The organism is Saccharopolyspora sp. MMCC62 (assembly GCF_057736575.1).
The window spans coordinates 344,572-458,583 of record NZ_JBYKCM010000003.1; the positions used below are offsets into that span (position 1 = coordinate 344,572).

Annotated in this window: 94 protein-coding genes and 2 tRNA genes (2 of these 96 cut by a window edge); 47 read left to right on the forward strand and 49 right to left on the reverse strand. The window is 72.0% G+C overall.

Annotation, left to right across the window (positions count from 1 at the left end; genetic code table 11):
* On the forward strand, positions 1-7,373 hold the 3' end of the coding sequence (locus AC29IT_RS08860) for an SDR family NAD(P)-dependent oxidoreductase (protein ID WP_488218378.1). 13,222 nt of this gene lie to the left of the window's left edge; the window shows 7,373 of its 20,595 coding nt (coding positions 13,223-20,595); its start codon lies beyond the left edge, outside the window; it ends in the stop codon at positions 7,371-7,373.
* A 592-nt stretch (positions 7,374-7,965) separates the two neighbouring features.
* On the opposite strand, the gene AC29IT_RS08865 is transcribed toward AC29IT_RS08860, so the two are convergent.
* Positions 7,966-8,784: an ABC transporter permease gene (locus AC29IT_RS08865; RefSeq protein ID WP_358440030.1), complete on the reverse strand. Its 819-nt coding sequence runs from the start codon at positions 8,782-8,784 to the stop codon at positions 7,966-7,968.
* Entirely contained in the window at positions 8,781-9,803 is a 1,023-nt protein-coding gene (locus AC29IT_RS08870) for an ATP-binding cassette domain-containing protein (protein WP_358440032.1), read from the reverse strand. Before AC29IT_RS08870 ends, AC29IT_RS08865 begins: the two co-directional genes overlap by 4 nt.
* Before the next feature lie 252 nt (positions 9,804-10,055).
* On the opposite strand from AC29IT_RS08870, the gene AC29IT_RS08875 reads away from it, so the two are divergent.
* Positions 10,056-11,297: a nucleotide disphospho-sugar-binding domain-containing protein gene (locus AC29IT_RS08875; RefSeq protein ID WP_358440034.1), complete on the forward strand. Its 1,242-nt coding sequence runs from the start codon at positions 10,056-10,058 to the stop codon at positions 11,295-11,297.
* Between the two features lie 254 nt (positions 11,298-11,551).
* On the opposite strand, the gene AC29IT_RS08880 is transcribed toward AC29IT_RS08875, so the two are convergent.
* Genes AC29IT_RS08880 through AC29IT_RS08890 form a run of 3 tightly spaced genes read right to left on the reverse strand, consistent with a single transcriptional unit; the run spans position 11,552 to position 14,741 of the window.
* Positions 11,552-12,328 carry an NAD-dependent epimerase/dehydratase family protein gene (locus AC29IT_RS08880; RefSeq protein ID WP_358440035.1) on the reverse strand — a complete coding sequence of 259 codons (777 nt, stop codon included), beginning with the start codon at positions 12,326-12,328 and terminating at the stop codon, positions 11,552-11,554.
* Positions 12,328-13,311 (reverse strand): Gfo/Idh/MocA family protein, encoded by a 984-nt coding sequence (locus AC29IT_RS08885; protein ID WP_488218379.1) that lies wholly within the window; start codon positions 13,309-13,311, stop codon positions 12,328-12,330. Before AC29IT_RS08885 ends, AC29IT_RS08880 begins: the two co-directional genes overlap by 1 nt.
* Positions 13,308-14,741: an NDP-hexose 2,3-dehydratase family protein gene (locus tag AC29IT_RS08890; protein ID WP_488218380.1), complete on the reverse strand. Its 1,434-nt coding sequence runs from the start codon at positions 14,739-14,741 to the stop codon at positions 13,308-13,310. Before AC29IT_RS08890 ends, AC29IT_RS08885 begins: the two co-directional genes overlap by 4 nt.
* Before the next feature lie 187 nt (positions 14,742-14,928).
* Here AC29IT_RS08890 and AC29IT_RS08895 point away from each other — a divergent pair, with 187 nt between their 5' ends.
* Entirely contained in the window at positions 14,929-15,342 is a 414-nt protein-coding gene (locus AC29IT_RS08895) for a CBS domain-containing protein (RefSeq protein WP_358440041.1), read from the forward strand.
* A 245-nt stretch (positions 15,343-15,587) separates the two neighbouring features.
* On the opposite strand, the gene AC29IT_RS08900 is transcribed toward AC29IT_RS08895, so the two are convergent.
* The 3 genes from AC29IT_RS08900 to AC29IT_RS08910 form a co-directional block, all read right to left on the reverse strand.
* Positions 15,588-15,914 carry a putative quinol monooxygenase gene (locus AC29IT_RS08900; protein WP_358440045.1) on the reverse strand — a complete coding sequence of 109 codons (327 nt, stop codon included), beginning with the start codon at positions 15,912-15,914 and terminating at the stop codon, positions 15,588-15,590.
* A 357-nt stretch (positions 15,915-16,271) separates the two neighbouring features.
* Positions 16,272-18,161, reverse strand: a complete 1,890-nt coding sequence (locus AC29IT_RS08905; RefSeq protein ID WP_488218381.1) for a flavin-containing monooxygenase — start codon at positions 18,159-18,161, stop codon at positions 16,272-16,274.
* A 119-nt stretch (positions 18,162-18,280) separates the two neighbouring features.
* Complete coding sequence (locus tag AC29IT_RS08910; RefSeq protein WP_358440050.1) at positions 18,281-19,345, reverse strand: quercetin 2,3-dioxygenase; 1,065 nt, start codon at positions 19,343-19,345, stop codon at positions 18,281-18,283.
* A 193-nt stretch (positions 19,346-19,538) separates the two neighbouring features.
* Here AC29IT_RS08910 and AC29IT_RS08915 point away from each other — a divergent pair, with 193 nt between their 5' ends.
* Positions 19,539-20,153 carry a TetR/AcrR family transcriptional regulator gene (locus AC29IT_RS08915; RefSeq protein ID WP_358440053.1) on the forward strand — a complete coding sequence of 205 codons (615 nt, stop codon included), beginning with the start codon at positions 19,539-19,541 and terminating at the stop codon, positions 20,151-20,153.
* A gap of 16 nt (positions 20,154-20,169) precedes the next feature.
* On the opposite strand, the gene AC29IT_RS08920 is transcribed toward AC29IT_RS08915, so the two are convergent.
* Positions 20,170-20,754 (reverse strand): TetR/AcrR family transcriptional regulator, encoded by a 585-nt coding sequence (locus AC29IT_RS08920; RefSeq protein WP_488218382.1) that lies wholly within the window; start codon positions 20,752-20,754, stop codon positions 20,170-20,172.
* 133 nt (positions 20,755-20,887) lie between these two features.
* Here AC29IT_RS08920 and AC29IT_RS08925 point away from each other — a divergent pair, with 133 nt between their 5' ends.
* Both AC29IT_RS08925 and AC29IT_RS08930 read left to right on the forward strand, forming a co-directional pair.
* On the forward strand, positions 20,888-21,910 hold the full coding sequence (locus tag AC29IT_RS08925) for an NAD(P)-dependent alcohol dehydrogenase (protein WP_358440149.1): 1,023 nt from the start codon (positions 20,888-20,890) through the stop codon (positions 21,908-21,910).
* A 361-nt stretch (positions 21,911-22,271) separates the two neighbouring features.
* The gene (locus AC29IT_RS08930; protein ID WP_488218383.1) at positions 22,272-23,078 is read left to right on the forward strand and encodes an ion transporter; all 807 of its coding nucleotides are present in this window, start codon (positions 22,272-22,274) and stop codon (positions 23,076-23,078) included.
* Between the two features lie 45 nt (positions 23,079-23,123).
* Here the strand turns inward: AC29IT_RS08930 and htpG are convergent, their stop codons facing one another.
* Positions 23,124-25,019: a molecular chaperone HtpG gene (gene htpG, locus AC29IT_RS08935; RefSeq protein ID WP_488218384.1), complete on the reverse strand. Its 1,896-nt coding sequence runs from the start codon at positions 25,017-25,019 to the stop codon at positions 23,124-23,126.
* A gap of 169 nt (positions 25,020-25,188) precedes the next feature.
* Between htpG and AC29IT_RS08940 the strand changes: the two genes are divergently transcribed.
* Positions 25,189-25,827, forward strand: coding sequence for a TetR/AcrR family transcriptional regulator (locus tag AC29IT_RS08940; protein WP_488218385.1), 639 nt, complete (start codon positions 25,189-25,191; stop codon positions 25,825-25,827).
* A 332-nt stretch (positions 25,828-26,159) separates the two neighbouring features.
* The gene (locus tag AC29IT_RS08945; protein ID WP_358440066.1) at positions 26,160-27,368 is read left to right on the forward strand and encodes a cytochrome P450; all 1,209 of its coding nucleotides are present in this window, start codon (positions 26,160-26,162) and stop codon (positions 27,366-27,368) included.
* A 196-nt stretch (positions 27,369-27,564) separates the two neighbouring features.
* Here AC29IT_RS08945 and AC29IT_RS08950 read toward each other — a convergent pair whose 3' ends face one another.
* Both AC29IT_RS08950 and AC29IT_RS08955 read right to left on the reverse strand, forming a co-directional pair.
* A complete protein-coding gene (locus AC29IT_RS08950; RefSeq protein WP_358440068.1) occupies positions 27,565-27,783 on the reverse strand; it encodes a DUF397 domain-containing protein in 219 nt (72 codons plus the stop codon).
* Positions 27,780-28,637 carry a helix-turn-helix domain-containing protein gene (locus AC29IT_RS08955; protein WP_358440071.1) on the reverse strand — a complete coding sequence of 286 codons (858 nt, stop codon included), beginning with the start codon at positions 28,635-28,637 and terminating at the stop codon, positions 27,780-27,782. Before AC29IT_RS08955 ends, AC29IT_RS08950 begins: the two co-directional genes overlap by 4 nt.
* A gap of 1,276 nt (positions 28,638-29,913) precedes the next feature.
* Here AC29IT_RS08955 and AC29IT_RS08960 point away from each other — a divergent pair.
* From AC29IT_RS08960 to AC29IT_RS08970, 3 genes are all read left to right on the forward strand, one after another.
* Positions 29,914-30,108: a DUF397 domain-containing protein gene (locus AC29IT_RS08960; RefSeq protein WP_358440073.1), complete on the forward strand. Its 195-nt coding sequence runs from the start codon at positions 29,914-29,916 to the stop codon at positions 30,106-30,108.
* A 167-nt stretch (positions 30,109-30,275) separates the two neighbouring features.
* On the forward strand, positions 30,276-30,470 hold the full coding sequence (locus AC29IT_RS08965) for a DUF397 domain-containing protein (RefSeq protein ID WP_358440075.1): 195 nt from the start codon (positions 30,276-30,278) through the stop codon (positions 30,468-30,470).
* 106 nt (positions 30,471-30,576) lie between these two features.
* The gene (locus AC29IT_RS08970) at positions 30,577-30,771 is read left to right on the forward strand and encodes a DUF397 domain-containing protein (RefSeq protein WP_488218386.1); all 195 of its coding nucleotides are present in this window, start codon (positions 30,577-30,579) and stop codon (positions 30,769-30,771) included.
* Between the two features lie 60 nt (positions 30,772-30,831).
* Here the strand turns inward: AC29IT_RS08970 and AC29IT_RS08975 are convergent, their stop codons facing one another.
* Both AC29IT_RS08975 and AC29IT_RS08980 read right to left on the reverse strand, forming a co-directional pair.
* Entirely contained in the window at positions 30,832-32,301 is a 1,470-nt protein-coding gene (locus AC29IT_RS08975; RefSeq protein ID WP_488218387.1) for a sulfatase family protein, read from the reverse strand.
* A 63-nt stretch (positions 32,302-32,364) separates the two neighbouring features.
* A complete protein-coding gene (locus AC29IT_RS08980) occupies positions 32,365-33,663 on the reverse strand; it encodes an ROK family transcriptional regulator (protein ID WP_488218388.1) in 1,299 nt (432 codons plus the stop codon).
* Positions 33,664-33,824: 161 nt separating this feature from the next.
* Here AC29IT_RS08980 and AC29IT_RS08985 point away from each other — a divergent pair, with 161 nt between their 5' ends.
* The 3 genes from AC29IT_RS08985 to AC29IT_RS08995 all read left to right on the forward strand — a co-directional run bounded on the left by AC29IT_RS08985 (position 33,825) and on the right by AC29IT_RS08995 (position 38,443).
* Entirely contained in the window at positions 33,825-35,177 is a 1,353-nt protein-coding gene (locus tag AC29IT_RS08985; protein WP_488218389.1) for a sugar porter family MFS transporter, read from the forward strand.
* Between the two features lie 342 nt (positions 35,178-35,519).
* Positions 35,520-36,239, forward strand: coding sequence for an ABC transporter ATP-binding protein (locus AC29IT_RS08990; RefSeq protein WP_488218390.1), 720 nt, complete (start codon positions 35,520-35,522; stop codon positions 36,237-36,239).
* The gene (locus AC29IT_RS08995; RefSeq protein WP_488218391.1) at positions 36,236-38,443 is read left to right on the forward strand and encodes an FtsX-like permease family protein; all 2,208 of its coding nucleotides are present in this window, start codon (positions 36,236-36,238) and stop codon (positions 38,441-38,443) included. Before AC29IT_RS08990 ends, AC29IT_RS08995 begins: the two co-directional genes overlap by 4 nt.
* Before the next feature lie 48 nt (positions 38,444-38,491).
* Here AC29IT_RS08995 and AC29IT_RS09000 read toward each other — a convergent pair whose 3' ends face one another.
* Positions 38,492-39,526 carry a helix-turn-helix domain-containing protein gene (locus AC29IT_RS09000; protein ID WP_488218392.1) on the reverse strand — a complete coding sequence of 345 codons (1,035 nt, stop codon included), beginning with the start codon at positions 39,524-39,526 and terminating at the stop codon, positions 38,492-38,494.
* A gap of 51 nt (positions 39,527-39,577) precedes the next feature.
* On the opposite strand from AC29IT_RS09000, the gene AC29IT_RS09005 reads away from it, so the two are divergent.
* Both AC29IT_RS09005 and AC29IT_RS09010 read left to right on the forward strand, forming a co-directional pair.
* Positions 39,578-39,970 (forward strand): cupin domain-containing protein, encoded by a 393-nt coding sequence (locus tag AC29IT_RS09005; RefSeq protein ID WP_488218393.1) that lies wholly within the window; start codon positions 39,578-39,580, stop codon positions 39,968-39,970.
* Between the two features lie 178 nt (positions 39,971-40,148).
* Positions 40,149-40,991 carry a metal-dependent hydrolase gene (locus tag AC29IT_RS09010; protein ID WP_358440098.1) on the forward strand — a complete coding sequence of 281 codons (843 nt, stop codon included), beginning with the start codon at positions 40,149-40,151 and terminating at the stop codon, positions 40,989-40,991.
* Positions 40,992-41,280: 289 nt separating this feature from the next.
* On the opposite strand, the gene AC29IT_RS09015 is transcribed toward AC29IT_RS09010, so the two are convergent.
* Complete coding sequence (locus AC29IT_RS09015) at positions 41,281-41,490, reverse strand: hypothetical protein (protein WP_358440101.1); 210 nt, start codon at positions 41,488-41,490, stop codon at positions 41,281-41,283.
* Between the two features lie 169 nt (positions 41,491-41,659).
* Between AC29IT_RS09015 and AC29IT_RS09020 the strand changes: the two genes are divergently transcribed.
* A complete protein-coding gene (locus tag AC29IT_RS09020; protein ID WP_488218394.1) occupies positions 41,660-42,364 on the forward strand; it encodes an NUDIX hydrolase in 705 nt (234 codons plus the stop codon).
* Positions 42,365-42,595: 231 nt separating this feature from the next.
* On the opposite strand, the gene AC29IT_RS09025 is transcribed toward AC29IT_RS09020, so the two are convergent.
* A complete protein-coding gene (locus AC29IT_RS09025) occupies positions 42,596-43,309 on the reverse strand; it encodes an NUDIX hydrolase (protein WP_488218395.1) in 714 nt (237 codons plus the stop codon).
* Between the two features lie 287 nt (positions 43,310-43,596).
* On the opposite strand from AC29IT_RS09025, the gene AC29IT_RS09030 reads away from it, so the two are divergent.
* From AC29IT_RS09030 to AC29IT_RS09050, 5 genes are all read left to right on the forward strand, one after another.
* On the forward strand, positions 43,597-44,490 hold the full coding sequence (locus tag AC29IT_RS09030) for a 5'-methylthioadenosine/S-adenosylhomocysteine nucleosidase family protein (protein WP_488218396.1): 894 nt from the start codon (positions 43,597-43,599) through the stop codon (positions 44,488-44,490).
* A gap of 83 nt (positions 44,491-44,573) precedes the next feature.
* Positions 44,574-46,634 (forward strand): hypothetical protein, encoded by a 2,061-nt coding sequence (locus tag AC29IT_RS09035; protein ID WP_488218397.1) that lies wholly within the window; start codon positions 44,574-44,576, stop codon positions 46,632-46,634.
* A 261-nt stretch (positions 46,635-46,895) separates the two neighbouring features.
* The gene (locus AC29IT_RS09040) at positions 46,896-47,975 is read left to right on the forward strand and encodes an AMP-binding protein (RefSeq protein ID WP_488218398.1); all 1,080 of its coding nucleotides are present in this window, start codon (positions 46,896-46,898) and stop codon (positions 47,973-47,975) included.
* On the forward strand, positions 47,975-50,320 hold the full coding sequence (locus tag AC29IT_RS09045) for an aldehyde dehydrogenase family protein (RefSeq protein WP_488218399.1): 2,346 nt from the start codon (positions 47,975-47,977) through the stop codon (positions 50,318-50,320). The genes AC29IT_RS09040 and AC29IT_RS09045 overlap by 1 nt, the downstream gene beginning before the upstream one ends.
* A 154-nt stretch (positions 50,321-50,474) precedes the next feature.
* Positions 50,475-51,122, forward strand: coding sequence for a TetR/AcrR family transcriptional regulator (locus tag AC29IT_RS09050; protein WP_488218576.1), 648 nt, complete (start codon positions 50,475-50,477; stop codon positions 51,120-51,122).
* Between the two features lie 169 nt (positions 51,123-51,291).
* On the opposite strand, the gene AC29IT_RS09055 is transcribed toward AC29IT_RS09050, so the two are convergent.
* Complete coding sequence (locus tag AC29IT_RS09055) at positions 51,292-51,594, reverse strand: putative quinol monooxygenase (RefSeq protein WP_358440107.1); 303 nt, start codon at positions 51,592-51,594, stop codon at positions 51,292-51,294.
* Between the two features lie 159 nt (positions 51,595-51,753).
* Between AC29IT_RS09055 and AC29IT_RS09060 the strand changes: the two genes are divergently transcribed.
* From AC29IT_RS09060 to AC29IT_RS09075, 4 genes are all read left to right on the forward strand, one after another.
* Positions 51,754-53,196, forward strand: a complete 1,443-nt coding sequence (locus AC29IT_RS09060; protein ID WP_488218400.1) for an aromatic amino acid ammonia-lyase — start codon at positions 51,754-51,756, stop codon at positions 53,194-53,196.
* Positions 53,197-53,208: 12 nt separating this feature from the next.
* Positions 53,209-53,559, forward strand: coding sequence for a hypothetical protein (locus AC29IT_RS09065; RefSeq protein ID WP_488218401.1), 351 nt, complete (start codon positions 53,209-53,211; stop codon positions 53,557-53,559).
* 98 nt (positions 53,560-53,657) lie between these two features.
* Positions 53,658-53,834 carry a CsbD family protein gene (locus tag AC29IT_RS09070; RefSeq protein WP_224955812.1) on the forward strand — a complete coding sequence of 59 codons (177 nt, stop codon included), beginning with the start codon at positions 53,658-53,660 and terminating at the stop codon, positions 53,832-53,834.
* 75 nt (positions 53,835-53,909) lie between these two features.
* The gene (locus AC29IT_RS09075) at positions 53,910-55,721 is read left to right on the forward strand and encodes a thiamine pyrophosphate-requiring protein (RefSeq protein WP_488218402.1); all 1,812 of its coding nucleotides are present in this window, start codon (positions 53,910-53,912) and stop codon (positions 55,719-55,721) included.
* Here the strand turns inward: AC29IT_RS09075 and AC29IT_RS09080 are convergent.
* From AC29IT_RS09080 to AC29IT_RS09100, 5 genes are all read right to left on the reverse strand, one after another.
* The gene (locus AC29IT_RS09080) at positions 55,702-56,025 is read right to left on the reverse strand and encodes a hypothetical protein (protein WP_488218403.1); all 324 of its coding nucleotides are present in this window, start codon (positions 56,023-56,025) and stop codon (positions 55,702-55,704) included. The genes AC29IT_RS09075 and AC29IT_RS09080 overlap by 20 nt on opposite strands.
* Before the next feature lie 128 nt (positions 56,026-56,153).
* The gene (locus AC29IT_RS09085; protein WP_488218404.1) at positions 56,154-56,861 is read right to left on the reverse strand and encodes a hypothetical protein; all 708 of its coding nucleotides are present in this window, start codon (positions 56,859-56,861) and stop codon (positions 56,154-56,156) included.
* Positions 56,862-56,993: 132 nt separating this feature from the next.
* Positions 56,994-57,416, reverse strand: a complete 423-nt coding sequence (locus tag AC29IT_RS09090) for a GNAT family acetyltransferase (RefSeq protein ID WP_358440122.1) — start codon at positions 57,414-57,416, stop codon at positions 56,994-56,996.
* A 97-nt stretch (positions 57,417-57,513) separates the two neighbouring features.
* Positions 57,514-58,443 carry a U32 family peptidase gene (locus AC29IT_RS09095; protein WP_488218405.1) on the reverse strand — a complete coding sequence of 310 codons (930 nt, stop codon included), beginning with the start codon at positions 58,441-58,443 and terminating at the stop codon, positions 57,514-57,516.
* Between the two features lie 63 nt (positions 58,444-58,506).
* Positions 58,507-60,720 (reverse strand): NACHT domain-containing protein, encoded by a 2,214-nt coding sequence (locus AC29IT_RS09100; protein WP_488218406.1) that lies wholly within the window; start codon positions 60,718-60,720, stop codon positions 58,507-58,509.
* A 264-nt stretch (positions 60,721-60,984) separates the two neighbouring features.
* On the opposite strand from AC29IT_RS09100, the gene AC29IT_RS09105 reads away from it, so the two are divergent.
* Positions 60,985-62,058: an alpha/beta hydrolase gene (locus AC29IT_RS09105; RefSeq protein ID WP_358440131.1), complete on the forward strand. Its 1,074-nt coding sequence runs from the start codon at positions 60,985-60,987 to the stop codon at positions 62,056-62,058.
* Positions 62,059-62,106: 48 nt separating this feature from the next.
* On the opposite strand, the gene ilvA is transcribed toward AC29IT_RS09105, so the two are convergent.
* On the reverse strand, positions 62,107-63,345 hold the full coding sequence (gene ilvA, locus AC29IT_RS09110) for a threonine ammonia-lyase IlvA (RefSeq protein WP_358440155.1): 1,239 nt from the start codon (positions 63,343-63,345) through the stop codon (positions 62,107-62,109).
* A gap of 518 nt (positions 63,346-63,863) precedes the next feature.
* Between ilvA and AC29IT_RS09115 the strand changes: the two genes are divergently transcribed.
* Positions 63,864-64,682 carry a glycoside hydrolase family protein gene (locus AC29IT_RS09115; RefSeq protein ID WP_488218407.1) on the forward strand — a complete coding sequence of 273 codons (819 nt, stop codon included), beginning with the start codon at positions 63,864-63,866 and terminating at the stop codon, positions 64,680-64,682.
* On the opposite strand, the gene AC29IT_RS09120 is transcribed toward AC29IT_RS09115, so the two are convergent.
* Positions 64,664-65,101, reverse strand: a complete 438-nt coding sequence (locus tag AC29IT_RS09120; protein WP_488218408.1) for a hypothetical protein — start codon at positions 65,099-65,101, stop codon at positions 64,664-64,666. The genes AC29IT_RS09115 and AC29IT_RS09120 overlap by 19 nt on opposite strands.
* Before the next feature lie 23 nt (positions 65,102-65,124).
* Complete coding sequence (locus AC29IT_RS09125) at positions 65,125-65,562, reverse strand: NUDIX hydrolase (protein WP_488218409.1); 438 nt, start codon at positions 65,560-65,562, stop codon at positions 65,125-65,127.
* Between the two features lie 148 nt (positions 65,563-65,710).
* Here AC29IT_RS09125 and AC29IT_RS09130 point away from each other — a divergent pair, with 148 nt between their 5' ends.
* Both AC29IT_RS09130 and AC29IT_RS09135 read left to right on the forward strand, forming a co-directional pair.
* The gene (locus tag AC29IT_RS09130) at positions 65,711-66,313 is read left to right on the forward strand and encodes a class I SAM-dependent methyltransferase (protein ID WP_488218410.1); all 603 of its coding nucleotides are present in this window, start codon (positions 65,711-65,713) and stop codon (positions 66,311-66,313) included.
* A 118-nt stretch (positions 66,314-66,431) separates the two neighbouring features.
* On the forward strand, positions 66,432-66,890 hold the full coding sequence (locus AC29IT_RS09135; RefSeq protein WP_488218411.1) for an SCO4225 family membrane protein: 459 nt from the start codon (positions 66,432-66,434) through the stop codon (positions 66,888-66,890).
* A 368-nt stretch (positions 66,891-67,258) separates the two neighbouring features.
* Here AC29IT_RS09135 and AC29IT_RS09140 read toward each other — a convergent pair whose 3' ends face one another.
* The 5 genes from AC29IT_RS09140 to AC29IT_RS09160 are packed head-to-tail and all read right to left on the reverse strand — an operon-like array spanning position 67,259 to position 73,038.
* Positions 67,259-68,419, reverse strand: a complete 1,161-nt coding sequence (locus AC29IT_RS09140; protein WP_488218412.1) for an enoyl-CoA hydratase/isomerase family protein — start codon at positions 68,417-68,419, stop codon at positions 67,259-67,261.
* Positions 68,416-69,948, reverse strand: a complete 1,533-nt coding sequence (gene mhpA / locus AC29IT_RS09145; RefSeq protein WP_488218413.1) for a bifunctional 3-(3-hydroxy-phenyl)propionate/3-hydroxycinnamic acid hydroxylase MhpA — start codon at positions 69,946-69,948, stop codon at positions 68,416-68,418. The genes AC29IT_RS09140 and mhpA overlap by 4 nt, the downstream gene beginning before the upstream one ends.
* Positions 69,945-70,892: a fumarylacetoacetate hydrolase family protein gene (locus AC29IT_RS09150; protein ID WP_488218414.1), complete on the reverse strand. Its 948-nt coding sequence runs from the start codon at positions 70,890-70,892 to the stop codon at positions 69,945-69,947. Before AC29IT_RS09150 ends, mhpA begins: the two co-directional genes overlap by 4 nt.
* Complete coding sequence (locus AC29IT_RS09155; protein WP_358441586.1) at positions 70,889-72,055, reverse strand: VOC family protein; 1,167 nt, start codon at positions 72,053-72,055, stop codon at positions 70,889-70,891. Before AC29IT_RS09155 ends, AC29IT_RS09150 begins: the two co-directional genes overlap by 4 nt.
* A complete protein-coding gene (locus AC29IT_RS09160) occupies positions 72,052-73,038 on the reverse strand; it encodes an amidohydrolase family protein (RefSeq protein WP_488218415.1) in 987 nt (328 codons plus the stop codon). Before AC29IT_RS09160 ends, AC29IT_RS09155 begins: the two co-directional genes overlap by 4 nt.
* A gap of 140 nt (positions 73,039-73,178) precedes the next feature.
* Between AC29IT_RS09160 and AC29IT_RS09165 the strand changes: the two genes are divergently transcribed.
* Positions 73,179-73,814: a TetR/AcrR family transcriptional regulator gene (locus AC29IT_RS09165; RefSeq protein WP_488218416.1), complete on the forward strand. Its 636-nt coding sequence runs from the start codon at positions 73,179-73,181 to the stop codon at positions 73,812-73,814.
* A gap of 47 nt (positions 73,815-73,861) precedes the next feature.
* On the opposite strand, the gene AC29IT_RS09170 is transcribed toward AC29IT_RS09165, so the two are convergent.
* The 3 genes from AC29IT_RS09170 to AC29IT_RS09180 all read right to left on the reverse strand — a co-directional run bounded on the left by AC29IT_RS09170 (position 73,862) and on the right by AC29IT_RS09180 (position 77,374).
* Positions 73,862-75,322: a sulfatase family protein gene (locus tag AC29IT_RS09170; protein ID WP_488218417.1), complete on the reverse strand. Its 1,461-nt coding sequence runs from the start codon at positions 75,320-75,322 to the stop codon at positions 73,862-73,864.
* Between the two features lie 124 nt (positions 75,323-75,446).
* Positions 75,447-76,703 carry an alkyl sulfatase dimerization domain-containing protein gene (locus AC29IT_RS09175; protein ID WP_488218418.1) on the reverse strand — a complete coding sequence of 419 codons (1,257 nt, stop codon included), beginning with the start codon at positions 76,701-76,703 and terminating at the stop codon, positions 75,447-75,449.
* A gap of 47 nt (positions 76,704-76,750) precedes the next feature.
* Positions 76,751-77,374: a DUF3159 domain-containing protein gene (locus AC29IT_RS09180; protein ID WP_488218419.1), complete on the reverse strand. Its 624-nt coding sequence runs from the start codon at positions 77,372-77,374 to the stop codon at positions 76,751-76,753.
* A 297-nt stretch (positions 77,375-77,671) separates the two neighbouring features.
* On the opposite strand from AC29IT_RS09180, the gene AC29IT_RS09185 reads away from it, so the two are divergent.
* The 3 genes from AC29IT_RS09185 (at position 77,672) to aroQ (ending at position 80,690) form a co-directional block, all read left to right on the forward strand.
* Entirely contained in the window at positions 77,672-78,532 is an 861-nt protein-coding gene (locus tag AC29IT_RS09185) for an MBL fold metallo-hydrolase (RefSeq protein ID WP_488218420.1), read from the forward strand.
* 776 nt (positions 78,533-79,308) lie between these two features.
* A complete protein-coding gene (locus AC29IT_RS09190) occupies positions 79,309-79,977 on the forward strand; it encodes a hypothetical protein (protein WP_488218421.1) in 669 nt (222 codons plus the stop codon).
* A gap of 128 nt (positions 79,978-80,105) precedes the next feature.
* Positions 80,106-80,690, forward strand: a complete 585-nt coding sequence (aroQ, locus tag AC29IT_RS09195; protein ID WP_488218422.1) for a gamma subclass chorismate mutase AroQ — start codon at positions 80,106-80,108, stop codon at positions 80,688-80,690.
* 494 nt (positions 80,691-81,184) lie between these two features.
* Here aroQ and AC29IT_RS09200 read toward each other — a convergent pair whose 3' ends face one another.
* From AC29IT_RS09200 to AC29IT_RS09210, 3 genes are all read right to left on the reverse strand, one after another.
* Positions 81,185-83,119, reverse strand: coding sequence for a DNA/RNA helicase domain-containing protein (locus AC29IT_RS09200; protein WP_488218423.1), 1,935 nt, complete (start codon positions 83,117-83,119; stop codon positions 81,185-81,187).
* A gap of 768 nt (positions 83,120-83,887) precedes the next feature.
* Complete coding sequence (locus tag AC29IT_RS09205; RefSeq protein WP_488218424.1) at positions 83,888-84,307, reverse strand: Rid family hydrolase; 420 nt, start codon at positions 84,305-84,307, stop codon at positions 83,888-83,890.
* A 48-nt stretch (positions 84,308-84,355) separates the two neighbouring features.
* A complete protein-coding gene (locus tag AC29IT_RS09210) occupies positions 84,356-85,021 on the reverse strand; it encodes an HD domain-containing protein (protein ID WP_488218425.1) in 666 nt (221 codons plus the stop codon).
* A 71-nt stretch (positions 85,022-85,092) separates the two neighbouring features.
* Here AC29IT_RS09210 and AC29IT_RS09215 point away from each other — a divergent pair, with 71 nt between their 5' ends.
* The 3 genes from AC29IT_RS09215 (at position 85,093) to AC29IT_RS09225 (ending at position 86,779) form a co-directional block, all read left to right on the forward strand.
* Positions 85,093-86,025 (forward strand): GlxA family transcriptional regulator, encoded by a 933-nt coding sequence (locus AC29IT_RS09215; RefSeq protein WP_488218426.1) that lies wholly within the window; start codon positions 85,093-85,095, stop codon positions 86,023-86,025.
* A 200-nt stretch (positions 86,026-86,225) separates the two neighbouring features.
* Positions 86,226-86,302 (forward strand) — tRNA-Leu (locus tag AC29IT_RS09220).
* 84 nt (positions 86,303-86,386) lie between these two features.
* Positions 86,387-86,779, forward strand: a complete 393-nt coding sequence (locus AC29IT_RS09225) for an N-terminal phage integrase SAM-like domain-containing protein (protein WP_488218427.1) — start codon at positions 86,387-86,389, stop codon at positions 86,777-86,779.
* 119 nt (positions 86,780-86,898) lie between these two features.
* Here AC29IT_RS09225 and AC29IT_RS09230 read toward each other — a convergent pair whose 3' ends face one another.
* Positions 86,899-87,702 carry a hypothetical protein gene (locus AC29IT_RS09230; RefSeq protein ID WP_488218428.1) on the reverse strand — a complete coding sequence of 268 codons (804 nt, stop codon included), beginning with the start codon at positions 87,700-87,702 and terminating at the stop codon, positions 86,899-86,901.
* Positions 87,703-87,899: 197 nt separating this feature from the next.
* On the opposite strand from AC29IT_RS09230, the gene AC29IT_RS09235 reads away from it, so the two are divergent.
* A tRNA-Leu gene (locus AC29IT_RS09235) sits at positions 87,900-87,989 on the forward strand.
* A gap of 598 nt (positions 87,990-88,587) precedes the next feature.
* Positions 88,588-89,199 carry an ANTAR domain-containing response regulator gene (locus AC29IT_RS09240; protein ID WP_224962936.1) on the forward strand — a complete coding sequence of 204 codons (612 nt, stop codon included), beginning with the start codon at positions 88,588-88,590 and terminating at the stop codon, positions 89,197-89,199.
* Position 89,200: 1 nt separating this feature from the next.
* Here the strand turns inward: AC29IT_RS09240 and AC29IT_RS09245 are convergent, their stop codons facing one another.
* Positions 89,201-89,599, reverse strand: coding sequence for a PaaI family thioesterase (locus AC29IT_RS09245; protein ID WP_358443475.1), 399 nt, complete (start codon positions 89,597-89,599; stop codon positions 89,201-89,203).
* A 105-nt stretch (positions 89,600-89,704) separates the two neighbouring features.
* Here AC29IT_RS09245 and polA point away from each other — a divergent pair, with 105 nt between their 5' ends.
* Entirely contained in the window at positions 89,705-92,395 is a 2,691-nt protein-coding gene (polA, locus tag AC29IT_RS09250) for a DNA polymerase I (RefSeq protein WP_488218429.1), read from the forward strand.
* Positions 92,396-92,688: 293 nt separating this feature from the next.
* Positions 92,689-93,102, forward strand: coding sequence for a VOC family protein (locus AC29IT_RS09255; protein ID WP_358443458.1), 414 nt, complete (start codon positions 92,689-92,691; stop codon positions 93,100-93,102).
* 63 nt (positions 93,103-93,165) lie between these two features.
* Here the strand turns inward: AC29IT_RS09255 and AC29IT_RS09260 are convergent, their stop codons facing one another.
* From AC29IT_RS09260 to AC29IT_RS09275, 4 genes are all read right to left on the reverse strand, one after another.
* Positions 93,166-95,232, reverse strand: coding sequence for a YhgE/Pip family protein (locus tag AC29IT_RS09260; protein WP_488218430.1), 2,067 nt, complete (start codon positions 95,230-95,232; stop codon positions 93,166-93,168).
* Entirely contained in the window at positions 95,229-95,867 is a 639-nt protein-coding gene (locus AC29IT_RS09265; protein ID WP_358443462.1) for an ATP-binding cassette domain-containing protein, read from the reverse strand. The genes AC29IT_RS09260 and AC29IT_RS09265 overlap by 4 nt, the downstream gene beginning before the upstream one ends.
* Positions 95,868-95,899: 32 nt before the next feature.
* Positions 95,900-96,850: a GNAT family N-acetyltransferase gene (locus AC29IT_RS09270; RefSeq protein WP_358443464.1), complete on the reverse strand. Its 951-nt coding sequence runs from the start codon at positions 96,848-96,850 to the stop codon at positions 95,900-95,902.
* Between the two features lie 94 nt (positions 96,851-96,944).
* Positions 96,945-97,727, reverse strand: a complete 783-nt coding sequence (locus AC29IT_RS09275; protein WP_488218431.1) for a class I SAM-dependent methyltransferase — start codon at positions 97,725-97,727, stop codon at positions 96,945-96,947.
* A gap of 647 nt (positions 97,728-98,374) precedes the next feature.
* On the opposite strand from AC29IT_RS09275, the gene rpsA reads away from it, so the two are divergent.
* Together rpsA and coaE are read left to right on the forward strand one after the other, a co-directional pair.
* Positions 98,375-99,874: a 30S ribosomal protein S1 gene (gene rpsA, locus AC29IT_RS09280; protein WP_358443470.1), complete on the forward strand. Its 1,500-nt coding sequence runs from the start codon at positions 98,375-98,377 to the stop codon at positions 99,872-99,874.
* Between the two features lie 103 nt (positions 99,875-99,977).
* Complete coding sequence (gene coaE / locus AC29IT_RS09285; protein WP_488218432.1) at positions 99,978-101,168, forward strand: dephospho-CoA kinase; 1,191 nt, start codon at positions 99,978-99,980, stop codon at positions 101,166-101,168.
* 207 nt (positions 101,169-101,375) lie between these two features.
* Here coaE and AC29IT_RS09290 read toward each other — a convergent pair whose 3' ends face one another.
* Positions 101,376-101,780 carry a DUF402 domain-containing protein gene (locus AC29IT_RS09290; RefSeq protein ID WP_488218433.1) on the reverse strand — a complete coding sequence of 135 codons (405 nt, stop codon included), beginning with the start codon at positions 101,778-101,780 and terminating at the stop codon, positions 101,376-101,378.
* 208 nt (positions 101,781-101,988) lie between these two features.
* Complete coding sequence (locus tag AC29IT_RS09295) at positions 101,989-102,585, reverse strand: ribonuclease FAU-1 family protein (RefSeq protein ID WP_488218434.1); 597 nt, start codon at positions 102,583-102,585, stop codon at positions 101,989-101,991.
* 115 nt (positions 102,586-102,700) lie between these two features.
* Between AC29IT_RS09295 and uvrB the strand changes: the two genes are divergently transcribed.
* The 3 genes from uvrB to AC29IT_RS09310 all read left to right on the forward strand — a co-directional run bounded on the left by uvrB (position 102,701) and on the right by AC29IT_RS09310 (position 109,406).
* Positions 102,701-104,857: an excinuclease ABC subunit UvrB gene (gene uvrB / locus AC29IT_RS09300; RefSeq protein ID WP_488218435.1), complete on the forward strand. Its 2,157-nt coding sequence runs from the start codon at positions 102,701-102,703 to the stop codon at positions 104,855-104,857.
* 1,049 nt (positions 104,858-105,906) lie between these two features.
* Positions 105,907-107,829, forward strand: coding sequence for a hypothetical protein (locus tag AC29IT_RS09305; RefSeq protein ID WP_488218436.1), 1,923 nt, complete (start codon positions 105,907-105,909; stop codon positions 107,827-107,829).
* Positions 107,830-107,852: 23 nt separating this feature from the next.
* Positions 107,853-109,406, forward strand: a complete 1,554-nt coding sequence (locus tag AC29IT_RS09310) for a type 1 periplasmic-binding domain-containing protein (RefSeq protein ID WP_488218437.1) — start codon at positions 107,853-107,855, stop codon at positions 109,404-109,406.
* Positions 109,407-109,464: 58 nt separating this feature from the next.
* Here AC29IT_RS09310 and AC29IT_RS09315 read toward each other — a convergent pair whose 3' ends face one another.
* The 4 genes from AC29IT_RS09315 to AC29IT_RS09330 all read right to left on the reverse strand — a co-directional run bounded on the left by AC29IT_RS09315 (position 109,465) and on the right by AC29IT_RS09330 (position 113,664).
* Positions 109,465-110,649 (reverse strand): acyl-CoA dehydrogenase family protein, encoded by a 1,185-nt coding sequence (locus AC29IT_RS09315; RefSeq protein WP_358445511.1) that lies wholly within the window; start codon positions 110,647-110,649, stop codon positions 109,465-109,467.
* A 47-nt stretch (positions 110,650-110,696) separates the two neighbouring features.
* Positions 110,697-111,662, reverse strand: coding sequence for a 3-hydroxyacyl-CoA dehydrogenase NAD-binding domain-containing protein (locus AC29IT_RS09320; protein WP_488218438.1), 966 nt, complete (start codon positions 111,660-111,662; stop codon positions 110,697-110,699).
* A 14-nt stretch (positions 111,663-111,676) separates the two neighbouring features.
* Positions 111,677-112,414: an acetoacetate decarboxylase gene (locus AC29IT_RS09325; protein ID WP_358445517.1), complete on the reverse strand. Its 738-nt coding sequence runs from the start codon at positions 112,412-112,414 to the stop codon at positions 111,677-111,679.
* 62 nt (positions 112,415-112,476) lie between these two features.
* Positions 112,477-113,664, reverse strand: coding sequence for a CaiB/BaiF CoA transferase family protein (locus AC29IT_RS09330; RefSeq protein ID WP_358445519.1), 1,188 nt, complete (start codon positions 113,662-113,664; stop codon positions 112,477-112,479).
* Positions 113,665-113,888: 224 nt separating this feature from the next.
* On the opposite strand from AC29IT_RS09330, the gene AC29IT_RS09335 reads away from it, so the two are divergent.
* On the forward strand, positions 113,889-114,012 hold the 5' portion of the coding sequence (locus tag AC29IT_RS09335; RefSeq protein ID WP_488218439.1) for a DUF6461 domain-containing protein. Its footprint extends 560 nt past the window's final position; only the first 124 of its 684 coding nucleotides appear in the window; its start codon is at positions 113,889-113,891; its stop codon lies beyond the right edge, outside the window.

Sequence of the window (114,012 nt, forward strand, 5' to 3'; positions counted from 1 at the left end):
ACGCCACCGGCGTGCTCACCGGCGGGGGCGCGCGCGTCGAGCTCCCGACCGGCGCGGGCGCGGGCACGGCGATCGAGCTGGCCGGGTTCCACGAGGGCCTCGCCGAGGCCGGTTTCGACTACGGGCCGGTGTTCCGCGGCCTGCGCGCCGCCTGGCGCGACGAGGACGCGGTGGTCGCCGAGGTGGAGCTGCCGGAGGAGACCGGCGTCGCCGGGTTCGGCCTGCACCCGGCGCTGCTGGACGCGGCCGTGCAGGCGGCGGCGCTGCTCGGCGGGTTGCCTGCCGGGGCGCTGCCGTTCGCCTGGCGCGGCATGTCGCTGCACGCCACGGGCGCGCGAGCGCTGCGAGTGCGGATCACCCGCACCGGCGCGGACGAGGTGTCGATCGCCGCCGTCGACCCGGCCGGGGAGCCGGTCGTCTCGGTGGAGTCGCTGGTGCTGCGCGCGGGCGCGCCGCAGCGCACGGCCGAGCAGGACGGGCTGTACCGGTTGCGGTGGACCGGGACCGAGCCCGGCACCGCCGAGCACCCGGTGGTGGTGCTGGGGTCCGCGGACTTCGCCGCCGAGTTGCGCGCCGCCGACGTCGATGCGCGCCACGTGGCGGACCTCGCCGACATGACCGAGTTCCCGGACGTACCGGCGGAATCCGCGCTGGTGCTCGTCCCGATCACCGGTGGCGCGGACGTCCCGCGATCGGTCCGCGAGCTCGTCACCCGGGTGCTGGACCTGCTCCGGGAGCCCGCGCTGCGCGAGGCCCGGCTGGTGTTCGTCACGCGCGGCGCGGTGGCCCGCGACGACGCCGAGGACGTGCGCGATCTCGCCGCCGCCGCGATCTGGGGCCTGATCCGCGCGGCGCAGGCGGAGAACCCGGGTGCGATCGGGCTGCTCGACCTCGACGACGACCCGGCCTCGCTGCCGTCGGCGGCCGAGTGGTCGGCCGAACCGCGCGTGGTGCGCGCCGGAGTCCCGCACGTCGGGCGGCTCGCCACCGGCACGGCCGGGCCGGGCGCGTCCTGGGCGTCCTGCGGCCGGGTGCTCATCACCGGCGGAACCGGTGGTCTCGGCGCCGCGGTCGCGCGGCACCTGGTGGCCGAGCACGGGGTGCGGGAGCTGCTGCTGGTCAGCCGCACCGGCCGCGCCGACGAACTCGTCGCCGAACTATCCGAAGTGGACGTACTGGTGGAGTCCTGCGACGTCGCCGACCGGGACGCGCTAGCCGCGCTGCTCGACCGCCATCCGGTGGGCGCGGTGGTGCACGCGGCCGGGGTGCTCGACGACGGGGTGCTCGACTCGCTCACCCCGGAGCGGTTCGACGCGGTGCTGCGACCGAAGGTCGACGCCGCCTGGAACCTGCACGAACTGGCCGGGGACGTCGCCGAGTTCGTGCTGTTCTCCTCGCTGGCCGGCACGTTCGGTTCGGCCGGGCAGGCGAACTACGCGACCGCGAACGCGTTCCTCGACGCGCTGGCCGCGCACCGCCGCGCGGCCGGGCTGCCCGGGGTGTCCCTGGCCTGGGGGCCGTGGGTGGAGTCCGGTGGCATGACCGGGACCCTCGCCGAGGCGGACCGGCGGCGCCTGGAGCGCTCCGGCATCCCGCCGCTGACGCACGAGCGGGGCCTCGCCCTGTTCGACGCGGCGGTCGGCGGGGACGAGGCCGTCGCGGTCCCGGTGCGGTTCGACTTCGCCGCGCTGCGCGGGCGGGAGGAGCTGCCCAGCCTGCTGCGCGGCCTGGTGCGGGCGCCCGCGCGTCGCGCGGTGGCCGCCGCGACCGCCACCCAGGTGCAGCGGTTCGCCGGGCTCGGCGCCGAGGAACGGCACCGGCAGGTGCTGGAGCTGGTACGCGGCCAGGTCGCCGCGGTGCTCGGCCATGCCACCACCGACGAGGTGGACCCGCACCTGGCGTTCCAGGACCTCGGGTTCGATTCGCTGACCGCGGTGGAGCTGCGCAACCGGCTCGCCGCCGACACCGGGCTGCGGCTGCCCGCGACGCTGGTGTTCGACCACCCGACGGCGGCCGCGCTGGCCACCAGGCTGCTCGCCGAACTCGTCGGGGAGGAGGAGACCGCGCCGGCCGAGGTGCCGGTGCGGGCGGTCGACGGCGATCCGATCGTCATCGTCGGCATGGCCTGCCGCTACCCGGGCGGGGTGTCCTCACCGGAGGACCTGTGGCGGCTGGTGTCCGAGGGGACCGACGCGATCAGCTCCTTCCCGGAGAACCGCGGCTGGGACCTGGACGCCCTCTACGACCCGGATCCGGACGCCGCGGGCACGTCCTCCACGCGGCACGGCGGATTCCTGCACGACGCCGCCGAGTTCGACCCGGGCTTCTTCGGGATGAGCCCGCGCGAGGCGCTCACCACCGACCCGCAGCAGCGGCTGCTGCTGGAGACCTCCTGGGAGGCGCTGGAACGCACCGGCGTCGACCCGATCTCGTTGCGCGGCAGCGACACCGGCGTGTTCGCCGGGGTGATGTACAACGACTACAGCGCCACCTTGGCCGGTTCGGAGCACGAGGGCTACCAGGGGCACGGCAGCGCGGGCAGCGTCGCCTCCGGCCGGGTCGCCTACACCTTCGGGTTGGAGGGACCTGCGGTCACGGTCGACACGGCGTGCTCCTCCTCGCTGGTGGCGATGCACTGGGCCGCGCAGGCCCTGCGCTCGGGGGAGTGCTCGCTGGCACTCGCGGGCGGCGTGACGGTGATGTCGACGCCCGCGGCGTTCGTCGAGTTCTCCCGGCAGCGCGGGCTGTCCGCGGACGGCCGGTGCAAGGCGTTCTCGGCTGCGGCCGACGGGGTCGGCTGGGCCGAGGGCGTCGGGATGCTGGTGCTGGAGCGGAAGTCGGATGCCGAGCGGCACGGGCACGAGGTGCTGGCGGTGCTGCGGGGCAGCGCGGTGAACCAGGACGGCGCGTCGAACGGGTTGACGGCGCCGAACGGGCCGTCGCAGCAGCGGGTGATCCGGCAGGCGCTCGCCGCCGCTGATCTGTCCACTTCGGACATCGATGCGGTGGAGGCGCACGGCACCGGAACCCGGCTGGGCGATCCGATCGAGGCGCAGGCGTTGCTGGCGACCTACGGGCAGGACCGGGACGTCCCGCTGTGGCTCGGCTCGATCAAGTCGAACCTCGGACACACCCAGGCCGCCGCCGGTGTCGCAGGCGTCATCAAGATGGTGCAGGCCATGCGGCACGGCACCCTCCCGCGCACCCTGCACGCGGGCAGCCCGTCGTCCGAAGTGGACTGGACGGCCGGAGCCGTGCGGCTGCTCGCCGAACCCGCCGACTGGCCGGATACCGGGCGGCCGCGCCGTGCCGCGATCTCCTCGTTCGGCATCAGCGGCACCAACGTGCACACCATCCTCGAACAGCCCGCTCCCCGGCCGCTGCCGGAGCGGGAGGTGCCGGCCGGTCCGGTGCCGCTGGTGCTGTCCGCGAAGACCCCGGCGGCGCTGCGCGCCCACGCCGAGCGCCTCGCCGACCACCTCGCCGACCCCGCTGCCGACTGCGCTGTCGAACCGGCCGACCTGGCGTTCTCGCTGGCCACCGGCCGATCCCGGTTCGACCGGGCGGCCGCGGTGGTCGCCGCGGACGGACCGGCGGCGGTGCGCTCGCTGCGCGCCCTGGCCGCCGGGACACCGGACGGCGCCACCGTCGAAGGGCTGGCCGGTCGTGGCGGTCCGGCCGGTCGCGGCGGGCTGGCCGTGCTGTTCACCGGCCAAGGCGCCCAGCGGCTCGGGATGGGCCGCGAACTGCACGCGCGGTTCCCGGCGTTCGCGGCCGCCCTCGACGAGGCCTGCGCCGCGCTCGACCCGCACCTGGAGCGCCCGCTGCGGGACGTCATGTGGGGCGAGGACGTGGAAGCGCTGCAGCGCACCGAATTCGCGCAGCCCGCGCTGTTCGCCGTCGAGGTGGCCCTGTTCCGGTTGCTGGAGTCCTGGGGCGTGCGGCCGGACCACCTCGCCGGGCATTCCATCGGCGAGATCACCGCGGCGCACGTCGCGGGCGTCCTCGACCTGCCCGACGCGGCCACCCTCGTCGCCGCGCGCGGCGGCCTGATGCAGGCGCTGCCCGCCGGTGGCGCGATGACCGCCGTGCAGGCCACCGAGGACGAGGTGCTGCCGCTGCTCGCGGACCGCGAACTCGGCGTCGCCGCCGTCAACGGACCGGACTCGGTGGTGCTCTCCGGTGCCGCCGACGCCGTCGAGGACGTCGCCGCGCACTTCCGGGAGCTCGGTCGCCGCACCACCGCACTGCGGGTGTCGCACGCCTTCCACTCACCGCTGATGAACCCGGTGCTCGACGAATTCCGCGCGGTGGCGGCCGGGCTGACCTACCGCGACCCCGAGATCCCGATCACCTCCACCAGCGGCGAGCCCGGCGACTTCGACGCCGAGCACTGGGTGCGGCACCTGCGCGCCCCGGTCCGGTTCGCCGACGCCGTCCGCGACCTCGCCGACCGGGGGGCCACCGCGTTCCTCGAACTCGGGCCGGACGGCGCGCTCACCGCGCTCGCCCGCGACACCGCCCCGGAGTACGCGGTGCTGATCCCCGCGCTGCGCGCCGGGCACCCCGAGGAACCGGCGGTGCTCACCGCGCTCGCCCGGCTGCGGATGCACGGCACCGAACCGGACTGGCGGGCGGTGCTGCCCGGGGCGCGGCGCGTCGACCTGCCCACCTACCCGTTCCAGCACCAGGAGTTCTGGCCGGACACCCCGCCCGCCGCGGCCGGGAACGTCACCGCGGCCGGGCTGCGCGACGCCGGGCACCCGCTGCTCGGGGCCGCCGTGGAACTCGCCGACGCGGGCACCGCGCTGTTCACCGGCACGCTGTCCCGCCGCACCCACCCGTGGTTGGCCGAGCACGTCGTCGGCGGCACCGCGCTGGTGCCCGGCACCGCCCTGCTGGAGCTGGCGCTGCGCGCGGGAGAGGAGACCGGCTGCGACCGCGTCGAGGAGCTCACCCTCACCGCACCGCTGGTGCTGCCCGCGCGCGGCGGGGTGCAGGTGCAGGTCGCGGCCGCCGCTCCGGACGCGGACGGCCACCGCGCGCTCACCGTGCACGCCCGCGAGGACGACGGGCAGGACTGGCGGCTGCACGCCACCGGATCGCTCGCCCCGGCCGCCGGCGAACCGGCCGAGCTCGGCACCTGGCCACCGCCCGGCGCGGAACCGGTCGATGTCGACAACTGCTACCAGCGGTTCGCCGACCTCGGGTTCGACTACGGGCCGGTGTTCCAAGGCCTCCAGGCCGCCTGGCGCGACGCGGACGCGGTGTTCGCCGAGGTGGCCCTGCCCGCCGAGGTGGACGTCGCGGGCTACGGCCTGCACCCGGCGCTGCTGGACGCGGCGCTGCACGCCGCGATCCTCGCGAGCTCCGGCGACGGCGAGCTGCCCTTCGAGTGGCGCGGCGTCACCGCGCACGCCACCGGCGCCCGCGCGCTGCGGGTGCGGCTGACCCGCGACGGGGACGCGTTGAGCATCGCGCTCACCGACCCGGCCGGGACGCCCGTCGCGACCGTCGACGCGCTGCGCACCCGGGCGGCCGCGCCGGTGCGGCACGGCATCGGGCGGGACTCGCTGTTCCGCCGCGACTGGGCCGAACCCGCCGCGACCGGCGCGCCCGCCGAGGTCCCGGCGCTGGCCGGACCGGACCCGTTCGGGCTGACCGAGCTGTTCCGCGAAGCCGGGCGGCTCGCCGAGATCCACGACCACCCGGGCGACGCGACCGGGACGGTGCTGTGCTCGCTGGACGGCGGCGACGAGCCGGCGGCCGCACACGCTCTCACCCGGCAGGTCCTCGACCTGGTGCGAGAGCACCTCGCCGCCGACCGCGGCGGCACGCTGGTGTTCGTCACCCGTGAAGCCGAGGACCTCGCGGCCGCCGCCGCGGCCGGACTGGTGCGCACCGCCGCCACCGAACACCCCGGCCGGTTCGCGCTGCTCGACCTCGGCACCGGGCCGGTCACCGCGGACGCGGTGCTGCGCGCCCTCGCCGTCGACGAACCGCACGTGTCCCTAGTGGACGGTGCGCCGCGGGTGCCGCGGCTGGTGCGGGCCGAGCCCGTCGAACCCGCCGAGCTCGCCGAACCCGCCGACCAGGACCCGACCGGCACCGTGCTCATCACCGGCGGCACCGGCGGCCTCGGCCGCGCGCTGGCCCGGCACCTCGCCGGACGGGGAGCGCGGCACCTGCTGCTGGCAGGCAGGCGCGGACCCGACGCCGACGGCGCCGCGGAACTGGTCGCCGAACTCGCCGGGCTCGGTGCGCACGCCGAACTCGCCGCCTGCGACTTCGCCGACGGCGAGGCCGTGGCCGCGCTGCTCGCGGACATCCCCGCGGACCGGCCGCTGCGCGCGGTGCTGCACGCGGCCGGAGTGCTCGACGACGGGACGCTCGACTCGCTCACCCCGGAACGGGTGGACGCGGTGCTGCGGCCGAAGGTCGACGCCGCCTGGAACCTGCACGACCTGGCCGGTGACGTCGCCGAATTCGTGCTGTTCTCCTCCATCGCCGGGATGTTCGGCGCCGCCGGGCAGGGCGGCTACGCCGCCGCCAACTCCTACCTCGACGCGCTGGCCCGGCACCGCCGGGCGGCCGGGCTGCCCGCCGTGTCGATGGCGTGGGGCCCGTGGGACAGCGGCATGGCCGGAGCGCTCGACGAGCGGGACACCGCACGCCTCGAACGCGCCGGAACCCCACCGCTGAGCGAAGAACTCGGCCTGGCGCTGTTCGACGCCGCGCTCGCCGCGGACGATCCGGTGCCCGCACCGGTGCGGCTCGACCTGGCCGCCCTGCGCACCCAGGACGAACCGGCGCCGCTGCTGCGCGGACTGCTGCGCACCCCCGCGAAGCGGGCCGCGAGCACCGGCGAGGACCTGGCCACGACGCTCGCTGCGCAAACCGGGCCGCAGCGCCGCGACACCCTGCTGGAACTGGTGCGCACCCACGCCGCCCAGGTCCTCGGGCACGCCGACGCCACCGGTGTCGAACCGCACGACGAGTTCAAGGGACTCGGCTTCGACTCGCTCACCGCCGTCGAATACCGCAACCGGATGAGCGCGGCGACCGGGCTCCGGCTACCCGCCACCCTGCTGTTCGACCATCCGACCCCGGCCGAGCTCGTCGAGCACCTGCTCGGCGAACTCGCCCCGGAACGCGGTGGGGCGGCGGCGCTGCTGGCCGAACTGGACCGGCTGCACCGGGCCTTCGACGGGCTCGAAGTGGACGAGGAGCTGCACGAGCAGGTCACCGGTCGCCTCGACGTGCTGCGCAGCAAGTGGGGAGCGCTGCGCGGCGGGGAACCCGCCGAAGAGTTCAGCTTCGACGAGGCCAGCGACGAGGACATGTTCCACATGCTCGACGACGAACTGTCCTGAAAACGGTCTCCGCGCTCGTTCTGCTCGGTGGGGTGGGTGGCGGAACCTCAGCTGTTCCCTCGCTGCGGGATCGATTTCACCGGTGGCTCCGCCACAGGAGAAATCGCTGTCCTCGCGAGGAAACAGCTGAGAACCCGCGGGTGGTCCTGCTGCGTGCGTGGTCGCTGCTCAGCGGCTTCGCCGCTGACAGGATGGTGGGGAGATCCGGTTCGTAGGTGTCGTTCGCGGTTGCTTTGTTGCGGGAGATCTTGCGGGCGGCGATGTTCGTACTGCGGGGTCGTCGTTCTGGGACGCTGGGAGTCGCCGGGTGTGCCGGCGGCCGGGGTCGCCGGTGGGATGGAATCGGGAGTTCGCCCGGTCTGAGCCTGCGGACTGGGGGTGGCGCATCCGCAAAGAGCGCAACCAGGGCTCAAGCGGGGACGTTTTCGCCCGCCGTCAGGGGATCGGCGGTGCCTTACGGTGATACGGCGCGGTGGCATCCGTTGCCGTGCGGGGAACCGTGCGGCGGCCGAGCTGGATCGGCGGTGGTCGAGCCGGACCGGCGGTCGAGCCGGACCGGGCGGCGATCAGGCCGGACGGGCGGCGGGCCGGATCAGAGCGGGCGGCGGAAGCCGCGGATCGCGAGGGCGGCGCTGGCCAAGGTGACCAGGACGCTGATCAGCAGCGACGGCACCACCAGCTGCCCGCCGTCGGCCAGGTCGAGCGCCACCGCGCGGGAGGCGTCCACCGCGTAGGTGAGCGGGTTCAACCGCGCCACGACCTCCAGCCAGTCCGGCAGCTGCTCGATCGGCACGAACGCGCTGGAGATGAACATCAGCGGCACCATCACCAGCACGCTGATGTTCTGCATCGGCTCGGTGCGCCGCATGCAGGCGCCCATCGCGAGGAAAGCCCAGCTCAACGCACTGCCCACGGCCAGCGTCAGCAGCGCGGACAGCACCATGCCGACGAACCCGCCGCGCGGCGCGTAGCCGAGCAGCCCGACGGCCAGCGCCAGGATCATCACCAGCTGCACCGCGGTGCGCACGAAGTCGGAGGTGCTGCGCGCCAGCAGCAGCGAACTCGGCATGATCGGCAGCGATCGCAGCCGCGACACGATCCCGTTGCGCAGGTCCTCCACCAGCCCGACGCCGGTCTGCGAGGACGTCTGCACCACGTGGTTCACCAGCACCGCGGGCATCAGGAAGTCGAGGTATTCGGTGCCCGGCGGCAACCCGCCCGCCAGCGGCAGGTTCCCGAAGATCTGGGTGAACACGAACAGCGTCATCACCGGCTGGATCAGCCCGACCAGCACCAGTCCGGGATCGGTGAGGAAGGCGCGCAGCGAACGGCCGGTCAGCACCACCACCTGGGTGACCGCGGAACTGCCGTTCCAGCGGGGCGGTGCGCAGCCGGTGATCGTGGTGGTCATGCTCGCTCCACTGCGGTCGAGGGGGGCGCGTCGCGCGCGTGGCGGGCGAGCGCCAGGTACACGTCGTCCAGCGTCGGCTCGCCGAAGGCCAGCTCGGCCGCGTCGATCCCGGCTTCGTCGAGCACCCGGATCACCGCGGCCGTCTCCCGGGATTCCTCGATCGGCGTCACGATCGCGGCGCCGTCCTGCGCGGCCGACGGGGCGAAACCGGCGCGGCGCAGCGCCGCGCAGCCGATCTCCGCGTCGGAGCCGGTGCCGAGCACGACGGTGACGGTGCGCTTGCCGACCTGCGCCTTGAGCTCCGCGGCCGAGCCGGCGGCGACGACCGTTCCGGCGGACAGCACGGTGATCGTGTCGGCGAGCCGGTCCGCCTCGTCGAGGTACTGGGTGGTCAGCAGCACCGTGGTGCCCTCCGCGACGAGGCGTTCCACGATGTCCCACATCGCCATCCGGCTCGACGGGTCCAGCCCGGTCGTCGGCTCGTCCAGGAAGATCACTTCGGGGTTGCCGACGAGGCAGGCCGCCAGGTCCAGTCGCCGCCGCATCCCGCCGGAGTAGGTGCCCGCCCGGCGGCTCGCGGCGGCGGTGAGGTCGAACGCCTCCAGCAGCTCCGCGGCGCGCTTGCGGGCGCGGCTCCCGTCGGCGCCGAGCAGCCGGGCCAGCATGACGAGGTTGTCGCGGCCGCTCATCTGCTCGTCGACCGAGGCGAACTGGCCGGTGAGCCCGATGCGCTTGCGCACCTCCCGCGGCTGTTCGGCGACGTCGAACCCGGCGACCCTGGCCACCCCGGACGTCGCGGGCAGCATCGCGGTCAGCACGTTCACCAGCGTCGTCTTGCCCGCGCCGTTGTGCCCGAGCAGGCCGAGGACCGAGCCGCGCGGCACGCTCAACGTCACCGAATCCAGCGCGGGCACCGCGCCGAAGGACTTGCCGACGTCGATCGCCTCGATCATCGGAGTCCCGGCGCCGACGGCACCGCGGGCGGGCCGCTCACCGGGGGCCGTTGGCAGCACGGTCATGCGTGGCTCCCCCGCAACTGGTTCGTCGTGTGCCCCGGGGACGGTGCTCGCGTCTCCCCAGGATCCGCGAGCCGAGCATGCGGTACCGGTCGGTGGCGGGCCAACGGCTAGCACCGAAACACTCGTGCGACGACTAGAACAGCACGCGCCTCCGACGTCGGGAGCGCCGAATTCCGCTCCACATCTAGGGATTCGCCCACCGCCGCGCGGCGTAGCTTGGCGGCGCACGTCGAGCGGAACGAGGAGACGCGCATGCGAGTGCTGTTCGCGGTGTCCGCCTGGCCGGGCCACTACTTCCCGCTGGTCCCGCTGGGCTGGGCGCTGCGCGCCGCGGGCCACGACGTGCGGGTGCTGTGCGCGGAGTCCGATGTGGACCCGGTGACGCGGGCGGGACTGACGCCGGTGCCGGTGCTGCGCGGGCTGGACCTGCTGCTCGGCGCGCGGATGATCAACCTGATCGGCGCGTACCAGGGGAACTGGCCGTACCCGGTGCCGCCGCTGCACCCGGAGACGGGCGAGCCGCTGGACCTGGCGAGCTTCGATTTCGCCGCGTGGCAACAGGAACTGCGTCCGGTGCTGCTGGAGCACGCCACCCGCAGCACCGACGCGGCCGTCTCCTACGCCCGCGACTGGCGGCCCGACCTGGTGGTGCACGACCTGATGAGCCTGGAAGGCCCGCTGGTCGCGAAGGTCACCGGGGTGCCCGACGTCCTGCAGCTGTGGGGCCCGGTCGGCACCGGCGACGACTACAGCCCCGTCGGTGGTGGTGCACCGCAACCCGCGGTGCCGGTGGACACCAGCGGTGCCTTCGCCCGCTACGGGGTGGGCGAGATGGGTTTCCACCACGTCGACCACGTGCTGGACCCGTGCCCCGAGCAGCTCCGGCCGGGCGGCGGCGAACCGCGCATCCCCGCCCGCTACATCCCGTACAACGGGCCGGGCGCGGCACCGCTGGACCTGCCGCCGCGCACCGGGCGACCCCGGGTGTGCGTGGTGTGGGGCCGCTCGGCGACCCGCACGTTCGGCGCGACGGTGAACAAGATGCCGCAGGTCGTGGCGGCCGCGACCGGGCTGGGCTGCGAAGTGCTGCTGCTCGCCTCACCCGCCGACGCGCGCGAGTGCGGGCCGCTGCCGGACTCCGCGCACGTGCGCACCGACCTGCCGCTGAGCCTGGTGCTGCCGGAGTGCGACGCGGTGGTGCACTACGGCGGCGGGGGAGTGACGATGACCTCGGTGCTGGCCGGTGTGCCGCAGCTGGCGCTGCCGTGCGGGTTCGACCAGACGCTGATGGCGCGGCGGCTCACCGGTTCCGGAGCCGGGCTGGACATCCCGAACTGGGAGGCCGACGCCGATGGGATCACCGGTGCGCTGCACCGGCTGCTCACCGAACCGGCGTTCACCGAGTCCGCTGCCGAGGTGGCCGCTTCCGCTGCCGAACTGCCTACCCCGGCTGATGCGGTTCCTGCGTTGCTGGGGCTCGTTGCGCGGGGATGAGCTTGCGTTGTTCCGGGGTGGGTGGCGGAACCGCAGCGGGATTCTCGCTGCGGGATCCTTTCTTCGTCACGAGGGAAAAAGCCCTCCTCGCGAGAATCCCGCTGGGAACCCGCTGCGGTGCCGGTTGCTCTGGTGGTCGTCAGCTCAGCGGCTTCGCCGCTGACAGGCGAAAGACACGGCCTGTCGGGTTGGTCCACGTTGGTGGGTCACCAGGTGAACGGCCTGCTGGTCCGTCCGGATCGGGCCGGGGCCGCTCATCCGGAAATCTTGTCCACAGTGGACGCCGTGAGGTAGGAGTCCAGGTAGCGGTCCAGGAGGTCGTCGAGGTAGCCGGGACCGAAGTCGTGCTCGGCGAAGGCGGGGACCAGGCGGTGCAGCTTCGCCAGGTCCACCCGGGTCAGCTGCGGGGGGCGGGACAGCGTCCGCACCTCGGGGTCCGCGCCCAGCCGCCGCCGCAGCGCGGCCACCACCGCGGGCACCGCGATCGGCACCCCGGAGGCCACGTTCACCACCTCGTCGCGCACGCCGGCCGCGCACAGCGCATCGAGCACCGGCGGCACGTGCCGCACGTCCAGCAGGTCGCGGTGCGCCTCGGGATGCACCGTCACCACCCCGTCCAGCACGCCGCGCACCAGCGACGGCAGCAGCTGCCGCGGCTGCTGGCCGTCCCCGACCAGGTGCGTCAGCCGCAGCACCAGGTATCGGGCGCCGGAGAGCTCGCAGACCCGCTCCAGCGCCAGCTTGTGCCTGCCGTAGGCGTTCAGCGGGAACACCGGCCCGTCCTCGCGCCCCGGCGTCCCGTCCGAGCCGTAGATCGCCGCCGAGGACGTGGACAGGAACACCGCGGTCCGCCCGTCCGCCCGGCAGCGCCGCAGCACCTCGCCGACCAGCGCCGCCTCCCGGTCGAATTCGGCGGTGTCCGCGGCCGCGGTGGTGGACACCCCGGCGGCGATCACCACCACCTCCGGGTGCGCCGCGCCGAGCCGCGCGGTGAAGTGCCGGGCGAGGAAACCGGAACCGACGACCTCCATCAGGCGGGCACCCGCACCGCGCCCGCCCGCACCTGCTCCACGAGCCGCGCGGTCTCCTCCGCCGCGTCCAGCCACGCCGGTTCGTCCGGCGCGCGGTCCAGCACGGTGCGGGCGAACGCGGCGAGGGAGTCCCGGAACTGGTGCGCCGCGGCGAGCACGAGCTCCTCGGCGTGGTCCTGCTCGTCGATGCGCAGCAGCGGCCGGTGCTCGGCGGGCGGGGTGAACGCGCGGTCCAGGCCCAGCGCCCCCGTCGCGCCCCACAGCCCGTAGCGGGACCGGTAGCCGTGCTGGAAGCCGAACTCCAGGTCGGCGAACGTGCCGTCCCGCGCCACCAGCAGCGCGTGCCCGGCGAGGTCCACGCCGCGCCGCTCGTCGACGCGCAGCACCGCCCCGGACAGCGCCAGGCCCGGCCCGAGCAGCAGCTGCGCCGCCCGGATCGGGTAGACGCCCACGTCGAGCAGCGCGCCGCCGCCGAGCGCCGCGTCGTAGCGGATGTCGGAGTCCGGCAGCGGCGGGATGCCGAAGGTCGCGGTGAACGTGCGAAGCGCCCCGATCCGCCCGTCCCCGACCAGGTCGGCGACGGTCCGGTGCTGCGGGTGGTGCAGGAACGCGAAGTTCTCCCGCAGCACCAGGTTCCGCTCCCGGGCCAGCGCGGTCAGCTCGCGGGTGCGGTCGGCGCGGTCGGTGAGCGGTTTCTCGCACAGCACGTGCTTCCCGGCGCGCAGCGCCCGCAGCGCCCACTCGTGATGCAGCGCGGTCGGCAGCGACAGGTAGACGGCGTCGACGCCGGGGTCGTCCAGCAGCGCTGTGTAGCCGGTGGTGGCGGTGCCGCCGAAGCGGTCCGCGAACTCGGCGGCCTTCGCCGCGTCCCTGCTGGCGATCGCGGTGATCTCCAGCTCCGGGATCTCGGCGACGGCGGGCAGCGCGCGGCGCCGCGCGATCGCCGAGCAGCCCAGCACGCCGAGCCGCACCCGCCGGCTCACCGCAGGCCCCGCAGGCAGGCGATGAGGCTGCGGGCCTGCACGTTCACGTAGTGGCTGTGCTCCAGCAGCCCGGTCAGCTGGTGCAGCGCCAGCCACCGGAAGTCCGGCAGGTCCGAGTCCGGGAAGTCCGCGTCCACCTCGATGATCTGGTACCGGTTGCGGGCCTGGTAGAACCGGCCGCCCTCCTCGGACAGCTCGGTGTCGAACAGCACCTGCTCGGGCCGCCTGCCCAGCACCACGTCCAGGTGCGGCGGCCGGTAGTCGACGCCGAGCCCCGCGTAGTTCTCGGGGGTGCACTGCACGGTCGGCGCCAGTTCGACCACGTCCAGGTAGCCGGGTTCGACGCGCGCGTTCAGCAGCGCGTGCAGCACCCCGTCGACCCGCTTCACCAGCAGCGCCACCACTCCGGTGCCGTGCGGGTGCAGCAGCGGCTGGGTCCAGCCGCCGACCTCGCGGCTGTTGCTGCGCACGTCCACGGCCAGCACGGTGAAGAAGGTGCCGAGCTCGTGGCGGATCTCGGCGTCGGTGCGCCGCCAGTCGCGCACCGCGTGCAGCGGGATCAGCGAGGTCTTGACCTGGTGCTCGGACTGGCGGGAGGTGATCCAGCTGCGCACCTCGGCGGTGGTGTGCAGGGTGCCCGCGCGCGGGTCCCCGGACCGGGCCAGCGCGCCCGCGAACTCCGAACCGTCCACTTCGGACCCTTCGAAGCCGCCGGGTAGGCAGGACAGCACGGTGCGGGCGTCCATGTTCACCAGGTTGTCCACCGCCAGCAGCCGGTGCAGCTGGCCGATCGTCACCCAGCGGAAGTCCTCGTGCTCGGCGACCGGTTCGTGCACCTCCACCAGCATGTTCCGGTTGCGCTTGCGGAAGAACCAAGAGCCCTGCTCGGACTGCAGCACGTCGCTGAGCACCTGCTGCTCGGCGGCGTCGCGGAAGTGCTCCAGGTACGGCACCGAGCCGCCCTCGTGCACCCGCGTGTAGTTGCTGCGGGTCGCCTGCACCGTCGGGGACAGCTGCACCCCGTTGACGTTGCCCGGTTCGGTCTTCGCCTGCATCAGGCAGTGCAGCACGCCGTCGATCTCGCGCAGCAGGATGCCGAGGATGCCGATCTCCGGCTGGTTGATGATCGGCTGCGTCCAGGAGCGCACCGGGCCGTGGTCGCTGGACACGCGCAGGCCCTGCACGCTGAAGAACTTGCCGCTGGCGTGCCCGAGGTCGCCGGTGGCGTCGTCGAAGCGCCACTTGTCCAGCGCCGCGAACGGAATCCGCCGCACGTCGTGCAGCTGCGCCGCGCCGCGTTCGCGCACCCAGGCGAGCAGTTCCTCGGTGGAGTGCAGCGCGTCCTGCTCGGCGTGCGCCGAGCGCGCCAACCGGTGCGGCAGCGTCGTGTCCGGCTTGCGCAGCAAGCCCGTTCCGGCGGAGGGCGCCATCGGGATCTCCTCACGGCGGTGATTGCCGGCGATCCGCAGGCGCGGCAGGCCGGTTCGCGACCATTCCTACCGGGCGAAGAGTAGGAGAAACCCCAACCCGGGCCCGCCCGATCGGATGATTGCGCGCGGAACTCGGCGGGTAGCCGGGGGCTGATCGCGATTTCCGAAAGCAAGGAGGCGCAGCACGATGACGACGGCACGGCAGATCATGACGGCGGGCGCCGAGTGCGTGAACACCGACCAGACCGCGGCGGACGCGGCGCGCAAGATGACCGACCTCGGCGTCGGCGCGCTGCCCATCTGCGGCCCGGACGAGAAGATCAAGGGCGTGATCACCGACCGCGACCTGGTCGTCAAGGTCGTCGGCAAGGGCCGGGACGCCGGGACGTTCCCCGCCGGGGACCTGAACCAGGCGGAGGCGATCACCGCGGGCGCCGACGACTCCGCGGAAGAGGTGCTGGCGACGATGAAGGACCACCAGGTGCGCCGGGTACCGGTGATCGACGGGCAGCGGCTCGTCGGCATGGTGTCCCTGGGCGACGTCGCGAAGGCGCTGCCCCACCACGAGGTAGGAGACCTGGTGGACACCCTGTCCACCTGACGGAGCGCGCCGAACCCGCGCGGCGGTTCCGGTAGTCGTCCCATCAGCGGCTAGTCGTCCTGTCAGCGGCGAAGCCGCTGAGCAGCGACCACCCGAGCAACTCGCACCGCAGCGGGTTCTCAGCGGCTTCCTCGCGAGGACAGCGTTTTCGCCTGTGGCGGAGCCACCGGTGAGAACGATCCCGCAGCGAGGAAGCCGCTGAGGTTCCGCCACCCCAGCACCACGCGGCAGGAGCAGAGCAAGAATCAGCTCTTCGGGGTGAGTTCGCCCATCTTGGACCAGCCGTCGCCCGGGACCTCGACGTTGATGATGTCCGGGGTCGCCGAGATCGCCTCGGACATGCGCTCCAGCGCGGCCTGGAAGTGCGCGGACTGCACGTGCTCGACGCCGGCCTCCTGCGAGGCGAAGCCTTCGGTGAGCACGAACTGGTTCGGGTCGTCGACGCTGCGGGCCCAGTCGAAGAACAGGTTGCCGGGCTCGTTCCGGGTCGCCCTGGTGAACTCGTCCACCAGCGAGAGCCACTGGTCGGCGAGGTCGGGCCGGACGTGGAACTTGACGACGATGAAGATCACTGGCTCGGCTCCCTGCGAGATCGACGACGCGCGGCGCCCGCGCGCCGCCCCGCACACCCTGCCGCACCGTCCGAACCGGCCCAACCCCCGTTGTCACATGCTGATAACCCGCCGCGCACCCCAGCCGAACACCCATCGACCTCGCCGGAGCCCCCCACCGACCAGGAGAGCCGCCCAAGGTGAGTGGCCCACCGGCCCAACAGGGTTGGTCGGGTGGGCCATTCATCTGGTGGGTCGGTCGGGGTGAGTGGCCCACCGGCCCAACGGGATTGGTCGGGTGGGCCATTCACCTGGCGAGCGGATTCAGGTGAGCGGGCCACCGGCCCGGCGGGGGTCGGGCCGTTCACCTGGTGGGGGTCAGGTGGTGTGGTGGACCTCCTGGAGGCCGTAGACGGGAGTGGGGACCCCTTCGAAGCGGGCCTTGAGCTGCAACGCCAGGTACAGCGAGTAGTGCCGGGACTGGTGCAGGTTCCCGCCGTGGAACCACAGCGCCTCCTGCTGCGTGGGCTTCCACATGTTGCGCAGCTCGCCCTCCCACGGCCCCGGGTCCTTGGTGGTGTCGGAGCCGACGCCCCACACCTTGCCGACCTTGTCCGCGACCTCCTGGCTGATCAGGTCCGCCGCCCACCCGTTCATCGAGCCGTACCCGGTGGCGTAGACGACCAGGTCCGCGGGCAGCGCGGTGCCGTCGGCGAGCAGCACCGCGTCCTCGGTGAGCTCGGCGACCTGTCCGTGCGCGAGCGCCACCCGTCCGTCCGCGACGAGGTCCGCCGCCCCGACGTCGATGTAGTAGCCGGACCCGCGCCGCAGGTACTTCATGAACAGCCCCGAGTCGTCGTCGCCGAAGTCGTGCCGGAACCCGGCGGCGGCCAGCCGCGCGTAGAAGTCGGCGTCGCGCTCCCGCATCGCCTCGCACGCGGGCCGCTGGAACCGGTCCATGATCCGGTAGGGCTGGGAGGCGAACACCAGGTCCGCCTGCTGGGTGGTGATGCCCGCCTCGACGGCTTCCTCGGAGTACAGCGGGGCGAGCGAGAGCTCCATCAGCGAGTCGGACTTGGCGATGTGCGTGGAGGAGCGCTGCACCATCGTCACGTCGGCGCCGACCTCCCACAGCGCCCCGCAGATGTCGAACGCCGAGTTGTTGGAGCCGATCACCACGGCCCGCTTCCCGCGGTACGCGTCCGGCCCGGGGTGCCGCGAGCTGTGGTGCTGTTCGCCGCGGAACCGGTCCTGCCCGGGGAGTTCGGGCACGTTCGGCTTCCCCGCCATGCCGGTGGCGAGCACGAGCTGCCGCGGCCGCAGTTCGACCTGCTCGCCGTCGCGGTCCACCAGCACCGTCCACTCGCCGGTGCGCTCGTCGTAGGAGGCGGAGCGGCAGGTCGACGAAGACCAGTAGTTGATCTCCATGACCTTGGTGTACATCTCCAGCCAGTCCGCGATCTTGTCCTTGGGCGCGAACACCGGCCAGTTCCGCGGGAAGTCCAGGTACGGCAGGTGGTCGTACCAGACGGGGTCGTGCAGGCACAGCGACTTGTACCGGCCGCGCCACTGGTCGCCGGGCCGGGCGTGCGCGTCGAGCACCACGTGCGGCACCCCGAGCTGGCGCAGCCGGGCGCCGAGCGCGATGCCGCCCTGGCCGCCGCCGACGACCACCACGTACGGCTGGCGGGTGCGGCCGAGCTCCGCCGCTTCGGCGTCGCGGGCTTCGCGCCAGGTGGTGCGGTCCGGGTCGGCGCCGTGCTCGGCGCCCATCGGGCGGCGGTGCCCGCTCGGTTCCTCGTGGCCCTTGAGCTCGTGCAGCGTGGTCAGCAGCGTCCAGGCGCCCTCGTCGACGAGCCGCAGGTGCCCGCGTCCGCGACCAGCCGTGGTCTCGAAGCCGAGCCACGCCTCGACGACGCCGTCGGTTTCGGTGGGTTCCGCGGTGAGGTGGAAGTCGTGGGCGCCGGTGTCGGCGGCGGTGGCGCGGACCAGGTCGGCGACGCCGTCCCGGTCCTCGACGGTCTTGAGGTTCCAGGTGAACGCGACCAGGTCGCGCCAGAACGAGGTGGTGGCGAACAGCGCGGCCGCCCGGTCCGCGTCGCGGGCGGTGAGGGCCGCTTCGAATTCGGCGAGCCAGGCCTCGGCGCGGGTGCGGGCCGCGGACTTCGCGGCGGGTGGCCGCGTCTCCCAGCCCTGCCGCGCCGCCGGGTCTCCCTGGGACGTCTGGTTCGCTTCGCGCGTCTGGTCATCTCCGAGCGTCTGGGACATGGACGAGCCTCCCGGAACACCGCGCGCCGTCGCCTGTGACGGCGCGTCCGGCACCCAGCGAACCCGACCGGCGCCGCACCGGGGAAGCGGTGCACCGCGTGATTCCCCCGGATGCGGGATCAGTCGCCGATCGCCTTCCCGCGCTCCGGCGGCGGCCCGACGACCACGAGGTCCAGGTCGGTGGCGGCCAGCTCCGCCGGGTCCACCGCCAGGGAGGCGGGGCCGTCCGGGTGCACGTGCAGCTCGGTGGGGCGGCCGGTGAGATCGAAGAACGGTTCGAACACGTCGGAGGTGAGGATGCCGAGCATCCGGGTGTGGTGCGCCTCGAACGCGAACGTGTGGACGGTGCCCGCCGGGGCGTGCACGAAGTCCCCTTCGGTCAGCAGCACCTCCCGCCCGTTCACGTACAACCGGATCCGGCCGGACACGCACAGGAAGTTCTCGGTGTGCAGCCGGTGGAAGTGCCGGATGAAGTACTCGGAGCGCCCGCCGAGGGTGTCGACGGCGAAGTAGCGGCCGCCGGTGTTCGCGCCGCGTGCCAGGAACGTGTTCAGCGCGTCCCCGGTCTCCCGCCGATCACCCTCCCCGCGCCGCAGGAAGTAGGGCAGCGCGCCGCCGGGCAGCGCCGCGTCCCACTCGTCGCCGGCGTCCGCGCGCGCCGCGTCCGGGAAGGTGATGCCCAGCGGTGCGCCCGCCTCGGCCCGCTGCCGCGCCGAGGTGGTGACCTCGGTGCGCCCGGAGTGCACGTGCCGCCGCGCCGGGGTGCCGAGCCGTTCGACGAGCGCCAGCGAACCACCCGGTGCCGCCCAGGTGAGCAGCCGGGTCACGTGCGCCAGCATCCGGAAGGCCACCGGTGTCCCCGGCGGCACGTGCAGGGAGTCGCCGCGGGTGAGAACGCGGCTGCGGTCGCCGAGCCACACCTGCACGCTGCCGTCGAACACGTGGAACGAGCGCTGCTCGGCGGCGTGCGCGTGCCACGGCACTTCCGCGCCGCGCCCGCCGCTGACGAAGGCGGCGTCGAACAGGCCGCCGGTGTCGGCGGCGCGGGCGATCACGGTCCACAGCACGCCGTCGATCTCGTAGCGCCGTCCCTCGCCGCTGGCGAGGTAGTACGGCACCGGTTCGCCGGGCAGCCGGTCGACGACGGGCGCGAGGTCGTGGATCGCTTCGACGTCGTGGGGCATGGTCCTCCTCGGGTTCCGGAACGCGGAACGGTGGCCCGGAGTCCGCGGGCCTGCGCGCTCACCGGCCGCCAGTGTCCCGACGTCCGGGCGCGGTGCCGGGCTGAGGCGGAACAGATCGGTGCCAGATGTTCCACCGCGCAGGTCGGCGAGGCGCGGCGGACCCGCCCACCGCGCCCGGTGGGACGATGGGCCGGTGCAGGACGTCGTTCGCGGACCGGGCCGGGTGGAGGTTGCACTGCGGGGTGCGCTGGTCGAGCTCGGTGCCGCGTCCGACGTCGGCGCGATCACCGTCTCCGCGCTGGTGCGGCGCGCCCGGGTCGGGCGCACCACGTTCTACCGGCACCACGCGGACATCGGCTCCTACCTGGAGTCGCTGCGCACGCGGGTGCTCGACGAGCTGTGCGCCGCTTTCCGCGCGGCGCAACGGGAAGCGGGCCGGGACGCCGGGCTGTACCCGGTGCTCACGTCGCGGATCGGGGCGGTCCTCGCGGTCGTCGAGGAGCACGCGGAGCTGCTGCCGCTGCTGTGCCGCGGGCCGGAGGGCGCCGGGTTCCGGCCGCGCTGCCGCCGGCTGCTGAGCGGCCTGCTCGCCGAGGACTTCGCGGTGCTGGGGGCGCGCATCGACGCGGCATACTGCCCGCCGGACTACCTGCTGGCGTTCCTGTCCCACGCGTTCGTCGGGACGGTCGAGACCTGGGCGGCGAACCCCCGGCGGGAACCGGTGGAGGACATGACGTTCTACCTGGCGGCGCTGATGAGCGGCAGCACCGCCGAGTTCCTGGAACCGCGGGTGCCGCCGCGCCGCTGACGCGCCTGCCGGGGGGTCAGGTGCGCCGGGCGCCGGTGATGGTGGTCATGGCGGCTTCCGCGGACTTCCGGCAGACCACGGCCACGTCGTAGCCCTGCAGGGACAGCACGCCGTCGAGGTAGAAGGTGGCGTAGCCGTGCGCCTGGGTGAGCAGCTGCTCCATCAGCAGCAGCGCCTGCTGCGCGGACGGGGCGGACGCGAAGCACAGCACCAGGTATTCGTCGATGAGTTCGCGGGCCGCCCGGCGCAGCTCCGGGAACCGGTCCCCGCTCAGCGGTTCCGCGAACACCACGTGCAGGCCCGCCCGGTGCCGGATCGAGTAGCCGGTGTAGGTGGCGGCCGCTTCGGCGAGCCGCCGGTCGGGGTCGTCGTGCTCGGCGATCGCGGCGGTGACCTCGGCGCGCAGTTCGCGGGCCACGGTGATCGCGACCTCGGCCTGCAGCGCGGCGCGGTCCGGGAAGTGCCGGTAGGGCGCGGCCGAGCTCACGCCGCAGCGGCGGGCGACTTCGGCGACGGAGTAGTCGCCGCGTTCCGCGAGCAGCTCGCGAGCGGCGCGGACCAGCGCGGTCCGGAGCTCGCCGTGGTGGTAGGCGCGGGGCATAAGGCAGCTCACAACGGTATCGGTTGCGTGCGATGTAAGTGGTCTCTTACTTTAGGGGAACACATGCGCATCCGGCAATGCGGATGATCACCGAACACAGGAACAGGAGGCCGCAGTGGCTCCCACACCCGCCATGGCCGCACCGAGCGCCGGTGCACCCCTGGAACGCACCGTGATCGACCGTCGCGACCTGCGCCCGGACGACGTCCTGATCGACATCGCCTACGCGGGCATCTGCCACAGCGACCTGCACCAGGCCGCCGAGGAGTGGGGCGACGCGATCTTCCCGATGGTCCCGGGTCACGAGATCGCGGGCACCGTCGCCGCCGTCGGCTCCGCCGTCACCGCGCACCAGGTCGGCGACCGCGTCGGCGTCGGCTGCATGGTCGACTCCTGCGGCGAGTGCGACCCCTGCCGGGCCGGCACCGAGCAGTTCTGCGTGCGCGGCAACGTGCAGACCTACAACGGCGTCGGCTTCGACGGCGAGAACACCTACGGCGGCTACAGCAAGCAGGTCGTCGTCCGCGACGCGTTCGTGTGCCGCATCCCCGACGGGATCGGGCTCGACGTTGCCGCCCCGCTGCTGTGCGCCGGCATCACCACCTACTCGCCGCTGAACCAGTGGCACGCGGGCCCCGGCAAGAAGGTCGCCGTCGTCGGCCTCGGCGGGCTCGGGCACATGGGCGTCAAGATCGCGGCCGCGATGGGCGCCGAGGTGACCGTGCTCAGCCAGAGCCTGAAGAAGAAGGAGGACGGGCTGCGCCTCGGCGCGTCCGACTACCACGCCACCTCCGACGAGGCGACCTTCGACGTCCTCAAGGGACGGTTCGACCTCATCCTCAACACCGTCTCCGCCGAGATCCCGGTCGACTCCTACCTGTCGCTGCTGCGGCCGGGCGGGGCGATGGTGAACGTGGGCGCGCCCGGGACCCCGCTGTCCTACAACGCCTTCTCGCTGATCGCCGGGAACAAGTCGCTGGCCGGATCGATGATCGGCGGCATCCCGGAGACGCAGGAGATGCTGGAGTTCTGCGCCGAGCACGGCATCGGCGCCGAGATCGAGGTCATCGCCGCGGACCAGGTCAACGAGGCCTACGAGCGGGTTCGCGCCAGCGACGTCCGCTACCGCTTCGTCATCGACACGGCGACGTTCTGACCGGCTGCCCCCGAACTCTTGTCGGGAGGGGGTGAGGTGGCGGAACCTCAGCTGCCTTCTCGCTGCGGGATCTTTTTCCCGAGTGGCTCCGCCACGAGGGAAAAAGCTGTCCTCGCGAGAAGGCAGCTGAGAACCCGCGGGTGGTCCGGTTGATCAGGTGGTCGTCGGTTCAGCGGCTTCGCCGCTGACAGGAAACGGACACGATCTGCCGGGCAGGTTCGCTCCGCACGCACGGCCCCCGCTCCCGCTGCCGGGAGTGGGGGCCGCGTCACGTTGAGTGATCCCCCGGACGTGGGCCGTGTTCGGCGGGCGCTAAGTTGATCACCGTCCGAAATGGAGTCAGTCCGGCGGGAGAACCACCATGAGCGTGCGCGAGCGCGTCGAGAACGTCGTCGAAGCGCCCCGGTTCCACGCGTTCATCATCGGCGTGATCGTGGTCAACGCGATCACCCTCGGCCTGGAGACGGTGCCGCACCTGCTGGACCGCTACGGCACCCCGCTGCACGTGATCGACCGCACCGCGATGGCCGTCTTCGTCGTCGAGCTCCTCGCCCGGCTGTACGTGCACCGCGGCCGGTTCTTCCGCGACCCGTGGAACTGCTTCGACCTGGTGATCGTCGGGGTGGCGCTGGCGCCGGCCACCGGACCGTTCGACGTGCTGCGGGCGTTGCGCGTGCTGCGGGCGCTGCGGCTGATCTCGGTGGTGCCGACGATGCGCCGCGTGGTGTCCGCGCTGCTGGCGGCGCTGCCCGGCATGGCCTCCATCGCGGCGCTGCTCGCGCTGATCCTCTACGTGTCCTCGGTGCTGGCCACCACGCTGTACCGCGACGTGGCGCCCGAGTACTTCGGCGACCTGGGCAGTTCGCTGTTCACCCTGTTCCAGGTGATGACCGGCGAAGCCTGGTCCGACGTGGCCCGCGAAGTGATGGCCGAGCGCCCCATCGCGTGGATCTTCTTCGTCGCCTACATCGCGGTCACCACGTTCACCGTGCTCAACCTGTTCATCGCCGTCGCCGTCAGCGCGATGGAGACCCAGGTGGGCCAGGAGGACCGGGAACGCGCCGCGGACGAGAGCGCCACGATGGCGGCGCTGCTGGCGGAAGTCCAGGCGCTGCGCGGAGAAATCAGCGAACTCCGCGAACTCCGCGACGAGACCGCGCGGGTCTGACGCCCGGGTGGGCGACCCGCCGGGACGGGCCGCCCACCTCGACGATCAGAGCGTGCTGGCGAGGCGGTTCGCGAGCAGCGAGGTGAACTTCGCCGGATCGCGGAGCTCACCGCCCTCGGCGAGCAGCGCCATGCCGTAGAGCAGCTGCGCCGTCTCCGCCAGGTCGGCCCGCTCGCCGTCCGCGGCGTGCGCGGACCGCAGCCCGGTCACCAGCGGGTGCGACGGGTTGATCTCCAGGATGCGCTTGACCCGCGGCACCTGCTGGCCCATCGCCCGGTACATCTTCTCCAGCGTCGGCGTCATGTCGTGGTTGTCGCCGACGATGCACGCGGGGGAGCTGCTGAGCCGGGAGGACAGCCGCACCTCCTTGATGTCCTCGGACAGCGCCTCGCCCATCCAGGACAGGACTCCGGCGAACTCCTCCTGCTGCTGGGAGTCCTCCTCGGACTTCTCGTCGAGGTCGACCTCGCCCTTGGTGATGGACTGGAAGCGCTTGCCGTCGAACTCCGGCACCGACTCGACCCACATCTCGTCGATCGGGTCGCTCAGCAGCAGCACCTCGACACCCTTGTCCCGGAACGCCTCGATGTGCGGCGAGTTCTCGATCTTGGTACGGGAGTTGCCGGTGATGTAGTAGATGACCTCCTGGTCCTCCGGCATCCGCTCCACGTACTGGCGCAGCGTCGTCTTGTCGCTCTCGTGGTGCGTCGACTCGAACGAGGAGATGTCCAGCACCAGCTCCGCGTTGTCCGGGTCGCCGACGATGCCCTCCTTCACGGCCTGCCCGAAGTTGTCCCAGAACGTGGCGTAGCGCTCGGCGTCGTTCGCCTGGATCTCCTGCACCGTGCTCAAGATCTTCTTCACCAGGCGGCGGCGCACCATCTGGATGCGGCGGTCCTGCTGCAGGATCTCGCGGGACACGTTCAGCGACAGGTCCTGCGCGTCCACGACGCCCTTGACGAACCGCAGGTACTCCGGCATCAGCTCTTCGCAGTCGTCCATGATGAACACGCGCTTGACGTAGAGCTGGGTGCCGCGCTTCTGGTCCCGGGAGAACAGGTCGAACGGCGCGGTCGACGGGATGAACAGCAGCGCCTGGTACTCGAAGGTGCCCTCGGCCCGCAGGTGGATCGTCTCCAGCGGGTCGTTCCAGTCGTGGCTGATGTGCTTGTAGAACTCGTTGTACTCGGCCTGCTCGACCTCGCCCTTCGGGCGGGCCCACAGCGCCTTCATCGAGTTGACGGTCTCCACCTCGGTGGTGGATTCCCCTTCGGCGCCGGGCTTGTCCACCTCCATCCGGATCGGCCACGCGATGAAGTCGGAGTGCTTCTTGATGATCTGCGTGAGGGTCCGGGTGTCGGCGTAGTCCAGCAGCCGGTCCTCCTGGTCCTCCGCCTTGAGGTGCAGCGTGACCGCGGTGCCCTGCGGGGCCTCGTCGACGGTCTCGATGGTGTAGGTGCCCTCACCGCTGGACTCCCAGCGGGTCGCCGCGTCCTCGCCGGCCTTGCGGGTCAGCAGGGTGACCTTGTCGGCGACCATGAAGCTGGAGTAGAAGCCGAGGCCGAACTGGCCGATCAGCTCCTGCGCGGCGGCGCCGTCGGAGGTGTCCTTGAGCTCCTGCAGCAGTTCCGCGGTGCCCGACTTCGCGATGGTGCCGATCAGGTCGCGCACCTCGTCCTTGGACATCCCGATGCCGTTGTCGCGGATCGTCAGGGTCCGCTGCTCGCGGTCCGGCTCCACCGAGATGTGCAGGTCCTCGGTGTCGACCTGGAGGTCCTTGTCCTGGTACGAGGCCAACCGCAGCTTGTCCAGCGCGTCGGAGGCGTTGGAGATGAGCTCCCGCAGGAACGTGTCCTTGTTCGAGTAGATGGCGTGCACCATCAGCTGCAGCAGTTTTTGCGCCTCGGCCTGGAATTCGGCCGTTTCCACCTGCGTGCTCACGTGAGTTCCTTCCTGGCCGCATGTCGCGTCCGGCCGTCGAATCCGGGGATCTGGGTCCGGCCTGCGCGGCCGGGTTCGCTGGCCGTGAGGTTACCGGGCCGGTGATCGCGCCGTGCACGTGTTCGCCCTCGTCCCGGCAGGTGCGGGCCGGTCCGGCATGCTGGTGCCCATGTCCGAATCCGCGAACCCGCACCGGCGCGCGTTGCGCTCCGACGCGCAGCGCAACCACCGGCGGATCCTCGCCGCCGCGCGGGCGGAACTCGCCGAACAAGGCTCGGCGATCCGGCTGGAGGACGTGGCCCGGCGCGCGGAAGTGGGACTCGCCACCCTGTACCGCCGGTTCGCGAGCAGGCGGGACCTGGTGGCGGCCGTGTTCGACCAGTTCTTCACCGAGGAGGTCGAACCGCTGCTCGCCGAAGCCGCCGCCGAACCCGACGCGTGGCGCGGCCTGCGCCGCGGCCTGGAGGAGAGCCTTGAAACGGTGGTGCGCAACGGAGCGCTGCTGAACGCGGTGCACGAAACCGGCGTGACGATGTCCGACGTGCTGCCGAGGTTCCTGGCGACGATGGGGGAGGTGCTGCGGCGTGCCCAGCGCGACGGGCGGGTGCGCGCGGAACTGGGGGAGCGCGACCTCACCGCCGTGGTGGTGATGGTGCTGGCGACCGCGACGACCGGGGTGGCGGAGCGCGCCACCGGCGAATCGTGCGGCTGGCGGCGCTACCTGGCACTGCTGCTCGACGGCAGCCGGGCGGGGGGAGCGGAACTGCCGTGCCCGCCGGGCGAAGCCTCGACGGCTTCGGAGTGCTGAGTTTCTGCTGCTTCGGTCGCGCGGTGGTGGAGTGGCGGAACCTCGGCTGTTCCCTCGCTGCGGGATGCCAGCGGCCGCGCCGCTGACGACCTAGGTGAGTGGCCCGCTCGACCAACCCCGCTGGGCGGGTGGGCCACTCACCTGAATCGGCATGTTGGGTGAGTGGGTCGCTTGACCATTCCTGTTGGGCGGGTGGGCCACTCACCTTCGGCTCGGTGGGTGGCCGGTCGGGTCGGGGTGAGCTCTCAGGAAGTTCACAGCCGGATTAAGTGAGAGTCGACTCTCGGTTAGGTAGCGTGGGTCGGGTTCCCCTTCCGACACCAGGAGCGCCCATGTCCTCTGCGACGGACAGCCCGGCCACCACTCCCGCCCTGCCCCTGCACATGCGGCGCAACGGGTTCGACCCGGTTCCCGACCTCGCCGCGGCCCGCGAGAACGACGGCGTCACCCAGGTCGCCACCCCGTTCGGCGCCCGCGCCTGGCTGGTCACCCGGCACGCGGACGTCCGCGCGCTGCTCGGCGACACGGAGACCTTCAGCAACGGCTGGCAGCGGCCGAACAGCGACTTGTCCCCGGAGGAGGCGGCGGAGCTGCGCCGCGGCAACCTGCTGGGCTACGACCCGCCGGAGCACACCCGGCTGCGCAAGATGCTCACCCCCGAGTTCACGGTGCGCCGGATGCGGCGGCTCGAACCGCGCATCGTGGAGATCGTCGACCAGCACCTGGACGCGATGCGCCGGGCCGGTGCTCCGCGCGACCTGGTGACCGACTTCGCGCTGCCGGTGCCCTCGCTGGTGATCTGCGAGCTGCTGGGCGTGCCCTACGCCGACCGCGACGAGTTCCAGACCCGCACCGGCACGATCCTGGACACCTCGCTGCCCGAGGACGTGCGGCGGCAGGCCAGCCTCGCGCAGCGGGCGTACATGCGCGAACTCGTCGAACGCGCGCAGGCCGATCCGGGCGAGGACATGCTCGGCATGCTGGTGCGCGAGCACGGCCACGAGCTGGAGACCCCGGACCTGACCGGCATCGCGAGCCTGCTGCTGCTCGCCGGGCACGAGACGACCTCCAACATGCTGGGCCTCGGCACCCTCGCGCTGCTGCGCCACCCCGACCAGCTGGCGCTGGTGCGCGACGACCCGGAGCGGGTGGCGCCCGCGGTGGAGGAGCTGATGCGCTGGCTGAGCATCGTGCACTCCGGCACGCCGCGGGTGACCACCACCGAGGTGGAGATCGCCGGCCAGGTGATCCCCGCCGGGGAGATGGTCGTGTTCGCGCTGCCCGCGGCGAACCGGGATCCGGAACTGGTCGACGATCCCGACGCGCTCGACATCACCCGCAAACCGACGAACCACATCGGCTTCGGCCACGGCATCCACCACTGCCTCGGCGCGCCGCTGGCCCGGATGGAGATGCGCATCGCGTTCCCCGCGCTGCTGCGGGCGTTCCCGGAGCTGCGCACCGCCATCCCCGACGACGAGATCGAGTTCCGCTCGTACCACTTCGTCTACGGCCTGAAGTCGCTGCCCGTCGCCTGGTGATCCCGCGGCCCGGCCCGTCCGACTCGATACCTCGGGACGGACGGGCTGTTCGCCTTACCCGGGTTTCGCCGACCAGCGTGCGCCGGTGGCGCAGCGCAGCGCTGGAAAGATCCGCCTACGTCGCCGAAGGCGCGCCTTGACGTAGATAGAGAAATCCTCGCCTGCCGGAGCAAGCGAGGATTCACAAGGAAGCGTCTTATTCTGCGTGAGGTAAGCGTCCCGCTTTAACTGCACCGATGAGCGAGACCACGGTGTCGTGACTCAGAGACAGGGCCGGGCCGTGCGGGTCCTTGCTGTCACGGATGGCGTGCCAGGTGTGGTCTTGAGCGCCGAGTTCGACGCAGTTGTTCGCGCCGCCGCTGCTGCGGCTGCTCTTGTGCCAGGTGGCGCTGCGTTCGTCCTTGAGCGTCGTCACGTCGCTTCCTCACTCGGCAGTTCACGGATCGCCCTATCGAGCGTCTCCAGTGTCTCACGCTGACCGAGTGCAGCGATCCGCAGTCGCTCGGCGACCAGCTCGTACACCTGCACGTGTTGGTCGCCGTCCAGGCAATCCGCCCGTGTGAGGTCTTCGAGGTAGGCGTAGGTGAAGGCGACGCCCTCCAGGTTCAGGCGAAGTAGCGTGAACGAGGTGCCCAGCGCGGCGTGCTCGCCGGATTTGAACGGCAGCACTTGGAGAGTCACGTGAGGCAGCGTGGCGATGGTGCGCAGGTGAAGCAGTTGCTCGCGGAGCACTGCCGGGCCGCCGATCTCACGTCTGAGGGCGGCTTCTCCGAGGATGATATTCAGCTGGGGTGGTTCGGGTCTGGTGACGAGGTGCTGTCTCCGCAGTCGCGCCTTGACCGTTTGATCGATATCGGCCGTGGCCACAACGACTGACGTCGAGACCACCGCACGGGCGTAGCTTTCGGTCTGAACCAGTCCTGGGATCAGCTCGGCATCCCAGATGGTCAGCGTGTCCGCGTCTGACTCCAAGCCGAGGTATTGCCTCGACCAGTCGGGCACCTTCCCGAAGCTCCCGCGCTTGCGTGCTTGTTGTGCAAGTGCACGGACCCGGTCCGAGTCGGCGTCCTTCACGTTGAACAACGTCAGCAGCTTGTCGACTTCGGTGACTTGCAGCGTGGCCTGACCTTGCTCGACTCGGCTGACCTTGCTTCCTGTCCAGCCTGTTCGTTTGCCGAGCTCGTCGCGCGTGACGCCTGCGGCGTCGCGGAGTTGTCGGAGTTCACGGCCGAGAAGCAGACGGCACACCGCCGGGCTCGGTGGGTTCATGGTCGTCAATCTTGCCCCCTTGGCTCAAGACGGTCCCATCACCCGAACGAATCATTGCAACTTGAATTTCAAGTTGAAATGCTTCTGCGAAGTCGGGTCAGTTCTGGTGGCGGAAGTTGTACCAGCTACGACCGAGGGGACCTACGCAGGGAGGCCACGTGTCAGATCAAGTTCAGCGGCTTGCGCAGCAGGAACTAGCTAGCGGCACGGCCGCCGAAGTCGTCGGAGGTGGTCGGTGATGTGGGTGTGGGCTGCGTCGTGGGGTCCGGTGGATACGCGGTGGCACGTGGTGACGCGTCGGGGTGGTGGTGCGTTGCCGTCGGCGTGTGGTGCGTGGGTGTACGGGCCGGTGTTCACGCGTCGGGCGGTGTGTCCGGATGGTGTGGCGGATCGCGAGGTCTGCCCGATGTGTGCGCTGCGGGTGGGTGTGGCGGTGCCGCGTCCGGTGAGCTTGTTCGCGTGGGATGAACCGGTGGTCGATCCACCTGTCGCGGATGTTGCGGGGATCGTGGCGTCGGGGGTGTTGCCGGAGCCGTGCCGGGCCGGTGCGGCCTTCGAGGACGGGGACGCGGTGGTGTGGCCGACGGCTGACCCGGATGCACCGGCCCCGGCTCCGATCTCGGCGATCTCCGTCGAAGTGCCTGCGTGGAAGCGGGGGCGGGGTCGGCATCGGTTGCGGGAGGGGCCGGGGTGCGCGGGAATTCGGCAGGCGGCGGCGTGAGTCCGCTGGAGCCGGATCCGGGGTGGCACTTCTGGCGCCCGGCGGGTGACGGAATCCGGCACGCGTTCCGGGGGAGGCGCTACAACGGTCAGGCCGAGGGCATGTCGGTGTGTGACGTGTCGGTGGCGTTGGAGCAGGAGATTTCGGAACAGGGCTGGTGCATGGCCCCGACGTGCGGAACGTGCAACGGGATTCTGATTTCGGAGCGTGCGCCGGTGGGAGGCGCGGACATCGATGACGACGAATAGCTAGTACCCCTTGAAAGTCTCCTGATCCACGCGGGGCCGCTGATCCGTGTGGAGGCAGGGGCCTCCTGTCCGCAGCGACCCGAAAGCCCCGATTCGGGGTGTGCGCGAGGGAGGAAGCCGGGGGCATTCCGCGGCCCCAGCAGGAATGCCCCCGGCATCTCGTCGGCTCGTGATCGCGAACCGTGTTCCAGGAAAGATGACCAGGCGAGGATGAGACTCGTCCGGCGGGCTCCGGTCGATCCGGTTGTAGGACCGGGTCAGCCGACGAGATCACCGAGTGACGTTGCACTGAACCGGAAGGAGCATCATGAGCACTGAGCCTCGTGGCTGGCGCAAGTCCAGCAGGTCGGCCCAGCAGACCGATTGCGTCGAGGTCGGTCGGGTTGTGGACGGCGCCGCGGTCCGCGACACGAAGGATCGTGCGGCCGGTTTCCTGACGGCGACGGCCGGTCAGTGGTCGGCGTTCGTGGGTGCGGTCAAGTCCGGTCGCTTCGACGGCTGAACCACTTCGAGCAGGTGCCCCGGCGAAGCGAATCCGTCGGGGCCTTTTCCTTTCCGCGGAGCGCGAGTCGTCCAGCGGTGGTGCTCGTTTCGTCCGGTTGGGCGTGCGGATGCGCCGGGGAGTTCGGGATCATCGACTGATGATTCCGCCGAGCTGGAAGGAGCATCATGATCAGGCAGCCCAGCGGTTGGCGCAAGTCCAGCAGGTCGGCCCAGCAGACGAACTGCGTCGAGGTCGGCCGGTCGGCCGGTGGTGCCGCGGTTCGTGACACCAAGGATCGCCCGGCCGGTTTCTTGACGGCGACGGGCGGCCAGTGGTCGGCGTTCGTCGGTGCGGTGAAGAGCGGCCGTTTCGACGGCTGAACCGCTCGACTATCCCCCGGCGATGCGATCCGGCGGGGCTCCTCGCCGTTCGAGTCTCGTCCGACAGGTTCCGGGCTCGGCGAATCACCGAGCTGGAAGGAGCATCATGAGCACCGAGCCTCGCGGCTGGCGGAAGGCGAAGCGGTCGAGCAACAACACCGCATGCGTCGAGGTCGGCCGGGTCGTCGATGGCGCCGCCGTCCGTGACACCAAAGATCGAGCGGCGGGGTACTTCACCACCACGACCGGCCAGTGGTCGGCGTTCGTCGGTGCGGTGAAGGCCGGTCGCTTCGACGGCTGACCTGTTCCGAGACGGAGCCCCGGCGGTGCGATCCGCCGGGGCTCTTGTCCGTTCCGCGCGTCAGAAGGAGCTCAGCGTGGGGTCGTAGTCGGTTTCGCCGACCGGGTACATGCTGGTCATCCAGTGGTAGAAGTTGTCGCCGCGGTCGCGCAGCAGCTCGTAGAGGCGGCGCAGCATCGCGTTGCGGATCTCGCGGACCTCGGGCTGCTCGTAGCGGTTGTGCAGCTCGTCCGGGTCGAGTTCCAGGTCGTAGAGCTCGTTGTGCGACTCGGGGTTGACCACCAGCTTGTAGCGGGCGCCGCGCAGCATCCGCTGCGGGTACGGGAAGTGGTGGCCGTGGTACTCGGCGACCAGGTCCGGTGCCCACTCCGGGTGCTCGCCGCGCACCAGCGGCAGCAGGCTGCGGCTGTCCACGGCGGGGGACGAGTCCTCCCCGGCGAGGTCCAGGATCGTGGCGGTGAAGTCGGTGAGGCTGACGAATTCGTCCCGCACCTGCGGTGGCTCCCCGGGCACCGAGACGATGCCGGGGATGCGGTAGATGTCGTCGTACATCGCCGGGCCCTTGTCGTGCAGCCGGTGCGCGCCGGTGAACTCGCCGTGGTCGGCGGTGAACATGATCGAGGTGCGGTCGGCCAGGCCGAGTTCGTCGAGCGCGCGGCGCAACCGGCCGACCTGCTCGTCGATCAGTGTCACGTAACCGCGGTAGACGGCGATGAGCTTGCGGCTCTCCTCCGGCGACATCGTGTCGAACGCCCAGTGCTCGCTGTAGTTGCGCTGCACCGGCGGCTTGCCCTCGAAGGTCTCCAGCACCGAGCGTGGCAGCTCGATCTCGTCCGGGTCGTACATGTCGTAGTAGTGGTCCGGCAGCAGGTACGGCAGGTGCGGGCCGAAGTAGTGCGTGGCCAAGAAGAACGGAGTGTCCGAAGTGGACTCGTCGGCGGCGAACCGGTGCAGCATCTCGATGGTGCGGGTCGTCAGGTAGTGCTCGAAGGTCGCCTCCACCGGCTGCTGCAACCGCGCCGCGAGCAGGTTGCCGGGGTTGCCGTTCGGCGCCGTCCCGCGCACCTCGTCGCGGATCGCGTACGGCGGCAGCCCGTGCTCCGCCAGGTACGCCAGGTAGTCCGGGTGGTCCACCGGGTTGTGCCAGCCCGGCAGGTCCGGGCCCTGGAAGCCGTAGTCGGCGGCGTTGCGCCGCACCCCGCCGTGCCACTTGCCGAGCAGCCCCAGGTTGTAGCCGCGCTCGGCGAGCCGCTCCGCGAAGGTGAACTGGTCCGGCGCCAGGTCCTCCAGGTAGCCGACGTTGCGCTCGTAGTTCGCCAGCAGCTTGTGCCGGAACGGGGCGTACCCGGTGAGCAGGCTCGCGCGCGCGGGCGTGCAGATCGCGGTGGGGGTGAAGCAGTTCGCGAACCGGGTGCCGCCCGCGGCGAGCGCGTCCAGGTTCGGGGTGCGCACCGCCGACGGGTCGCCGTAGCAGCCCAGCGTGTCGATGCGGTGCTGGTCGGTCATCAGGAACAGGACGTTGCGCGGCACGGTGGAACTCCTGGTCGGGGAGGGGCGGGTCATCGGGAGAGGGGTCTGGTCGTCGGTGACGGGTCAGCTGCCGGATCCGGCGTCGGCGGGAGCGGCCGGTTCCGAGCCCGCGGGCAGCGGATATCGCGCCAGCAGCGGGGATTCGTGCAGGGCGAGCGCCAGCCCGCCGAGTGCGCCGCCCCACGGCGCGGTGGTGGCGCGGGCGAACTCGACGCCGCCGCGCAGCGAGCGCATCGCGCGCCGGTCGAAGGATTCCCGCAGCGGGCCGAGGAATACCTCGCCCAGCTCGGCGAGCTCCCCGCCGAGCACCACGCGGCCCGCGTTGACCGCGGTGCACATCGCGGCCAGCGCCGTGCCCGCGTGCGCACCGGCGGCCCGCACCGCTTCGCGTTCCGCGGCCCGCACCGCGCCCTGATCGGCGGCCCGCGCGCCGCGTTCGGCGGCCCGCGCATCGCGTTCGACGGCCCGCGCAGCGCCGGGTTCGGCGACACCGCCGAGGGCGTCCCGCAGCAGCGGCCAGCGCCGGTGCCCGGCGGCGCGCAGCACGGCGGGCACCGAGGCGTAGCGCTCCAGGCAGCCGCGACCGCCGCACCAGCACTCCGGTCCGGACTCGTCCACGCACAGGTGCCCGAGCTCCGCGGCCACGCCGCCTGCACCGCGGATCAGCTGGCCGCCGACGATGAGACCACCGCCGACGCCGTGCGAGAAGTGCGCGTACAGCAGGTCCGAAGCCCCGGCGGCCGCGCCCCAGGTCGCCTCGGCGAGCGCGGTGAGCCGGGTGTTGTTGTCCACGCCCACCGGTGCCCCGAACGCGCGGGCCAGCCCGTCGGCGACCACTTCCCGCCCGCGCAGCGCACCGGGCAGTCCACCGGCGTCGGCGAGTACCAGCTCACCCGGGCCGGTGGAACCGACGCCGATGCCGGCGAGGGCGTCCAGCGTGATGCCGTGCCGCCGCGCGGTGTCCCGGACGGCCCGCTCGGCCAGCGCGAGCCGGTCCGCCGCCGACCGCGCCGCTCCGTAGGGCAGTTCGTGCCGGGCCCGCACCTGGTGCGAGGCGTCGGCGAGCACCAGCCGGATCCGGTTGCGGCCCAACTCGATCCCCAGGTACTGGCCCGCGGCCGGGTTGAGCACCAGCCCGCTCGTGGGACGTCCGCGCCGGTTCGACGGCGGACGTTCGGTCTCCACCACCAGACCACGGCGGATCAGGTCGCCGAGGATCGCGGACAGCGTGGTGCGGGACAGCCCGCTGTGCTCGGCGACCTCGGCGCGGCTCAGCTCGCCGTGCCTGCGCAGGCAACCGAGGACCCGTTCGGCGTTGCTCTGGCGCAGCCGGTGCAGCGCGGTCGGTGCGGCGTCGGACATGGCGGCAGCGTATCCGCCGCCCGGCCGAATTACGACCGGAGTCGGTCAAAAATCCATCCCGGAATCTGACCGAGTGTTGACGGAAATGGTGGCCGGTGCCACGCTCCATCGCACCGATCCGCCGGGACCATCCGATCCCGCCGCCGGAAGTGGAGATGTGCATGACCGAGACCCGTTCGCCCAGTTCGTCCGCCGCGGCGCGCTCGGTGTTCTTCTTCGGTTCCTTCGGCGGCATCCTCGCCGGGTACGACCAGGGCATCGCGGCCGGTTCGCTGCTGTTCCTCACGCCCGCGCTGGGGCTCACCCCGTGGACGAAGGGCCTGGTGGTGAGCTCGCTGATGTTCGGCGCGATCCTCGGCAGCCTGGTGGCGGGCTCGCTCGCGGAGCGCTGGGGCCGGCGGCCGATCCTGCAGCTGGGCGCGGCCGTGTTCGGCGTGTCCGCGATCGGCATGGCGCTCGCCCCGTCGGTGGCGGTGCTGGTCGCGGCCCGGGTGCTCGGCGGGCTCGCCGTCGGCATCGCCTCCGTGGTGGTGCCGACCTACCTGTCCGAGCTGGCGCCGACCCGCAACCGCGGCGGCATCGCCACCCTCAACCAGCTGATGATCGCGATCGGGATCTTCGTCGCCTACGTGACGAGCCTGGCGCTGTCGCCGTGGGGCGCGTGGCGGTGGATGCTGGGCCTCGCGCTGGTGCCGTCGTTGCTGCTGCTGTTCGGGGTGTCCCGCTCGCCGGAGACGCCGCGCTGGCTCGTCGCGCACGGCAGGGACGAGGAGGCGCGGCGGGTGCTGCGCGCGCAGCTCGGCGAGGACGAGGCGGCATCGGTGCTCGCCGACATCCGCCGCACCAAGGACGCCGAACCCGAGCAGGATCGGGCCCGCTGGCGCGAACTGCTCACGCCCGCGCTGCGCAGGCCGCTGCTGGTGGCCGTCGGACTGGCGCTGCTGCAGCAGTTCATCGGCATCAACACGATCGTCTACTACGCGCCGACGATCCTGCGCGCCGCCGGGTTCGGCGACAGCGCCGCGCTGCTCAACAGCGTCGGGCTCGGCGCGTTGTCCATCATCACCACGCTGATCACGGCGCGGGTGGTGGACGCGGTGGGGCGCAAGAAGCTGCTCCTGATCGGCGGCACCGCGATGCTGCTGAGCATGAGCGTGCTCGCGGTGCTGTTCGGCGCGGAACTGCTCGCCGGAACCGCCGGGGCGGCCGGTGCGGTGCTGTGCCTGGCGGTGTTCAAGGTGGCGTTCTCGCTGAGCTGGGGCCCGCTGATGTGGGTGCTGCTGCCGGAGCAGTTCCCGCTGCGGGTGCGCACCCTCGGCGTCGGCGTCGGGTCGTTCGTGAACTGGACGGGGAACCTGCTGGTGTCCCAGTTCTTCCCGGTGCTGCTCGTGTTCGGGGCGGGTGCCGTGTTCGGCATCTTCGCCGGTTTCGCCGCGCTGGCGCTCGTGTTCACGTTCTTCTGCGTGCGGGAGACCTCGCGGCGCAGCCTCGAAGACCTCGAACTGGCGGGGTAGCGCCGGCGCCGGCGGTGTGCATCGAACCGTTGCGGCGCAACGGGTTCCCGCCGGAGCCGAGCACCTCCCCGGAACGGGTTCGGCGACCTCGCGCGGAATCCTGCCCGGGCGACGCCGACCCGGCTCGGGGTGCGCCGGCAGTCGGCCGGAAACCCCGACGCGACGGCACACCTGAACGCTCCACCCGGCCTGATGGCCCCGGAGCACCGGCCGATCAGCCGACCCCGCGCGGCCGGTCGGATGAGGTGCGCGCCCCTCGTCCGCTGCGAACGTTCCTCCCGATCGACTTCCGCACCAGCGACCGCGCCGCACGGCGCGCATCGGGACCAGGGGGAACAACACATGCAGCAGGGGCGCACACCGGCGAGCCGGGCGGTGCTGGCGGGCCGCGGCTTGGCGAAGCAGTACGGCGAGCACTGGGCGCTGGGCGGCGCGGACATCGAGGTTCGAGCCGGTGAGGTGCTGGCGATCGTGGGCCCGTCCGGCTCCGGCAAGACCACGATGCTGCACGTGCTCGCCGGAATCCTGCGCCCGGACCGCGGGGAGGTCGTCTTCGGCGAGCGCCGCGTCGACCAGCTCTCCGAGACCAAGCGCAGCGAGCTGCGGCGGCACGAGTTCGGCTTCGTGTTCCAGCAGGGCATGCTCGTCGGCGAGCTGACCGCCGAGGAGAACGTGGCGCTGCCGCTGCTGCTCGGCGGCACCGACCGGCGCACGGCCACGAGAGCCGCCCGCGCATGGCTGGCCGAGCTGGGGCTGAGCGGTATGGAAGGACGACTGCCCGGCCGGCTCTCCGGCGGCCAGGCGCAGCGGGTGGCGATCGCGCGGGCGATGGCGCACGAACCGAAGGTGATCTTCGCGGACGAGCCGACCGGCGCGCTGGACACCCGCACCGGTGCGGCGACGATGCGGGCGCTGGCCGACGGCGCGGGCAGATCCGGCGCCGCGGTCGTGGTGGTCACCCACGACCGCGAGCTGGCCGCCCGATGCGGCCGCGTGGTGGAGATCCGCGACGGCCTCATCGCCGACGACGTCACCGCGCCCGGCGGGGCGGTGGCCCGATGAACCCGCTGCAGCTGGCCGTGCGGGTGCTGCGGCACGACCCCCGCACCCGCACCTCGGCGATCCTGACCGCGGCCGGCGTGATGGTGGCGACCGCGCTGGTGCTGATCCTCACGGCGCTGCCGCACGCCGCGCAGGCGCGCACCGATCGCTCCTCCTGGCAGGAGGGCCACCAGGGCGTCTCCGAGACGGGCGGGGTGGAACTGGCCTCCCAGGACTACGTGCGCGGCGAGATGATCACTCGGCTGGACGTCTCCGGCGCCTCCGGCGGCGGGAAGGCCCCGGAATTCCCGGCTCCCGGCGAGGCGCTGCTGTCCCCGGCGCTCGCGGAGAAGGCGGCCGCGCTGCCGGACGGCGAACTGGCCGACCGCTTCCCGCAGCGCATCGCGGGCACGATCGACCCGCGGCTGCTGCGCTACCCGGAACAGCTCGTCGCCGTCGTCGGGCATCCGCAAGGCGCGCTGGACGAGGCCGCCGCCGTCGCCAACCCGTACTCCTCGGTGACGATCCAGGCGGAGTCCGAGGACCTGCTGCTGCAACCGATGGCGTTGTTCGGCTTGTTCGTGCTGGCGGCTCCCAGCCTCGTGCTGGTCGCCTCGGCCTCGCGGCTGACCGCGGCGCGCCGGGAACGCCGGATGGCGTCACTGAGGATGGCGGGTGCGACTCCGTCCCAAGTGGTCTCGACGGTCGCCGCGGAGACCGGGCTCGCCGCGGTGGCCGGAACCGCCGCCGGGCTGCTGCTGACCTGGCCGCTGCGGTACCTCATCGCAATGGTCCCCTGGGGCGACGGCACCTGGTTCGTCAGCGACATCACCCCGTCGACCTGGGCGGTGCTGGGCGTGGCGATCGGCGTTCCGGCGCTGGTGGTGGCCTCGTCCGTGCTGGGCGCCGGGCGGGTCGTGCGCGCGCCGCTGAGCGCTGCCACCGAGCAGCCGCGCGGCAGGCCCAAGGCGTGGCGGCTGCTGATCCTCGCGGTGGTCGCCGGGCTGTTCGTGCTCGGCATGGCGAGGTACGACGACGGCGCGGGATTCCTGGTGCTGGTGCTGCCGATCGCCGCGGTGGTGTGGTCGTTCTCGCTGGTCGGGCCCTGGATCACCGCCACCATCGGCCGGCTGTTCGCGCGGGTGTGGCGCGGTCCTGCGGTGCTGCTGGCGGGCAGGCGGCTGGTCAGCGACCCGAAGAGCGCCTACCGGTCGTCGTCCGGCATGGTGCTCGCGGTGTTCACCGGGGCGATGGCGCTGACGGCGTTGCCCGCGATGACCGCCGGGCCCTCTTCGATGGGCAGCTGGGACGAGCAGGACGTGATCCTCGCGGACGTGCCCGGCAGCCGAGCACCCGAACTGCGCCAACGCCTCACCGACGAACTGGCGGCGCGGGGCGTGCGGGCCACCGTCGCCGACTACGAGCAGGTGCTGGTCGGCGGGATCGGCGACTCGTCCACCTTCGGGCTGGTCATCGACTGCCGCGCCGCTCGCGAGGTGACCCCCTTCCGGCCCTCCTGCGAGGGACCGCCCGGCGTCCACGTGCCGAGCGGGGCGCAGCCGTCGGAACTCACCGTCACCCCGAGCACCGGTGGCGCCGACCGGCCGCCCGCCGTGCCGGTGCCGCCCGGAACCCCGGTCATCGCCGAGCCGAACCTGGACACCGTGCTCATCGACCCGGGCGCGGTGCCCGCGGCGGACGGTTCGGAGCAGGCCACGTTGTCCGTGCTCCCGGCCACCGAGGCGGACCGGATCGGGGTGCGCACCGCCATGGCGCGCACGATCCCCGGTGCGGACATCGAGTCGATCGAGTCGCGCAGCGTCGCCGGGGACGTCCAGACCGGCGACCTGCACCGGATCACGGTGATCGGGTTGTCGATCGCGTCGGTGCTCGCGGCGGCCAGCGCGGCGATCACGGCGGCGGGATCGGTCGTCGACCGGCGCCGCACGCTGGGGGCGCTGATCGCCGCCGGAACGCAGCGCCGGGTGCTGGTCCGCGCACTGCACGTCGAGGCGGCACTGCCGGCGCTGGTCGCGGCCGGGATGGCGACCGCGGGAGGCACCGGGGTCAGCCTCGGGCTGCTCCACGTGCTGGACCAGAGCACCACGCTGACCCCGTCGATCCTGGTGCCGATCGTGCTCGGCCTGCTGGTGGCGGCGCTGGCGGCATCGGCGAGCGGGCTGATGCTGCGCGGGATCGGCGCGGAGCCGCTCGCCGACGAGTAGCGGGACGGCGGCGGGCAGCCCCGCCGCCTCCTGCTCGTCCGCCGGGGGTCAGCCCTTCGGTGCCGCCCGGGTTCCCCGACCGGCAGGCGATCCGGTCGGCCGGGGTGGCACCGGCTCCGGCGGGTTCGCGCCGAAGCGGCGGCGGTAGGCGGACGGGCTGAGCCCGGTGTGCTCGCGCAGCCGGGCGCGGAGGTTCGCGGCCGTGCCGAACCCGCTGGCCGCGGCGACCCGGTCCAGGCTGAGCTCGCCGCGCTCGATGAGCCGACACGCCAGCGCGACCCGCTCGGTGGTGAGCCAGCCGAGCGGGGTGGTGCCGAGCTCCGCGCGGAACCGCCGGTGCAGCGTCGCTGGGCTGGTGGCGAGCCGGGCGGCCAGGTCCGGCACGGTCAGCGGCCGGTCCAGGTGCGCGCGGGCCCAGTCCAGCGCGGGTGCCAGCGAGGTGTCCGCGACGTCCGGCACCGGCCGTTCCACGAACTGCCGCTGGCCGCCATCGCGGTGCCCGGTGAACACCAGCCGCCTGCTCACCGCGTTCGCGACCTCGGCGCCGTGGTCCCGGTTGATCAGGTGCAGCCCCAGGTCCAGCGCCGCCGCGCTGCCCGCCGCGGTGAGCACCGGGTCGTCGTCGACGTAGAGCACGTCCGGTTCGAGGCGCACCGCCGGGAAGCGGCGGGTGAACTCCGCGGCCCAGCGCCAGTGCGTGGTGGCGCGCCTGCCGTCCAGCACGCCCGCCTCGGCGAGGGTGAAGGCGCCGGTGCAGAAGCTCACCAGCCGAGCCCCGCGCCGCGCCGCGCGGGCGATGACGGCCAGCACTTCGGGCGCGGCGGGCACGTCCGGATCGGGCCGGTTGGGCACGATCAGCGTGTCCGCGGCGTCCGCGACCTCCGGCCCGGCGACGTCGGAGAGGGTGAACATGCCCAGGTGCATCCGCACCCGCGGCCGCACCGCGCACACCGCGAAGTCGTACCAGCGGCGGTCCAGCTCCGGGCGGCGCAGCCCGAACAGCTCGGTCGCGACGCCCATCTCGAACGGGTTCGAGCCCTCGTCGACCAGCACCGCGACCCGGTGCGAGAATTCTTGCGGCATGTGCGATTCCTAGCACTCGTGGTGCGGTCGGGTCGAGCCGAGGATGTCGGCATGACCGAGAACCCGATCGACCTCAAGACCGCGCTGGACGGCTTCGACGCCCCGTGGAGCCCGCGGATCATCGCCTACCTCAACGACTACGACATCCGGCTCGCCCGGTTCCACGGCGAGCACGTGTGGCACGTGCACCTGGAGACCGACGAGTTCTTCCTGGTGCTGGACGGCGAGATCGCCATCGGGCTGCGCGAGGAGGACGGCGAGCGGACGGTGACCTTGCCGCGTGGTTCGGTGTTCGTGGTGCCGCGCGGCACGTTCCACAAGCCGTCGTCGGAGCACGGCGCGGCCGTGCTGCTGGTGGAGCCGACCGGAACCCTCTCGGTCGGGGACGCGCACGACGAGGTGCCCGAGCACGTGGACGTCACCACCGGCCATCCGGTGCCGTAGCGGCGTCCGCGCGGGTGATCCCGACCGGTCCCGGCACCACCGCCTCCAAGATCATGTTCAAATGTCCGTTGGGCCGCAACGGAAATCGGTGGCCCGGTGATCCGGCGCTGCGCCGTCCGGCCGAGCGCAGCGTTCGTCCGTCCGGTCGCGGCGCCTCGACCGAGGGAGCGGACAGGGCATGGAAGCGGGCGGCCACGCGTGCACGGGAGCGTTGGCGGGGGCGGCATCGAGCAGCACGGTGGGCGCGCTCACCGGCGCGGACCTCGGAGTCGCGGGCACCGCGCTGGGCGCGTTGCTGGGCGCGGGCGCGGCGCTGCTGCCCGACCTCGACGCCGACGGCGCCACCGCCTACCGCAGCGGCGGGCGGGTGACGGCGCTGGTGGGGGAGTCCTTCCAGCTCCTGGCGCGCACCACCTACGGCCGGACGCGGCTGCCGCACGATCCGCCCGGCGACGGCGAGCACCGCGGCCTGGTGCACACCCCGCTCTTCGCGGCCGGGCTGGGCCTGCTGGTCGCGCTGGGCGCGCTGCTGACGCCGTGGGTGCCGGGGATCGCGATGGTCCTGGTGCTGGCGCCCGGTATCAGCACCCTGTCCCGGTCCGGCCCGAAGTGGGTGCGGCGCAGGCTGTGCACCGACCAGGACGCGGTGGCGCTGATCGCCGCGGTCGCCATCAGCTGGTCGCTGGCGGCGGCGGGCGCGATGGCCGAGCTCGGCTGGTTCGCCGGGGTGTCCATCACGATGGGGATGCTGGTGCACTCGGTGGGGGATTCGGCGACGCGCAGCGGGATCTGCTGGACGTTCCCGATCCGCCGCCGCTGCGCGAAGTGCAGCCGGAAGCGCACGGCGCGCTGCTCGGGTGCCCGCTGGCGCCGCGGTCACGTGCTGCCGAAGTCGATGCGCTGGAGCGTCGGATCGAAGCAGGGCAAGCGGATCGAGCGCAGCATCGAGCTGGTGTGCCTGGTGCTGGTCGCGGTGCTGCTGGTGCCGGACGCCGCCGAACTCGCCCGCACGCTCGGGTGACATCGGAATTCCCGTTGTGGCCAAGGGTTTCAGCGGACTCTGGTCGTTCGGGACGGCCGACTGTTCGGGACGGGCGGGCGTTCGGTGACGGCTGGTCGTTCGGGACGGCCGGTTATTCGGGAAGGCTGGTCGTTCGGGGCCGCCGGGCGTTCGGCGACCGCTGGATGTTCGGGGACGCGGCCCCGGCGCGCACCCCCGCTGGTGCGCTACCGGAGCCGCTCGCCGACGGCGGAACCCCCGTTCCCCCTCCACCGCCGGCGGTCTCATCCCGCCGCGATCACGCGTCGGCTCACAGCACGCGCGTCGCGATCCAGGTGGTGAGCACGCCGGTCAGCACCAGCACCGGCGCGCCCACCGAGGATGGGTCCGCCCACCAGCTCTCGATCACGGCGGCGGAGATCGTGGCCGCCCACATGTACGGACCCGACCGGGTCCGCCTGCGACGGATCTTGCCGACCGGCAGCGGAGCCGTTCGGTGCGCGGAAGTCGTGGCCATCATGGAAGAACCTCCTGTCGAACGCCGGAAACTGCTCGCTGATGCCTCATTGGTAGTCCCGCGCCCCCGCCCCCTCTACGTCAAAAGTCACGTTCGGCGGATTTCCCGCCACCGGGTGGATCAGCCGGTGCGTTCGGGTCCGGCGGGGCCGGACACCGCGTAGGGTCCGCTCATGGCTCGTGTTCCTCGTGCCCGGCGGACGGTCGCGCTGACCGCGGACCTGGTGATCCTGACGATCCGCGCCGGTCGGTCGTGCGTGTTGCTGGTGGAGCGCGCGGGTGAGCCGTTCGCGGGGCGGCTCGCCCTGCCGGGTGGTTTCCTGCGCGGCGACGAGAGCCTGGAGCAGACCGCGGCCCGGGAGTTGCAGGAAGAGACCGGGATCGTGGCGGATTCCCTGCCGTTGGAGCAGATCGGCACCTATTCGGCTCCGGACCGGGATCCCCGCGATCCCCGTGTGATCACCTGTGCATTCCTGGCGATCGCGCCGGATCTGCCGCTGCCGGAGGCGGGATCGGATGCTCGGGCGGCGAGCTGGATGCCCGTCTCGGAGGCCAGATCGGTGGGGCTGGCGTTCGACCACCCGCGGATCTTGGGGGACGCGATCGACGTGGCCCGGCGGAAGCTCCAGTTCACCACGGTGGCGACCGCGTTCTGCGACGCGGAGTTCACCATCGGCGAGCTGCGCGAGGTCTACGAAGCGGTGTGGGAGGTCGAGCTGGATCGGCCGAACTTCCACCGCAAGGTCACCGATGCGGAGGGGTTCGTCGTGCCGACGGGGCAGCGGCGTGCCGCGTCGAACGGGCGTCCTGCCGCGCTCTACCGGGCGGGATCCGCGGACGAGCTGGTGCCTCCGATGATGCCGCCGCGCAGGAGCTGATCTCCGCCGACCGTCGTGGTGCCGGTGTCGATCGACGCGTGGCCGATGAGCGTGCCGCTGAGCAGTGCGCCGCTGAGGAACGCGATGACGACGGCGTGCGCCGCAAGCCGGAACGAGCAGTGGATCTGCATCTCGAACCCCTTGTTGTCAAAGTGACTATAAGTTGTTGGAGATGACGCTAGGCGCTGTCCGTGCTTATTGTCAATGAGACAACAAGGGGGTCGGTGGAAGTCAGACCTCGTGGTCCGGCCGCAGCATCGCCGGATGGAGCAGCGCCGCTCCGCCGGAGCGGTACAGCGCCGCCGGGCGTCCGCCATCGCGGGTGGTGCGCTCGCCGGTGGGGACGAGGAATCCCGGCACGCCGGTGATCTTGCGGTGGAAGTTCCGCGGGTCCAGCCGGGTGTCCCACACGATCTCGTAGATCCGGCGCAGGTCGGTCATGGTGAATTCGGTGGCGCAGAACGACGCGGCGAGGGTGGTGTACTCCAGCTTGCCGCGAGCGCGCTCCACCGCGTCGGCGATGATCCGCGCGTGGTCGAAGGCGACCTGCGTCTCGCCCTCCAGCACGTCGCGCGCCGGGACCCAGGTGGCGGCGCGCGCGTCGCCACCTGCGGTGGGATCAGGCAGATCCGCGACGAACGCCAGGTAGCACACGGTGATCACCCGGCGGCGCGGATCGCGGTCCGGTGCGCCGTAGGTGCGGAGCTGCTCCAGGTGCAGGCCTTGCGGATGCAGGCCCGTTTCCTCGGTGAGCTCCCGCGCCGCGGCCTCGTCGACGTCCTCGGCGTCGTCGAACAGGAAGCCCCCGGGTAGTGCGAGCATTCCGCGAAACGGGTCCTCGCCCCGCTCCACGAGCATGATCCGCAGTGCGCCGTCGCGGACGGTCAGGATCGCGAGGTCGACGGCCAGCGCGACTTCGGGGATGGTCCAGTCGTCGTCGGACACGGTGGTCACCCCCGGTCGTGATCGGTCGGCTCGGACGTCTGTCCACTAGGTACACCGTACTCGTGCTGGTAGCGGCGCCGCCGATGCGCAACAGTTATCGTCATATTGACTATAAGACTCCGGTTGGGCTAGCGTCCCTCGCGCCGCGGCACCAGCACATCGCCGCGGATCCCGCTTCCCGGCCCCGGAAACGCGTTCGCGGCCACCGCCCCGGGAAGCGCTCTCCGCTGAGCACCTGAGCGCCAGAGCACGACCAGCACCCCTGATCGAAGCGATGGAGCAACACGATGATCGTCATCTTGACGGCGTTGGACGTCGAGTACACCGCGGTCCGCGAACACCTCACCGGACGCGCGGAGCACTGGAGCGACAAGGGAACCCTGTTCGAAGTGGGCGAGCTGACCGCCCGGCCCGGTCGGGAGGTGGCGATCGCCAGACTGGGCCAGGGCACGATCAACGCGGGCGTGCTCACCGAACGCGCCATCGACGAGTTCCGCCCGGACGCGCTGCTGTTCGTCGGCGTCGCCGGGGCGCTCCGCGACTGGCTGAACCTCGGCGACGTGGTGGTCGCCAACCGGGTCTACGGCTACCACGGCGGCAAGAGCGAAGACGGCGGATTCCGCACCCGCCCGCGGGCTTGGGACATCCCGCACCGCATCGAGCAGGCGGTGCACCAGGTGTCCCTGTCCGACGACTGGTGCGCCGGGCTCACCGCCGGCGGCGGCGCCCCCGCCGTCCACACCGCCCCGATCGCCGCAGGTGACGTGGTGCTGAACTCGCGGACCTCCGAGTACGCCGAACGGCTCCGCGAGACCTACAACGACGCGATCGCAGTGGAGATGGAAGGCGCCGGATTCGCCCTCGCCGGGCACATCAACGACAACGCGCAACTCGCGGTCGTGCGGGCCATCAGCGACTACGCGGACGGGGCGAAGGAGGCCGTCGACGGCGAAGGCTGGCAGGCCACCGCCGCCCGCAACGCCGCCGCCTACGCCGCGGCGCTCTGCGCGGCACTGGAGGAGAGGGGTGGGGGACGGCGGGGCCGGCACCTCGGCCCGGATTCGGGGCCTCCGCCGCTAGGTGGCCCGATCGTGCAGGGCAACGCCCAGGTGGGAGAGGTGGCGACCTTCAGCTCCGGTTTGCGCACCATCAACATGGGTGGCCGCGGGGGGAACTCGTGAACGTTCCTCCCTGGGTCGATCTGAGTTCTGAATGGCCTGGCGTCCACGTCGGAGGTGAAGCGGAGGTCGGTCAAGCCGTCGGCGTGCACATCGGCGAAACGGCGATCCACCGCGACGGGACGTACCACATCAACCGCGGCGATCCGCCGGAACGCAAGGAAGAAGTGGCGCTCCACCACCTGGAGGGGGGTACTCCGCGCCCAGCTGAGAAGCTGCTCCGCGAGATTCTCGAAGCAGGGCACGGGAACACGCGCCGGTCCTACCTCTACGCGCTCGCGCTGTTCAGCGAACGCGCGCTCACCGAAGTCGACGCCGCCGTGCTGGACGAGTTCGACGTTGCCCGGAAAGTGGCGGAACGATGCCCGCGGGACGAGTGGCGCGACGCACTGGACGTGGTGGACGAGCTCTTCCGCCGGGCGTGGGAGCAGAATCCCCACGGCCCGGCCGAATCGGTGGGCTTCGCGCCGGTGGACACCGGTTACGACGCGCTGCCCGCGATCGAACGGGGCCAGATCACCAGGCACCTGAAGTTGATCCTCGACGGTGTGACAGCGACCCGCCTCGCGTCGGCGGAGACCGAGCGCGTCCTGGGCGAGCGGATGGCCCCGGACCGCAAGGGGAGGGCGTGGAAGTTCTTCGAACCCGATCCGGCACGACCACGTGCATTCGTTCCGGCCCGCACCGCTGTCGGTACTCCGGTGTGGACGCGGGCGGGACTCGGAGTCCTCAGCGGGCTGCTCGGCCTGTACACCTCGTTCGCGTACTGGGCAAGCCCGGCCATGTGGTGCGGTCTGGCTCTGGTGGTCGGCGGCGGGCTCCTCGCCTGCCTTCACGAGTTCACCCGTCGAGTGCTGAACAAGGAGCGGCAACGCGCCGAGCGGGAGCACAACGATCAGGTCCCGGACGAAGCCCCGCCTTCCCCCGGGCACTGGGTGCGGACCGATTTCGTCGCAGCCGTCCACGAACGGGTCGAAGCGGGCTTCCGCGCCGTCCGCCCGCACATCGCGGGACAGTGGAAGGCGCAGACCCGTGGTGTCCGCCGCACTCTGACCATCCGCCTCGCGGCGCTGTACGGAAACGCCGGTGTGGAACCGGAATCGCTGGACTGGCTGATCCGCTGGCACGGCTATCGATGCGCTGAGCGTTGGCGGGTCGGCGCGCTCTTCGGCCATCGCACGGAACTGCTTCCCACCCGGCGCACCGTCCTGCTCTTGCGATCGGGCATCGCGCTCGCGGCCACCGGCGCGGTGGTGATGATGACATCGGGAGCGGTGCTGCCCGCGCTGCTGCTCGTCGGCAGCGGGTACCTCGGGCTCGTGCACGGTGTCGAACTGGCCGCTGTTCGCCGGGACGACCTGCGCAGGACCGCGGCCGACGCTGCGTTGCACGACGAAGAGCTGAAAGCCTTCGCGGAGTGGACCTCGACGCTCGCGGACCGTCCGTCGGACGAGGAGATGGGACGATGGCTGAACCTGGACAAGCGCTACCTGATCACGGCGGCGACCAGGCACGGCAGATTGGCCGGAAGTGATCTCATGGACCAGTTCGTGACCTTGGAAAAGGCGCCGCGAGCGCGCCAGGCGCTCGTCCCGGGCGGGCCGCCGCGCTACTCCGAATACGTGGTCAAGGTCTTCCTGCTCACGCACAACGGGGTTCGAGTCGTCGAGTCCGAGCTGAACTTCCTCAACGGGGCGCGCAGGAACGAGCAGCGCTCGTCGTTCCGCTACGAAGCACTGGCCTCCGCCGGCATCACCGAGGTGGGGGTGCGCGTCGCCAACGACAGGTACGCGCTGCGGAACGAGAACAGGCCCGATTCGTTGGAGATCGTGCGGTTGCGCAGCCGGACGCTGCGACTGGTGCTGTTCAACGGGCCGGACATCACGGTCATCACGAACAAGTTCGACCGCCTCCGCGATGTGACAAGCGAGGAGGAAGCCCACCTGCGGGACCGCGAGCTCGACGCGGCCGGGATTCCCACCGCGCTGCGCACGCTGGAAGCGGTGGCGTCCGAGGGGGGACGCTGGATGCAGCGGGAGCACGAGCGGAGGCGGCGGTTGCGTCGTGATCGGCCCGCGCGGGAGGGCCGGGCGCTGGACAGCACCGCGGCTGATCGTTCCGAGCGGGCCACGAGCTCGCCGCGCTGACGGGCTTTCGCCGGTGCGCGGCCCATCGGCATCGGCCGCGCACCGCGGTCTGTGATGGTTGGCACGGTTCGTTCCGGTGGTGCGGAGCTTGTGATCTGCTGAAGCCGCGCTCCGAGGAGCCGCATCGTCGGAAGGCCGTCGCCGTCCCTCCGCGCTCGTGCCGCGGGAATCCGGTCGCGATCGCACCTCCGCCCGTGCCCGCGCCGCCTGCCGCGGGAAACCACCGGGCCGACGCCTGTGATCACCGGATTCGGAGAAGCCGTGCACTGGAACTGGAACGATGCCGCTGAGTTCGACGAGGAAGCCTTCCTGTCGGCGGCGATGGACTGGCACTTCTCCCCGGAAACGGGGTCGCCCTTCTGGCTCGACCGGGCGGCTTCGCTCGGGTTCGACCCGCGGCGCGACGTGCGCAGGCACGCCGACCTGGCCCGCTTCCCGAACGTGGTGAACGAGCTCCGCGGCGTCCCGATCCGCGACCTGGTTCCGCGCGGCTACGGCGACCGGCCCGACGTGCTCGGCGCGTTCGACAGCGGGGGCACCACCGGTGCCCCGAAGCGGGTCGTGCTGCTGCGGGACTGGCTGGAGCACTCGCTGGCGTGGAAGTCGGCCCGGATGGACGAGCTCGGCTTCCCGCGCGACGCGCACTGGCTGACGGTGGCGCCCGGCGGCCCGCACATCTTCGGCAGGTTGATGGCGGAACTGCCGGGCATGCGCGGCGGCATCGCGTTCACCGTGGACCTCGACCCGCGGTGGGTGCGCCGCAGCATCGCCGAAGGCCGCCCGGACGAGGCGGACCGCTACGCCGAGCACGTCGTGGACCAGGTGGAAGCGGTGCTGGACAGCCAGGAGGTCGGCGTGCTGGTGGCGACTCCGCCGCTGCTGGAGCGCATCGCCGACCGCGACCGCCTCACCGCGGCGATCAACGACCGGGTCGGCACCATCATGTGGGGCGGTGCGCACCTGGACCCGGACACCCGGTACCTGCTGCAGCACGAGGTCTTCCCGGACGTGGCGCTGCGCGGCCAGTACGGCAGCACCACGATCCTCGGCGGCAGCATGGAACGGCCGGGTTGCGACGGCCGGACCTGCACGTTCGACTCGTTCTCCCCGTACACCACGTTCACCGTCGTCGACCCGGACACCGGGGCCGAGGTGGCGGAAGGCGAGCGCGGGCAGGTCGTGATGCACCACGTCAGCAAGGCCATGCTGCTGCCGAACAACCTCGAACGCGACGTCGCCACCCGCATCGCCGCGCCCGCCGGATCGCTGGGTTCCTCGGTCGCCGACGTCGCGCCCGTGCGGACCTTCGAGAACTCCGCCGTGATCGAGGGGGTGTACTGATGAGCGCCCGCCGGCTCGATGCGCTCGGCGCCACCGGTGCGTTCCGCGCCACCCGCCGCCGGGAGGTCACCGCTGTCGACGGAGCGGTGCTCGCCGAGCTGAGCCTGGTGCCCCGGCTCTACGTCAAGCGCAGCGTCGCCGCGCTGCGCCGGGCCGAGCCGCTGTCCGCGCCGCGCCGCCGACGCGCGCTCGCCGACGCGGCCCGGGCCTTCCTCGGCACCGTGGACGGGATTCCGCTGCCCGAGCACGAACGTGAGGTGTGCCGGGCGTCCGGCGTCGCGCTGCCCGTGGTGCGGGCCGCATCGCTCGCGCTCGCCCGCAGCGCCGAAGCGGCCGCCGAGTCGGTGGACCGGGCGCGCCCGACCGGCTCCGCCGCGCACTGGCTGGACCGCGCCGGATCGGGCGCGGTGTGGAGCCGCCGCGGTGAGGTGCTCGCCGTGCACGCGCCCGGAAACCACCCGGGCACGCACACCGAGTGGATCGAGGCGCTCGCGCTCGGCTACCGGATCGCGGTGCGCCCCTCCGCGCGGGAACCGTTCACCCCGCACCGGCTGGTCACCGCGCTGCGGCAGGCCGGTTTCGGGCCGGACCAGGTGGTGCTGCTGCCGACGGACCACGACGTCGCCGCCGACCTCGTGACCGCCGCCGACCTCGCCCTCGTCTACGGCGGCGACCAGGCGGTGCGCCGCTACGGGAACCGGTCCGACGTGCTGGTGCAGGGGCCGGGCCGGTCCAAGGTGCTGCTCGCCGACGGGCGGCCCGCCGACCACCTCGACGTGGCCGTCGACTCGATCACCGGTCACGGCGGGACGGCCTGCGTCAACGCCACCGCCGTGTTCGTCGACGGCGACGCCGAGGACCTGGCCCGGCGGCTCGCCGAACGCCTCGACGCGATCCCCGTGCACCCGGTCGACCACGACGAGGCCGTACTGCCCGCGCACACGCCCGAACGCGCCCGCGAACTCGAAGCGCACCTGCGGTCCCGGCTGGACGGCGCCCGGCTGATCACCGGCGGCGACCTGGTGCGCGAGCAACCCGACGGATCCGCGGTGCTGCGCCCCGCCGTCGTGCTGCTCGACGTCGCCGACGCGCCGCAGGCCGGCATCGAGCTGCCGTTCCCCTGCGCCTGGGTGGCGCCGTGGACGCCCGGCGACGGCGTCGGCCCGCTGCGCGACACCCTGGTGCTCACCGCCGTCACCGGTGACGACGCGCTGCTCACCCGGCTCATCGACGAACCGAGCATCAGCAACGTGCACGTCGGCGACCACGCCACCCACCTGATGGCGCCGGGACTCCCGCACGACGGCCACCTCGCCGAATTCCTGATGCGCAGCAAGACGGTGCTGCGCACCGGAACCGAGGACGCCGACCCGCACACCAGGCTGCTCGGGCTGCTGTCCGGGCACTGGGCGGCGCGCGCCGTGCACGTCGCCGCCGGGCTCGGCCTCGCGGACCTGGTGCGGGACCGACCGCTGACCGGCGCGGAGGTCGCGGCGGGCCTCGGCACCGACCCCGGCGCGACCGAGCGGTTGCTGCGCTACCTCGCGCACCTCGGCCTGCTCCGCGACACCGGAGGCGGCGCGTTCACCACGACCGGCACCGGTGCGCTGCTGCACGACGACGACCCGTTCCGCGACCTGGTCCGGCTCTACGGCGCGGAGTTCTACCAGGCGTGGAACGACCTGGAGCCCGCGGTGCGCACCGGTGGGACCGCCTTCGGCCACCACTTCGGCATCGAGCACTTCGACCACTTCGCCCGGCACCCCGGCACCGCGCGGACGTTCGACCGCGCCATGCGGGCCGTGACCCGGTTGGTCGGGGAGGCGTTGCCCGCGGTGGCGGAGTTCCCCGCGACGGGCACCGCGATCGACGTCGGCGGCGGCGACGGCACCCTGCTGCGGCACGTCCTCGCGGCGAACCCCGGGCTGCACGGCGTGCTGTTCGACCGCGACCACGTCACGGGCCGCCTCGACGACGACTGCGGCGGCCGGTTGACGGCCGCGGCGGGCGACTTCTTCCGGCAGATGCCCGCGGGCGGCGACGTCTACCTGCTGTCCCGGGTGCTGCACGACTGGAACGATGCGGACTGCGCGCGGCTGCTCCGGACCTGCCGGGACGCCTGCGAACCCGGAACGCGCCTGCTCGTCGTGGAACGGCTGCTGCCGGACGTAGCGGGCCGGGAATCGCTGGCCGCGGCCTGGGACATGCAGATGCTGGCGATCACCGGCGGCCGCGAACGGCACCGGGACGAGTACGAGAAGTTGCTCAGCGGCGCCGGGTTCGCCGTCGAATCCGCGCGGCGGCTGCCGGTGGACCTGTCGTTGCTCACCGCCCGGGCGGTGTGAAACCGCCCCGGGCGGATCTGGTCGGATGTCCGGTGGGGCGGCCTGGTTCAGTCGTTTGACTCAACCGGGTGGTGGTTGTTGACTGGCGGTGCGCGAGAACCCCGTGCGCAGGGGGAACTCGGTGCCGGACGGGTTGGAACGGGTGGTGGTGCAGATGGCGGGCCAAGCGGCGCGCAGCGAGCGGGTCGGGGCGACCCGGGAAGCGATCCTGGACGCGGCGGAGCGGTTGTTCGCCGAGAACGGGGTGTTCGCGGTGTCCAACCGGCAGGTCAGCGAGGCCGCCGGGCAGGGCAACAACACCGCGGTCGGCTACCACTTCGGCACCAAGACCGACCTGGTGCGGGCGATCGTGCGCAGGCACGCCGAGCCGATCGAGCGGATCCGGGTGCGGATGCTCGCCGAGGTCGGCGAGGACGCGGGAATCCGGGACTGGGTGGAATGCCTGGTGCGGCCCAGCATCGAGCACCTCGCCTCGCTGGGGGTGCCGACCTGGTTCGCCCGGTTCGGCGCGCAGGTGATGACCGATCCGTCGCTGCGGCCGGTGATGGTGGAGGAATCGCTCAGCGAACCGTCGCTGCACCGGATCATCGACGGGCTGCGCCGGTGCCTGCCCGCGCTGCCGGACGAGGTGCGCGCCGAGCGCAACGACATGGCGCGGCAGCTCATGGTGCACATGCCCGCGGAACGGGAGCGGGCGCTCGCGGACTCCGGCTCCACGCCGCGGTCCACGTGGGACGACGCCGCGACGGGGCTGATCGACGCGATCACCGGCCTGTGGCTGGCGCCGGTCTCCGACCGCTGACCTCGCGGCGGAAGGGTTTCTGATCGCTGATCTCGGGGCGCAACGATCTCCGGGCGCTGATCTCGCAGCGGAACGGCTCTCCGGCCGCTGATCTCGCGGTGAACGCTCCTCCGGCGCTGACCTCGGGCGGAACGGCCGCCGGGCCGGACGGGCCGTCCGCCCGCGGTGATCAGGCTTCGTGGAGCAGGCGTTCGGTGACGGTGACCTCGCGGGACCCGGGCACCACGTGCTCCGCGGCCGCCTCGGTCCAGGCCGCGAAGTGCGGGCTCGCCCGGTGCGCCTCCAGCGCCGCCTGGTCCCGGTAGACCTCGTACAGGAAGAAGTGGTGGTCGTCCGCGGTGTCGACGACCACGTCGAAGCTCACGCACCCCGGCTCGTTCGCCGCGGAAGCCTCCGCGTCGGCGGTGATGGCGGCCAGGAAAGCGTCCCGGTGGCCCGGCTTGGCCTGCATGGACACGACGAGGGCGAGCACTCGATCCTCCTGAGCTGGAACGGTCCGGCGACCCCGACGGCCGCCGAGCGGCGACGATAACCCCGGCCGCGGCGGCCCGGCCCGCGGAGTGCGGATGATCTCATCGGCGGCGCGTCCCGCTCCGCCCATACTGGACCGGCCGAACGAGAGGAGACGAAGGTGATCCGGGTGGACGGCCGCACGCTGCGGTGCACCGACGTCGCCGACGCCGCGCGCACCGCGGGACCGCTGGCGATCGACCTGTCCACGGCGGCGCTGCGGGTGGCGGAGCACTCGTGGCGGCTCGCCGACGAGCTCAGCACCGAACGCGTCGTGTACGGCCGGACCACCGGCGTCGGCGCCAACAAGGACGACGTGGTCGGCGACCGCGACTCCGCCGAGCACGGGCTGCGGCTGCTGCGCAGCCACGCGGGCGGCAGCGGCGAACCCATGTCCGCCGAGCACACCCGCGGCACGCTGCTGATCCGGCTCAACCAGCTCGTCGCGGGCCGGGCCGGGGTCAGCCCCGACCTGATCACCGCGCTCGCCCAGGCCGTGCGCACCGGCGCGCTGCCGCTGGTGCACCGGCTCGGCGCCATCGGCACCGGCGACCTCGCACCGCTGGCCGAGACCGCGCTCGCCCTCGCCGGTGAACGCCCCTGGCTGGCCGGGCAGGTAGAGCCGGTGGAGATCGCGGCCGGGGACGCGCTCGCGTTCATGAGCAGCAACGCCGCCACCCTCGCCGAAGCGACCCTCGCGACCCTCGACCTGGAGCGGCTCACCCGAGCCAGCCACGTCGTCGCCGCCCTCACCTACGTCGCCCTCGACGGCAACCCCGAGGCGTACGCGACGCCGGTGCACGAAGCCCGCCCGCACGCCGGGCAGGTCGGGTGCGCCGCGCAGATGCGGCGGCTGCTCGGGCTGGACAGCACCCCGAAGCCGGGCAGGCGCATCCAGGACCCGTTCGGGCTGCGCGCCTACCCGCAGGTGCAGGGCGCCGCGGTCGACGCGGTGCACTACCTGCGGGACGTGCTCGCCATCGAGATCAACGCGGGCACCGAGAACCCGATGATCTCGGTGGTGCACCGGGACGCCTACCACCACGCGCACTTCCACACCGCCTACGTGGCGTCCGCGCTGGACTGGGTGCGGGCGACGGTGCACCAGGTGGCGGAACTGTCCGCCGCGCGCCTCGGCGACCTGGTCGAACCGGAGTTCACCGGGCTGCGCCCGTTCCTCGCCGCGGGCCCCTCCGGCAGCTCCGGGGTGATGATCCTCGAATACGTGGCGCACGACGCGCTCGCGGAACTGCGCCACGCCGCGCTGCCCGCCACCCTCGGCACCGCCGTCGTGTCCCGCGGGCTCGAAGACCACGCCAGCTTCTCCACGCAGGCGGCGCGCGCGACCACCGCGGCCGCCGCCGCGTACCGGCGGCTGCTGGCCTGCGAACTCGTCGCCGCGGTGCGGGCGTTGCGGATGCGGGAGGCCGACCTGATCGACGTGCCGGTGCGGGAGGCGTTCCACCTGGCCGCCGACACCCTCGACCCGCGGGTGGAGGACCGGCCGCTCACCGAGGACATCAGCAAGGCCGGGGACCTGCTCGACGACCTCGTCCGCTTCTGACGACCGGCGCCGGTGGACCTCGCGGCGTGCCGGCGAGATCATCGGTCCCGGCTCCGGGACCGTCCGGCTCCGGGACCGCCCGGCCCCGCACCGCCCTCCCGCCGCCACCACGACCGGCTCTGGATCCCGCTGCTGCACCACGCGTTCCCCCGGGGCACCGCGCGCGCCGACCTGGACCGGCCGCTGGGGCGGCTGCACGGCCTGCGCAACCGCGCCGCCCACCACGAGAACCTGCTGCGGGCGAACCTGCCCGCGCGGCACCAGGACGTGCTCGACGTCGCCGCCCTGCTCGCCCCGGAACTCGCCACCCACGTCAAGGCCACCAGCACGGTGCCCGCGCTGCTCGGCGAACGCCCCCGGTGAACCCGCTGCCGAACGCGTGTGCGCACCGGGATGTGTGAGTGCGGGCTGTGCGGGTACGCGCCGGTGGAAGGCAACGTCCACCGGAAGGAGACGGCGTCATGGGCGACGAGGACAAGGCCCAGCACAAGGCCGAAGAGCTCAAGGGCCAGGCCAAGGAGAAGGCGGGCGACGTCACCGGGAACGAGCAGTGGCAGGCCGAAGGCAAGGCCGACCAGGCCAAGGGCGGCTTCAAGCAGGCCGTGGAGAAGGTCAAGGACGCCGTGAAGGGGCGCTGAACCGGCTCCCGCCCCGCCGGGTGGCGGCCCCGCCGCCGCCCGGCGGCAGACCCCTGCGAGGAGGTATCGCGACCAGTGGCTGATCCGAAGAACGTCGCCGAGCACATCGTCGAACGACTGGGCGGCTGGGGCGCTCGCCGCTTCTACGGCTACCCGGGCGACGGCATCGGCGGGGTGATCGCCGCGCTGCGCACCGCTCCCGGCACCGAGTTCATCCAGGTCCGGCACGAGGAGACCGCGGGCTTCGCGGCGTGCGCGGACGTCAAGTACGGCGGCAGCGCACTCGGCTGCTGCGCCGTGACCAGCGGGCCCGGCGCGGTGCACGCGCTCAACGGGCTCTACGACGCGAAGCTCGACCACCAGCCGGTGGTGGCGCTGCTCGGGCACACCGCGAGCACCGCGCTCGGCGGCGGCTACTACCAGGAGATCGACCTGACGAACCTGTTCAAGGACGTCGCGGGCGACTTCTGCGAGCAGCTGGTGGAACCCAGCCAGGTCCGCCACCTCGTCGACCGGGCCTGCCGCACCGCGCTGGCGCACCGGACGGTGACGGCGCTGGTGCTGCCCAGCGATCTGCTGGAGCAGGCGGCCGTGCCGGAGCCGCCCGCCGAGCACGGCTACTACCGGACCTCCGCGGTGCCCAGCACCCCGGTCGCCGCCGCCGATCCGCGCGGCGTCGCGCAGGCCGCCGAGGTGCTCAACGCGGGGGAGAAGGTCGCGATCCTCGCGGGCGCGGGCGCGCACGGCGCGACCGAGGCGCTCACCGCCGTCGCCGACCGGCTCGGCGCGGGCGCGGCGAAGGCGCTGCTGGGCAAGACGGTCCTGGACGACGCGCTGCCGTGGGTCACCGGCCCCATCGGGCTGCTCGGCTCCACCGCCAGCTGGCACCTGATGCGCGAGTGCGACACGTTGCTGATCGTCGGCTCGACCATGCCCTACACCGAGTTCTACCCGGCACCGGGGCAGGCGCGGGCCGTGCAGATCGACGTGGACGGGGCGCGCTGCGGCACCCGGTACGACACCGAGGTGAACCTCGTCGGCGACGCCCGCGCGACCCTGGAGGCGCTGCTGCCGCAACTCGACGAACGCACCGGGCACACCTGGCGGAACCACGTCGCGCAGTGGACGCGGCGCTGGGACTCCTACAGCGAGAAGCGCGCCGACGCCGACACCAGCGGGCTCAACCCGGAACTGGTGGTGCGGGAGCTGTCCCGGCGGCTGCCGGACGACGTGATGGTCGCCGCCGACTGCGGCACCGCCACCAGCTGGTACGCCCGGGACCTGCAGATGCGGCCCGGCATGCTCGGCAGCCTCTCCGGCACGCTGCTGTCCATGGGCGGCGGGCTGCCGTACGCGCTGGCCGCGAAGTTCGCCCACCCGGAGCGGCCGGTGGTGGCGCTCGTCGGGGACGGGGCGATGCAGATGAACGGGGTCAACGAGCTGATCACCGTGGCGAAGTACTGGCCGGAGTGGGCCGATCCGCGGTTCACCGTGCTGGTGCTCGCCAACGACGACCTGTCCTACGTGACCTGGGAGACCAGGGCGATGCTCGGCGACAAGCCGTACCCGGAGGCCCAGCACCTGCCGCAGGTGCCGTACGCGAAGTGGGCCGAACTGCTCGGCCTGTCCGGGCACGAGCTGGACCGCGCCGACCAGGCCGGCGAGGTGTGGGACCGGGCGCTGCACGCCGACCGGCCGACGGTGGTCGACGCCCGGGTCGACCCGGCGGTGCCGCTGGTCCCGCCGCACGTCACCGTCTCGCAGGCGCTGAACACGGCCCGCTCGCAGGTGCGGGGCGATCCGGACGCGCTGCGCATCATCGCCGACGGGGTGCGGGAGACGATCGGCGCGAAGGCCCGATCGGTGCTCAGCGCGCCCCTCGACTGAACCCGCGCTCGCGTCGCCGCGACGGCACGAGCACGGCGACCAGTCCGCCGGAGGTCAGCAGCAGCGCCCCCGCCAGGCCCGCGATCAGCAGCCGCCGGTCCTGCCCGGCCCGCTGCACCTGCCGCTGGTCGTCGTAGCTGTTGAGCGTGCTGCCCGCGCTGGAGACCAGGCGGCACACCTGGTCCCGGCCCATGAGCTGCTCCCCGCACCGGACCGGACCGCCCCCCGTGGTGGCCAGCACCGCGCCGCCGCCCACCAGCAGCACGACGAGCACCGCGATCCCCGCACGCGCCAGTGACCCCATCGCGTCCCCCTCCGCCGGGTGTCCAGTGTGGTCTCGGCCCGGGCCCGGTGGGCAGGATCGCACCGGGGTGGTCGGCGGAAAGAGCTGGTCAACGGGGTGTGGCGGGTTTTCCGGTCCGGATCCGGTGCTCAGCCCACGAGCACGGACTCCGCGTGCTCGGCCTCGCGGTCGCGCGCGGCGTAGCGCAGCAGCGCCCAGGCGAACAGCAGCACCGCGGGCCCGCCCAGGCCGACCAGCCACGGCCAGGTCGTGGAGGTCCGCGCGGTCACCACGACCAGTTCGCCGCCGCCCGCGACGTCGGCGGGGTCCGACGGCACCAGCAGGTGGTCCGCCGGGGAGAACAGCTCGTTGTGCCTGCGGAAGTCCGCCAGGCCGCCCGGATAGGTGCGGCCGGTGCCGTCGATGAGCAGCGGCCGCGCCGCGGGCGCCGTGGCGACGTAGACGGTGCCGAGCTCCAGGCCGCCGTCCGCGTACCCCACCAGCACCGCCCGGCCGTGCAGCCGGGCGTCCGGCGCGTGCTCCGCCGCCGCCCGCCGCACCGCGCGGCCCGCGTCGCAGCGCGCCGCACCCCGGTCCCGCGCCTCGTTCGAGCCGCGCTCCTCGCCCGATGGGGGCTCCTCGCAGGGGAAGGCGCGGAACAGCTCCGCCGCCAGCTCGTCCGGGGTGTAGTAGGCCGCGAAGTCCGCGAGCCGATCCTCGCTGGTGCCTGCGGCGGGGAACCGGTCGTGCACCACCGCGGTGGAACCCAGGTAGTCCGCGAACAGGTCCGGTGGTTCCGCGGATCCGCAGGAACAGGTCGTGACCAGCACCGCGAGCACCGCGGTTCCGGTGGACAAGCGCATCATCGCTCCTCGGCGCGAGCCGACGGCGCGGGGACGCCGCCGCGCCGCTCGTCGCCGCCGAGACTGGCACGGGACCGGCGGGTCCAGTACCCGCTTTCGCAGGTAGTGGCGGGCCGGCGCTCCGGCTCAGTCGTCCGGAACGAGGCGTTTGCCCAGGTCCACGGCGTCGTACGGGGTGTAGCCGAGGCGTGCGTAGAAGTCCACGACCCCGGTGTTGTCCGGCCGGACCTGCAACTGCACCTTCGGGCAGCCCAGCGCCGCCAGCGCGGCCTCGGCCCGTTCGACGAGCGCGCGGCCCAGGCCGGTGCCGCGCTGCTCGTCGGCGACGGCCAGGTAGTGGATCCAGCCGCGATGACCGTCGTAACCGGCCATCGCGGAGCCGACCACGGCGCCGGAACCGTCCTCGGCGACGAAGAACAGCTCCGGCTGCACCGACCGCTTGCGCCGCACGTCGGCCCACGGGTCGTTCCAGGGGCGGGTCAGCCCCGCCGCCTGCCACAACGCCACCACCGCTCCGGTGTCGCCCTCGGCGAACGTCCTGATCCGCACCGCTCCCGCTCCTCCCGCCGTGTCCCGGCCGCACGGTACGCGGTCCACGGTGGACGGCGCTGCGGATTTTCCCGGCCGCGAGCGGGTTCGCCGGTGGTCAGGAGGCGTGCGGCACGGCGAGGCCTGCGGCGGCGAGCTCGGAGCGGGTGGCGTCCGGGGCGTAGCGGTGCAGCAGCTCCAGCCCGAGCTGCGCGCGGCGCACCCGTTCGCGGCCCAGCGCGATCGCGGTCGGGGTCAGGTGCGTGCCGCTCGGGTAGATGTTCGGGGCGTTGCGCAGCCCGAACTTCAGGTACACGGGTGCGGCGACCCGCACGATCTCGGCGATCTCGAAGTGCCGCACGAACCCGCCGAGGTCGTCCGGCGCCTCCACGTACACGTCCAGCGGCAGTTCGGTGGCAGCCCGGATGTCGGCGAGCTGCCGGAGGTCGAGGTCGGTGGGCACGTTGTAGCTGTTCGCGCCGAGCTCCTCCGCGATGCGCACCGAAGCCGGATTCGACAGTCCCATTTGGACACTGATCTTGAATTGCAGATCCGGTGGCAGCGCACCGGATTCGCGCATCCGGGACGCGGTCGCCAGCACGCCGAGGTCGGTGATCAGCACGCTGCGGATGCCCGCTTCGGCGGTCCGGCGGACGTCCTCCAGCGCGTGCACGAGTCCTTCGGTGCCGCGGGCCTGCGCGGCGACCGGCCCGCCGCCGCTCGTGGTGGCCAGCGCCCCGGTGCCCCAGGCGGCGACCGGGCGGGCGAACAGGCTCAGCTCCACCTGGGCGGCGGCCGCGGTGCGGGACATCGCGCCGAGTTCGGCGGCGGTGAGCAGCATCCCGCCGCTGCCCTGGGAGATCCGGTGCACCGGCACCTCGCGCGCCCGGGCTTCGTCCAGCACGGCGTCGAGCACCTCGGGACCTTCAGTGCTGGGGATCTCCACCCGGTACTGCGCGCCGTCCGGGAAGCGCTTCCCGCTGTCCGGCAGCTGCGGCCCGCCATCGGGAAGTCCTTGCGCCATCAGGAATTCGCGAGTCTCCCGCACCGGCCGCTCCGTTCGCCATGTCCGACAACGTCCGGCAACGCTATGGTCGGCGCGCCGAGCCGGTCAATCCGCCGCGGGCAGGATCGGCTCGTCCGTTCCGCCGCACGGATCGGCCCGGGGCACCACCCGTTCCGGCTCGGCGCGCGGGTCCTCCAGGTGGGTGCGCAGCAGCGCGTGCCGGAACTGGTACACGGGGCCGTGCCTGCGCAGCACGCCGCGTTCGTGGGCGTCGGTGAGGAACGCGATCGGCCGCCACGGCAACCTCCCGCGCAGCGGCAACCAGATGCGGCCGAACACGACCCACTCGCCCCAGGCGCTCCACGCGAGGATCGCCCCGAGACCGCCGCCGACCCCGCCCAGGACGCCGAAGTTGAGGCTGCTCAGCCACGTCCACACCAGCTCGAGCCCCCACAACCGGCCACTGAGCAGGTCCACCACCAGATATCCGCTGACACCGACGGACAGCCCGAACACCGGGCCGAACAGCAGCAGCTGGAACAGCGCGGCGCGGCGGTTGGCGGCCAGCAGCGCCTCGGGGCTGGCCGCCGCGCTGATGTCGATGGGGGCGTCGAACAGCGCCGCGAGGAACAGCACGAGCCCGGCGCCGAGGCCGAACATCGCCGCGAACAGCAGCCCGTCCACCACCGCGGTCGGCAGCACCGGTGCGCCGGTCAGGCCGGCGCGCACCAGCCCGGGCACGAACCCGCAGCAGAACCCGAACGCGGTCCCCAGCAGCAGCGCCACGGCGGCCCTGGTGGCGATCGTGCGCAAGGACCGGGAATCCGGCCTGCGCGGTCCGCGCCGGAACCGCAGGCGCACGTGCGAGGGCTGGACCGCGGCGCGCCGGATCACGAGCCCCGCACCGTGCGCCAGCCCGAACCCGGCCCCGGCGACCGCCCCGTTGAGGACGCCGTCCGCGGCGGCGGCGACCAGGCTCTCGGCCACGCCGCTTCCGCCCGCCACGTAGAGGAACCAGTGCCCGAGGAGCACCACCGCGCCCACCGCGACCCCGGTGACCAGGGCGACCACCAGCATCCGGGTGCGCCGGGGCAGGTCGTGGGCGATCTTCCACCAGGCGAGGTCCTGGGCGTCCCGCCGCGCGTGATCGTGCTCGCGGGCGTCCCGCCGGGCCAGGTGGGTGGCGAGGTACCGGAACCAGGGCTGCACCTGCCGCGACGTCCACGGCCTGCGCCACCGGATCGGCCGGGCGGTGGCGAGCTCGTCGTCGTAGGTGGTCGGGACGTACTTCTCCAGCAGGTGGCGCCGCAGCAGGGCCGGAGTCGGGAAGCGGGTGGTGTCGAGCAGTTCTTCCGGGCGGGCACCCGCTTCGCGGTACGCGGCGCGGGCCAGCGACGCCATCAGCGGATTCCGCAGCACGTGCCGCAGGTTCCGGGACGCCGCGTCGTGCGGCGGGTGCCGCAGGACCGGTTCCCAGCGGCGGCCCGCCTCGGTCCCGCTCCGCACCAGGTGCCGGGTCAGGTCGTGCTCGGCGAGTTCGTCGAGCCGGATCGCGGCGGCCGACTTCACCGGCTCGGATTCGGCCAGCAGGGCCGCGTACTCCTCTTCCCGGCTGGTCAGCAGCAGCGGTCCGTCGTGCCTGCTGAGCGCGTGCAGCGCGCTGCGGCGCCGGGGTTCGGCGATCTCGTCGAAGCCGTCGAGCACGGGCAGGACCAGTTCGGAATCGACCAGGTCCGCCGCCGTCCGCCGGCCGCCCGGTTGCGGGTAGTCGTGCGCGAGCCGATCGGCCAGCCAGTGCTGGAGGTCGACCTCGCGCGGGTCCCAGGAGCCGAGGTCGAAGCGGACCGGAACCGGTCGGCGGACCTGCCCGCGCCCGTCCAGCATCCGCAGCACGAAGTCGACGGTGAGCACCGTCTTGCCGGATCCGGCGGGACCCAGCACCACGAGCCGTCCGGACGGCACCTTGCGGTAGGTCGGCACGATGCCGCGCCGCTCCTCGTCGAACACGCCGGAGAGGTCGATGGCGGATTCCCGGTCGCGGTGCAGCTCCGCCGGTGCGGCGGCCCACCGCACCGGGAGCGCGTCGTGCTCGCGCAGCACCCGCTCCTTCTCCCGCTTCCAGCGGGTGCGCACCTCCCGCGCCAGCACGCGCAGCGGCTCGTCGAGCGCGGTCGGCCGATCGAGCCCGATGGACCGGGCCGGGTCGCCGTGCAGCACGCCGGTCTGGATCAAGGTCTCCACCCGGGCGCCGTCGCCGAGGCGGACGGTGTTCTCCACCCGATCGGCGGCTGGGCCGGAGCGCTCGTCAGAACCCGACATCCCACGAACCTCCCCGGAGGGCGGCCCCGTCCGCCCCGGAAGGACAAGGTCCCACAACTCGGCGGCGCTGAACACGGCCGCGCTGCGACCGGATCACCGGAAAACTCCTCAGTATATGCCGAAAGCAGTGGGAGTTCGCGCGCTGGTGCGGAATGTTGCCGCCGCGATCACCCGACTGGCCGCTGGAGCCCGGCGTCCGGCCTTGGTTCGCTCAGCACGGCACCCGCCCAGGGGAGGCGGGTCGACATCAGACGGGGGACCCTGATGCGAACCGAACACCGCACCGCGCCGCGCCGCTGGGCCGCGGCACTGATCGCGCTCACCGCCACCGCCGCGCTCACCGGGCCCGCGGCGCACGCCGCACCCGCGACGCCGCACTTCGCCGACGGGCACGGGATCACCGTCGTCGGGCAGCCGGAATGGCACAGCGAGCGGACGTTCACCATCACCGTCCGCACCGACCAGGTGCCGGAACACCCGCCGCTGCCGGGCCAGGTCTCCGGCGAGCACGTCGTCATGGTGACGCTGCCCGACGGTTACGACGGCACCACCCGCTACCCGGTGCACTACACGCTGCACGGCTCGCCGGAATACCCGAACGCCGTGCAGAACATGGAGATCACCGAGGAGGCCACCGCAGGCGTCCCGCTGATCACCGTGGAGCCCAACGGCGGCGGTCGCGGCTGGTACACCAACTGGGTGGCGCCGGGGAGCTCCGGCGTGCAGCACTGGGAGACCTTCCACCTCGACCAGCTGATCCCGCTGATCGACGACAACCTCGCCACCATCGCCACCCGCGAGGGCCGGGCCATCTCCGGGCACTCGATGGGCGGGTTCGGCGCGTTCCACTACGCCGAGCACCGGCCCGACCTGTTCCGCTACGTCGGCAGCTTCTCCGGCGACCTCGACCTGCTGAACCCGGAGATGCGGGCCGCGGTCACCGCGTCGGCGCTGTGGGACGGCGCGGGAACCCCGCTCGACCCGCCGGAAGCGATCTTCGGGTCGCCGGTGTGGCCGAACGACGGCATCTGGAACGCGCAGAGCCCCGCGCAGCACGTCGGAGCGCTGCGCGGCATGGGAGTCGCGATCTACGCGGGCAACGGCGGGAACCTGCTGGAGGACCCGGTCCTGGCCATCGCGGAGAACCGGGTGCGGGAGACCGCGGTGGTCACCGCGGCGAACCTCGCGGCGGCGGGCATCCCGCACGACTTCCTCGACTACGGCGACGGCAGCGGCTGGGGCGAGGGGTGCAACGGCAAGCACGCCCAGCGGGCCTGCCTGCAAGCCGACCACGACGACTACGTCGGCCGCATCATGGACGTCCTGCAGCACCCCTAGCCGCGGGAGGTGAACGGCCCGGCGGGTGGGCCGTTCACCCCGGCGAACTCACACCAGGAAGTGGAACAGCGGGCTGTCCGGGGGAACCTGCTGGATGCGGTGCGGGATCGCTTCCATGCGCTTGAGGATCGGGTCCAGGTTCTCGGGGGCGCCGAGTTCGAGGCCGACCAGGGCGGGGCCGGTCTCCCGGTTGTTGCGCTTGACGTACTCGAACAGGGCGATGTCGTCGTCCGGGCCGAGCACGTCGTCCAGGAACCGGCGCAGTGCACCGGGTTCCTGCGGGAACTCGACGAGGAAGTAGTGCTTGCGCCCTTCGAACACGAGCGCCCGCTCCACGATCTCCGCGTACCGGCTCACGTCGTTGTTGCCGCCGGAGATCAGCGACACCACCGTCGAACCCGGCGCGAGCCCGAGGTCCTGGGCGAGCGCGGCGGGCGACAGCGCGCCCGCGGGTTCGCTGATGATGCCGTCCGACTGGTACAGGTCGAGGATCTCGACGCAGATCTGCCCCTCCGGCACGGCCACCAGCTCCGGCGGGTCGAGCGCGGCGATGGCGTGCGGGTTGCGGCCGACGACGCGCACCGCGGCGCCGTCCACGAACGGATCCAGATCGTCCACAGGGGACGGTTCGCCGCGGTCGATGGCGAGCGCCATGCTCGCCGCGCCCTGCGGTTCGGCGCCGATCACCCGCACCTGCGGGTGGTTCTCCCGCAGCCAGGCGAGGGTGCCCGCGAGCAGCCCGCCACCGCCGACGGGCACCACCACCGCGTCGGGGGCCTTGCCGAGCTGCTGCACGACCTCGCGGATCACGGTGCCCTGACCGGCGATGGTGCGCGGGTCGTCGAACGCGGGGATGAGCGTCATGCCGCTGTCGGCCGCGTCGGCGCGGGCCGCGGCGTCGGCGTCGTCGTAGGTGTCGCCGAGCACGATGACCTCGACGTGGCTGCCGCCGAAGCGGGCCACCCGCTGCCGCTTCTGCCGCGGCGTGGTGCGCGGCAGGTACACGCGGGCGGAGACGCCGAGCGACTCGCAGGCGAACGCCACGCCCTGCGCGTGGTTGCCCGCGCTGGCGCACACGACGCCGCGCTCGCGCTGTTCCGCGGAGAGCTGGCTGATGAAGTTGTACGCCCCGCGCACCTTGTAGGACCGCACCGGCGTGAGGTCCTCCCGCTTGAGCCACACGTCGAGCCCGTGCCGGGTGGAGAGCCGTTCGTTGTGCTGCAGCGGGGTCGGGGGGATCGTCGTGCTGAACCGCTGGGCCGCGGCGTCCACGTCCGCGGCGCGCACCGGGCTTGGCGACACGTCGTCGACCTCCTGTCGGGTGTGTCGGTGTTGGGGCACGGGTCCGAGCATGGTCCTGCCGGTCGCGCGGCCCGGCGGCGGGGGTGGGCCCGCGCGGCCGTGTTCGGCCGCTTCGGTGACGCTGCGCACAGGATCTGCTGCTCGTATCACCCGATGTGGAGCCGATCCGATGCGGACGGTCGTCGGTGGTGACCCTGTGCGTCGATCTCCCAGTGCATGGGAATCCTGAACACCGCTCGCATTCCACCTGGTGGACGTCCCGGGCTCGGCGGGCCGTCTGCAATGCCCGTTTCGCCGGATCGGTGCTCGGTCTCCGGGACGACCCCGGCAGCGGCCGCGAGATCCACCCGGAATCCGTTGCGGTACCGCCGAACGCGCGGTCCACCGCCGAGAAAACCGGGAAATTTCCAGGAGATCCGACCGCGCCGCGGCGACCTACGATGATCCGGACCTGCCCGCCCGCGCCATCCGGCCGGGGAAGTGCCGCGACGCAAGGGGAATCGATGCTCGGGACGTTCACGCGCCGGACCTGGTGGACCGCGCTGGCTGCGACCGCGGCCCTGCTGCTCGCCCCCGCCACCGCCGGTGCCGACGAGTCCGGCGGCAAGGGCGTCAGCGTGAACCCGGGCGACGGCGTGGACCAGGCGCTGCGCGACGTCGGCGCCGACTGGTACTACGGCTGGGCCGCCGACCCGCAGGGCGTCACCGCACCCGACGGCGTCGAATTCGTGCCGATGATCTGGGGCGCCGACTCGGTGAACCAGCAGGACCTGGACGCGGCGAAGCAGTCCGGGTCGACGCTGCTCACCTTCAACGAACCGGACTTCGACGAGCAGGCCGGGATGAGCGTCGAGCAGGCCCTCGACCTGTGGCCGCAGCTGGAGGAGACCGGGATGCGGCTGAGCGCACCCGCCGTCGCCACCGGCGCCGACCAGGACGGCGGCTGGCTCGACCGGTTCCTGCGCGGTGCCGACGAGCGCGGCCTGCGCGTCGACTTCATCCCGCTGCACTGGTACGGCGGCGATTTCTCCCCGCAGGCCACCGATCAGCTCCGCGACTACGTGCAGGCCGTGCACGACCGCTACGGGAAGCCGGTGTGGGTCACCGAGTACGCGCTCATCGACTTCGCCGGCGACACCCCGCGCTACCCGGACGCGCAGCAGCAGGCGGACTTCGTGCGCGATTCCGCGGCGATGCTCGACGGGCTGCCGTTCGTGGAGCGCTACGCCTGGTTCACCCTCTCCACCGGCACCAGTCCCACCGGTCTCTACGACGGCGCGCAGGCCAACGCCAGCGGCACCGCCTACCGCGACGCCCCCTGATCGGCGGAGCCCGCCCGCCGCGGCAGGACGAGGACGAGCGACAGCACGGTGACCAGTCCGAGGCTGCCCATGCTCAGCACCTGGTCGAGCAGGCCGTACATGGTCAGCATCGTGCTGTGGAAGCCGAAGTGCAGCGCGTTGAACACCAGCCACGCCGCACCGGCCGCCCTGGTCAGCGCCGCGTCGTCGATCCGCCGCAGCGCGGCGGCGCTGAGCACCGCCAGCGCGAGGAACATCGCGCCCACGTCCCGCGCCAGGTGCTCGTTGTACGGGCCCGTCCGCGGCAGCCAGTCCAAGCCGAAACCGGGGAACGAACCGTGCCAGGACGCCGGCGCGGCGAACGCCCACACCCCGGTGCCGGCTCCCACCAGCAGCAGGACCACCAGGCACGCGCGGTCGACCCGGATCTTCACCGGCATGGCACCTCCCGGGTCTCGGGCCGTCATCGGTCGGCGAGCGCGTCGAAGGCGCGGCGCACGTGCCACACCAGGTCCAGGCGCAGCGCCCCGTCCAGGGTGAGCCAGCGGTGCTCGTCGTGCTCTTCCGGTGCGGTGGTGACCACCTGCGCCGCCGGATCCGCTTCGACGCCGTGGAAGGTGACCGTGTGGAAGCAGATCGGCCTGCCGCGAGTGTCGGCGTTGCTGAAGCGCGCCAGTTCGTCGGTGGCGCGGACGACCAGCCCGGTCTCCTCGGCGGCCTCGCGTCCGGCGGCGGCGCGCAGGTCCTCGCCCGGCTCGACGGTGCCGCCCGGCAGGTCCCACCTGCCGCCGAGGTAGCGGTCGGCGCCGCGCTTGAGCACCAGGTAGCGGCCGGAGCGCGCCACCAGCACGTGCGCGACCCAGCGGTGGTCGTCGAACCGGAGTCCGTCGTCGAGCGTCATCCCTCGTCTCCCGTTGCCGCGGCGGATACGGGCCCAGCTTGGCACTGCGAGCTTGAGGACGGGGCCGGAACGCGAGGACGGGGCGGGTTCCGGTGATCCACGGGGGCCGGGGCACGAGCCCGGCGCTCCGCCGGGGGAGGATGGGGGCATGGTCGAGCAGAGTCTCTGGATGCAGAAGGTCGCCGCCGATCCGGGGCACTCGGACTGGTACGTCGAGCGGATGCGCGGCCTGGCCCGCGCCGGTGACGACCTGGCGGGTGAGGCGCGGCTGGTGGACGCGCTGGTGCCGCGCGGCGCGCGCGTCCTCGACGCGGGCTGCGGGCCCGGCCGGGTCGGTGCCGCGCTCGCGGCGGCCGGGCACGAGGTGGTCGGCGTCGACGTGGACCCGACGTTGATCACCGCCGCCGAGCAGGACCACCCGGGGCCGCGCTGGATCGTCGAGGACCTCGCCGAACTGGACCTCCCGGCTCGCGGGATCGGCGAGCCGTTCGACGCGATCGTCTGCGCCGGGAACGTGCTCGCGTTCCTCGCGCCCGCCACCCGCCGCGAGGTGCTGCGCCGTTTCCGCGCGCACCTGGCGCCGGAGGGGCGGGTGGCCGCCGGGTTCGGCGCGGGCCGCGGGTACGAGTTCGACGAGTTCTTCGCGGACGTGGCCGCCGCCGGTCTGGAGCTGGACCTGGCGCTGTCCACCTGGGACGTGCGACCGTTCACACCGGACTCGCAGTTCGTGGTGGCCCTGCTGCGCCGCTGAACCCCGATTCGGCCGAACGCCGGGGCCGGATGGGTAGAACTGCTCATGCGGCGGGGGCCGCCACGCCGGGATAGTGAAGATCGAAGCACTTGATCCACTTCTCTGGGAGGCTCACCCCATGCACGGCGCACGGCGCATCCCGGCCACCGAAGCCCTCCACCGGTACCTGCTCAACCCGGCGGGACTGGGCTACCTGGCGCTGGTCGCCCTGGTGTGGGCGTGGATCGCGCTCGACGTGCTGCTGTTCGAGCACGCCGACAACAGCCTCGTCGGCATGTGGGGATTCCTCGTCACCGCACCGACTTCGCTGGTGTTCGTGCAGCTGTCCGGGCCCGCGCTGTGGGGTGGCGTGCTGCTCGCCGCCGTCCTGCAGGCCCTGCTGCTCGGCGTCACCTACGCCGGCGTCCCGACCAAGCGGACCCGCACCCGCAAGCGCCGCACCGGCACCACCGCGAAGGCGAAGACCGCACCGAAGACCAAGACCGCCGCGAAGACGAAGACCACCCCGAAGCGCCGCCCCCAACCCGCCAGGCGAACCCCCGCCCCCCGAGCCCGCGCCGCCACCGGAGCCCGCTAGTCCACTGTGGACTAACCGGGAAGCGTGGTCCGTCAGCGCTCCGGGGTCGGCCGGGCGAGCAGCATCTTCTGGGCGAGGTGGGCGAGTTCTCGGGTGCGCACCAGCGCCACCATGTCGTGCAGGGGTTCGCGGAAGCCGACGGTGCGCAGGGCGCGAGGGAAGCCGGGCCCGTCGGCGACGGCGCGGGCGACGATGGTGTCCCACCTCCGGCACAGACCCGCCGCGGCGGGGCGGCGGGTGCACCGAGCGCTACACCGGCCCGCGGACGACCGGCACCACCGGACTCGCCGCCGAGCGGACCCGCCGAGAGCCGAGCGCCGTCCGCGCGCGGCCACGAGCGGTCGGCGGGCCGCACGTGGCCGCGCGGATCACCGGTCTCGGACGAGGTCGACGGCGGTGCCGTCCTGCCAGGGGCGCGGATCGGTGAGGAAGGTCGAATCCCCGTCCGGGCCTTGGAGTTCCAGCCAGCGCCGCAGCGCCGACCGGACCCGCTCGGTGGGCACGCCGACGCCCTGCGCGACGAGCTCGCGCAGCAGGCTCTCGGTCGCGGTGGTGGCGTCGGGGTCGTGGAACAGCTGCTTCTGCGCGGCCACCACGTCCCGGGGCCGCCGGGCGAACACCGCGGCGCGGTGCTGGGCGCGGGCCAGCACCGCACCTGGTGCCGCCGGGCGGGGCGGCGTGGTCCCGCCCGGCGCGGTCCCGTCGACGACGGTCCCGTTCAGCGCGGTCCCGTTCGCATCGGGGGCGGCCACCCCCGTGCGGGCCCCGCCTGCCGGATTCCGGTCCGGCGAGGAGCCGGCAGCGGAGACCCCGACGGACGAGACCCCGTCGACCACCGAGCCGCGCCCGGCCACCGGACTCACCACCACCTCGTCCACCAGCCCCCACCGCTGCGCCTCCGCGGCGTCGAGCGGTCGTGCCGACAGCATCAGCTCCAGCGCCCGGGACGGTCCGACCAGCTGCGCCAGCCGCCGCCCGCCGAAGGTGGTGGACAGCCCGATGCTCAGCTCCGGCAGCACGAAGCGTGCGGACTCGGAGCAGAACCGCAGGTCGAAGAACACCGACATCTCCAGCCCGCCGCCACCGCACGGGCCGTCGACCGCCGCGATCCACACCGCGGGCGAGCGCAGGACGCGTTCCAGCGCCAGGTTGAACGCCACGAGCCGGTGCACCTCGGCGAGCGGGCCGCGCCGCAGCAGCCGGCGCGCGGTGGCCCCGCCGCGCCGGTGCAGCAGCGCCACCGAGCGCACCACCGCCGCGGTGGCGCGGCGCGAGCGCGTCCGCGAACCTTCGGACGCGGCGAGCAGGTCCCCGATGTCGTAGTGCGTGATGTACCGGCCGGGCACCCCGCCGGTGACGACGACCGCGCCGATGCTCCGGTCGTGCTCCACCGCGTCGACCAGGGCGATGAAGTCCCGCTGCATCGCGGCGGTCATGTAGTTGTGCGGCGGTGCTTCGACGAACGCGGTGAGCACCCGGCCGTCCTGCACCACGCGCAGCGTGGCGTACTCCTGCTCGACGGCCTTCACCGCGCCCCTCCTCCGATCGGCGGCGCCACGCGCCGTCCTCCTTCCGACAGCGGGGCCAGCACCGGCCGCAGCGCGTTCCCGGCGGCGAGCACCGTCGCATCCGGGCGGACCAGGGCGGCCCGCTCACCGTCCAGCCAACGGCCCAGCGGTTCCTCCGGCGTGACGAGCACGGGCAGCGCCCCGGCGCGTTCCACCTCGTGCAGTTCCCCGGCGTCCAGCGGCAGGTCGGTGACGAGCGCGAACCGCCCGCCCGCCAGGTCGTCGAAGCGCGAGCCGGGGGCGAGTTCCGCGTTCGGGCACAGCCGTCCCGCGAGCCCGGGTCGCGCGCGCACCAGCGAGGAGCGGCCCAGCGCGGGGCTCGATCCCTCGCCCAGCACCGAGTGCAGTCCGGGCACCTGCAGCAGCTTCGGCAGCAACGTCCGGCGCAGCAGGTCCGCGGTGCGCCCGCCGCCGGTCATGGCCCGCCCCATCGCGACCGCCGCGCGGACCATCGTCGCCGCGTGCCTGCGCCGTTCCACCTGGTAGCTGTCCACATCGGACTCGGGCAGTTCGCCGCGGAGCACTCCGGCCAGCTTCCACGCCAGGTTCTGCGCGTCCCGCATCCCCGCGCCCATGCCCTGCCCGATGAACGGCGGGGTGAGGTGCGCGGCGTCGCCGAGCAGGAACACCGGCCCGTCGCGCCAGCGGTCGGCGACCTGCGCGTGGAACGTGTAGTCGGTGACGCGCAGCAGTTCCAGCTCCGGCTCGTCCCGCACCCAGGGCCGCAGCAGCGGCCGCAGCGCCGCGATGTCGGGGTAGTCGGCGGCGGATTCCCCCGGCAGCAGCTGGAATTCCCAGCGGTAGCGGTCCGGGCCGACGCGCATGAAGCTCGCGGACCGCTCGGCGGAGCACAGCTGGTGCGTGCCGTCCCAGCGGCCCAGGTCGTCGGTGGTGGCGATGTCGGCGACCAGCCAGTGCTGCTGGAAGCCGAGATCGGTCATCCGCGCGCCGATCGATGCCCGCACGATGCTGTTCGCGCCGTCGCAGCCGAGCACCCGGTCGGCGAGCACCGCCCCGGTCTCGCCGGTGGTGGTGTCGCGGTACTCGACGGTGACCGCGCCGTCGCCCGCGAGCTCGTGCCGCACCAGTCCGGTGACCTCCACGCCGCCGCGCAGCCGGGCCCGCGGGTGGCGGGCGAGGTTGCGCCGCAGCAGCCGCTCCAGCTCGGGCTGGTCGAACATGCTGGCCTCGGGGAAGCCGTGCACGCCGGGGTCGCGGGAGCGGCCGAACTCGGCGAGCACCTCGGTGTCGGCGTCGACCAGGCGCAGGCCGGGGGAGGGCAGCGAGATCGCGGCGAACTCCTCGGCGACGCCGAGGCGCGCGAGGATCCGGTGCACCTCCTCGTCCAGGTGCACGGCCCGCGGCCGCGGGTAGACCTCGGTGAAGCGGTCCAGCACCAGGCAGTCCACGCCGAACCCGGCGAGCAGGGTGGCCGCGGTGATCCCGGTCGGCCCGGCACCGATCACCACGACGGGGACGCGGTCGCTCATCGGTGCTTCACGGTGGTGCGCTGGGTGCCCAGGTCGAGTGCGCCGTCGTCGGTGGCGATGGACGCGGTGATCACGTCGCCGTGCCGCAGGTAGGCCGGGTTCGCGGCCTGGCGGTCGACGAAGGCCTTCCACTTCTTCGCCGGGGGCAGCAGCCCGCCGATCACCTCGAGGACCTTCGCGGGTGCCTGCAGCGCGGTGCCGCCGGGTGTGCCGGTGAGCACCAGGTCGCCCGGGTCCAGCGGCTGGAAGCGGGCGAGCAGACCGAGCGCGCGGGCCGGTTCGACGATCATGTCGGCGGTGGTGCGGTCCTGGCGGACCACGCCGTTGACCTCCAGCCGCAGCCGCAACCGGCCCAGCCGCGCGAAGTCCGCGGCGTCCAGCAGCACCAGGCGGGGGCCGACGGGGGTGAAGGTGGGGTAGGACTTCGCCTCGTAGAACTGGCCCTTCGGCAGCTGCACGTCGCGGGCGCTGACGTCGTCGGTGACGACGATCCCGGCGACGTAGCGGGGTAGGTCGGCTTCGGTGACCTCGGTCCCGACCGGGAGCGGGGCACCGAGGACCAGGCCGAGCTCGACCTCGTAGTCCAGCAGCCGCACGTGCTCGGGTCGCACCACGGCGGAGTTCGGGCCGGTCACCGAGTGCGAGGCCTTGCGGAAGAACGTCGGCGGGACCTGGTCGGGGTCGAAGCCGGATTCCCGGGCGTGCGACTTGTAGTTGACCATCTGGGCGACGACGCGGCAGGGAGTCGTGACGGGGGAGGCGAGTTCCAGCTCGGCGACCGCCACGTCCGCGTCCCCGTCCCCGGCGGCGGCCGCGTCGATCGCGGCGCGGTCGGCCAGCAGGTCGGCGGTGGTGCGCGCGGCGGTGTCGATCCGGACGGCGCGGCCGGTGCCGGGGAGCTCGACGTACCAGTCGTCGGTGGTGCGCAGGACGGAGGTGCTCATGAGTTCATCGCTTTCAGCAGGCTCAGCAGGCGGGCGGTGGTCAGTTCGGTGCCTTCCCCGCGCACGCTGTCGAAGATCTCGCGCAGCTTGGCGGGGGACGGGGCGGCGCCGAGGAAGTCGCGGGTGACCGGCGGCCCCCACTGGGCGAGCCCGGTGGCGGACATGCTCGCCCAGCCGGGTTCGACGGAGGCGTCGAACAGGTCGCCGTCGGCGAAGTGCTCGACCATCAGGCCGTCCGGGTCGCGCCAGTAGTCGAACAGCTGGCTGCCCTGCACGTGCCTGCCGATGCCCCAGGCCCGCTTGTAGCCGCGTTCGCCCAGGTAGCGACCGCCCGCGGCGAGCGCGTCGAGGTCGCTGACCTGGTACGCGGAGTGCACGTACCCGGTGGACGGGCCGAGGTGCATCGCGAGGGTGTGGTGGTCGGCGGGTTCGCCGCCGCGGTCGCAGCGGATGAACGCCATCGTCGGGCCGAAGGACCGGTCGTCGGGCAGGTGCAGGAAGTCGCTGACGATGAGCCCGAGGGTGTGCAGGTACCAGTTCAGCGCGGTCTGGAACCGCGGCGTCTCCAGCACCACGTGCCCGAGCCGCTGCACCCGGGCGGGTTCGAGCGCGGCCCGCTGGGTGCGGTTGATCCGGGGCGCGGCGAAGCGGTCGGGGCCGAGCCCGGTGTTGAGGGTGAGCGGGACCTGGCCGGGCAGCTCCGCGTGCTCCTCGGCGCCGTGCACCACGCCGACGGCGATGCCGGAGGGGTCGGTGAGCTCGGCGATCCGGCCGGGGCGGCCCGCGCCGAGCCCGCGGACCCGGGCGCCGGCGTGCCGGGCGAGCCGGTCGAGGTCCTCGGCCGCGGCGGCCTGGAACACCGGGCCGGTGAACCGGGAGCGGGAGCCCCGCCGGATCACCAGCGAGTCGGTGCCGGGGAAGCTGCCGCGCAGCCGCAGTTCTTCGCGGGTGCGGGCGGCGACGGTGAAGCCGAAGTCGCGGGCGAAGTGCTCGGTGCGGTCCAGGTCGGGCTTCTCGAACTCCAGCCAGGCCAGGTCGCGGACCTTGATGATCGGGTCGCGGGCGCGGCCGGGGTGTTCGCCGGGCAGCGCGCCCCGTTCGCTGTGCAGGCCGCTGTGCGCGTCGGTGGGCAGGTCGTCGGGTGCGGGTATCTCGATGGTCATCGCTGGTCGCCTTTCGGTGCGGTCGGCGGTTCGGTGGCGAGCCGGGGGAAGAGGGCTTCGGCGGCGCCGCGCTGCATGCGGTGCTGGTCGAGGTGCGCCTGGTCGGCGGCGAGCGCTTCGGCGAGGCCGCGGGCGGCCCAGGCGGGGGTGAACGGGAGATCGCTGCCGTAGAGCAGCCGGTCCGGGCCGACCAGCCGCAGCAGCGCGGGCAGCTGGTGCGGCAGCGCGAACCCGGCCAGGTCGTAGTGCAGTCCGCGCAGCGCGCCGAGCACGTCGACCTGCGGTCCGCCGGTGAGCGCGGGGGCCATCGCGATCCGGTCGGCCAGCACGGGGAGCGCGGCTCCGGCGTGCGGGACGACGAACCGGATGCGCGGATGGCGGTCGAGGGCTCCGCTGAGCACCAGGGAGGCGACCGCGCGGGTGGTCTCGAACGGGAATTCCAGCACCGGGCGGGGGATTCCGGCGCTGATCTCCGCCGCGCAGGGCGGCGAGGTCGGGTGCAGCAGCACCACCGCTCCGCGTTCGTCCAATGCGGACAGCAGCGGTTCGTGGTCGGGGTGGCCGAGGTGCACGCCCGCGTAGTGCGTGTGCAGGGTGAGGCCGTCCGCGCCGAGCTCGTCGAAGGCGTGCTCGACCTCCGCGAGCGCGCCGGGGAGGTCCGGCAGCGGGAGCGAGGCGAGCAGCCCGAACCGGTCCGGCCGGGCGGCCACGATCTCGGCGCCTTCGGCGTTCACGTCCCTGGCGAGCCGCCGGGCGTCGGCGTCGGATCCGAAGTGGACTCCGGGGGAGGACACCGACAGCAGCGCGGCCGCGACACCGATCGAGTCCATGTCCGCCAGCGCGGATTCGGGGCTCCAGTCGGGGATCGCGGGCATCCCGTCGGGTTCGGCGTGCCCGGCGGCCACCATCGCGGCCCGCAGTCGCGGGGTGACGTAGTGCGCGTGCACGTCGATGGCGTCGCGCAGCGGTGGGGTCGGGTTCATGGTGCTCCTGCCTCGGTCTTCCCGTGTTGCTGATGAAAGAATCAAGTATGTGGAGATCATCGTCAACAGCGGGAGCCTGAGAAAGTGATGAGAACATCAGAAAAGCGGATTTCGTCAGCAGACTTGTTACGCTGGACCACATGCCCACCCCAGCCACCACCGGAAACCGCAACGACCGGCGTCGCGCCGCGACCCGGCAGGCGCTCGTGCGCGCGGCTCGGCAGATCCTCGCCGAGGGCGGCGACACCGCCGTGAGCATCCAGCTCATCGCCGAGCGGGCCGACGTCGGATTCGGCTCCTTCTACAACCACTTCGAGTCCAAGGCGCAGCTGTTCGACGCGGCCGTCGTCGACGTGCTGGAGGAGTTCGGCCGCGCCTTCGACGACCACCTCAGCGGAGTCGAGGACCCGGCGGAACTCGTCTCCGGCGGCTTCCGGCTCAGCGCCCGCATGGTCGACTCCGACCCGGAGGTGATGCAGATCCTGCGCCACCGGGCGCGCGACCACATGCACTCCGGGGTCGGGCTCGCCCCGCGTGCGCTGCGCGACCTGGAACGGGGCGTGGCGGAGGGGCGATTCCTCGCCGTGGACCCGCTGATCGCGCTCACCGCGCTCGCGGGCAGCCTGCTCGCGCTCGTCGAGCTGCGGTTCTCCCACCCCGAGCTGGACGGCGACGTGGCGGCGACCGAGCTCGCCGAGATGGTGCTGCGCAGCTACGGGCTCACCGCCGACGAGGCCGCCGAGGTCGCCCGCAGACCGCTGCCCGAACTCGGCTGAGCGAGCGGAGGGAACGCCCGGCCGCACCGGACGTTCCCCCGCGCGCCTCACGCGGCGGGCGGGTAGGGCAGCAGCCCGGCGTCGACCGCCTCCCACGCAGCCCGGAGCTCGGCCGGCACCGCCGGTTCCCGCAGCGAGTGGTCGGCGCACTCCGACGTGTCCTGCACGAGGTCGAACAGCACGTCCCGGCCGTGGTTCACCGGCGGCTTCGCCCGCTCGGCGCGGTGGTACTTCCACTTCCCGCGGCGCAGCGCCCGTTCCCCGCGGTGCCGTCGGAACAGGTCCCGCTCCGGCGGCCCCTCCCCGCGCAGCAGGTACCCGGCGAGGCTCGCCCCGTCCAGCGGCGCCGCCGGATCGGGCCGCGCGCCCGCGACCTCCAGCGCGGTCGCCGTCCAATCCGGGGTGAGCACCGGCACCGAGCTGACCTGACCGCCGTCCAGCCGGGCGGGCCACCGCGCGATCGTCGGCACCCGGATGCCGCCCTCCTGCAAGGTGGACTTGCTCCCGGCCAGCGGCCAGCTGTGCGAGAACCGCTCGCCGCCGTTGTCCCCGGCGAACACCACCAGCGTGTCCGCGGCCCGGCCCGAGCGGTCCAGCGCGGCCAGCACCTCGCCGAGCGCGCGGTCCACGTCCTCCACCATCCGGCGGTAGGTGTCCAGCGAGCCGCCGTCGGTGTGCGCGAGCGCGAACTTCTTGCGCTCCGCGGGCAGCGCGCGCACCCGCTGCGCCACCCGCGCCGCCTCCGCCTCGTCGCCGTCGGCGATCCACGGCCAGTGCGGCGCGGTGAAGTTGAGGTCGAGCAGCCACGGCTTCCGGTGGTCCCGCTCCACGAACTCGGCGGCCCGCTCGGCGAGGATGCGCGGGTAGTAGCGGAGATCTTCGTGCGGCACCTCGCCTTCGTGCAGGTCGTAGGAGCCGTCGGTGGTGAGCTTCGAGTACGGCTCCACCGCCCCGCCGTAGTTCCCGAAGAACTCGTCCCAGCCTGAGCGGGTGGGGGAGTGGTCCGGCAGGGCGCCGCAGTGCCACTTGCCGAACATGGCCGTCGTGTAGCCCGCCTCGCGCAGCAGCGAGGCCAACGTCGGGTGCGCCGGATCCAGGCCCGGATCGCCCGCCTCGATGGGCTCGGCCAGCCCCGCCTCGGTCCGGCCCGGGTAGCGGCCGGTGTAGAGGCTGAGCCGGGTCGGCGAGCAGGTCGGCGCCCCGGCGTAGCCGTCGGTGAACCGCACGCCCTGCGCGGCGAGCGCGTCCAGGTTCGGGGTGCGGATGTGCGGCGCCCCGTAGCAGGACAGGTCCGCCCAGCCGAGGTCGTCGACGAGCACGAACAGCAGGTTCGGGCGCGGGGAGCGGCGGGCCGGCGCGGCGCGGAACGGCCGCTCCGCCGGGGCGGCCGGGGTCGCCGGGGCGTCGGCCCCGGGCAGGCCCGCGACGACGGCGGCACCGGCGGCGGCGCCCGCGCCGAAGGCGCCGCCCAGGAACCGGCGGGAGAACGTGCGAGGTGCTGCGGACATGGGGGAGCGGTCCTCTCCGGGCGAATCCCGTTGCGCTGTGGGGGTTCCCGCCGCCCGGACCGGTCCGGACGACGGCGGAGCGGTGGTGGTCCGGCACCACCGCCCCGCGGTCCGCGAACTCGGCTCAGCCGGTCAGCTTCGCCAGCGCGGTGTCGGATTCGGTCTCCGCCCAGCTGAAGATGCCCTTGGACATCGTGCTGAGCTCCGACGCCGCACGGCTCGCGTAGACCTGCTTGCGAGCGCGCTGCACGACGGCGCTGTCCGGGGCCGCGTCGCCCGCGAGCTGGGCGACGTGGCAGGCCAGCCGCAACGATCCCTCCGCGGCGAGCGCGGTCGCCCGCTCGGCCAGCGCCTCCGCGCCCCCGCACAGCCCCGCGAGCTCGGCGGCCAGCGCCGCGTCGGTCGCGGGCTTGAGGTGCGCCGGGTTGCCGTCGTACCAGCCCGCGTAGAGCCGCCAGACGTTGCGGACCACGAACTCCGGCTCGTCGTAGAGCGGTTGCAGGTAGTGCAGCCCGGCGAGCTCGTCGGGGACCTGCACCCGGTGCAGGGTGTCGACGAGGGTGGCGCCTTCGTTGAGACACGCCAGCGTCTGCTCGACGAGGCTCTCCAGGTAGGCGGCGCTGTTCTCCAGCACCTCCCGGATGCGGTCGGCGCCGACCACCGGCACGCCGTGGCTGCCGAGCATCAGCTCGGCGCCGAGCGAGGCCATCCAGCGCAGCGCGACGGCCCACTCCTCGGGGAAGCGCTGCACCTTCTGCGGGTTCCCCGCATTCGGTGCGAGACCGATGAACAGGTCCCCGGGGAACAGGATCTTGCGGTCCGGCAGCCAGCCGACGGCGTGGTCGTCGGTCTCGCCGCGGTGGTGGGTCAGCTCCAGCGCGAGCCCGCCGACCTCGATGCGGTGCGCGTCGGTGAACGTGACGTCGGGGCGCCGGAACTCGCTGGGCCAGGTCAGGTCCGGCAGCTGGAACTGCCGCCGGTTGATGACCCCGTTGTAGCCGTTGGTGCGCACGTAGCGGTCGAAGCGCTTCGCCACGTTCTGGTGCGCGACGACGACGGGGCGGTCGCCCGCCGCCTCGAACGGGCCGAGGCCGAAGACGTGGTCGGCGTGCCCGTGCGAGAAGACGGCGTGCGTGACCGGCGCGTCGCTCCAGCCCCGCACCGCGCGGTGCAGGTTGTCGGCGAGCATCGCGGATCCGGTGTCGAACAGCAGCAGGCCTTCGTCGTGGCGCACCGCGAAGGCGTGGCTGAAGCCCGGCACCATGAACACGCCGTCGGCGACCTCCTCCGGCGGCGACATCGCGGAGTGCCCGGCGAGCTCGGCGAGCTGCGCCTCCCCGGTCCAGACCCGTTCGGCGGTGCGCAGGATGGATTCGGTCATGGTGTTCCTCTCGTCGTGGTGCGGAAGGTGCAGAACGTGCTGCGGGTTCACGCGGCGGCGGGTGCCGGGGCCCGGGTTGCGCGGCGTTCGACGACCACGGTCGCGGCGGCCATCGCCAGCAGGGTGGGCTTGTTGAAGAAGGTGCCGAGCACGGTGAGCCCGACGACGGAGTCGATCGAGTACAGGTAGGCCAGCGGCAGCAGGTGCAGCAGCCACATCGCCGCCCAGGCGGCGGTGAGGGCCCGGTGCCTGCGCGCGGCGCGCCGGTCGTGCGGCACGTCGGCGGGGGTGACACCGAGCTTGCGGCAGACCACGGCGGTGATCGGGCGGTGCGCCAGCAGCGACCCGGCGCAGACCAGCAGCGCCGCGAGGTTGATGAGCAGCTCGGGCAGGAAGAACGCCTTGCCCTCGCCCATGACGATCGCCCCGGCGCTGTGCAGCGCGACGAAGCCGGTGGAGGCGATGACCATGCCGAGCGGTTCGCCGCGGTAGCGGCGCAGCGCGGCGATGGCCACGGCGACCAGCAGGGCGGCGAGCGCGGCGCGGCGGGCGCCCCACGGGGTGTTCAGCAGCAGGAAGGTGAACGGCGGTGCGGCCGCGTCCACGATGTGCCGCAGCACCGCGCCCGCGCCGGGGCGGGAGGGCGGTGCGGCGGAGTCGGTGTCGTTCATCGGGTTCTCCACGTGCTCGGCGGGTGGTGCAGCTGCACTGCAATAGCGCGGCGCTGCGGGGTCGGGCTCGGGTGGAAACGGGGTCGTGGGTGGTCGCGCCCGCGTCCGGGCGGCCGGCGGAAACCGCGGTGGCGCCCGGGAATCCCGGTCCGCGCGGTTCGGCTCCGCGATGTTTCTGATCGTATCATCACTTACGAGTGTTACGTCAGAAAATCCGGGGTCGACGGTCGCGACTCGCCCTCGGATGATTATATTGCAGTGATACTGCACTAGGCGGCCGACTTCTCAGGAGCGAACATGAGCACCACGGTGACCTTGACCGGAACCGGCGTCCCCTTCCCCAGCGCGGACCGCGCGGGCGCCGGAACCCTGATCCGCCACGAGGACGTCGCGATCCAGGTCGACGCGGGCCGCGGCACCACGCTGCGGCTCGCCGGGCTCGGCGTCTTCCCGCACGACCTCGCCGCGCTGCTGCTGACCCACCTGCACAGCGACCACGTCGTCGACGTCGCCGACCTGGTGCACACCCGCTGGGTGCAGGACCACCTCGTCGGCTCCGGCCCGCTGCCGGTCGTCGCCTGCGACGGGCACGCCCGCCGCTTCCTGGACCGCGTCCTCGACGCCTACGAGTACGACGTGGCCGTGCGCCGCGAGCACGTGCAGGAGAACCCGCCGAGCCTGGTGCCGACCCTGTTCCCGCTGCCCGAGGCGCCGACCGAGGTGTGGGCCGACCCCACTGGCCGGGTGCGGGTGGAGGCCGTGCGGGTCCGGCACGAACCCGTCGAGCAGGCCGTCGCCTACCGGATCACCACGCCCGACGCCGTCGTGGTGGTCTCCGGGGACACCCGCGTCTGCGACGAGGTCCAGGACCTCGCGCGCGGCGCCGACGTGCTCGTGCACGAGGCGTGCCGGGCTTCCTCGCTGCAGCCGTTCGTCGCCGGCTCCGCCTTCGAGACGATCTTCAGCTACCACGCGGACACCGTCGCCCTCGGCGAGCTCGCCGCGAAGGCGGGCGTCGGGAAGCTGGTGCTCACCCACCTCATCCCCGCGCCGGAGAGCGATGAGGACCGCGCCGCCTACGAGCGCGAGGTGCGCGACGGCGGCTGGACCGGCCCGCTCGTCGTCGGCTCGGACCTCGACTCCGTCGTCGTCGGCTGACCTCCGAAGGCGCAGGCCCGTTGGTGGGGGAATCCCCGGTGGGGTCGTCGGCGAGGTCCGCTCCCGGTGCGCGGTGGCCTACGGTCCGGTCGACCGGTCCAGGTCCGGGCGGAAGGGGGTTCGTCATCGACGCGCACCGAATCGTCGTGCCGGTGGTGCCCGCTCCCGCACGGGACGAGACCGCCGCGCAACTCACCATCGGCTCCGCGAGCGGCCGGGGCCCGGTGCCGACCGGGTTGATCGCCGCGTCGACGCCCCGGTGACCGGCGCCGGCCCGGCGGCTGGGGTTCGCCGCACGCGGAACGATCCATCGTGGACCGCCGAGGCGATCGCGGTGATTCCCCCTGGCGCGTCCGGCTCTCCAGCGGCACGGCCGCAAGGGCGGAACGGCCTTTCCCTGCACAGCGGGGAATCCGCGCCGAACCGGACTTCAGACAGGGTCGATCCCGTTCGGCGGTGGGAAGAACGGACTCCGGCACCACGGCTTGCGTGGAGTCCCGCCCGGCGAACCACGACAGCGCCGGCCGTCCGGCCCGAACCGTCCCACGAGTTCGGCGGAGCGCGGACGCACTCCGCTGCGCGTTCGGTGCTGCACTCGGCGAGTTCGCCTGAGGCCCCGGATCCCGGGCCCCGGTCGCGCGTGGCCGTGCGGGCGCCCGGCGGTCCGCGTGGCACCCGCGGGGTTCCCGTGCGGAGCAGCCTCGTGCGGTGCCGGACCAGCGCGGTCGACCGCGACGCCGCTCGAACGGGCAGGCTAGACCGTGCCCGGTGAAGTGGTGCGTCCCCGCAGCGGGGCGGCGGAGCTGGACGCCGCGGAATTCCTGGCCCTGCTGGCGGGCCAGGCCGATGCCGTCGAGCTGGTCCGGGCGGCGTGCTCGGAAGCGGCGCGCGCCGTGCCGCACCCGCCCGAGTTCGATCGGACGCCCGCGGAGGGCCTGGTGGATCCGCTGGAGCTCGCCCGCCGTGATCTGTGGTTCCGCGCCGAGGGCATCCGCGAGGGCTGGTTCACCCACTACGCGCGGTGGGTGGGCTGGTGGGTGGACACCGCCCAGCTCGCGCTGCAGTCCGCGGCGGGCCGCCGCACCGTCGAGCTCGCACGGGTGACGGCGCTGCGCCCACCGCAGGCGTTCGGCGTCGCCGACGGAACCGCGGCGGATCCGGTGCGTTCCTGGGGCGAGAGCTGGAGCCGGGATTCGCTGCCGCGGCTGATGAGCACCGCGGAGCTCGGCGCGCTGCTGGCCCGCACCGGCGGCGGGCACCCGGAGAACGTCCTGGCCGCGCACCGCTCGGTGGGCGCTGCTCGGCGCGCCGGGGACCTGGCGCTGGAGCAGGAGGAGACCGGTTCGGCCGGCCCGGACACCATCGACCGGAACTGGAACCACTACGGGCTCCGGCACCAGCTGGCCTGCGAGTTCGCCCGGTCGGTGCTCGACCACCTGCGCTGATCGCTCGGCGGAGGATTTCCCCGCGCTGCAGCGGAATTCGCCATCCGCGGCGAGATCGCGCGCATCCTGGGAGCCAGGCACGCGAACCGCCCCATTCCACGCCGGGGCGGTTCTCCGAAGGAGAGAACGTGAATCGAGTCAAGACAGCCCTGCCCGCCGCCGCTCTCGCCGGTGCGGCGCTGGTCCTCGCCGGATGCGGCGCCCCGGAGCCCGTGGCACCCGCGCAGCCCAGCGCGAACGGGCTGAACACGATCGTGCAGCTGGCGCGGGAGCGGGCCGTGCTCTCCGACCAGGTCGCCGCGTCGAAGCTCGGCACCGGCAAGCCCGTCACCGACCCGGCCCGGGAGGCCGTCGTCGTCGACACCGCTCGTTCCGATGCGTCCCGCGACGGCGTCGATCCGGAGTGGGCCGCGCAGGTCTTCCTCGACCAGATCGCCGCGAGCACCCAGGTCCAGCACGACCTGCTGCGGACCTGGACCGAACACCCCGACCAGCGCCCGCAGGAGCAGCCGGACCTCGACCGGGTCCGCCCCGAACTGGACCGCATCGGCGACGAGCTCATCATCGCCCTCAAGGCCGCCACCCCGGACCGCGAGGACCAGAGCTGCGCCGCGAACCTGGAGCAGGCGGTCGCGCAGGAATCCGCCGACCTCGACCAGATCCACCAGCAGGCCCTGGCCCGAGCCCTCGGCTCCATCTGCCCGGCGAACTGAGCGGGGCCCCGGTCGGGAGGGCCGCCGCTCACGTCCAGGACCGCCCCTGCGATGCCCTGGACGTGAGTGGGCAAATCCGCGCGAGCCCGCGCCGGTCGAGGCAGTGGTGTTGGGCAGCCCGACGTGGATTCGAGTGCGGGCGCGACGATGTGCGGGAGCGCGGCTCGGAGTGGTGCGTTTGCTGCGCGAGTCGGTCCGCTGTCCGCCGGGGCGCCGGATCCGGCGCCCATCGCCACATCACGTTGGTGCTCTAGGGTTACTCGCCTGAGGTCTGGGACGACTTGAACGACTCGTTCGTGGTGCACGGCCGTTCGGCCTGAGCCGCGGTGAAGGACGGATCCCGCAGCTCAGGACCGAGGTCCGCTCCGTCCCCGGCGCTGCCGAACGGCCGCAGATGAGCCTGCGCACCGCGTCCGGCCACGTCGAGTCACGGGTGTCTCTTCCGGCCTCCGCTTCGCGTCATCTTGGGCGCTGTGCTGCAAACCTTCGCGTGGTCACACCTTCTGAAGGCCGAGCTCCGCGAAGAGTTCTCTCGTCTTCGCATCGACGGAGTAGAGGACAGTGCCGCGAATCGACCGAGTCATGAGGACGCCGTAGGCATTCCGGATGGCCCGTAGGAGTTCGTCGTCCGAACGAATCTTGTTGGCCTTGTTCAGCACGTGTTCGCGATGAACCCGCCACCCGTCACCAATCCAGGTGAGATCCGGCCCCATGATCACACCGCCCCACTCGTATTCGAGTCCTTGCGCGGTGTGAACGCAGCCGATTTGGCCGAATCCTCCGGTTTCAGTGGCCCAGTACTTCCGCTTCGGGACTCCAGGTGTGTCGTGTTGGTCACCGGCGTTCCACGGACGAGCCCAGCCCGGCTCGGGGGCGACTTCCGGCTCTGTGCCGCTCTGGTCCTCCCACTTCCAGCATATTCCTGCGCTCATCCGTGCGATTTCTCCGGAATTTTCCTTTTCGCGCAGAAATCGTTCCATGTCGCCGGCGCTGTCGGAGTAGTAGAGTTGAAACGGCTCGGGGATGTCGTCGTCATCGGCCTTCCACGTTAGGGGGTCGGCGGTCAGCAGACGGCGAACCCATGTGTCGTACGTGGAACTCCCGACGGCCCGTAGCACGCGATCCAGCGTAATGGGGACAACTTCTGCGCCCAATGCCTTGATCTCGTTGACGAGAGCTTCAGGTGACCACACCTCTTCGTCGAACAGGCGTTGATCACCGTCGATGAAGAACACGGGAACCTTTGCCCGGGAGACGATCACGGAGACCGAGGATTCACCGGGTCGCATCGAGTAGGAGCCGCTCATCGGACGCACTGTCAGGCGATGCGCTTCGTCGCACAGAAGCAGATCAAGCTCGTCGTTCCCGCGGCTGTTCGCGACGTTGTTCAACGTGGCGAACGCCTTGCCGTGTCCTCGCGCTCCGCGCCTGAACGTTTCACGCGAGGCAATGCCGCCGGATACGTAACACGAGTCTTGGCCGTTGCTGATCGACTGGCCGAGCAGGGTCAGCGCCACCAGAGATTTTCCACTGCCTGCTCGGCCGCTGATGACGAAGACCTTCTTCGCGCCGGACGAGCGTGGGTGGTTCAAGGCATCGCTCACGTTCCTGACGGCTCGCAGCTGGTTCTCCACGAGGCTGAACTGGGTGTACCCGTTGACGATCGATCCGATCTCTGTTCCGATCGTAGGACCTGACCTGCGTCGTTCGAGTAGAGCCTCGGCAGCTTCGGCTCCCGATTTTGAGCTGAAGTTATCGACGAGGAAGGTTTCGAGGTCATGTGGCGACCGGGCTGTGAAAGTTGGAATATCGGGATGGGGAGAGACGTTTCTGATCCATTGAAAATCGATTTTCTTGAGGTTGTGCAGGTATGAGGCGCCTGTGAGGTTGACGTATCGATCGTCGAACATGCTGTGATGCTTCTTGAGGGCGATCATGTTGTCGTGCACTTGAACAGATGGATGCTTCTTGTGCCTGTCGTATCCGTCGAAGTACACTTTTCCGGTGGCGCATTCCTTGCATATATCGTCACCGGGAGGAGATTTTCTGCAACGCGAGCACAAGCCGTCGCGAATATTGGTGTTCGGTCGCTCGACGGCGCTCCACTGCTTCAATTCGATTGCGGCGAAACTGAGTCGTCCATCTGGATGGTGTCCGGCGAGTACTACATCCACGGGGTTCATAGTCGGGGTGACCTGGTACTCGATGAACATCCAAACCTTGCCGAGGTTCAGGTTGTAGAGAAGCGAGGAGAGCCAGTAGGCGCTCTCCCGCCATGACATCACTTCTTGAGGCGTGGGATTGGAGTTTTTTGGATGAGCTTCGGTGAAAGCTCTCTCGATATCTGGAATCAACCTGTCGTGGTTCCGAGCGAATTCCTGTGCGGACCAGTACGCTTCGAGTGGCGCATAGGTGCTCTTCGCTGTCATTCCCAATAGATATCACAGGAGCGCCGGTTGGTTCACGAGGTCCCGACTCTGCTGCGTGTTCGGGGAGGGAGACTTGGTTGATGCGGTCCACGCACGGATATGCCGCCGATCCGCTGCGTGGTGCACCGTCCTGGCGTGTACGTGACACGGGCCCGGGGCTCGTCTCTGACACGGGCGCTACTTGATCGGCGGACACTAGTGGCGGCACGTGATTGCGTCGGGTGGCTGGGTCCGCGATGGCTAGGTGTTGACAGTGTGTGATCGTCTTGGCGCCGGACGGGTGCAGCTCGCTCGGTCGCTCCTGGTTGGACACGTCGTACTTACCGTGGCCAGGGGGGATCTCGCCGTTGCTATGTCGAGCAAACCGACAAGGGTGGCCGGGCGCGATGGCAGCCGTTCGGCTCCGGCGGTGTCGATTTCGCACTTGCCCAGTCCGCGCGAGATGTGCTGCCCGGCGTTGTCCCGCCAGTCTCGCTCGCGCAGTGAGCACGACGCGCACTCGACGAACTCCGTGAGAAACGCTCCGCCGGCATCGTCTTCCCGTCCGGGACAGCCGTGCACGGTGCGAGCGGCCTTCGTCGCACCGCACGGCATTGCGAGCCAGGCGCAACGCCCGGCAGCGATCCGGATGTGGAGCGTGCCCGAAGGTCGTCGACGAGGTTCGCAACTTCCTGGAGCTTTCGAGGATGCACGTGCCACAGCGGACGTTGTGCGCCGCGGGTCCGCCCGCGCGCGGGCTCGAATCACGGGCCCGCGCACGGACGGCGGTCAGCCCGCGTCGGGGTAGGCGGCGGTGGCCCGGATCTCGACGAGCAGCCCCGGGCTGGCCAGACCGCTGACGCCGATCAGGGACCACGTCGGGTACGGCGGGTGGATCAGGCGCGCCTTGGCCGCGGAGAAACCGGGCAGGTGCCGGTTGATGTCGACGTGGTAGCTGGTCACGTCGACGAGCGCGGTCAGGTCGAGCCCTTCCAGCCGGAGGATCTCCTCGATGCGGCGGATCGCGATCTCGGTCTGCTCCTCGACGTCGTCGGGAATGGTGCCGTCGGCGCGACGCCCGATCGTGCCCGCGATGAACAGGTGCCCGTGCGAGTGGACGGCGGCGGAGTAGCCGAAGTTCGCGAAGGCGTGCACGGTCGTCCCGAAGACCTCGGGGTCCTCGGGAACCTCGACGATGTGAGCGGTCATGGTGCTTCTCCCTTGCACAGCAGGTGGTTTTCGATCTCGAACGCGGAGTCACCCGCCCCAGCGGGACGTGCTGCAGGCGTGCTCCATCCGGGTCCGGCCGAAGCGCTCGCGTTCGCGGAGGAATTCGCCGGGGATGGAATAGCGCGGTGCCGCACCGGGATTCGACCCGGCGTGCGCGACGATCGCGTCGGTGAGCGAGCGGACCATGTCCAGCCGCGGGTGGGCGGCGTGCACGGCGGCGGCCTGCTCGTCGGTGAGCGCCGCGGCGTGCTCGTCGCCCATCGGCCCGCCGAAGTCGAGCGCGATGCCGTCGCGGACGAGCGCGCACAACGTGCCGCGGCGCTGCGCGATGCCCGTCGAGGTGTGCAGCGCGATCGCCTGCCACACCTCGTCGACGTCCGATGTGGACACTCCGCGCGCGGTGAGGAACTCCGCGGCGCGATCGGCGCCCTCCACCTCGAACCGCTCGCGGCGCGGGGCGTCCGGCGCGACCCCGAGGTCGTGCATCGCACACGCCGCGAACAGCAGGTCGTCGTCGTAGTCGGTGCCTGCGGCCAGCCCGAGGTGGTCCGCCACCAGCCGGGCGAACAGGTAGCTGCGGAGGCTGTGGTGGAACACCGACGGGGTCTCCAGCGGGCGGATCAGCTCCACGACGGCTGCGGTCAGCGGAGTGCCGGGCAGGGCGGTGATCGTGCCGAGAGCGGGTTCGGTCATGCCTCCACCCTGCTCGGAAACGGGTTGACCTGGTGAGAGGCAGCAATGCCATGCATCGATAGGATGTTGCCATGACGGTGCATCGGATCGCGATCCTCGCCTTGGACGGCGTCATGCCCCTCGACCTGGCCATTCCGGCGCAGATCTTCGCGCCCCGCCCGGACACCTCCTACGAGATGACCGTGTGCACCCTCGGCGCCGACGTGCGCACCACCGGCGGCTTCACCGCGGCCGGCGGGGGCGGGCTGGCGGAGGTGCGCGCCGCCGACACCGTGCTCGTGCCCGGCTCCGAACCACCCGCCCGGCCACCGGAAGCCGTGCTCACCGCGCTGTCCGAGGCGCACCAGCGGCGCGCACGGTTGGTGTCGATCTGCACCGGGGCGTTCGCGCTGGCCGTGGCCGGAGTGCTCGACGGCCTGCGCGCCACCACCCACTGGCGCTACCTCGACGACCTCGAACGCGACCACCCGGCCGTGTCGGTGGACCGCGACGTGCTCTACATCGACGAGGGCGACGTCCTCACCTCGGCCGGGGTGTGCTGCGGCATCGACCTGTGCCTGCACATCGTGCGCCGCGACCACGGTGCGGCGGTCGCCAACCGCATCGCCCGCGGCCTCGTCGCCGCCCCGCACCGCGAAGGCGGACAAGCCCAGTACGTGCCCGCCCCCGTCGCAGCCGCGGGAGCGGAATCGCTGTCCGGAACCAGGGAATGGGCCCTGCACCACCTCGACGAGCCGCTGACCCTGCACGACCTGGCCCGGCACGCGGGCCTGTCGAAGCGCACCCTCATGCGCCGCTTCACCGACGAGAGCGGCACCACCCCGCTGCGCTGGCTCCTCGACGCCCGCCTCGCCCGCGCCCGCGAACTCCTCGAAACCACCGACCACCCCGTCGACCGGGTGGCCCGCGAATGCGGCCTCGGCACCGCCACCAACCTCCGCCTCCACTTCCGCCGAACCCTCGCCACCACCCCGACCACGTACCGGAGGACGTTCCGGACCTGAGCCGAACGGGCGGGGGTGTTCTCCCCGGCCCCGGCTCATGGCACCTGTCGCGGCATCCCCCGGCCGGCCTTGGCCGCCCGCTGCTGTGCAGGTACACGCGGCCCTGGTCATCACCGCCGGGCAGGGAGAGAGCGGGCCCCGCCGTCGAGTACCCCGTCGCCGGATGGTGATCACCGGTCCGGTAAACTTCGCACCGCTTGGCCCCCGTAGCCCAATCGGCAGAGGCGGCGGACTCAAAATCCGTACAGTGTCAGTTCGACTCTGACCGGGGGCACCACCGCTCACCAGCGGAAACAACCGAAGATCTGGATCATGAGTTGGTCCGCTGGGTGCGGCCTTGGGTGCGAGTATGCTCAAGGCCATGACTGCTGCGCGCTCAGAGTCCCGCGAGCGCGGCCGGATCGAGGAGCGAGCTACTGGCTTCCGGGTGGTCGTGTACGCGGGCGTCGATCCGGTCACCGGCAAGCGGGTCTACCTACGCGAGACGATCAAGGGCACGACCGACGCCGCGCGCAAGCGCGCCGAGAAGGCTCTGACGAAGTTGCTCAACCAGGTCAACGAGCAGAACTCAGCGCCGTCGACCGTCGCGCTCTCCTACGTGCTGAGCGAGTGGCTGCGCGCCAGTGAACTGGAAGAGAGCACGCGCCACACGTACGAGGGCTACATCCGGCGCACCATCCTCCCCGCGCTCGGCGAGACAGCGGTCAACAAGATCAGTGCGCGGATGCTGGAGAGCTTCTACAGCGAACTTTGACGCTGCCGCACTCGTTGCGACGGCACGCCTCGGATTGAGAAGCACGCTCGCAACGGAGAGCACGAAGGCGCTTCGTCCGACCGATGCGATGGGGCGCTGGAGCCGAAACAGCGTTCAACCTACTCGACGACGGAAGATTCTTCGACTCCATAGTGCCGGATATTTACATTGATGCAGAAAATGACAAGCTCAAGAAGTAGTAGATCGATGAAAATAACAAATCCGAAGTTGCTAAGGCCGGATCCACCCTGATTGCTCGGAGAATTCGAGGCGGCCGTGGTCAACGACTCTGGATCCATAGCAGTGGGGATGCTAAAAAATATCAGCAAGACCAAAAGCAGAATAACCGCAGCGGCCAGCGCCCGCCTACGGAGAAAGGCTACAATCCTAGGGTGAACCTCACGCAGCGACCCCCACTTCTCCGAGCCATTGCGTCTGGCAATGTATCGCCAAGCGACGAGAATCGCGAAAAGCACAGAAAAGAAGGTGCCAGCTTGCGCCGTTTCCAAATCAGTCGACGGCGACTCGCCCGGACTTTGAGCCCCGGCGAAGTATTCAGTTATGCCCACAATGGCCATGTTAACGGGGGCCATAAGCGCGGACCAAACCAAGATGGGCGAGCGGTTCTTGATAATATGGTCAAAGTACTTTGATGCCAAACCTGGCTCGCGCACCTCGGGCTCTGGTGTTTCTTCTTGCTTGGACCCCTCGCCAGTGGCTGATTCTGTCTGCGATACGTAAATGGGCGTGGGGTTCACTCCATGGAAGTGAACCCCGCCACTGATTTCGTATGCCTGGACGGAGTTCGCAATACTAGATCCATCTATACTATTGCGAGCAAAGGAACTATCGCCGCTTCCGGTTCGCCTTTGAAGTTTCTCTGCCGCCGAATCGCTATGCTTAGCATCCTCATCGGTGGCCACTTCATCCTCCCAGATCTAAAACCGTTGTATCTCACGGCAGTCTACTGGGTATGCCAACGCTGTGTACGCACAGCATTACTTTCAGTACGGCAGCCCGGTTAGGTGCCTGCCCAGCAGGGCTCCCCTGCTGTGGGTGGGAGTCTGGGTGCGAACCTCGGCCTGCGACGCCCACAGAGCGACGTTGACGCCACCGATCCGCGCCCGTTGCCGCAGACAGCACCAGAACGACAGCACTCGGCCGACTCAAAATCCGTACAGTGTCAGTTCGACTCTGACCGGGGGCACCATGCCTGACCAGGCCGGACGGTTTCTCGTGAGGCGCATTGCTCGCGGAGCGGCGCCGGCGTGCCCTCGGTTGTTCTTCCGCCTTGGACGGCTATCTGCGGACGCGGGGCGGTCTTCTGGCCTTGCCTTGACGTGCAGCGCCTGCTCGCTGCGGTGGTAAGCGCTGTTCGGTCCCGGATCGACGTGGATCTTCGCGTCCTGGATTCTGCCCGTTGATCAAGTCGAGGACTTCAGCCACGGCCTTGGCCCCTACAGGTGGCTTTCGGCGTGCTCGTGGCCGAGCACAGCGTGACGCGGGCGCGGATGCACGTCGGGCGGTCGACGATGAGCGCATCGCCGGCACGGTTGCGCCGTTCGTTCGACGACCGGTCGCTGGTCCGGGAGGGGCGGGCGCTGGTGTCGACTCCGGTCGCGGAGTCGTTGAGCGGTCCGCGGCGCCCTGCCGGCCACGCGCCCGTAGCGCGGAGGTGACCTGCCGGAAACGGGTGTCGGGATGGTCACCCTCCCTGGTCATCTCAGCTGGAGGGCCTGGCCGGTAAGCTGGTTTTTCCCGGTGCGGGACCGCACTGGACCGTGTCAGAACTACCCCAGGAGGACCCGGTGACCACGCCGGCTGCCGAGGACCCAAGCGAGGCCAAGCCCGTCGAACGTCGCGTACTCGTGGCCGAGGACGAGGCGTTGATCAGGCTCGACCTGGTGGAGATGCTCAAAGAAGAGGGGTACCAGGTCGTCGGTGAGGCCGGGGACGGGCAAGAAGCCGTGCGGCTGGCCGAGGAACTGCGGCCCGATCTGGTGATCCTGGACATCAAGATGCCGAAGATGGACGGCATCGAGGCGGCGTCGAACATCGCGGGCGAGCGCATCGCGCCCGTGGTGATCCTGACCGCGTTCAGCCAGCGCGACCTGGTGGAGCGGGCGCGCGACGCGGGGGCGATGGCCTACCTGGTCAAGCCGTTCGCGAAGCGCGACCTGGTGCCCGCGGTCGAGCTGGCGGTGTCCCGCTTCACCGAGGTGCAGGCGCTGGAGGCCGAGGTCGCCGACCTCAGCGAGCGCCTCGAGGCGCGCAAGACGATCGAGCGCGCCAAGGGCCTGCTGATGAGCAAGCACAACCTCTCCGAACCCGAGTCGTTCCGCTGGCTGCAGCGGACCGCCATGGACCGCCGGACCACGATGAAGGCCGTGGCCCAGGCGGTGCTCGAGAACCTGGAGTGACTCAGCCCGCGGGCTGATCGCGGATGACGCAGGTCAGGCGTGCCGTGCAGGTGCGCCTGTCCTGTTCATCGGTGATGACGATCTCGTAGGTCGCCGTGCTGCGACCCCGGTGCAGCGGGGTGGCGACGCCGGTGACGCGGCCTTCCGTGGCCGAGCGGTGGTGCGTGCAGGACAGCTCCAGCCCCACCGCGATCCGGCCTTCTCCCGCGTGCAGCGCCGAGGCGATGGAACCGACCGATTCGGCCAGCACCGCGTTCGCGCCCCCGTGCAGCAGTCCGTAGGGCTGCTTGTTGCCCTCGACCGGCATCGTCGCGACCACACGTTCAGGTGAGTATTCGAGGTATTCGATGCCCATCCGGTGCTGCAACTGGCCCGGCTCCGGGTTCAGCACCGCTGCCATCGAATCCTTCGCGGGCTGCTCGTTCTCGGTCGCCGTCACGGTCCACCCCTCCTCGTGCCTCGCCGCACGTGCTGTCGGTGGGTCAGCCTAGACTCCCGCGACGTGATGGCTTCCGAAGACCGACGCCTGCTGTTGATCGACGGCCATTCGATGGCCTACCGAGCGTTCTACGCCCTGCCGAAGGAGAACTTCCAGACCGGCACGGGCCAGCACACGAACGCGGTCTACGGCTTCACCTCGATGCTGATCAACCTGCTGCGCGACGAGCAGCCGACCCACTTCGCGGTCGCGTTCGACGTGTCCCGCAAGACCTTCCGCAGCGAGAAGTTCGCCGAGTACAAGGCGAACCGCAGCGCCAGCCCGGACGAGTTCAAGGGCCAGGTCAGCCTGATCCAGGACGTGCTGGGCGCGCTGTCGGTGCCGGTGCTGAGCAAGGACAACTACGAGGCCGACGACGTCATCGCGACGCTCACCACGCAGGCCACCGGCGAAGGCTTCTCGGTCGCCATCTGCACCGGCGACCGCGATGCGCTGCAGCTGGTCACCGACGCGGTCACCGTGCTGTACCCGACGAAGGGCGTTTCCGAGCTCACCCGGTTCACGCCGCAGGCCGTCGAGGACAAGTACGGCCTCTCGCCCGAGCAGTACCCGGACTTCGCGGCGCTGCGCGGCGACCCCTCGGACAACCTGCCGAAGATCCCGGGCGTCGGCGAGAAGACGGTCACCAAGTGGATCCAGCAGTTCGGGTCGCTGGCGGGGCTCATCGACCGCGCCGACGAGGTGAAGGGCAAGGCGGGCGAGGCGCTGCGGGCGAACCTGGCCTCGGTGCAGCTGAACCGGGAGCTGACGCAGCTGGAGCACGACGTGCCGCTGGGCGTCACCCCGGCCGACCTGGTGGTCGCGCAGTGGGACCGGGACGCGGTGCACAAGCTGTTCGACGACCTCGAGTTCCGGGTGCTGCGGGAACGGCTGTTCGCCACGCTGTCCGCCGCGGAACCCGAGGTGGAGGACGGGTTCGAGGTCACCGGCGGCGCGCTGGAGACCGGTGCGCTCGCCGGCTGGCTCGACGAGCACGCCCGGGACGGCCGCCGCGTCGGGCTCGCGTTCAGCGGGACTTGGACGACCGGTGCCGGTGACCTGGCGGGCATCGCGCTGGTCGACGCCGACGGCGCCGGGGCGTACGTGGACGTCACCGAGCTCAACGCGGACGACGACAAGGCGCTGGGGGAGTGGCTGGCCGACCCGGCGCTGCCGAAGGCCGCCCACGACGTGAAGGGCCCGCTGCACGCGCTGCGCGGCCGCGGCTGGGCGCTCGCCGGGCTGACCAGCGACACCGCGCTCGCCGCCTACCTGGTGCGTCCGGGGCAGCGCTCCTTCGACCTGCCCGACCTGGTGGTGCGCTACCTGCAGCGGGAGCTGCGCGCCGAGGACGAGGGCGGCGACGGTCAGCTGTCGCTGCTCGCCGACGAGGAGCAGGACAAGGCCGACGCCGCCAACGCCGAACTCGTGAAGGCCCGCGCGGTCGGTGAGCTCGCGGACGCGCTGGACGCCGAGCTGGGGCGCATCGACAGCCGCGGCCTGCTCACCGACCTGGAGCTGCCGCTGCTGGCCGTCATCGACGAGCTGGAGGCCGCGGGCATCGCCGTCGACTCCGACCTGCTCGACGAGCTCGGCGCGCACTTCGCGGGCCGCGTCAAGCAGGCCGCGCAGGAGGCCTACGACGTCATCGGCAAGGAGATCAACCTCGGGTCGCCGAAGCAGCTGCAGGTGGTGCTGTTCGACGAGCTGGGCATGCCGAAGACGAAGCGCACCAAGACCGGCTACACCACCGACGCCGACGCGCTGCAGGGCCTGTTCGAGAAGACCCAGCACCCGTTCCTGCAGCACCTGCTGGAGCACCGCGACGCCACCCGGCTCAAGACCACGGTGGAAGGCCTGGTGAAGTCCGTCGCCGACGACGGGCGCATCCACACCACGCTGAACCAGACCATCGCCGCCACCGGCCGGTTGTCCTCCACCGATCCGAACCTGCAGAACATCCCGATCCGCACCGAGGAAGGGCGCCGGATCCGCGAGGTGTTCGTCGTCGGCTCCGGCTATTCGGAGCTGCTGACCGCCGACTACAGCCAGATCGAGATGCGCATCATGGCGCACCTGTCCGGCGACGAAGGGCTCATCGAGGCGTTCCGCTCCGGTGAGGACCTGCACAACTTCGTGGCCTCGCAGGCGTTCGGGGTGCCGATCGGCGAGGTGGACCAGGAGCTGCGGCGCCGGGTGAAGGCCATGTCCTACGGGCTGGCGTACGGGCTGTCCGCGTTCGGGCTGGCCCAGCAGCTGCGGATCTCCGCGGAGGACGCGAAGGCGCAGATGGACGCCTACTTCGCCCGCTTCGGCCGGGTGCGGGACTACCTGCACGAGGTGGTGTCGCAGGCGCGGGAGGACGGCTACACCTCGACGATCCTCGGTCGCCGCCGCTACCTGCCGGACCTGCTCAGCGACAACCGGCAGCGCCGCGAGATGGCGGAGCGGATGGCGTTGAACGCGCCCATCCAGGGCAGCGCCGCCGACATCATCAAGGTGGCGATGCTGGGCGTGCACCGCTCCCTCGCGGAGGCGGGCCTGCGGTCGCGGATGCTGCTGCAGGTGCACGACGAACTGATCATCGAGCTGGTCGACGGGGAACGCGCCGAGGTGGAGCGGATCGTGCGCGAGCAGATGGGCGCGGCCTACCCGCTCGAGGTGCCGCTGGAAGTGTCGGTCGGCGCGGGCCGTTCCTGGGATTCGGCGGCACACTGAGTACACGGCGGGTGCGCCGTTCGTCGTATGGCGGACGGCACACTCGCGGTTGGCATATGCCGAGGGCATGCTCTCCGAGCTGCGGAGATTGCGGCTCGATCACGAAACCTGCGTTCTCCGGCGCCGCGGGAGTCCCAGCCACTGAGATGGCCGGAACGTGAACGCGGCGGGCCCCCTGTTGGACCTTTCGGGTGATAGCCGGGATAGCCTGCCTACTTCGCGGAAAGCGGATGCCGACGAGCCGGCGCGCGGTGCGCACGGCGGACCCGGGGCGGAGATCCCGGAGGAGGAAAATGATCAACATCGACAGAGTGGACCACTTGGTGCTCACCGTGGCCGATGTCGATCGGGCGGCAGAGTTCTACGAGCGCATCCTCGGGATGCGCACGGTGACCTTCCCCGGTGACCGGCGCGCGGTGAGCTTCGGGCAGCAGACCATCAAGCTGCACGCCGCCAGCGAGCTGGTCGAGCCCACCGCGACGCACCCGGTGCCCGGCTCGGCCAACCTGTGCTTCGTCACCGAGCAGCCCATCAGCGAAGTGCAGGAGCACCTGCGGGCCAACGACGTGCGCATCGAGGAGGGGCCGGTCGGCCGCACCGGTACGTTCGGGCCGATCACCTCGCTGTACCTGCGCGACCCCGACGGCAACCTGATCGAGGTCGCCCGGTACGACGAAGAAGCGGAGGCCGCTCCCGACGCGGAGTGAGCATCGGAACGTCGGAGGGGCCGTCGAGCACACCGCTCGACGGCCCCTCCGCTCATCCTCGGGTCACAACGACAGCTCCGGCTTCAACCGGCCCGGCGTCCACACCCGCTGGCGCCAGGCCGCGATGGTGCTCAGCAGCAGGCCGGCCACCAGGTAGGCGATCAACACCAGCGCGGACGTGCCCGCGGCCTCCAGCCCCGGCCCGCCGTAGAGCAGGTGCCGCAGCGCGGTGACCACGTAGCTCAACGGCAGCACCTGGTGCAGCGGGTGCAGCGGTGCCGGAATGGTCTGCCACGGGAACGTGCCGCCCGCGGTGACCAGCTGCAGCACCAGCACGATCAGCGCGATGAACTTGCCCTTCGGCCCGAACGCGGCGTTCAGCGCGTGCACCACGGCGGTGAACGCGAACGAGGTCAGCACCAGGAACCCGAGCGTCAGCCACGGGTGCGCCGGGCTCACCCCGACCCCGAACACCACGACCAGGTACAGCAGCACCGCCTGCGCGATGCCGACGATCCCGGCGGGCAGCCACCCGCCGACCGCGATCTTCCACGGCGCCACCCCGGAGGCCAGCGCGCGCTGCGACAGCGGCCGCATGATCAGGAACAGCACGAACCCGCCGATCCACAGCGCCAGGCCCATGAAGAACGGGGCGAGCCCCGCGCCGTAGGTGGCGGCCTTGACCTGGGCGTCGTTGTTCACCGCGACCGGGTCGCCGATGGTGCGAGCGGTGTTCTCCCGGGTGGCATCGTCCAGGTCGGGGATGTCCTGGGCGCCCTTGCCGAGCGAGTCGGCGAGCGTGTGCGAGCCGTCGACGAGCTGCCCGGAGCCGTCGGCGAGCTGGCGCGATCCGTCGGCGAGCCGGTCGGCGCCGTCGGTGAGCTTCTCGGTGCCGGTGACGGCCTGCTGCTCGCCCTGGTGCAGCTGCCGGGCGCCGGAGTCGAGTTCGCCGACGCCGCCGACGAGGGTGCCCGCGCCGTCGTTGAGCTGCCCGATCGCGCTCGTCAGCGCGGGCGTGGAGTCGGCGAGCTGCCGGTTCCCGTCGGCGACCTGCCGCGAGCCGTCGGCGAGCTTGTCGATCTGCCCGATCTGGGCCTGCACCTTGTCGTTGGCGTCGGTGATGGGCTGGTTCAGCTCGTCGAGGTGGGCGAGCACCCGCTGCACGGTCTCCTCGTCGGCGCCGGTGGCGCGCAGCTGTTCGGCGATGCGGCTCTTGGTCTGGTCCAGGTCGTCGACGAAGCCCTGCGAGACGTCGCCGAGCCTGCCCGCGGTGTCGGCGAGCTTCTCGTTGCCCTGGGCCACCTGCTCGGCGCCGTCGGCGAGCTTCGCGGACTGCTCGGGCAGCGGTGCGGTGCGCTCCTGCAGCTGCTGGAGCCCGCCGCGCAGCTGCTGGGCGCCGTCGGCGAGCCGCCCGGTCCCGTCGGCGAGCCTGCCGGAGCCGTCCAGCAGCTGTCGCTGCCCGTCGAGGAGCTGGTGCGCGCCGGAGGACAGCTGCCCGGTGCCTTCCTCGGCGGTGCCGAGCCCGTCCTGCAGCCGTCCGGCGCCGTCCGCGAGCTTCCCCGCGCCGTCAGCGGCCTCCAGCGTCTTGTCGTGCACCGTGCCGTAACCGAGCAGCAGCTGGTCGGCGGCCTCGGTGCCCGCGTCGGCGGCGACGGCCTTGCGCACCTCGCCTGCGACCTTGTCGGCGATCGTGGAGATCAAGTAGTTGTTGGTGTCGTTGGTGACCAGCCGCAGCTGCGCCTGCCGGGGCTCGAAGTCGCCGGGCGACATCAGCGCCGCGGAGAAGTCGCGCGGCACGACGAGCGCGAACGTGTAGCGGCCCTGGGCGACGCCCTGCTCGGCGTCCTCGGCCCCGGTGCGCTGCCAGTCGAACGAGCCGGAGTCGGCCAGCTCGTCGTAGACCTTGTCCCCGGCGTCCAGCCTGCTGCCGTCCTCGCGGGTGGCGCCCGCGTCGTCGATGACGACGGCCGCGGGGACGTCGCCGAGCCGGTTGTACGGGTCCCAGTTCGCGTACAGGTACATCGCCCCGTACAGCAGCGGCACCAGCGTGATGGCGACCAGCGCGAGCCGCGGCAGCTTGCCGGAGGTGAGCCTGCGCAGTTCGGTGAGGGCGAGGCGGAACGTGGTCATCGGGCACCTTCTTCGGCGCGGTTGTCCGCGCCCACTCGGGCATGGGGGACGGCGAGCCGGTCGGCGGTGTGCGGCGAGCAGAGCACGACGACCGCGCGCTGCCTGCGGGCCTCCCGCTTCGCCAGCGCGAACCAGGAACTCGGGTCGCCGCCGTGCCGGTCGGGCGTGTCGAGCACCAGCGCGTCGGTGTGCTTCGCCGCGCACGCGAGGTCGACGAGCAGCCGGGTCCGCTCGGTGGCGGGCAGGTTCTCCACGCGGGTGTCGGCGTGCTCGGCGAGGTCGTGCGCGGCGAGCCAGGTCCGGACGGCGGCGCGGCCGGAGCGGCGGCCCGCGATGCTGAGGCCTTCGGCGACCGCGGTGCGCACGGGAACGCTCGGTTCGGGTTCGGTGATCTCCGGGCCGTCGACGATGGCGACCCGGCGGCGCAGCGCCTTCGGGTCGTCGGCGCCGTCGACGAGGACGCGGCCCCGGCTCGGCTTGAGCCGGCCGGACAGGGCGAGGGCCAGGGCGGTGTGGCCGGAGTGGGGTTCTCCGGTGACCACCAGCAGGTCTCCGCTGTTCACGTGCAGCGAGGTGGGGGCGAGCAGCGTGCTGTGCGCCCCGGTGACCTCGACTGCGTCAGCGACGATCTCCACGCGTCGTCTCGACTCCTTCACAGCGGTGGGGGTCAGCGCAGCGCCGTTGCCGGGCGCACCTCCCACATCGTCCACAGCGGCCGGTAGCCCTGGCGGGGCCAGAACACCGACGACAGCGGGTTGGGCGGGTTGTAGTACAGGAAGCTGCCGACGACCCCGGCGCGCGCGAACTCCGCGTGCGCTTCGGCCATCAGCCGCTGTCCCACGCCGCCGCCGCGGGCCCGTTCGTGCACCGACACGCAGTTCACGTAGGCCCACCTGCCGGATCGGAGCCGGTGGCCGCCGGAGTGGCGGTCGGGGTCGATCCAGCCGCACTCGGCGAGTGCGACCGGTGTGCCGTCCTGTTCGGCCAGCCACACCGGGTCGCCGCCGGGACCGTTGCCCGCGGCGAGCCGCAGGCGCGCGGCGTTGCGCTTGAGCTCGGCGGTCCGAGGGCGGTGCACCGAGGCGCCGACGAGGGCGGCGTAGGCGTGCTCGGCGATGGCGAGCTCGACCACGGAGTCCAGATCGGCCGGTTCGGCGCGGCGCAGGTTTACGGTACCAGAGAGTTTCGTATCTAGTGCCGCGGGCGGCGCGGGCGGTCGGATCGCCAGGCAGGACAGCGGGACGAAGCCGTGGTCCAGCAGCGCGCGGGACGCCTCCGCATCCCGGCTCGGCCAGGTCACCACGCACGACGAGTCCTCGGCCGGAGCTCCGTGCGCGGCCAGCCAGCGCCGCCACTCCGCCAGCAGCGCGGCCATGCCCGCACCGGGGTGCTCGCCGAGCAGCGGGAACAGCTCGAAGGAATCGGTGGCCTGCCACAGGCTCTGCGCCGAACCCGGCGGGTTCCGGGTGTGCGCGACCAGCCCGGCGACCGCCGTCCCGTCCGGCAGCCGCGCCAGCAGCGGATCGCCCTTCGGCAGCAGGTACCGCTCCGGCAACCGGTGGTCCAGCGCGGCGAACCGCGCGCACTGCCGGTCGAGCAGGTCCTGCGCGTCACCCATCTGCGCCGTCACCCCTTCGCCTAGCCGCCGGGTGATCAGGATTCTGGCAGCTCGCGACGATCACCGCGCCCGAACGGCGCACCGCCTGCGGGGTTCAGGCCGGTTCGCAGCAGAAGATCGAGGTGCCGGGGAAGAGCTTGCCGCGCAGGCCGCTCCACTGCCCCCAGGTGTGCGTGGCGCCCGCGGGCCACTCCGGCTCGATGACGTCCAGCAGCCGCAGGCCCGCCGCGTTGAGCTCCCGCACGTAGTCGCCGAGCGTCCGGTGGTGCTCCACGTAGGTGGCGCGCCCGTCCCCGTCGATCTCCACGTACGGCGTCCGGTCGAAGTAGGACTGCGCGACGGTGAGCCCGCCCGGGCCGGGGTCGTCCGGGAAGATCCAGCGCATCGGGTGCGTCACCGAGAACACCCAGCGCCCACCGGGGCGCACCACGCGCACGACCTCGCGGAAGACCGCGCCGACGTCGGCCACGAACGGCACGCCGCCGAACGCGGAGCACGCCAGGTCGAAGCTGTCCGCGGCGAACGGCAGCGCGTCGGCGCTGGCCTGCACCAGCGGCACCTCGATGCCGCTGTCGACGGCGCCGCGCCGCGCGTGCCGCAGCATCCCGGCGGAGATGTCCAGCGCCACCGGGTGCGCGCCCTGCGCGGCCAGCCAGCGCGAGCAGGGCGCGGAACCGGCCCCGACCTCCAGCACCCGCTTGCCGGTGACGTCGCCGAGCAGCCGGGCGTCGGCCTCCCGCACCCGCTCGGGGCACCAGACGAAGTCGCTGGTGCCCAGGAACTCGCCGTGCTCGGCCTGGTAGTCGTCGGCGTCGGCGTCCCACCACAGCCGGCTCGCCCGGCGGGACTCCGCGGCACCGGCAGTGCGCTTGCTCACACCCAGAGTGCCCAGCGCCAGCTCGGCGGAGGCGTGCGCGAAACCGCCGTCCGGCTGGTCTTCTGTCGCTGGGTCAGGTGAAATTTCGGGGGCGGCCGAATCGTCGTGCGGCATGAGAAGTCCTGTGGTTCGGTGTTTCGCCGACAAGTGGTTTGCTCCGCGATCGCGCGAACGCGTACGATACCGCCCGCGCCGTGGGTCTTAACGTGTCCGTGCATGCAGGCTGGGGAAAGACGCCCGGGACCGGCTCCGCCGGTCGGCTCCGCCGACCGCCGTCGCCGGAGCCGAGCTTCCCGGCAGGTTGCGCACCCCGATCGGGATTAACGACGGGAGGCCCGGCGTTCGACTGTGGTGCGGTTCCGCCGAGTCCGAGGACGTGGCAGGCCGCGCAGGCCGGGGAAGCAGCGGGTGACCGCTCGAACCGGATCCGGGAGTCGAACACCACCGGGCCGAGCGCGAACGGACCAGTTCCGCCGGTTCCGCCCGCAGAGGTGTCGGTCCCGGAGGCTAAGATCCAAGGTGCAACCCCCAGCGGGTCGTTGCGCGGATGCGTGCTGGTAGGTCTGCCAGCCCGGGTCCCGCGCCGGCCGAGGCGGGGGACAACCGCAGGCAACCGACAAACTATCCGTACCGGAGCAACCCACCTGATGTCCACCGACACCACCACCGTTCCGACCACCGCCACCAAGCCGCAGGTCGCGGTCAACGACGTCGGGACGGAGGAGGACTTCCTCGCCGCCGTCGACCTAACCATCAAGTACTTCAACGACGGCGACATCGTTGAGGGCACCATCGTCAAGGTCGACCGCGACGAGGTGCTGCTTGACATCGGTTACAAGACCGAGGGCGTCATCCCGTCCCGGGAGCTGTCCATCAAGCACGATGTCGACCCGGCCGAGGTCGTCACCGTCGGCGACTTCGTCGAGGCCCTCGTCCTCCAGAAGGAGGACAAGGAAGGCCGGCTGATCCTGTCCAAGAAGCGCGCCCAGTACGAGCGCGCCTGGGGCACCATCGAGGAGCTCAAGGACAAGGACGAGCCCGTCAAGGGCACCGTCATCGAGGTCGTCAAGGGCGGCCTCATCCTCGACATCGGCCTGCGCGGCTTCCTGCCCGCGTCGCTGGTCGAGATGCGCCGCGTGCGCGACCTGCAGCCCTACGTCGGCCGCGAGCTCGAAGCCAAGATCATCGAGCTGGACAAGAACCGCAACAACGTGGTCCTGTCCCGTCGCGCCTGGCTGGAGCAGACCCAGTCCGAGGTCCGCAGCGAGTTCCTCAACCAGCTGCAGAACGGCCAGGTCCGCAAGGGTGTCGTCTCCTCGATCGTCAACTTCGGTGCGTTCGTGGACCTCGGTGGCGTCGACGGTCTGGTGCACGTCTCCGAGCTGTCCTGGAAGCACATCGACCACCCGAGCGAGGTCGTCGAGGTCGGCCAGGAGGTCACGGTCGAGGTCCTCAACGTCGAGATGGACCGCGAGCGCGTCTCGCTGTCGCTGAAGGCGACGCAGGAAGACCCGTGGCGCCAGTTCGCCCGCACCCACGCGATCGGCCAGATCGTGCCGGGCAAGGTCACCAAGCTGGTTCCGTTCGGTGCGTTCGTCCGCGTCGACGAGGGCATCGAGGGCCTGGTGCACATCTCCGAGCTGGCCGAGCGCCACGTGGAGATCCCGGAGCAGGTCGTCCAGGTCGGCGACGACGTGATGATCAAGGTCATCGACATCGACCTGGAGCGCCGCCGGATCTCGCTGTCGCTGAAGCAGGCGAACGAGGGCTTCACGCCGGACTCCGAGTTCGACCCCACTCAGTACGGTATGGCCGCCGAGTACGACAACAACGGCGACTACATCTACCCCGAGGGCTTCGACCCGGAGACCCAGGAGTGGCAGGAAGGCTACGACACCCAGCGCGAGGAGTGGGAGCGCCAGTACGCCGACGCGCTGTCCCGCTACGAGCAGCACATGAAGCAGGTCGCGAAGGCCGCCGAGGCCGACGCCGAGGCCGCTGCCGCGGGTGCTTCCGGTGCGGGTTCCGAGCAGGGCGGCGGGAACTACTCGTCCTCCGGCTCGTCCGAGCAGCAGGAGGACGCGGGCTCCCTGGCCAGCGACGCCCAGCTGGCCGCGCTGCGGGAGAAGCTCTCCGGCGGTGCGTGATCTGACGGTCTCCGTCTGATCCGGAACGGATAGGCACGACGGCCCCGCACTTGTTCGCAGGTGCGGGGCCGTCGCACGTCCGGGGCCTGGCAGGATGGGGCGCATGTTGCGCGTGGGCCTCAGCGGTGGGATCGGATCGGGCAAGTCGACGGTGGCGGCGCGGCTCGTGGAGCTGGGCGCGGTGCTGATCGACGCGGACCGGCTGGCCCGCGAGGTCGTCGAACCCGGCAGCCGGGGCCTGGCGGAACTGGTCGAGCGGTTCGGGCCGGAGATCCGCACCGCGGACGGCGCGCTGGACCGGCCGGCGCTGGCCCGGGTCGCGTTCGCCGACGAGCAGGCCCGCGCCGACCTCAACGCCATCACCCACCCCAAGATCGGCGAGCTCACCGCGCAGCGCATGGCCGAAGCCCCCGCGGACGCGATCGTGGTGCACGACGTCCCGCTGCTGGTGGAGAACGACTACGCCGCGAACTACCACCTGGTGATCATCGTGGACGCTCCGGAGGAGGAGCGGGTGCGGCGGCTGACCGCGCGCGGCCTGGACGCGGCGGACGCGCGGGCGCGGATCCGCGCGCAGGCCACCGACGAGCAGCGCCGCGAGGCCGCCGACGTGTGGCTGGACAACACCGGCCCGGTCGAGGACCTGGTCACCGCGGTGGACCGGCTGTGGTTCGACCGGCTGGTGCCCTACGAGCGCGGGGTGCGCGAGCGGCAGCGGCCGCCGCGGAAACCGCCGGTGCTCGCCGACCCCGATCCGGAGTGGCCGCGCACCGCGCGCAGGCTCGGCGCCCGCGTGCTGCGCGCGGCGGGCGAGGCCGGGCTGCGGGTCGAGCACGTCGGCTCCACCTCGGTGCCCGGATTCCCGGCGAAGGACATCATCGATCTGCAGCTGTCGGTGCGGTCGTTGGCCGACGCCGACGCGATCGCGGATGCGCTGGCGGACGCCGGTTTCCCGGCCGACCACGGGATCCAGCGGGACAACCCGCACCCCTTCGACCCGGAGCCGGCGCACTGGAGCAAGCGCTATCACAACTCGGCCGACCCGGGCCGGCCGGTGAACTTGCACGTGCGGGTGCAGGGCGGGCCGGGCTGGTGGGTGGCGCTGCTGCTGCGGGACTGGCTGCGGGCCGATCCGGAAGCGCGCGCGGACTACCTGGCCGTGAAGCGCGAGCTCTCGGCCCGCCACGACACCCCCGAGGCCTACGCGGCGGCCAAGGACCCCTGGTTCCCCGCAGCACTCCCGAAAGCCCAGGAATGGGCGGACCGAACAGGCTGGACCCCACCCCGCGACTGACGAAGTCCCAGCCCGTCAATCCTGTCAGCGGTGCAGCCGCTGAGCAGCGACCACCAAAGCAGCAGGACCACCCGCGGGTTCTCAGCCTTCTCCTCGCGAGGACAGCGTTTTCGCCTGTGGCGGAGTCACGGGTGAAAACGATCCCGCAGCGAGGAGAACGCTGAGGTTCCGCCACCCGCCCTGGGAGTAAAAGGACCCCCCGAGAACTCACCAGAGTTCGAAGATGGCTCGGTGGGCCAGCCATTGGTTGATGTCCCGATGGCGGGTGATCTCTTCGAAGGTTCGGTGCACGGTGCGCAGCGCGTAGTCGGCTTCGCTGAGGCGGATCATTCCCGCGGAGATGGCGGTGGCGAATTCCTCGGCTTGCACGATGCGCGCGGAGCCGCGGTCCGGGACCTGCAGGCCGAGCAGCAGATCCGTCACCGTCCACGATCGGGTGTCGCGTTCGACGTGGACGACGGTGAGCATGCTCGGCTCCCGCCGGGAGTGCCTGCGCCGGGACCGGCGGCGGGTGAGCCGCAGTCCGAGGTCCGGCATCAGCCAGGTGACCTCGCCTTCGTGCGCGGGATCCTCGGGCGTGGCGCACTCCAGGGACAGTCCCCAGTGCTCCACCTGGCATCGATCGAGGGGCACGACAGCGCCGGAAGAATGCGAACGCTGCGCAGCGAACAGATCGATGATGTCGACCAGCTGAGGAGTGATTACGGCGCCCACGACTCCAGACAGTAGCGCCGATTTCGGAGTCCGTGATCGTCAGTACCGTTCTTTAACATAACTTTCCCGTCCTGGTCGGATATCGATTCGGCCCGTGCGCGGGCCGTCACCGATTCGGCGGTACGAGTGCCGCCCGGACCGCGGGATCGTGGTCGGATTGCCCGGACCAGGTGAGTTCGATGCCGAGCTCCCGCAGCCAGTCGTCCAACCGGTGGCCGTGCCGGGCGAGCCCTTCCAGCGCGGTGCACGCGGCGCGCATGGCCCGTTCGGCGGTCCGCTCGTCGAGCAGTTCCGCCCGCACCGCCAGCAGGAACTCGTCGACGTCGATCAACCGCGCCTCGCGGCCGTCGGCGACCAGCAGGTCGAGGTAGTGGTCCTCGGTGCGCCACCGCCGCGGCCCGGGTTCGACGCGGGCGATGTCCACGTAGTAGTCCCACCCGTCGGCGAATCCGGGCCGGTGCTCCCAGCGGGTGATGCGGAGGTCGTGCTCGGGCAGCAGCCAGGACTGCAGCGCCCGCAGCTTCGGGTGGTCGGGCATCCCGCGGCGGAGGTAGAGGCCGAACGGCGCGCGCCGGTATTCGTCGACGTCGCGGATGATGCTCTTGGGATCGGTGTTGGTGCCCGCTTCGACGTCGAACAGTTCGACCTTCGGCGGGTGCACCGGCAGTCCGAGGCTCGCTGCGATCTCGCGTTGCGTGGTCACCCCGCCACTGTAGGTCGGGTCCGGGGTGCGGCGGCAGGGTTGAAATCCGGGACGGCGGGTGGTGCGCGCCTCGGGCGGCGGCGCGCTGTCGGTGGGGGCTCGTACCCTCGAGGACGTGGCTTTCGCGACTGAGTACCCGACCCCGGCCGACACCACCTTCCGGCCGGTCAGCGACATCCCGCGCACCGGTGGCTGCTTCCGCATGGTCAGCGACTACGACCCGTCCGGCGACCAGCCGGCGGCGATCGACGAGCTGGAACGGCGGATCAAGGCCAGCGAGGCGAACGTGGTGCTGCTGGGCGCGACGGGTACCGGGAAGTCGGCGACCACGGCGTGGCTCGTCGAGCGGTTGCAGCGGCCGACGCTGGTGCTGGAGCCGAACAAGACGCTCGCGGCGCAGATGGCGAACGAGATGCGGGAGTTCTTCCCGGACAACGCCGTCGAGTACTTCGTCAGCTACTACGACTACTACCAGCCCGAGGCGTACGTCCCGCAGACCGACACCTACATCGAGAAGGACTCGTCGATCAACGAGGACGTGGAGCGGCTGCGGCACTCGGCGACCTCGAACCTGCTGAGCAGGCGGGACTGCGTGGTCGTGTCCTCGGTGTCCTGCATCTACGGCCTGGGCACGCCGCAGTCGTACCTGGACCGCTCGATCGCGCTGGAGGTCGGCGGGGAGATCGACCGGGACATGCTGCTGCGCGCGCTGGTGGACGTGCAGTACACCCGCAACGACATCGCGTTCGCCCGCGGCACCTTCCGGGTGCGCGGCGACACGGTCGAGGTGATCCCGGCGTACGAGGAGCTGGCGGTGCGCGTCGAGCTGTTCGGCGACGAGATCGAGCGGCTCTACTACCTGCACCCGCTGACCGGCGAGATCGTTCGCGAGGTCGACGAGGTGCGGATCTTCCCGGCGACCCACTACGTGGCGGGTCCGGAGCGGATGGAGAAGGCGATCCGCGGCATCGAGGGCGAGCTGGAGGAGCAGCTGGGGAAGCTGGAGAAGCAGAACAAGCTCCTCGAGGCCCAGCGGCTGCGGATGCGCACCCAGTACGACATCGAGATGATGCGCCAGGTCGGCTTCTGCTCCGGCATCGAGAACTACTCGCGGCACATCGACGGCCGCGAGGCGGGGACGGCGCCCGCGACCCTGCTGGACTACTTCCCGGACGACTTCCTGCTGGTCATCGACGAGTCGCACCAGACGGTGCCGCAGGTGGGCGGCATGTACGAGGGCGACATGTCCCGCAAGCGCACCTTGGTCGAGCACGGCTTCCGGCTGCCCAGCGCGATGGACAACCGGCCGCTGACCTGGGAGGAGTTCACCGACCGCATCGGGCAGACGCTGTACCTGTCGGCGACGCCCGGCCCGTACGAGATGGGGCGGGCCGGCGGTGAGTTCGTCGAGCAGGTGATCCGCCCGACCGGGCTGGTCGACCCGGAGGTCGTGGTGAAGCCGACCGAAGGGCAGATCGACGACCTGGTCGGCGAGATCCGCGACCGCGCCGAGCGCGACGAGCGGGTGCTGGTGACGACGCTGACGAAGAAGATGGCCGAGGACCTCACCGACTACTTCCTGGAGCTGGGCGTGCGGGTGCGCTACCTGCACTCGGAGGTGGACACGCTGCGGCGGGTGGAGCTGCTGCGGCAGCTGCGGCTCGGCGAGTTCGACGTGCTGGTCGGCATCAACCTGCTGCGGGAGGGCCTGGACCTGCCGGAGGTGTCGCTGGTGGCGATCCTGGACGCCGACAAGGAGGGCTTCCTGCGCTCCGGGACGAGCCTGGTGCAGACGATCGGCCGCGCGGCGCGCAACGTCTCCGGCCAGGTGCACATGTACGCCGACAAGATCACCGATTCGATGCAGCACGCCATCGACGAGACGAACCGGCGCCGCGCCAAGCAGATCGCCTACAACACCGAGCGCGGCATCGATCCGCAGCCGCTGCGCAAGAAGATCGCCGACATCCTGGACCGGGTCTACACCGAGTCCGAGGACACCGAGGAGTCGGTGGCGGTCGGTGGCTCCGGCCGCAACTCCTCGCGCGGGAAGAAGCCCAGCGGGGAGGCGGTGGCCTCGTCCGGCGTGCTGGAGGGGCGCGACACCAGCTCGATGCCGCGGGCGGAGCTGGCGGACCTGGTGCAGCAGCTCAACGACCAGATGATGAACGCGGCGCGGGAGCTGCAGTTCGAGCTGGCGGCGCGGCTGCGCGACGAGATCCACGACTTGAAGAAGGAACTGCGCGGCATGGACGCCGCGGGCATCAAGTAGGTCCCGGCCCGCGCCGGGGCGGTGGCGGGTTTCGGGGCGCCTGCGAGCGCCCCCGCGTGCGCGGCAGACCCGCGTCCGGCAGTGGGAGCGCGCCGCGGCTGCCGCGCACCGGTCGGTCGCACCGGCGGGCCGGGTGGCGTTCACCGCGGACGGGGTCGACGACCGCGGTGACGTGCACGCCGCACAGCTGCTGGGATCGGTACCGGACGGCGGCGACCCGCGGCAGCTACCGGTGGCAAACCAGGTGAACGACCCACCCGACCAACTTCGCTGGGCGAGTGGGCCACTCACCTGGCCAGGACCGCCGGGTGAATGGCCCATTCGACCGGCCTCGGTGGGCGAGTGGCCCATTCACCCGGGTAGGACGGCCGGGTGAGTGGGCCATTGACCTGGGTAGGGCGGTCAGGTGAGTGGGCCATTCGACCGATCTCGTTGGGCGAGTGGGCCATTCACCTGGGAAGGGCCGCTGGGTGAGTGGCCCGTTCGACCGGCCTCGGTGGGCGAGTGGGCCATTCGCCTGGGTAGGGCGGCTGGATGGGTGGGGCGCTCGACCAACGTTGGGGGTCGGTTCGGTGAAGGTGGAGCGCGGACGTCGACGAACAGGGGATCTCGGCGGCGGCGAACTCGTCGGGTTCTCGGTGGGGGCGGCGGTGCCATCGGGAGGAGGCGGTGGCCGTGCGGTGCGCGGGAGTGGTGATGCGTTCGCGGTGCTATTCGCCCGGCTGCTCCTTTTCGTCGTTCGCTCTTGTGGAATATGACCGGCGTGAACGTGCACCATTCGGCGGTGGCAATTTCCGATCTTGATGACGTTGTCGATCTTTCTCCATCGGGGTGGTCGAATTGTGCGTGCGGGCGGGTTTGCGCTGCTCCAGCGGCGGATGTGGCGGCTGGGGATTGGCCCGATCGGGTTCCACTGACCGGCGGTATCGTCTTTCCGATAAAAGAGCGTTGACCGCTCGGTCCGGATCTTTGTAATCTCCTTTTCTCGCTCTTCCGGGAGTGGTGGGGAATTGCCCGGGGGAGTCGTGCAGCGCGGATCGGGGGATCTCATGGTGCGGCGCGCGAGCGGACCGTTGTGCGGGCGCGACCGGGAACTGCGGTTGGTCCGGGAATTCCTGGCGCGCCCGGAACGGGATGGAATCCCGGCGAGCCGGCCGGTTCCCGTCCTCGTCTTCTGCGGTACCGGCGGCACCGGGAAGACGGCGCTGCTCGACGAGCTCGCCGCCCGGATGGACGGCAACGTGCCGTGCGCCCGGTTCGACTGCGCGCGGCTCGACGGCTCATCGGTGCCGCGGGCGCTGGCCGACCTCGCCGCTCAGCTCAGCAGGTCCTGCAAGGGCTACGGGACGCTGGAGTTCCCCCGGTTCATCGCGGGCCACCTCGCCCTCGGGCCGCACCTGGACCTCACCGGCCGGCCCGCCGCGCGCAGGCAGGTCGAGGAGTCGCTGGCCACCTACCCGAAGATCAGCGACCCGCCGCAGTTCCTGGCCTCGCTCGCGGCCGGAGCGCCCACCGCCGCGGTCCCGGGGGCCGCCGCGGTGGGCGGGCACCTGCCGGACCTGGTGCTGACCGGCATCAACGCGTTGCGGCGCGCCCGGTGGCAGTGGGGCGACGAGCGGGCCTGGTACGGGCACCAGGACCGGGGGCTCGACCGCGATCCGGTGGACGTGCTGGTCGACCTCAACCGCAAGGCCCGCGCGAGCGATCCGGAGGTCGCGCAGGAAGTGGGCGACGTGCTGTGGGCCGCGTTCCTGGCGGACCTGCGGGACGGGTTCCGCAGCGGGTGGGCGGCCGATCGCCGCACGCTGAACTGCGTCGTGCTGCTCGACGACGCGGATGCCGCCCCGGAACTGCTGCGAGGACTGGAAGCCGCGCGCAGGCGGCGCGGGACGGCCGCGACCGAGGACCCGGACCCGCTGACCGCGGTGGCCACCGCGAACGTCGATCCGCTCGCGCGCGGCGGCCCGGTGCCGATCGACGTCGCGGGCTACGCGGACCACCTCGCCCGCTCGGCGGCGAACCGCACGCCCGGCTCGTACCCGGTGCTGCTGGGCGACCTCAGCGCCGACGCGGTCGCCGACATGGCGGCGCCGCTGGGGCCGGTGCTGGGGAACGCGCGGCGCGCGGTCGCGATGCTGCACGGCTTCGCGCACGGGCACCCGCGCACCACCCGGATGCTGCTGGACGCGATCGCGGAGCACGGCGCGGATCCGGCCGACCTGCACGAGCTGCTCGCGGGACCGCTGTCGGTCGGGACGGGTTCGGAGCGGGTGGAGGCCCTCGCGCTGAAGGCGTTCCTGCGGGGGGTTCCGCTGACCGGCCTGGAAGACCTGATCACCTGCTCCGCGGCGCGGAACTTCGCGGAAGGGCAGCGGCTGGCCGAGTACCGGCCGATGCTGGCGTCGGCGGACCCGCGGCCGGTGGTGCTCGACGCGGCGTGGTGGCCGTGCTCCGTCGACGCGGACCAGGTGATGGTCCCGGTGCTGCGCAGGCTGCTGCTTCGCAGGCTCGCCGCTCGCGGTCCGGGCGAGCGCGCTGACTGGGAATCGGTGCACCGCTGGCTGCGCAGCCACTGCGAGCAGGACCACGACCTCGCCGGGGAGCTGCACTTCGCCTTGGCGCTCGGCGAGATCGAACAGGTGACGCGGCGGCTCGCGGACCTGCTGGACCAGATGCCCGCCACGACATGGCTGGCGCTGCTGCGGTCGGTGTGCGCCGCGCCCAGCCGGGACACGAGCGGGCAAGCCCCGGTCGAGCGGGTCCGCGACCTGACCAGGTGGGTCATGCCACGCGACCTGCCGGTGGCCCCGCTGGCCCGGCTCGTCGCCGCGAAGTGGGTGGCGGCCGACCCGCTCGGCGGTGCCCGCAAGCACGAGCTGAACAGCGAGATCGCAGTCGACCTCGACGACGTCGCGCCGTACGCGCGCGACGGCCTCCCGGAGCTGCGGGCCGAGGCGGACAAGTACCGGTGAACACCGGCGTGCAGGAGGAAGCCTTGAACACGGTGCTGGATACGAGCTTCACCCGGCCGCGGTCGAACCGGGAGTCCGCGCGACAGCGGCGGCGGCGGTGGCTGGCCGCGTTCCTGACCGCCGGGCTGACGTGCGGCGTAGTGCTGGCGGTGTACTCGAACGGGTGGCGAGCGGTGTCGTACGCGCACTGCGGTGCGGGCGAGTGGGTGAGCCCGGCCGGCCTGCGCACGGCCGGTGTCGCCGCGGACGACGCCGGGGCCGCGGAGTGCATCGGAGTGTCGGCCTCGTCGAACTTCGGTGTCGACGCGCTGAGCCCGGTGATGGCGAGGTTCGACCAGCAGAACCGGGACGCCGCGGCCGATCCGGCCCGCAAGACGGTGACGGTGGCCGTGCTGACCCCGGTGCCGAAGCACGCCTTCGGGGCCGCGTCCGAAGACCAGGTGCGCGACCTGCTCGAAGGTGCCGCCCAAGCGCAGCACGACGTCAACGAGGGGCCCCAAGGACCCGCCGTGCAGGTCGTGGTCGCCAACGAGGGATCCGCGGAGCAGGGCTGGGCGCCGGTCGTCGACCAGCTCGTGCGCCGGACCGGGTCGGAGTCCCCGCTGGTCGCGGTCACCGGGCTCGGGGTGAGCGTCAAGGAGACCCTGCTGGGGGCGCACGCGCTCTCGGACGCCGACATCCCGATGGTGGGGGCGGTGCTCACCGCCAACGGCCTGAACGCGCGAGGGGTCGTGGAGGACTTCGACGGCGGGGACGAGGTGCCGAGCGGTCCGATCGACGGGTTCTTCCTCGTCAGCCCGAACAACCGGCGCGAAGCGGAGGCGTTGGCGGACCGGCTGGAGGAGGAACGGGGGAAGTCGTCCTACCAGCTGGTCAGGGACCTCAACCGGGACGACTTCTACACGGTCGGCCTGGCGAACTCCTTGCAGGCGGCGTTCGGGAGCCAGGTGAGCGAGTACCCGATCACCTTCGCCGGCAACGCGGGCGAGGACGAGATCTCCTTCTCGTTGGAGAACGCGGCCGATCGCGCGTGCGCCAGCGGGGACGACGCGGTGCTGTACGGCGGGCGGGCGTCCCAGCTGCTGCCGTTCCTGAAGCAGCTGCCGACCTGCCAGCGGCCGATGACGGTGATCACCGGATCGGACGCGGCGAACCTGGACCCGGCGGAGGTGCCCGCCCAGGTGCGGGTGGTCTACGCGGCGTTGGCGGACCCGGACGCGCTCGGATCGCCGGAGTTCAACGCGCGGGCCGACGCCTTCACGCGGTTCAGCGCGCGGTTCCGCGCGGCGCCCGACAGCGGGGCGAGCCTCGCCAACGGCTGGGCGATCATGGAGTACGACGCGATGAAGGCCGCGGCCGCGGGCATCGCGAGGGCGGTCAAGGGCCACCAGGACCGCGTACCGGAACCGGTGTCGGTGACCAGCGGGATCAGCGGGTATTCCGACCCGGACCACCGGATCGGCGGGGCGGGGGACGGCTTCTACTTCGACATGACGACCGGGGAACCGCGTGGCCGGGCCATCCACGTCGTGGAGATCGACGACGGGAAGCGGACTCCGCTGCGCACCGCGTACTGACCGAGCCGAGCACGGGAACGCCCGGGGCGGACCGCCCCGGGCGTCTCGCCGCACGGGCTCACGCGAAGGCGCTGAGCCCCGTGATGGACTTGCCGACGATGAGGGTGTTCATCTCGCGGCTGCCCTCGAAGGAGTAGACGGCCTCGGCGTCGGCGAAGAACTTCGCGACCTCGTAGTCGAGGACGATGCCGTTGCCGCCGAACAGCTCCCGCGCCCAGCCCACGACCTCGCGCATCCGGGTGGTGGTGAACGCCTTCGCCAGCGCGGCCTGCTCGGCGCCCGCCTTGCCCTGCTCGGTGAGCTGGTTGAGCCGGACCACCATGCCGAACATGGCGGTGATGTTGCCGAGCATCTTCACCAGCAGGTCCTGGATCATCTGGAACCCGCCGATGGGCTTGCCGAACTGCTCGCGGCTCACCGCGTACTCGCGGGCGAGCTCGTAGGCGCGCATCGCGAGGCCCAGTGCCTGCCAGGCGACGCCGCCGCGGGTGCGGGCGAGGACCTTCGCGGTGTCCCGGAAGCTGTTGATGTTCTGCAGCCGGTCGGACTCGGGCACCCGGGCGTCCGCGAAGACGATGTCGGCGTTCTGCACGGTGCGCAGCGCGATCTTGCCTTCGATCTTGGTCGCGGTGACGCCGGGCGTGTCCTTGCCGACGACGAAGCCCTTCACCTGGCCGTCGGCCTCGTCGCGGGCCCACACGACGATGATGTCGGCGAAGGTCCCGTTGCCGATCCAGCGCTTGGCGCCGTTGAGCACCCACTCGTCGCCTTCGCGGCGCGCGGTGGTGCGCATGCCGCCCGCGACGTCGGAGCCGCCCTCGGGTTCGGTGAGCGCGAACGCGCCGATCTTGCGCATGGCGACCATGTCCGGCATCCAGCGGTCCCGCTGCTCCTGGTCGCCGCCGCCCTGGATGCTGCCCATCGCGAGTCCGGTGTGGACACCGGAGAAGACGGCCAGCGACGGGTCGATGCGGTTGAGCTCGATGCTGAGGAAGCCGGGGAACAGCGAGCTGCGCTCCACGCCGTCGCCGTGCTCGGGGTACTGGTAGCCGGCGAGGCCGAGCTTGGCGAACTTCTCGATCGCCTCGAACGGGAATTCCGCCTTGTCCCACGCCGGATTGGCCAGCGGGGCGATCTCGCGCTGCAGGTAGTCGCGGATCTCGGCGAGTTCGGCGCGCTCGGAATCGCTGAGCAGCTCGGCGAATCCGAAGAAGTCCGGATCGGTGTTGATCTTCTTGGGCATCGTGGCCCTCTCTCTGCGAATGGCCGGGGTGGGGGTGTCCCGGCCGGTCAGTTCCGGTCGGTGCCGTCCGCTTCCGCGTCCAGCGCGGCGTTGATGGCGTTGTGCTTGCGGTCGCGGGACTCCGAGCGCTCCAGGTAGGCGTGCGGGCCTGCGCCGTAGGCGGATTCGGTCTGGCCGACGATCTCCTCGATGGCGGCGGGCGTCAGCTCGGGGCGACCCAGCTCCTTCCACTGCTCGGCCATGCGCAGCCCGAGGTGGCTCATCATGTGCCGGATGCCGCCGGGACCGCCGCCGAGGTGGAAGCTCTCGAACGGTCCGATCGTGGCGTAGCGGCCGCCGAGCGACGCCTTCATCACGGTGTCCAGTTCGGACGCCGAGACCACGCCGTCCAGGACCAGGCTGACGGCCTCCTGCATGATCGCGCCCTGCAACCGGTTCGCGGCGAACCCGGGGAGCTCCTTGTGCAGCCGCACCGGAGTCTTGCCGAGTTCGCGGTAGAACTCGATGGTCGCCTGCACGACGTCCTCGCCGGTGCGTTCGCCCGGCACCACCTCGACCAGCGGCACCACGTGCGGCGGGTTGAACGGGTGCGCGATGAGCACGCGCGCGGCGGTCTCCGCGGGCAGCTGTTCGGCGATGTCGGTGGCGATGATGCCGGAGCTCGACGAGGCCAGCACCGCGTAGGCGGGGGCGTGCCGGGTGATCTCGGCGAACAGCTCCTGCTTGAAGTCCAGCCGTTCCGGGCCGTTCTCCTGCACCAGGTCGACGCCCTGCACCGCCTCCGGCATCGAGGAGGAGACCTCGATGCGGGTGAGCAGGTCGGCGGCCGAAGCGCCCGGGATGCCCGCGGCGATCGACGGCATGGCCTCGCCGAGCACCTGCGCGAGGTCTTCGCGCGGATCGGTCAGCCGCACCCGCATCCCGCGGGAGGCGAACAGCGCCGCCCAGGACAGGCCGATGGTGCCCGCGCCGACGACCGCGACCGACTTCCACCGGAGCTCGTTGCTCGTCATGGGATTTCGCTCCTTCACTCGGCGAGGTAATCGTGGACCGGGGTCGCGGCGCCCAGCGTCAGGTCGGTGACGACGTGGCTGGCGGAGACGACCTCGCGCACCGGCAGGTCCGCCAGCGGCGCCAGCACGTGCTCGAACAGCTGGAGCCGGGCCGGGCCGGTGTGGGCTTCCTTGACGGTGATGTCGGTGATCTGCGAGCGGATCAGCTCGCACACCCGGGGTTCCCGCCCGTACCCGGGGACGATCTTGAGCATGAACGAGGGCACCGTGATCTCGGCCTTCGCCTGCTCCAGGTCCAGCGGGCGGTGCTTGTAGCCCATGGTCGCGGTGGCGACCCGCTGCGTGCCGTAGTCCAGGGTGCCCACCAGCGCCCCCTCGTCGGGGAACAGCGCGGGCGAACCCAGCACCTTCGGGTAGGCGCTGGCCTCGCGTCCCGCGGCGGTGGCGGCGAAGCTGTCCAGGTACATGGCGTGCAGGTATTCGCCGCGTTCGGCGCCGAGGCGCACCGGGATCGCCTGGCCGCACTCCACGTACGGGCCGAACGAGGTGACCTCGCCCATCTTCATGATCTCGAAGCGCACCAGCGGCTCATCGATCTCCAGCGGTTCCGGGACCACCGCGCGCAGCGCCTCGGGGTCGGTCCGGTACACGACGTTGAGGTACTCGCGGTCGGTGAACCGGGGCACCGCCGCGGCGTAGGCGGGTGCGGTGAGCGGGGTGGTGGGGCTCTGCAGGATCTGCTCGCGGTTCAACGACCGGTCTCCTTCGTGCGCGGGTTGTCGCCGGGATTCCCCGATGGGGGCTGCGGTAAAGCTCAGCGCCTGCCGAGCTCGCGCAGCACCTCGTCGGTGTGCTGGCCGGGCAGCGGTGCGTGGCTGCGGATCGAGGCGGGGGTGGCCGAGAAGTTCATCGGCACCCCGATGGCCCGGTAGGAGCCTTCGCTGGGGTGCTCGGCCAGGTCGAGCAGGTGGCCGCCGCGGACGTAGTCGTCGGCCGCCGCCTCGTCGAGCTTGAGCACCGGGCCGACGGGGATGCTGTGCTTGGTGCACACGTCGATCCACTCGGCGGTGGTGAGGTTCGGGGTGACCGACTCGATGAGCTCGGCGAGCGCTTCGCCGTCGTTGATGGCGTCCAGGATCTCGCCGTTGACCCGCGGGTCCGCCGCGAGGTCGGAGCGCCCGGCCGCGTGGAACAGGTCGCGGCAGTTCTCCGGGCTGTAGGGGATGATCATCGCGTAACCGTCCTTGGTGGGACGGGCGCGGTGGCCCTTGTTCATCGAGGGGGCGAACCCGGTCGGTCCCATCGGCGGCTCGAACGCGGCGCCCTGCAGGTGCTCGACCAGGTTGAACGCGAGCAGCGTGTCGGCCATCGGTACCTCGACCAGCTGACCCTCACCGGTGGCGCGCTGGTGGTGCAGCGCGGCGAGCGCGGTGTAGGCGATGGTCAGCGCCGCGACCTTGTCGGCGAAGATGCTGGGCAGCACGACGGGCGCGCCGATGTCCCCGGACCGCGCGGCGAGGTCCAGCAGCCCGGACGCGGCCTGCACGGTCTCGTCGTAGGCGGCGAGGTCGGCGCGGTCGGAGTCGGGGCGGAAGCCCTGCGCGTGCGCGTAGATGAGGTGCGGGAACCGCTCGGCGAGGCTCTGGTGGTCCATTTCGAGCCTGCGCAGCGCGCCGATCCGCATGTTGGTGATGAGGATGTCCGCGCCGCCGATGAGCTCCAGCGCGGTGGCGTGGTCGGCTTCGTCCTTGAGGTTCAGCGCCACGCTGCGCTTGTTGCGGTTGACGTTGAGGTTCAACGGCGTCATGCCCGGGGTGCGGTGCAGGGTGCCGTTGCGGACGGTGTCCTTCGGCGACTCGATCTTGATGACGTCGGCGCCGAGGTCGCCGAGGATCTGGGCCGCGTACGGGCCCATCACCACGGTGGCCATGTCGATGACCCGGACACCTGCCAGCGGACCGGTCCGGCCCGAGGTGGCGGGTGCGTCGGCGGGGGCTGTCATGGCTGCGGAGTTCCTCTCGCGCGGATTCATTAGCTTCACTAACGACGCTACGAGCGGGTTCGGCGAGCGGCAATCGATCGGTGCGCCCGATCGGAGAACAACGGCGTGACCGCCGCGGTCATACCACGACAGCGCTCTGACCAGGGATTTCGCCCTCCGGTCCCGCGGTCTGTCGGTGCCGCCGTCCACAATGATCAGCACACCGCACGAACCGAGGAGGCGCAGTGCTGACCACGCCGGGATTCCCCGCCGGAACGCTCGACGACGAGGGCTGTCCGGTCTGGACGACGTCGCTGTACGGGCCCGACCACCTGATGTTCTACCTGGTGCGGGACCTCGAACCCGCCG

What these genes read in the sequence shown, in the direction of transcription:
- AC29IT_RS09260 (WP_488218430.1), bottom strand. Translation starts at nt 95,232, where the DNA reads ATGACCACGTTCCGCCTCGCCCTCACCGAACTGCGCAGGCTCACCTCC.
- AC29IT_RS08865 (WP_358440030.1), bottom strand. Translation starts at nt 8,784, where the DNA reads ATGACCACCACGATCACCGGCTGCGCACCGCCCCGCTGGAACGGCAGT.
- AC29IT_RS09135 (WP_488218411.1), top strand. Translation starts at nt 66,432, where the DNA reads ATGCACGGCGCACGGCGCATCCCGGCCACCGAAGCCCTCCACCGGTAC.
- AC29IT_RS08980 (WP_488218388.1), bottom strand. Translation starts at nt 33,663, where the DNA reads ATGTCCGACGCCGCACCGACCGCGCTGCACCGGCTGCGCCAGAGCAAC.
- AC29IT_RS08895 (WP_358440041.1), top strand. Translation starts at nt 14,929, where the DNA reads ATGACGACGGCACGGCAGATCATGACGGCGGGCGCCGAGTGCGTGAAC.
- AC29IT_RS09175 (WP_488218418.1), bottom strand. Translation starts at nt 76,703, where the DNA reads ATGACCGAATCCATCCTGCGCACCGCCGAACGGGTCTGGACCGGGGAG.
- AC29IT_RS09050 (WP_488218576.1), top strand. Translation starts at nt 50,475, where the DNA reads ATGGCGGGCCAAGCGGCGCGCAGCGAGCGGGTCGGGGCGACCCGGGAA.
- AC29IT_RS09000 (WP_488218392.1), bottom strand. Translation starts at nt 39,526, where the DNA reads ATGCCGCAAGAATTCTCGCACCGGGTCGCGGTGCTGGTCGACGAGGGC.
- AC29IT_RS08955 (WP_358440071.1), bottom strand. Translation starts at nt 28,637, where the DNA reads ATGAACCCACCGAGCCCGGCGGTGTGCCGTCTGCTTCTCGGCCGTGAA.
- AC29IT_RS09200 (WP_488218423.1), bottom strand. Translation starts at nt 83,119, where the DNA reads ATGACAGCGAAGAGCACCTATGCGCCACTCGAAGCGTACTGGTCCGCA.
- AC29IT_RS08970 (WP_488218386.1), top strand. Translation starts at nt 30,577, where the DNA reads ATGAGCACCGAGCCTCGCGGCTGGCGGAAGGCGAAGCGGTCGAGCAAC.
- AC29IT_RS09225 (WP_488218427.1), top strand. Translation starts at nt 86,387, where the DNA reads ATGACTGCTGCGCGCTCAGAGTCCCGCGAGCGCGGCCGGATCGAGGAG.
- AC29IT_RS09150 (WP_488218414.1), bottom strand. Translation starts at nt 70,892, where the DNA reads ATGAGCACCTCCGTCCTGCGCACCACCGACGACTGGTACGTCGAGCTC.
- AC29IT_RS09155 (WP_358441586.1), bottom strand. Translation starts at nt 72,055, where the DNA reads ATGACCATCGAGATACCCGCACCCGACGACCTGCCCACCGACGCGCAC.
- AC29IT_RS08925 (WP_358440149.1), top strand. Translation starts at nt 20,888, where the DNA reads ATGGCCGCACCGAGCGCCGGTGCACCCCTGGAACGCACCGTGATCGAC.
- AC29IT_RS09215 (WP_488218426.1), top strand. Translation starts at nt 85,093, where the DNA reads ATGACGGTGCATCGGATCGCGATCCTCGCCTTGGACGGCGTCATGCCC.
- AC29IT_RS09315 (WP_358445511.1), bottom strand. Translation starts at nt 110,649, where the DNA reads ATGCCCAAGAAGATCAACACCGATCCGGACTTCTTCGGATTCGCCGAG.
- AC29IT_RS08930 (WP_488218383.1), top strand. Translation starts at nt 22,272, where the DNA reads ATGAGCGTGCGCGAGCGCGTCGAGAACGTCGTCGAAGCGCCCCGGTTC.
- AC29IT_RS08985 (WP_488218389.1), top strand. Translation starts at nt 33,825, where the DNA reads ATGACCGAGACCCGTTCGCCCAGTTCGTCCGCCGCGGCGCGCTCGGTG.
- polA (WP_488218429.1), top strand. Translation starts at nt 89,705, where the DNA reads ATGGCTTCCGAAGACCGACGCCTGCTGTTGATCGACGGCCATTCGATG.
- AC29IT_RS08965 (WP_358440075.1), top strand. Translation starts at nt 30,276, where the DNA reads ATGATCAGGCAGCCCAGCGGTTGGCGCAAGTCCAGCAGGTCGGCCCAG.
- AC29IT_RS09165 (WP_488218416.1), top strand. Translation starts at nt 73,179, where the DNA reads ATGCCCACCCCAGCCACCACCGGAAACCGCAACGACCGGCGTCGCGCC.
- AC29IT_RS09080 (WP_488218403.1), bottom strand. Translation starts at nt 56,025, where the DNA reads ATGGGGTCACTGGCGCGTGCGGGGATCGCGGTGCTCGTCGTGCTGCTG.
- mhpA (WP_488218413.1), bottom strand. Translation starts at nt 69,948, where the DNA reads ATGAGCGACCGCGTCCCCGTCGTGGTGATCGGTGCCGGGCCGACCGGG.
- AC29IT_RS09005 (WP_488218393.1), top strand. Translation starts at nt 39,578, where the DNA reads ATGACCGAGAACCCGATCGACCTCAAGACCGCGCTGGACGGCTTCGAC.
- AC29IT_RS09045 (WP_488218399.1), top strand. Translation starts at nt 47,975, where the DNA reads ATGAGCGCCCGCCGGCTCGATGCGCTCGGCGCCACCGGTGCGTTCCGC.
- AC29IT_RS08870 (WP_358440032.1), bottom strand. Translation starts at nt 9,803, where the DNA reads ATGACCGTGCTGCCAACGGCCCCCGGTGAGCGGCCCGCCCGCGGTGCC.
- AC29IT_RS08880 (WP_358440035.1), bottom strand. Translation starts at nt 12,328, where the DNA reads ATGGAGGTCGTCGGTTCCGGTTTCCTCGCCCGGCACTTCACCGCGCGG.
- AC29IT_RS09170 (WP_488218417.1), bottom strand. Translation starts at nt 75,322, where the DNA reads ATGTCCGCAGCACCTCGCACGTTCTCCCGCCGGTTCCTGGGCGGCGCC.
- AC29IT_RS09160 (WP_488218415.1), bottom strand. Translation starts at nt 73,038, where the DNA reads ATGAACCCGACCCCACCGCTGCGCGACGCCATCGACGTGCACGCGCAC.
- AC29IT_RS08945 (WP_358440066.1), top strand. Translation starts at nt 26,160, where the DNA reads ATGTCCTCTGCGACGGACAGCCCGGCCACCACTCCCGCCCTGCCCCTG.
- AC29IT_RS09205 (WP_488218424.1), bottom strand. Translation starts at nt 84,307, where the DNA reads ATGACCGCTCACATCGTCGAGGTTCCCGAGGACCCCGAGGTCTTCGGG.
- AC29IT_RS09185 (WP_488218420.1), top strand. Translation starts at nt 77,672, where the DNA reads ATGAGCACCACGGTGACCTTGACCGGAACCGGCGTCCCCTTCCCCAGC.
- AC29IT_RS09070 (WP_224955812.1), top strand. Translation starts at nt 53,658, where the DNA reads ATGGGCGACGAGGACAAGGCCCAGCACAAGGCCGAAGAGCTCAAGGGC.
- AC29IT_RS09115 (WP_488218407.1), top strand. Translation starts at nt 63,864, where the DNA reads ATGCTCGGGACGTTCACGCGCCGGACCTGGTGGACCGCGCTGGCTGCG.
- AC29IT_RS09015 (WP_358440101.1), bottom strand. Translation starts at nt 41,490, where the DNA reads ATGATGGCCACGACTTCCGCGCACCGAACGGCTCCGCTGCCGGTCGGC.
- AC29IT_RS09180 (WP_488218419.1), bottom strand. Translation starts at nt 77,374, where the DNA reads ATGAACGACACCGACTCCGCCGCACCGCCCTCCCGCCCCGGCGCGGGC.
- AC29IT_RS08990 (WP_488218390.1), top strand. Translation starts at nt 35,520, where the DNA reads ATGCAGCAGGGGCGCACACCGGCGAGCCGGGCGGTGCTGGCGGGCCGC.
- AC29IT_RS09010 (WP_358440098.1), top strand. Translation starts at nt 40,149, where the DNA reads ATGGAAGCGGGCGGCCACGCGTGCACGGGAGCGTTGGCGGGGGCGGCA.
- AC29IT_RS09130 (WP_488218410.1), top strand. Translation starts at nt 65,711, where the DNA reads ATGGTCGAGCAGAGTCTCTGGATGCAGAAGGTCGCCGCCGATCCGGGG.
- AC29IT_RS09245 (WP_358443475.1), bottom strand. Translation starts at nt 89,599, where the DNA reads ATGGCAGCGGTGCTGAACCCGGAGCCGGGCCAGTTGCAGCACCGGATG.
- coaE (WP_488218432.1), top strand. Translation starts at nt 99,978, where the DNA reads ATGTTGCGCGTGGGCCTCAGCGGTGGGATCGGATCGGGCAAGTCGACG.
- AC29IT_RS09030 (WP_488218396.1), top strand. Translation starts at nt 43,597, where the DNA reads ATGATCGTCATCTTGACGGCGTTGGACGTCGAGTACACCGCGGTCCGC.
- AC29IT_RS08910 (WP_358440050.1), bottom strand. Translation starts at nt 19,345, where the DNA reads ATGCCCCACGACGTCGAAGCGATCCACGACCTCGCGCCCGTCGTCGAC.
- AC29IT_RS09270 (WP_358443464.1), bottom strand. Translation starts at nt 96,850, where the DNA reads ATGGGTGACGCGCAGGACCTGCTCGACCGGCAGTGCGCGCGGTTCGCC.
- AC29IT_RS08920 (WP_488218382.1), bottom strand. Translation starts at nt 20,754, where the DNA reads ATGCCCCGCGCCTACCACCACGGCGAGCTCCGGACCGCGCTGGTCCGC.
- AC29IT_RS08905 (WP_488218381.1), bottom strand. Translation starts at nt 18,161, where the DNA reads ATGTCCCAGACGCTCGGAGATGACCAGACGCGCGAAGCGAACCAGACG.
- AC29IT_RS08995 (WP_488218391.1), top strand. Translation starts at nt 36,236, where the DNA reads ATGAACCCGCTGCAGCTGGCCGTGCGGGTGCTGCGGCACGACCCCCGC.
- AC29IT_RS09210 (WP_488218425.1), bottom strand. Translation starts at nt 85,021, where the DNA reads ATGACCGAACCCGCTCTCGGCACGATCACCGCCCTGCCCGGCACTCCG.
- AC29IT_RS09330 (WP_358445519.1), bottom strand. Translation starts at nt 113,664, where the DNA reads ATGACAGCCCCCGCCGACGCACCCGCCACCTCGGGCCGGACCGGTCCG.
- rpsA (WP_358443470.1), top strand. Translation starts at nt 98,375, where the DNA reads ATGTCCACCGACACCACCACCGTTCCGACCACCGCCACCAAGCCGCAG.
- AC29IT_RS09305 (WP_488218436.1), top strand. Translation starts at nt 105,907, where the DNA reads ATGGTGCGGCGCGCGAGCGGACCGTTGTGCGGGCGCGACCGGGAACTG.
- AC29IT_RS09255 (WP_358443458.1), top strand. Translation starts at nt 92,689, where the DNA reads ATGATCAACATCGACAGAGTGGACCACTTGGTGCTCACCGTGGCCGAT.
- AC29IT_RS08940 (WP_488218385.1), top strand. Translation starts at nt 25,189, where the DNA reads ATGTCCGAATCCGCGAACCCGCACCGGCGCGCGTTGCGCTCCGACGCG.
- AC29IT_RS09125 (WP_488218409.1), bottom strand. Translation starts at nt 65,562, where the DNA reads ATGACGCTCGACGACGGACTCCGGTTCGACGACCACCGCTGGGTCGCG.
- AC29IT_RS08890 (WP_488218380.1), bottom strand. Translation starts at nt 14,741, where the DNA reads ATGGCGCCCTCCGCCGGAACGGGCTTGCTGCGCAAGCCGGACACGACG.
- AC29IT_RS09120 (WP_488218408.1), bottom strand. Translation starts at nt 65,101, where the DNA reads ATGCCGGTGAAGATCCGGGTCGACCGCGCGTGCCTGGTGGTCCTGCTG.
- AC29IT_RS08875 (WP_358440034.1), top strand. Translation starts at nt 10,056, where the DNA reads ATGCGAGTGCTGTTCGCGGTGTCCGCCTGGCCGGGCCACTACTTCCCG.
- AC29IT_RS09100 (WP_488218406.1), bottom strand. Translation starts at nt 60,720, where the DNA reads ATGTCGGGTTCTGACGAGCGCTCCGGCCCAGCCGCCGATCGGGTGGAG.
- AC29IT_RS09105 (WP_358440131.1), top strand. Translation starts at nt 60,985, where the DNA reads ATGCGAACCGAACACCGCACCGCGCCGCGCCGCTGGGCCGCGGCACTG.
- AC29IT_RS08960 (WP_358440073.1), top strand. Translation starts at nt 29,914, where the DNA reads ATGAGCACTGAGCCTCGTGGCTGGCGCAAGTCCAGCAGGTCGGCCCAG.
- AC29IT_RS09320 (WP_488218438.1), bottom strand. Translation starts at nt 111,662, where the DNA reads ATGACGAGCAACGAGCTCCGGTGGAAGTCGGTCGCGGTCGTCGGCGCG.
- AC29IT_RS09020 (WP_488218394.1), top strand. Translation starts at nt 41,660, where the DNA reads ATGGCTCGTGTTCCTCGTGCCCGGCGGACGGTCGCGCTGACCGCGGAC.